At 71.5% G+C, this 115087-nt stretch carries 91 protein-coding genes and 1 pseudogene (2 of these 92 only partly in view); 39 read left to right on the top strand and 53 right to left on the bottom strand.

The features are described 5' to 3' along the window. Positions 1-353: the 3' portion of a 3-hydroxyacyl-CoA dehydrogenase NAD-binding domain-containing protein gene (locus tag ACWD1Z_RS18595; protein ID WP_451119873.1), read on the top strand. 1777 nt of this gene lie to the left of the window's left edge; the window shows 353 of its 2130 coding nt (coding positions 1778-2130); the start codon falls outside the window, past its left edge; it ends in the stop codon at positions 351-353. Between the two features lie 54 nt (positions 354-407). Here the strand turns inward: ACWD1Z_RS18595 and ACWD1Z_RS18600 are convergent, their stop codons facing one another. Continuing rightward, entirely contained in the window at positions 408-1421 is a 1014-nt protein-coding gene (locus tag ACWD1Z_RS18600) for a hypothetical protein (RefSeq protein WP_451119874.1), read from the bottom strand. Between the two features lie 51 nt (positions 1422-1472). On the opposite strand from ACWD1Z_RS18600, the gene ACWD1Z_RS18605 reads away from it, so the two are divergent. Further along, on the top strand, positions 1473-1841 hold the full coding sequence (locus ACWD1Z_RS18605; protein ID WP_451119876.1) for an NTP pyrophosphohydrolase: 369 nt from the start codon (positions 1473-1475) through the stop codon (positions 1839-1841). On the opposite strand, the gene ACWD1Z_RS18610 is transcribed toward ACWD1Z_RS18605, so the two are convergent. The 10 genes from ACWD1Z_RS18610 to ngcE all read right to left on the bottom strand — a co-directional run bounded on the left by ACWD1Z_RS18610 (position 1842) and on the right by ngcE (position 15378). Next, complete coding sequence (locus ACWD1Z_RS18610) at positions 1842-3269, bottom strand: glycosyltransferase family 39 protein (RefSeq protein WP_451119877.1); 1428 nt, start codon at positions 3267-3269, stop codon at positions 1842-1844. Between the two features lie 75 nt (positions 3270-3344). Beyond that, on the bottom strand, positions 3345-4868 hold the full coding sequence (locus ACWD1Z_RS18615) for an amino acid permease (RefSeq protein WP_451119879.1): 1524 nt from the start codon (positions 4866-4868) through the stop codon (positions 3345-3347). A 138-nt stretch (positions 4869-5006) separates the two neighbouring features. After that, positions 5007-6923 carry a 1-deoxy-D-xylulose-5-phosphate synthase gene (gene dxs, locus ACWD1Z_RS18620; RefSeq protein ID WP_451119881.1) on the bottom strand — a complete coding sequence of 639 codons (1917 nt, stop codon included), beginning with the start codon at positions 6921-6923 and terminating at the stop codon, positions 5007-5009. A 184-nt stretch (positions 6924-7107) separates the two neighbouring features. After that, complete coding sequence (locus ACWD1Z_RS18625) at positions 7108-8400, bottom strand: sugar ABC transporter permease (RefSeq protein ID WP_451119882.1); 1293 nt, start codon at positions 8398-8400, stop codon at positions 7108-7110. After that, on the bottom strand, positions 8397-9188 hold the full coding sequence (locus ACWD1Z_RS18630) for an ATP-binding cassette domain-containing protein (protein WP_250071274.1): 792 nt from the start codon (positions 9186-9188) through the stop codon (positions 8397-8399). Before ACWD1Z_RS18630 ends, ACWD1Z_RS18625 begins: the two co-directional genes overlap by 4 nt. Before the next feature lie 183 nt (positions 9189-9371). Next, positions 9372-10472 (bottom strand): substrate-binding domain-containing protein, encoded by a 1101-nt coding sequence (locus tag ACWD1Z_RS18635; protein WP_451120028.1) that lies wholly within the window; start codon positions 10470-10472, stop codon positions 9372-9374. Positions 10473-10605: 133 nt separating this feature from the next. After that, a complete protein-coding gene (locus ACWD1Z_RS18640; protein ID WP_250071452.1) occupies positions 10606-11805 on the bottom strand; it encodes an ROK family transcriptional regulator in 1200 nt (399 codons plus the stop codon). Positions 11806-11988: 183 nt separating this feature from the next. Next, positions 11989-12909: a carbohydrate ABC transporter permease gene (locus ACWD1Z_RS18645; protein ID WP_451119883.1), complete on the bottom strand. Its 921-nt coding sequence runs from the start codon at positions 12907-12909 to the stop codon at positions 11989-11991. A gap of 19 nt (positions 12910-12928) precedes the next feature. Then, positions 12929-13858 (bottom strand): carbohydrate ABC transporter permease, encoded by a 930-nt coding sequence (locus ACWD1Z_RS18650; protein WP_451119885.1) that lies wholly within the window; start codon positions 13856-13858, stop codon positions 12929-12931. A gap of 74 nt (positions 13859-13932) precedes the next feature. Continuing rightward, positions 13933-15378: an N-acetylglucosamine/diacetylchitobiose ABC transporter substrate-binding protein gene (gene ngcE / locus ACWD1Z_RS18655; protein WP_451119887.1), complete on the bottom strand. Its 1446-nt coding sequence runs from the start codon at positions 15376-15378 to the stop codon at positions 13933-13935. 345 nt (positions 15379-15723) lie between these two features. On the opposite strand from ngcE, the gene ACWD1Z_RS18660 reads away from it, so the two are divergent. The 4 genes from ACWD1Z_RS18660 to ACWD1Z_RS18675 all read left to right on the top strand — a co-directional run bounded on the left by ACWD1Z_RS18660 (position 15724) and on the right by ACWD1Z_RS18675 (position 23949). Continuing rightward, entirely contained in the window at positions 15724-19518 is a 3795-nt protein-coding gene (locus ACWD1Z_RS18660; RefSeq protein ID WP_451119889.1) for a GH92 family glycosyl hydrolase, read from the top strand. A 161-nt stretch (positions 19519-19679) separates the two neighbouring features. Beyond that, positions 19680-21206, top strand: a complete 1527-nt coding sequence (locus ACWD1Z_RS18665) for a hypothetical protein (RefSeq protein WP_451119890.1) — start codon at positions 19680-19682, stop codon at positions 21204-21206. A 158-nt stretch (positions 21207-21364) separates the two neighbouring features. Beyond that, complete coding sequence (locus ACWD1Z_RS18670) at positions 21365-22606, top strand: AAA family ATPase (RefSeq protein ID WP_451119892.1); 1242 nt, start codon at positions 21365-21367, stop codon at positions 22604-22606. Positions 22607-22743: 137 nt separating this feature from the next. Further along, positions 22744-23949, top strand: a complete 1206-nt coding sequence (locus ACWD1Z_RS18675) for a vWA domain-containing protein (protein ID WP_451120030.1) — start codon at positions 22744-22746, stop codon at positions 23947-23949. Positions 23950-24167: 218 nt separating this feature from the next. On the opposite strand, the gene acnA is transcribed toward ACWD1Z_RS18675, so the two are convergent. Beyond that, complete coding sequence (gene acnA / locus ACWD1Z_RS18680; protein ID WP_451119894.1) at positions 24168-26900, bottom strand: aconitate hydratase AcnA; 2733 nt, start codon at positions 26898-26900, stop codon at positions 24168-24170. A 221-nt stretch (positions 26901-27121) separates the two neighbouring features. Here acnA and ACWD1Z_RS18685 point away from each other — a divergent pair, with 221 nt between their 5' ends. From ACWD1Z_RS18685 to ACWD1Z_RS18710, 6 genes and pseudogenes are all read left to right on the top strand, one after another. Beyond that, entirely contained in the window at positions 27122-27820 is a 699-nt protein-coding gene (locus ACWD1Z_RS18685) for a hypothetical protein (RefSeq protein ID WP_451119896.1), read from the top strand. Between the two features lie 37 nt (positions 27821-27857). After that, positions 27858-28055, top strand: coding sequence for a DUF4236 domain-containing protein (locus ACWD1Z_RS18690; RefSeq protein WP_190194188.1), 198 nt, complete (start codon positions 27858-27860; stop codon positions 28053-28055). A 64-nt stretch (positions 28056-28119) separates the two neighbouring features. After that, on the top strand, positions 28120-29649 hold the full coding sequence (locus ACWD1Z_RS18695) for a helix-turn-helix domain-containing protein (protein WP_451119898.1): 1530 nt from the start codon (positions 28120-28122) through the stop codon (positions 29647-29649). A gap of 76 nt (positions 29650-29725) precedes the next feature. Next, positions 29726-30106 (top strand): hypothetical protein, encoded by a 381-nt coding sequence (locus ACWD1Z_RS18700; protein WP_451119899.1) that lies wholly within the window; start codon positions 29726-29728, stop codon positions 30104-30106. A 5-nt stretch (positions 30107-30111) separates the two neighbouring features. After that, positions 30112-30743, top strand: a pseudogene (locus ACWD1Z_RS18705) (nucleotidyl transferase AbiEii/AbiGii toxin family protein). Between the two features lie 197 nt (positions 30744-30940). Continuing rightward, a complete protein-coding gene (locus tag ACWD1Z_RS18710) occupies positions 30941-31660 on the top strand; it encodes an AAA domain-containing protein (protein ID WP_451119901.1) in 720 nt (239 codons plus the stop codon). Positions 31661-31705: 45 nt separating this feature from the next. On the opposite strand, the gene ACWD1Z_RS18715 is transcribed toward ACWD1Z_RS18710, so the two are convergent. Continuing rightward, on the bottom strand, positions 31706-32761 hold the full coding sequence (locus ACWD1Z_RS18715) for a beta family protein (RefSeq protein ID WP_451119902.1): 1056 nt from the start codon (positions 32759-32761) through the stop codon (positions 31706-31708). Between the two features lie 235 nt (positions 32762-32996). On the opposite strand from ACWD1Z_RS18715, the gene ACWD1Z_RS18720 reads away from it, so the two are divergent. Together ACWD1Z_RS18720 and ACWD1Z_RS18725 are read left to right on the top strand one after the other, a co-directional pair. After that, positions 32997-33398, top strand: coding sequence for a DUF6153 family protein (locus tag ACWD1Z_RS18720; protein WP_451119904.1), 402 nt, complete (start codon positions 32997-32999; stop codon positions 33396-33398). 77 nt (positions 33399-33475) lie between these two features. Further along, positions 33476-34105, top strand: a complete 630-nt coding sequence (locus tag ACWD1Z_RS18725) for a DUF305 domain-containing protein (protein ID WP_451119906.1) — start codon at positions 33476-33478, stop codon at positions 34103-34105. Between the two features lie 72 nt (positions 34106-34177). Here ACWD1Z_RS18725 and ACWD1Z_RS18730 read toward each other — a convergent pair whose 3' ends face one another. After that, positions 34178-34600 (bottom strand): DUF6299 family protein, encoded by a 423-nt coding sequence (locus ACWD1Z_RS18730; protein ID WP_451119908.1) that lies wholly within the window; start codon positions 34598-34600, stop codon positions 34178-34180. A 226-nt stretch (positions 34601-34826) separates the two neighbouring features. On the opposite strand from ACWD1Z_RS18730, the gene ACWD1Z_RS18735 reads away from it, so the two are divergent. Continuing rightward, on the top strand, positions 34827-35021 hold the full coding sequence (locus ACWD1Z_RS18735; RefSeq protein ID WP_451119909.1) for a DUF5999 family protein: 195 nt from the start codon (positions 34827-34829) through the stop codon (positions 35019-35021). An 8-nt stretch (positions 35022-35029) separates the two neighbouring features. Here ACWD1Z_RS18735 and ACWD1Z_RS18740 read toward each other — a convergent pair whose 3' ends face one another. Further along, on the bottom strand, positions 35030-35428 hold the full coding sequence (locus tag ACWD1Z_RS18740) for a RidA family protein (RefSeq protein ID WP_451119911.1): 399 nt from the start codon (positions 35426-35428) through the stop codon (positions 35030-35032). Beyond that, entirely contained in the window at positions 35425-36555 is a 1131-nt protein-coding gene (locus ACWD1Z_RS18745; RefSeq protein ID WP_451119913.1) for an acyl-CoA dehydrogenase family protein, read from the bottom strand. Before ACWD1Z_RS18745 ends, ACWD1Z_RS18740 begins: the two co-directional genes overlap by 4 nt. Positions 36556-36709: 154 nt before the next feature. Here ACWD1Z_RS18745 and ACWD1Z_RS18750 point away from each other — a divergent pair, with 154 nt between their 5' ends. From ACWD1Z_RS18750 to ACWD1Z_RS18770, 5 genes are all read left to right on the top strand, one after another. Further along, positions 36710-38314, top strand: a complete 1605-nt coding sequence (locus ACWD1Z_RS18750) for an AMP-binding protein (RefSeq protein ID WP_451119914.1) — start codon at positions 36710-36712, stop codon at positions 38312-38314. Between the two features lie 15 nt (positions 38315-38329). After that, complete coding sequence (locus ACWD1Z_RS18755) at positions 38330-39142, top strand: PaaX family transcriptional regulator (RefSeq protein WP_451119916.1); 813 nt, start codon at positions 38330-38332, stop codon at positions 39140-39142. 116 nt (positions 39143-39258) lie between these two features. Next, on the top strand, positions 39259-39810 hold the full coding sequence (gene cysC, locus ACWD1Z_RS18760) for an adenylyl-sulfate kinase (RefSeq protein ID WP_451119917.1): 552 nt from the start codon (positions 39259-39261) through the stop codon (positions 39808-39810). Continuing rightward, positions 39807-40706 carry a sulfate adenylyltransferase subunit CysD gene (gene cysD, locus ACWD1Z_RS18765; RefSeq protein WP_451119919.1) on the top strand — a complete coding sequence of 300 codons (900 nt, stop codon included), beginning with the start codon at positions 39807-39809 and terminating at the stop codon, positions 40704-40706. The genes cysC and cysD overlap by 4 nt, the downstream gene beginning before the upstream one ends. 2 nt (positions 40707-40708) lie before the next feature. Beyond that, positions 40709-41914 (top strand): sulfate adenylyltransferase subunit 1, encoded by a 1206-nt coding sequence (locus ACWD1Z_RS18770; RefSeq protein ID WP_451119921.1) that lies wholly within the window; start codon positions 40709-40711, stop codon positions 41912-41914. Positions 41915-41945: 31 nt separating this feature from the next. Here the strand turns inward: ACWD1Z_RS18770 and ACWD1Z_RS18775 are convergent, their stop codons facing one another. Both ACWD1Z_RS18775 and ACWD1Z_RS18780 read right to left on the bottom strand, forming a co-directional pair. Continuing rightward, entirely contained in the window at positions 41946-44267 is a 2322-nt protein-coding gene (locus ACWD1Z_RS18775) for a bifunctional salicylyl-CoA 5-hydroxylase/oxidoreductase (protein WP_451120032.1), read from the bottom strand. A 27-nt stretch (positions 44268-44294) separates the two neighbouring features. Further along, positions 44295-45122, bottom strand: a complete 828-nt coding sequence (locus ACWD1Z_RS18780; RefSeq protein WP_451119923.1) for an enoyl-CoA hydratase family protein — start codon at positions 45120-45122, stop codon at positions 44295-44297. A 293-nt stretch (positions 45123-45415) separates the two neighbouring features. Between ACWD1Z_RS18780 and ACWD1Z_RS18785 the strand changes: the two genes are divergently transcribed. Beyond that, entirely contained in the window at positions 45416-45868 is a 453-nt protein-coding gene (locus ACWD1Z_RS18785; RefSeq protein WP_451119924.1) for an ATP-binding protein, read from the top strand. A gap of 7 nt (positions 45869-45875) precedes the next feature. Here the strand turns inward: ACWD1Z_RS18785 and argF are convergent, their stop codons facing one another. Together argF and ACWD1Z_RS18795 are read right to left on the bottom strand one after the other, a co-directional pair. Continuing rightward, positions 45876-46886, bottom strand: a complete 1011-nt coding sequence (gene argF, locus ACWD1Z_RS18790) for an ornithine carbamoyltransferase (protein ID WP_451119926.1) — start codon at positions 46884-46886, stop codon at positions 45876-45878. A gap of 79 nt (positions 46887-46965) precedes the next feature. Next, a complete protein-coding gene (locus tag ACWD1Z_RS18795) occupies positions 46966-48189 on the bottom strand; it encodes an arginine deiminase (protein ID WP_451119928.1) in 1224 nt (407 codons plus the stop codon). 128 nt (positions 48190-48317) lie between these two features. Between ACWD1Z_RS18795 and ACWD1Z_RS18800 the strand changes: the two genes are divergently transcribed. Together ACWD1Z_RS18800 and ACWD1Z_RS18805 are read left to right on the top strand one after the other, a co-directional pair. Then, positions 48318-49388, top strand: coding sequence for an SPFH domain-containing protein (locus ACWD1Z_RS18800; RefSeq protein ID WP_451119930.1), 1071 nt, complete (start codon positions 48318-48320; stop codon positions 49386-49388). Beyond that, positions 49385-50278, top strand: coding sequence for a hypothetical protein (locus tag ACWD1Z_RS18805; RefSeq protein WP_451119932.1), 894 nt, complete (start codon positions 49385-49387; stop codon positions 50276-50278). Before ACWD1Z_RS18800 ends, ACWD1Z_RS18805 begins: the two co-directional genes overlap by 4 nt. 9 nt (positions 50279-50287) lie before the next feature. Here ACWD1Z_RS18805 and ACWD1Z_RS18810 read toward each other — a convergent pair whose 3' ends face one another. The 3 genes from ACWD1Z_RS18810 to ACWD1Z_RS18820 all read right to left on the bottom strand — a co-directional run bounded on the left by ACWD1Z_RS18810 (position 50288) and on the right by ACWD1Z_RS18820 (position 55349). Beyond that, entirely contained in the window at positions 50288-52825 is a 2538-nt protein-coding gene (locus ACWD1Z_RS18810) for a polynucleotide kinase-phosphatase (RefSeq protein WP_451119934.1), read from the bottom strand. Next, on the bottom strand, positions 52822-54282 hold the full coding sequence (locus ACWD1Z_RS18815; protein ID WP_451119936.1) for a 3' terminal RNA ribose 2'-O-methyltransferase Hen1: 1461 nt from the start codon (positions 54280-54282) through the stop codon (positions 52822-52824). Before ACWD1Z_RS18815 ends, ACWD1Z_RS18810 begins: the two co-directional genes overlap by 4 nt. A gap of 143 nt (positions 54283-54425) precedes the next feature. Further along, positions 54426-55349: an LLM class F420-dependent oxidoreductase gene (locus tag ACWD1Z_RS18820; protein ID WP_451119938.1), complete on the bottom strand. Its 924-nt coding sequence runs from the start codon at positions 55347-55349 to the stop codon at positions 54426-54428. Positions 55350-55592: 243 nt separating this feature from the next. Between ACWD1Z_RS18820 and ACWD1Z_RS18825 the strand changes: the two genes are divergently transcribed. Further along, a complete protein-coding gene (locus ACWD1Z_RS18825; RefSeq protein WP_451119940.1) occupies positions 55593-55793 on the top strand; it encodes a hypothetical protein in 201 nt (66 codons plus the stop codon). Positions 55794-55840: 47 nt separating this feature from the next. Here the strand turns inward: ACWD1Z_RS18825 and ACWD1Z_RS18830 are convergent, their stop codons facing one another. From ACWD1Z_RS18830 to ACWD1Z_RS18860, 7 genes are all read right to left on the bottom strand, one after another. Next, positions 55841-56323 (bottom strand): DUF6099 family protein, encoded by a 483-nt coding sequence (locus ACWD1Z_RS18830; RefSeq protein ID WP_451119941.1) that lies wholly within the window; start codon positions 56321-56323, stop codon positions 55841-55843. Between the two features lie 194 nt (positions 56324-56517). Then, positions 56518-56844 carry a nucleotide pyrophosphohydrolase gene (locus ACWD1Z_RS18835; protein ID WP_451119943.1) on the bottom strand — a complete coding sequence of 109 codons (327 nt, stop codon included), beginning with the start codon at positions 56842-56844 and terminating at the stop codon, positions 56518-56520. After that, positions 56841-58154: an ATP-binding protein gene (locus ACWD1Z_RS18840; RefSeq protein WP_451119944.1), complete on the bottom strand. Its 1314-nt coding sequence runs from the start codon at positions 58152-58154 to the stop codon at positions 56841-56843. The genes ACWD1Z_RS18835 and ACWD1Z_RS18840 overlap by 4 nt, the downstream gene beginning before the upstream one ends. A gap of 77 nt (positions 58155-58231) precedes the next feature. Continuing rightward, on the bottom strand, positions 58232-58621 hold the full coding sequence (locus ACWD1Z_RS18845) for a cell division protein SepF (RefSeq protein WP_451119945.1): 390 nt from the start codon (positions 58619-58621) through the stop codon (positions 58232-58234). A 118-nt stretch (positions 58622-58739) separates the two neighbouring features. Beyond that, on the bottom strand, positions 58740-59669 hold the full coding sequence (locus ACWD1Z_RS18850; RefSeq protein WP_451119947.1) for an MBL fold metallo-hydrolase: 930 nt from the start codon (positions 59667-59669) through the stop codon (positions 58740-58742). After that, a complete protein-coding gene (locus tag ACWD1Z_RS18855) occupies positions 59666-59887 on the bottom strand; it encodes an acyl-CoA carboxylase subunit epsilon (RefSeq protein ID WP_451119949.1) in 222 nt (73 codons plus the stop codon). Before ACWD1Z_RS18855 ends, ACWD1Z_RS18850 begins: the two co-directional genes overlap by 4 nt. Then, a complete protein-coding gene (locus ACWD1Z_RS18860; protein WP_389419964.1) occupies positions 59884-61449 on the bottom strand; it encodes an acyl-CoA carboxylase subunit beta in 1566 nt (521 codons plus the stop codon). Before ACWD1Z_RS18860 ends, ACWD1Z_RS18855 begins: the two co-directional genes overlap by 4 nt. Before the next feature lie 229 nt (positions 61450-61678). Here ACWD1Z_RS18860 and ACWD1Z_RS18865 point away from each other — a divergent pair, with 229 nt between their 5' ends. Further along, a complete protein-coding gene (locus tag ACWD1Z_RS18865) occupies positions 61679-62338 on the top strand; it encodes an SDR family oxidoreductase (protein WP_451119951.1) in 660 nt (219 codons plus the stop codon). Here the strand turns inward: ACWD1Z_RS18865 and ACWD1Z_RS18870 are convergent. The 4 genes from ACWD1Z_RS18870 to ACWD1Z_RS18885 are packed head-to-tail and all read right to left on the bottom strand — an operon-like array spanning position 62335 to position 66528. After that, entirely contained in the window at positions 62335-63219 is an 885-nt protein-coding gene (locus tag ACWD1Z_RS18870) for an aromatase/cyclase (RefSeq protein WP_451119953.1), read from the bottom strand. The genes ACWD1Z_RS18865 and ACWD1Z_RS18870 overlap by 4 nt on opposite strands. A 26-nt stretch (positions 63220-63245) precedes the next feature. Continuing rightward, complete coding sequence (locus tag ACWD1Z_RS18875; RefSeq protein WP_451120034.1) at positions 63246-64043, bottom strand: SDR family NAD(P)-dependent oxidoreductase; 798 nt, start codon at positions 64041-64043, stop codon at positions 63246-63248. Between the two features lie 2 nt (positions 64044-64045). Next, entirely contained in the window at positions 64046-65272 is a 1227-nt protein-coding gene (locus ACWD1Z_RS18880) for a beta-ketoacyl synthase N-terminal-like domain-containing protein (protein ID WP_451119954.1), read from the bottom strand. Then, positions 65269-66528, bottom strand: coding sequence for a beta-ketoacyl-[acyl-carrier-protein] synthase family protein (locus tag ACWD1Z_RS18885; RefSeq protein ID WP_451119956.1), 1260 nt, complete (start codon positions 66526-66528; stop codon positions 65269-65271). The genes ACWD1Z_RS18880 and ACWD1Z_RS18885 overlap by 4 nt, the downstream gene beginning before the upstream one ends. Positions 66529-66724: 196 nt before the next feature. On the opposite strand from ACWD1Z_RS18885, the gene ACWD1Z_RS18890 reads away from it, so the two are divergent. The 6 genes from ACWD1Z_RS18890 to ACWD1Z_RS18915 are packed head-to-tail and all read left to right on the top strand — an operon-like array spanning position 66725 to position 74107. Then, positions 66725-68608, top strand: coding sequence for a 2-oxoacid:acceptor oxidoreductase subunit alpha (locus tag ACWD1Z_RS18890; RefSeq protein ID WP_451120036.1), 1884 nt, complete (start codon positions 66725-66727; stop codon positions 68606-68608). After that, on the top strand, positions 68598-69611 hold the full coding sequence (locus tag ACWD1Z_RS18895) for a 2-oxoacid:ferredoxin oxidoreductase subunit beta (protein ID WP_451119957.1): 1014 nt from the start codon (positions 68598-68600) through the stop codon (positions 69609-69611). The genes ACWD1Z_RS18890 and ACWD1Z_RS18895 overlap by 11 nt, the downstream gene beginning before the upstream one ends. A 35-nt stretch (positions 69612-69646) precedes the next feature. Then, a complete protein-coding gene (locus ACWD1Z_RS18900; RefSeq protein WP_451119959.1) occupies positions 69647-70954 on the top strand; it encodes a cation:proton antiporter in 1308 nt (435 codons plus the stop codon). 20 nt (positions 70955-70974) lie between these two features. Further along, entirely contained in the window at positions 70975-72111 is a 1137-nt protein-coding gene (locus tag ACWD1Z_RS18905; protein ID WP_451120037.1) for an acyl-CoA dehydrogenase family protein, read from the top strand. Then, positions 72108-73589, top strand: coding sequence for an amino acid adenylation domain-containing protein (locus tag ACWD1Z_RS18910; RefSeq protein WP_400116935.1), 1482 nt, complete (start codon positions 72108-72110; stop codon positions 73587-73589). The genes ACWD1Z_RS18905 and ACWD1Z_RS18910 overlap by 4 nt, the downstream gene beginning before the upstream one ends. Next, positions 73589-74107: a flavin reductase family protein gene (locus ACWD1Z_RS18915; protein WP_451119961.1), complete on the top strand. Its 519-nt coding sequence runs from the start codon at positions 73589-73591 to the stop codon at positions 74105-74107. The genes ACWD1Z_RS18910 and ACWD1Z_RS18915 overlap by 1 nt, the downstream gene beginning before the upstream one ends. Positions 74108-74259: 152 nt before the next feature. Here the strand turns inward: ACWD1Z_RS18915 and ACWD1Z_RS18920 are convergent, their stop codons facing one another. From ACWD1Z_RS18920 to ACWD1Z_RS18965, 10 genes are all read right to left on the bottom strand, one after another. Continuing rightward, complete coding sequence (locus ACWD1Z_RS18920) at positions 74260-75942, bottom strand: NAD(P)/FAD-dependent oxidoreductase (protein ID WP_451119963.1); 1683 nt, start codon at positions 75940-75942, stop codon at positions 74260-74262. 115 nt (positions 75943-76057) lie between these two features. Next, entirely contained in the window at positions 76058-77716 is a 1659-nt protein-coding gene (locus ACWD1Z_RS18925; protein ID WP_451119965.1) for an NAD(P)/FAD-dependent oxidoreductase, read from the bottom strand. A 23-nt stretch (positions 77717-77739) separates the two neighbouring features. After that, positions 77740-79491, bottom strand: coding sequence for an NAD(P)/FAD-dependent oxidoreductase (locus ACWD1Z_RS18930; protein ID WP_451119967.1), 1752 nt, complete (start codon positions 79489-79491; stop codon positions 77740-77742). Between the two features lie 167 nt (positions 79492-79658). Next, a complete protein-coding gene (locus ACWD1Z_RS18935; protein WP_451119969.1) occupies positions 79659-81161 on the bottom strand; it encodes an FAD-dependent monooxygenase in 1503 nt (500 codons plus the stop codon). A gap of 97 nt (positions 81162-81258) precedes the next feature. Then, on the bottom strand, positions 81259-82935 hold the full coding sequence (locus ACWD1Z_RS18940; RefSeq protein ID WP_451119971.1) for an NAD(P)/FAD-dependent oxidoreductase: 1677 nt from the start codon (positions 82933-82935) through the stop codon (positions 81259-81261). A 55-nt stretch (positions 82936-82990) separates the two neighbouring features. Beyond that, on the bottom strand, positions 82991-84736 hold the full coding sequence (locus tag ACWD1Z_RS18945) for an NAD(P)/FAD-dependent oxidoreductase (protein WP_451119972.1): 1746 nt from the start codon (positions 84734-84736) through the stop codon (positions 82991-82993). A 246-nt stretch (positions 84737-84982) separates the two neighbouring features. After that, positions 84983-86497: an MFS transporter gene (locus tag ACWD1Z_RS18950; protein WP_451119974.1), complete on the bottom strand. Its 1515-nt coding sequence runs from the start codon at positions 86495-86497 to the stop codon at positions 84983-84985. Positions 86498-86616: 119 nt separating this feature from the next. Continuing rightward, entirely contained in the window at positions 86617-93279 is a 6663-nt protein-coding gene (locus ACWD1Z_RS18955) for a thioester reductase domain-containing protein (RefSeq protein WP_451119976.1), read from the bottom strand. A 2-nt stretch (positions 93280-93281) separates the two neighbouring features. Next, positions 93282-99356, bottom strand: coding sequence for a type I polyketide synthase (locus ACWD1Z_RS18960; protein ID WP_451119978.1), 6075 nt, complete (start codon positions 99354-99356; stop codon positions 93282-93284). Further along, entirely contained in the window at positions 99349-99606 is a 258-nt protein-coding gene (locus tag ACWD1Z_RS18965) for an acyl carrier protein (RefSeq protein ID WP_451119980.1), read from the bottom strand. Before ACWD1Z_RS18965 ends, ACWD1Z_RS18960 begins: the two co-directional genes overlap by 8 nt. A gap of 260 nt (positions 99607-99866) precedes the next feature. Here ACWD1Z_RS18965 and ACWD1Z_RS18970 point away from each other — a divergent pair, with 260 nt between their 5' ends. The 3 genes from ACWD1Z_RS18970 (at position 99867) to ACWD1Z_RS18980 (ending at position 102353) form a co-directional block, all read left to right on the top strand. Next, complete coding sequence (locus tag ACWD1Z_RS18970; RefSeq protein ID WP_451119982.1) at positions 99867-100628, top strand: thioesterase II family protein; 762 nt, start codon at positions 99867-99869, stop codon at positions 100626-100628. 80 nt (positions 100629-100708) lie between these two features. Then, positions 100709-100984: an acyl carrier protein gene (locus ACWD1Z_RS18975; protein WP_250071219.1), complete on the top strand. Its 276-nt coding sequence runs from the start codon at positions 100709-100711 to the stop codon at positions 100982-100984. Positions 100985-101009: 25 nt separating this feature from the next. Continuing rightward, a complete protein-coding gene (locus tag ACWD1Z_RS18980; protein ID WP_451119983.1) occupies positions 101010-102353 on the top strand; it encodes an NAD(P)/FAD-dependent oxidoreductase in 1344 nt (447 codons plus the stop codon). A 128-nt stretch (positions 102354-102481) separates the two neighbouring features. Here ACWD1Z_RS18980 and ACWD1Z_RS18985 read toward each other — a convergent pair whose 3' ends face one another. From ACWD1Z_RS18985 to ACWD1Z_RS19015, 7 genes are all read right to left on the bottom strand, one after another. Next, positions 102482-102754 (bottom strand): acyl carrier protein, encoded by a 273-nt coding sequence (locus ACWD1Z_RS18985; RefSeq protein WP_451119985.1) that lies wholly within the window; start codon positions 102752-102754, stop codon positions 102482-102484. A gap of 92 nt (positions 102755-102846) precedes the next feature. After that, positions 102847-103665 (bottom strand): 4'-phosphopantetheinyl transferase family protein, encoded by an 819-nt coding sequence (locus tag ACWD1Z_RS18990; RefSeq protein WP_389419986.1) that lies wholly within the window; start codon positions 103663-103665, stop codon positions 102847-102849. Further along, positions 103665-103961, bottom strand: coding sequence for an acyl carrier protein (locus ACWD1Z_RS18995; RefSeq protein ID WP_451119987.1), 297 nt, complete (start codon positions 103959-103961; stop codon positions 103665-103667). Before ACWD1Z_RS18995 ends, ACWD1Z_RS18990 begins: the two co-directional genes overlap by 1 nt. Before the next feature lie 17 nt (positions 103962-103978). Beyond that, on the bottom strand, positions 103979-105652 hold the full coding sequence (locus ACWD1Z_RS19000) for an acyl-CoA dehydrogenase (protein ID WP_451119989.1): 1674 nt from the start codon (positions 105650-105652) through the stop codon (positions 103979-103981). Between the two features lie 151 nt (positions 105653-105803). Beyond that, the gene (locus tag ACWD1Z_RS19005; protein WP_451119991.1) at positions 105804-106826 is read right to left on the bottom strand and encodes an acyltransferase domain-containing protein; all 1023 of its coding nucleotides are present in this window, start codon (positions 106824-106826) and stop codon (positions 105804-105806) included. Positions 106827-106833: 7 nt separating this feature from the next. Continuing rightward, positions 106834-107664, bottom strand: coding sequence for an AfsR/SARP family transcriptional regulator (locus ACWD1Z_RS19010; protein ID WP_015657270.1), 831 nt, complete (start codon positions 107662-107664; stop codon positions 106834-106836). A 106-nt stretch (positions 107665-107770) separates the two neighbouring features. Beyond that, positions 107771-109510, bottom strand: coding sequence for a fatty acyl-AMP ligase (locus ACWD1Z_RS19015; RefSeq protein WP_451119993.1), 1740 nt, complete (start codon positions 109508-109510; stop codon positions 107771-107773). Between the two features lie 579 nt (positions 109511-110089). On the opposite strand from ACWD1Z_RS19015, the gene ACWD1Z_RS19020 reads away from it, so the two are divergent. Further along, positions 110090-111193, top strand: coding sequence for a hydrolase (locus tag ACWD1Z_RS19020; RefSeq protein WP_451119995.1), 1104 nt, complete (start codon positions 110090-110092; stop codon positions 111191-111193). Positions 111194-111227: 34 nt separating this feature from the next. Then, entirely contained in the window at positions 111228-111704 is a 477-nt protein-coding gene (locus tag ACWD1Z_RS19025; protein ID WP_451119996.1) for a nuclear transport factor 2 family protein, read from the top strand. Between the two features lie 63 nt (positions 111705-111767). Here the strand turns inward: ACWD1Z_RS19025 and ACWD1Z_RS19030 are convergent, their stop codons facing one another. Together ACWD1Z_RS19030 and ACWD1Z_RS19035 are read right to left on the bottom strand one after the other, a co-directional pair. After that, on the bottom strand, positions 111768-112496 hold the full coding sequence (locus ACWD1Z_RS19030) for an SDR family NAD(P)-dependent oxidoreductase (RefSeq protein WP_451119998.1): 729 nt from the start codon (positions 112494-112496) through the stop codon (positions 111768-111770). A gap of 26 nt (positions 112497-112522) precedes the next feature. Further along, on the bottom strand, positions 112523-112969 hold the full coding sequence (locus ACWD1Z_RS19035; RefSeq protein ID WP_451119999.1) for a nuclear transport factor 2 family protein: 447 nt from the start codon (positions 112967-112969) through the stop codon (positions 112523-112525). A 171-nt stretch (positions 112970-113140) separates the two neighbouring features. On the opposite strand from ACWD1Z_RS19035, the gene fabG reads away from it, so the two are divergent. From fabG to ACWD1Z_RS19050, 3 genes are all read left to right on the top strand, one after another. Continuing rightward, the gene (fabG, locus tag ACWD1Z_RS19040; protein ID WP_451120001.1) at positions 113141-113926 is read left to right on the top strand and encodes a 3-oxoacyl-ACP reductase FabG; all 786 of its coding nucleotides are present in this window, start codon (positions 113141-113143) and stop codon (positions 113924-113926) included. Between the two features lie 45 nt (positions 113927-113971). After that, on the top strand, positions 113972-114916 hold the full coding sequence (locus ACWD1Z_RS19045; RefSeq protein ID WP_451120003.1) for an aromatase/cyclase: 945 nt from the start codon (positions 113972-113974) through the stop codon (positions 114914-114916). A 146-nt stretch (positions 114917-115062) separates the two neighbouring features. Further along, positions 115063-115087 carry the beginning of a glycosyl hydrolase gene (locus ACWD1Z_RS19050; RefSeq protein ID WP_451120004.1) on the top strand. Its footprint extends 983 nt past the window's final position, so the window shows 25 of its 1008 coding nt (coding positions 1-25); its start codon is at positions 115063-115065; its stop codon lies off the right edge, out of view.

Raw genomic sequence — 115087 nt, forward strand, 5'->3', positions numbered from 1 at the left:
CCCCGAACCTCGCCGCCGTCGTCAAGGCGGGCAAGCGCGGCTTCTACGTCTACGACTCCGGCAAGCCGGAGCTGGACCCGGAGGTCGCCGCGCTGCTGAAGCAGGGCGATGTCGTCCTGACCGAGGAGCAGGTGCGCGCCCGGGTGCTCGACGCCGTCGCGCAGGAGATCGGGCTCATGCTCGACGAGGGTGTCGTCGCCGAGGCCCAGGACATCGACCTGTGCCTGATCACGGGCGCCGGCTGGCCCTTCCACCTGGGCGGCATCACGCCGTACCTGGACCGTGAGGGTGTCTCGGAGCGCGTGAACGGCAAGAAGTTCCTGGCGCCGGGCGTGGCTTCGGTCCCCGCGTAACAGCGCTGGACGCAGAGGGCCCCCGCCGGTCGGCGGGGGCCCTCTGCGCGTTCCTCAGACCTCCTGCCAGGCGGCCAGCGCGAGACCCGGTTCGTCCTTCTGGCGGGCCAGGCGCAGCACGCCGTCCGGCGTCAGGCTGGCGGCCACCACCCGGCCCGCCGCGTCCTCCGCCACGGCGACCCGGGTGCCCGGCGGCAGGGCAGGACCCGACTCCGTCCACCACAGGCCCGCCGACTCCCGCTCCGTCGGATACGCGGCGAACGCGACCCGGCCGGAGGAGGAGCGCTGGGCGAGCAGGGTGCAGTCGTGGCCGTCCAGCACGCAGCGGACGGCGGACACCCGGCCGGGGCCCGCGGCGGCGAGCAGGGGCACCGGGTCGCCGTCGGGCCGCCAGGCGTACAGCATGCCCTCGGGGTCCGCGAAGAAGAGCGTCGTGTGCTCCTTCGAGGTCGGCAGGGCGCTCAGGGTGCCCGGAGCGAGGGACACCGCCAAGGGGTCGGCCGCGACCGGGCGGCCGCCCGGCTCCTGCTGGAGCCAGCGCAGCACGCCGGCGGGACCGGTCGCGTACACCTGGACCAGACCCGACTCCGCGGTGACGGCGACGAGTTGCTCCGCCACCTTGGAGCCCTTCAGGTCGTGCCAGCCGTTCCAGCCGCCGCGTTCCTTCTGGTTGACGGTGTGCACGCCCTGGCCGCGGTTGCGGACGAAGAGGTAGGCGCGGCCCTCCGTGTCGACGGCGACGGCCGGGGTGCCGGTGCGCTCGCCCTGCTTGTTCGGGTGGCCGACGGGCAGCCAGTCCAGGGCGGCCAGCAGCGGGCGGAAGTGCGTGGAGTGCACCAGCCCCGATTCACCCGCACGAGTGGACCGCCAGGCCACCAGATGGGCGTAGCCGTCCGCGCCCCGGCCCAGCGCGAACCCGGGCTGCACCTTCTGCTCACCGCCCACCCGGCGCGGGGCGTCCCAGGTGCCCCCGGGGACGTGCTCCGCACGGCACAGGACGGCGTCCCGGGTGTGCCAGTAGACGCTGAGGCGGCCATCTCGACCGCGTATGAGCCAGTCGCCGTTCACCGGATCACTCTAAACGGGGGCGTCCCGGGCACCGCGTGCGACCCTGGGGCCATGGAGTCTGCCTTGTTGGTGATCGTCGACGCGGCGAACGTCGTCGGGTCGGTGCCGGACGGCTGGTGGCGGGACCGCAAGGGGGCCGCCGAGCGGCTGCGGGACCGGCTGGCGGCGGACGGGGTGCCGGGGCGGCCGGGGCCGGCCGAGATCGTGCTGGTGGTGGAGGGGGCGGCCCGGGGGGTGTCGTCGGTGGCGGGGGTGCGGGTGGAGTCCGCCGGGGGCAGCGGGGACGACCACATGGTGGACCTGGTCGCCGGGCGGGCGGACGGGCGCCCGTGCCTGGTGGTGACGGCGGACCGGGAGCTGCGGCGGCGGGTGGCGGAGCTGGGGGCCGAGGTGGCGGGGCCGCGGACGGTACGGCCGTGACTACCGCGCCCGGGCGTGCAGTACGGCACCGTCGACCACCGCCACTTCCTCGTACCCGGCCAGCAGCCGGCGCAGGGACCTGATCCGGTCCGGGGCGTACGGCTTGCCCCGGGAGTCGTCGACGATCAACCGGGGCGGGCGGGTGGCCAGTTCGCGGTGGAGCGTGGCCCAGGCGCCCCGCATCGCGTACTCCTCGCCCACGGACGGGCCGTCCCGGCCGCCGCTGTAGTTCGTCAGGAGACCCGCCGTCAGATAGCGGGTGGCCGGGGCGCGGTGGGCCAGCCAGTACGTCTCCGGGTGCATCCCCCACAGCAGGATCCGGTCGTCCGGTGCGGTGCGGCGGCTGATCGCGTCCGCCAGGCGCTGGGCGTGGGTCAGCTCCGGGCGGGGGGCGAGCAGGCCCCAGGTCAGGAACAGGGCGCAGCAGCAGGCCGAGGTCACGAGGGCGCGGGTCCGGCGGGCCGGGGGCAGGGTGCGCAGTGCCGCTGTCGCCAGCAGGGCGAGCGGTGGGGTCAGTTGCAGGTAGTAGTGGCCGAAGAAGTGGAAGCCGAGGGCGACCGCCCCGGCCGCGGACGCCAGCCACAGCCACAGGTCCGCCGCCGCGGTACGGGCCCGTGCCGCCGGCGGGAGCAGTCCCGCGCAGGCCACCGCCAGGATCGCGGTGTTCGTCACCGCCCGGGTCAGGACGTGGAGTTCGGAGCCGGTGAAGGAGGCGTAGGCGCCCGATCCGGTGACCGTCCAGAACAGGAAGCCCGCCGGGTCGGTGAGCACCGCCGCCGACAGCACCGGCGCCAGCGCCCCCGCCCCGAGCCGCAGCAGCCCGCCCCAGGACGCCCCGCACAGCCACAGCACCGGCAGCAGCACCGCCCCGCCGGTCTGCTTGGCGAGGAACGCGCAGCCGACGGCCGCCCCCGCCGCCGCCCAGCGCCCCCGGTCCGCGCACCACATGGCGGCCGCCGTGCACGGCAGCATGAACACCTCGAAGCCGGCCGCCTGGGCGTCCTCGGGGTTCAGGCCGACGGAGATCAGCAGATACAGCACGCCCGCCGTGCGGCCCGCGGTGTCGCCCCAGCGGCGGCGGGCCAGTGCGGCGAGGAGGGCCGCGGTCAGCAGCTGGGCCAGGACGGCCAGCAGCCGCACCGACACCAGCGAGTCCGAGCCCGCCAGCGCGAACGCCCCCTGGTAGAGCCACGGTACGAGCGGCGGCTTGCGGTCCACGACCGTCTCGTACAGCTCTCCGCCGTGGGCCAGCATGCGTGCCTGTACGGCCAGGTACCCCTCGTCGGGGTTCCAGAGGGGATGGGCGAAGGACGGGACGCGGGTGAGACAGGCGAGCGCCGCCAGCAGGGGCAGCAGCCGGCGCCAGTAGCCCCGGCCGGCTCGCGGCGGCGTCACGGAGCGTTGCTGGGCGAGGGGCTCGGCGTACATGGAAGTGCACGCTATCCGGCCCCGCAGTCCCTGTCTGAGCGGGACATACGGGGCCGGGACGGCAAACCGGGGACGCTACTCGGCGTCACCCCGGGGCGGCCGCACGACCTGGCCGACCGAGGTCTCCTCGGCGCGGCCCAGACGGCTGTGGCCGCGGCCGTACAGGAAGTAGACGACGAAGCCGGCCGCCATCCACAGCGCGAACCGGAGCCAGGTCTCGGCGGGCAGGTTCAGCATCAGCCACAGCGAGGCGCACACCGACAGGATCGGGATGAGCGGCACCCAGGGGGTGCGGAAGGCCCGGTGCAGGTCGGGGCGGGTGCGGCGGAGGATGATCACGCCGATGGCGACGACCACGAAGGCGAACAGGGTGCCGATGTTGACCAGTTCGGCCAGTTCGCTCAGCGGGGTGAAGCCGGCGAGGATCGCGATGAGCACACCGAGCAGGATGGTGGGCCGGTGCGGGGTCTTGAACTTCGGGTGGACCTGGGAGAAGAAGCGCGGCAGCAGTCCGTCGCGGCTCATTGCGAAGAACACCCGGGTCTGGCCGAGGAGCAGGATCATGCAGACCGTCGTCAGGCCGACCGCGGCGCCGAAGCTGATGAAGCCCGCGAACCAGGGATGCCCGGTGGCCTTGAAGGCGTCGGCGAGCGGGGCGGTGATGGACAGGTCGCTGTAGTGCTGCATGCCGGTCACCACGATGGACACCGCGACGTACAGGACGGTGCAGATGATGAGCGATCCGAGGATGCCCCGGGGCATGTCGCGCTGCGGGTTCTTGGTCTCCTCCGCGGCCGTGGCGACGACGTCGAAGCCGATGAAGGCGAAGAAGACGACGGAGGCCGCGGTGAAGATGCCCATCACACCGAAGTTGGAGGGGGCCCAGCCGAACATCAGCTGGATCAGCGGCGCGTCCAGGCTGTCGCCCGCGTCCACCGGCTGGGCCTTGGGGACGAACGGGTCGTAGTTGGCGCCCTTGATGAAGAAGGCGCCCGCGATGATCACGGTCAGCACGACCGTCACCTTGATGGCCACGACCACCGAGGTGACCCGCGCGGAGAGCTTGGTGCCGAGCACCAGGATCGCGGTGAGCACCAGCACGAGCGCGGCGGCGAGGATGTCGAAGCCGAACCCGTCGGCCCCGTCCCGGGAGGCGAGCGCGGCGGGCAGATGCCACCCGGCGTTGTCCATCAGCGAGGCGACGTAGCCGGACCAGCCGACCGCCACCACCGCCGTACCGAGCGCGAACTCCAGGACGAGGTCCCAGCCGATGATCCAGGCGGGCAGCTCCCCGAGGGAGGCGTACGAGAAGGTGTACGCCGATCCCGCCACCGGCAGGGTGGAGGCGAACTCGGCGTAGCACAGCGCGGCGAGCGCGCAGGCGACGCCGGCCGCGACGAAGGCCAGCGCGACGGCGGGTCCCGCGTTGTTCTTGGCGACGGTGCCGGTCAGGACGAAGATTCCGGTGCCGATGATGACACCGACGCCGAAGACCGTCAGATCGAGCGCGGACAGGGATTTCTTGAGTGCGTGCTCGGGTTCCTCGGTATCGAGGATGGACTGCTCGACCTTCTTCGTCCGGAAGAGGGTGCTGCTCATGGGCGTACCTCCGACGCTTGTCGTCCTCGACATGATCGAGAGGGGGCGTCGTCGGTATGCCCGGACACCAGCGAGGTCACACGGATGGGCCGGTCCCACCACCTCGTAGGGGGGCGGGACCGGCCCATTCGGCGGTACTCAGTCGCGTGCGGCTTCCACTTCGGCCGCTGCCCGGTCGAACCGGCCGTCCAGCTTGGAGACGAGTCCGGTGACCTGGCGGGCGATGTCGGGGGCGGTCAGGCCGATCTCCGCCATCACCTCGGCGCGCGAGGCGTGGTCGAGGAAGCGCGGCGGGATGCCGAAGTCCCGCAGCGGGACGTCGACACCGGCGTCGCGCAGCGCCTGGGCGACGGTCGAGCCGACGCCGCCGACGCGGGAGTTGTCCTCGACGGTGACGACCACGCGGTGCCGTTCGGCGAGCGGGGCCATGGACTCGTCGACGGGCTTGACCCAGCGCGGGTCGACGACGGTGGTGGTGATGCCCTGCCGGTCGAGCAGGCCGGCGATCTCCAGGCACATCGGGGCGAGGGCGCCCACCGAGACGAGCAGCACGTCGGGCCGGTCGGTGCCCGGCTCGCGCAGCACGTCCATGCCGCCGACGCGGCCCACCGCGGGTACGGCGGGGCCGACGGCGCCCTTGGAGAAGCGGACCACGGTCGGCGCGTCCTTGACCTCGACGGCCTCGCGGAGCTGGGCGCGGACCTGGTCGGCGTCGCGCGGGGCGGCGAGCCGGAGGCCGGGCACGACCTGGAGGATCGACATGTCCCACATGCCGTTGTGGGAGGCGCCGTCGGTGCCGGTGACACCGGCCCGGTCCAGCACGAAGGTCACCCCGCACTTGTGCAGGGCCACGTCCATCAGGACCTGGTCGAAGGCGCGGTTGAGGAAGGTGGCGTACACCGCGAAGACCGGGTGCACCCCGCCGGTGGCCAGGCCGGCCGCGGAGACGGCGCCGTGCTGCTCGGCGATACCGACGTCGTAGACCCGGTCGGGGAACGCCTTGGCGAACTTGTCGAGGCCGACCGGCTGGAGCATGGCGGCGGTGATGGCGACGAGGTCCTCGCGCTCCTTGCCGAGCGCGACCATCTCCTCGCCGAAGACGGAGGTCCAGTCGGCGCCGGAGGTGGCGATCGGCAGGCCCGTGTCGGGGTGGATCTTGCCGACGGCGTGGAAGCGGTCCGCCTCGTCCTGGAGGGCGGGCTGGTAGCCGCGGCCCTTCTCGGTGAGGCAGTGCACGATGACGGGGCCGCCGAAGCGCTTGGCGCGGGCCAGGGCCGACTCCAGGGCCTCGATGTCGTGGCCGTCGATGGGGCCGACGTACTTCAGGCCGAGGTCCTCGAACATGCCCTGCGGGGCGATGAAGTCCTTCAGGCCCTTCTTGGCGCCGTGCAGGGTCTCGTAGAGCGGCTTGCCGACGACCGGGGTGCGCTCCAGGACCTCCTTGGTGCGGGCCAGGAAGCGCTCGTAGCCGTCGGTGGTGCGCAGGGTCGCCAGGTGGTTGGCGAGGCCGCCGATGGTCGGCGCGTAGGAGCGCTCGTTGTCGTTGACGACGATGACCAGCGGGCGGTCGCCGTCGGCGATGTTGTTCAGCGCTTCCCAGGCCATGCCGCCGGTGAGGGCGCCGTCACCGATCACGGCGACGACGTGGTCGTCGCGCTTGCGGATCTGGTTGGCCTTGGCCAGGCCGTCGGCCCAGCCGAGGACCGTCGAGGCGTGGCTGTTCTCGATGACGTCGTGCTCGGACTCGGCCTGCGAGGGGTAGCCGGACAGACCGCCCTTCATCTTCAGCCGGGAGAAGTCCTGGCGGCCGGTGAGCAGCTTGTGCACGTAGGACTGGTGGCCGGTGTCCCAGAGCACCTTGTCCTTGGGCGACTCGAAGACCCGGTGCAGGGCGATGGTCAGCTCCACCACACCGAGGTTGGGGCCGAGGTGGCCGCCGGTCTTGGAGACGGCGTCGACGAGGAAGGTCCGGATCTCCCCTGCCAGCTGGTCCAGCTGCTCCAGGCTGAGCCGGTCCAGATCGCGCGGTCCCCTGATGCGGGTCAGCAGCGGCACCCGTGCCTCCTTGCAGTAGAGCTGTTCGAGCTGTTGCCGGGCTTGTCGAGTCTAATGTTCCGCCCCCGCGGCCTGCGCCCGGGCGGTGGGTCACTCGTCGGCTGTACCCATAATGCGGCGTTCCTACGACATGGCTGTTGCCCGGTACCCCTGGGGGCACCGGGCAACGGGTCCGACCGAGGTGCTACGCGCGACCGGCGGTCTTCTGGGTCTTGCGGGTGACCGCGTCGATGACGACGGTCGCCAGCAGCACACCACCGGTGATCATGTACTGGACCGGGGAGGCGATGCCCTCCAGGGCCAGGCCGTACTGGATCGAGACGATCACGAGGACACCGAGCAGGGCGTTCCAGGTGCGGCCCCGGCCACCGAAGAGCGAGGTGCCGCCGATGACGGCCGCCGCGATGGCGTTCATCAGCAGGTCACCGGCGCCGGCGCCCTGGTTCGCGGAGGCGATCTTGGAGGCGATGAACAGACCGCCGATGGCCGCGAAGGTGCCGGAGATCGCGAAGACCGAGATCCGGACCATCTCGACGTTGATACCGGCACGGCGGGACGCCTCGACGCTGCCGCCGAGCGCGAACACCTTGCGGCCGTAGGCGGTGCGGCGCAGGACGAAGTCCGTGAGCAGCAGGACCCCGATGAAGAGCACCACGGCCAGCGGCAGGCCCTTGTACGAGTTGTAGACCGCGGCGACGGCGAAGGAGACGATCGCCAGCAGCACCGTACGCAGGATGGTGTCGCTCAGCGGCCTCGACGGCACGCCCGCGGCCTCGCGGCGGCGGTTGCCGTAGAAGGAGCTGAGGAAGAACAGCGCGGTCGCGACGATGGCGAGACCGTAGGCGGCGGCCACATCGGAGAAGTAGTAGCTGGTCAGCTTGGCCACCAGGCCGTCGCTGTCCAGGTTGATGGTGCCGTTGTCGCCCAGGATCTTGAGCATGAAGCCGTTCCAGAACAGCAGACCGGCCAGGGTCACGGCGAAGGCGGGGACGCCGATCTTCGCGAAGAAGAAGCCGTGGATGGCGCCGGCGGCCGTACCGGTGAGGATGGCCAGCACGAAGGCGAGCCACTCGCTCATGCCGTTGGTGACGTTCAGCACCGCGAAGGAGGCGCCCGCGACACCGGAGACCGAACCGACCGACAGGTCGATCTCGCCGAGCAGCAGGACGAACACGATGCCGACGGCGATCATGCCCGTGCCGACCATGGCGACGGAGATGTCGGAGAGGTTGCCCGCGGTGAGGAAGTTGGAGTTCAGGCTCTGGAAGATGATCCAGATGACCGCCAGGCCGATGACGACCGGGATGGAACCCAGGTCGCCGGCCTTCATCTTGCGCTTGAACTCGGAGACGTAGCCCGCGAGGCCCTGCTCACGCACCAGCAGACGGGGGTCGACGACGGTCACGGCCGCGGCCGCCGCCTCGGGGTTCTCCACCGAGTGGTCCTCGGGCGGTGTGGAGGTCTTGTCGATGCTCACTTCTTGATCTCCCCATTGGAGCGCGCCGCACGACGGGTCACGGCGTTGTCCGTGGCGCCGGTGATGGCGGAGATGATCTCTTCCTGCGAGGTCGACTTGACCTCGAAGACGCCGTTGTTGCGCCCGAGGCGCAGGACGGCGACCTTGTCGGCCACCGCCTTCACATCCGCCATGTTGTGGCTGATGAGGATGACGGCGTGCCCGCGCTCGCGCAGCCGCTCCACCAGGTCGAGGACCTGGGCGGTCTGCTCGACGCCGAGGGCGGCGGTGGGCTCGTCGAGGATGACCAGCTTGGGCTCGCCCAGCATGGAGCGGGCGATGGCGACCGTCTGGCGCTGACCGCCGGAGAGCGAGGCGATCGGGATGCGGACGCTGGGGATGCGGATCGACAGCGTGTCCAGCAGCTCGCGGGAACGGCGCTCCATCTCGACCTCGTCCAGGATGCCGCGCTTGCGGACTTCCCGGCCCAGGTAGAGGTTGCCGACGACATCGATGTTGTCGCACAGCGCGAGGTCCTGGTAGACCGTCGCGATGCCCAGGTTCTGGGCGTCGTGCGGCTTGTTGATCGTTACGGGCTTGCCGTCCCACTCGATGACGCCGTCATCGATGGGGTGCACGCCGGCGATCGTCTTGACCAGCGTGGACTTTCCGGCGCCGTTGTCGCCGACCAGGGCGACCACCTCACCGGCGTGGACCTCAAGCTCTACGTCGGTGAGCGCCTGAACGGCACCGAATCGCTTGGAGACCCCGCGCAACGCCAGCACGGGCGTAGCGGACACGTGAACCATCTCCTTCGCCGCCTGACCCGGCGGGAGGTTGTGCAAAGAATGAGGGGAAGTTCCGTCCGGCGCCCCGCGCCGAGCTTGCGGGGCTGTCGAGTGCGCGGGGCGCCGGAGGAGCCTGGGGCATCAAGTCCCGTACCGGAACTCAAGGGTTTGAGTTCCCGTACGCGTGAAGGGACCCGGTGCTGTTTACTCGAGGCCGATCTTCTCGCAGGCCGCCTTGTACTTGGCGGTGCAGATCTCGGCGACGGTGTAGACGCCGTCCTTGACGACGGTGTCCTTGATGTTCTCCTTGGTCAGCGAGGTGACGTCGACCAGGACGGCCGGGATGCCCTGGTTGGTGGGGCTGTCGACCTTGTCCTTGGCGATCGAGTCGAGCGACTTGCCCTGGGCGAGCGCGACGGCCATCTCGGCGGCGGCGTCGGCCTCGGGGGCGTACGGCTTGTAGACGCTCATGTACTGCTCACCGGAGACGATGCGCTGCACACCCGCGAGCTCGGCGTCCTGACCGGTCACCGGGACGTCGTCGATGCCGGCGGCCTTGAGGGCGGTGATGATGCCGCCGGCCATGCCGTCATTGGCGGAGTAGACGCCGATGATCTTGTCCTTGCCGATCGCCGAGATCGCGCCCTCCATGTTGGCGTTGGCGTTCTCCGGCTTCCACTCCTTGGTGTCGTACTCCTTGCCGATGTTCACCTTGCCGTCGAGGACGGAGTGCGCGCCCTCCTTGAACTGGGCGGCGTTCGGGTCCGTGGAGGAACCGTTCATCATGACGATCTGGCCGTCCTTGGCCTTGTCGCCAAGGGCCTCCAGGAGGGCCTCGCCCTGGGTCTTGCCGACCGTCACGTTGTCGAAGGACGTGTAGGCGTCGATCGGGCCCTGCGCCAGGCGGTCGTAGGCGACGACCGGGATGTTCGCGTCCTTGGCCTTCTGCACCGAGCTCTTGATGGCCGCGGCGTCGACCGCGTCCAGGATGATCACGTCCACCTTGTTGGTGATCATCGACTCGACCTGCTGGGCCTGCTGGCTCGCGTCCTGCTTGGCGTTGGCGTAGACGACCTCGCCCTTGCCGTTCGTCAGCTCGCCGATCTTCTTCTCGATGAGCGGACGGTCGAACTTCTCGTAGCGGGCGGTCTGGTTCTCCGGAAGGAGGAGACCGACCTTGATGTCGTCGCCCTTCGCGGCGGCCGACTTGGTGGAGTCACTGTCGCCCGCTTCGTCGGCGCTGCCACAGGCGGCCAGCGAGACGGCCATTGCACCTGCGGCAACGGCGACGGCGGCACGACGCATACGCGTGTTCACTCTAGAAACCTCCCTGACGAGGCCGCGTCGTTGCGGCCGAGGTGGCTGGAAGTCAACTCGGCCACGCGTGCGACGTCAAGAAGTAAATCCTTAACGGGTTGGCAACGGTGCCATCCGTTCTCTAAGTGAAGGCGGGTGCCGCCGCGTGCAGGGTGCCGTCCAAAAGGGTCGAATCACCCATCTCGCTGAGGGCCAGGGCGAGTGCCCCGAGCACCTCCGCGCGGCCCCCAAGGGCCCCTGGAAGAACGGAGAGTTGACGTGCCGCGCTGGGGATCGCGTACCGGCTCACGGACTCCCTGATGGGGCCGAGAACCAGCTCGCCGGCCTCGGCGAGATCACCGCCCAGGACCACCCGGCTCGGGTTCAGGAGATTGCAGAGATTGGCCACTCCACTGCCGATGTGTCGGCCGACGTCGGCGATCACCCGACGGCAGCCCGGATCTCCGTCCCTGGCCAGCCGTACGACGCCCTCCATGGTGAGATCCGTGCCGTGACTGGACTGGAGGAGCGGCAGCACATAGCGGGCCGCCGCGAAGGTCTCCAGGCAGCCGCGGTTTCCACAGCGGCAGACCGGGCCGGACTCGTCAAGTGTAATATGTCCGATTTCTCCTGCCGTGCCGCCCGGACCGCGGTAGATCTTGCCGCTGATCACCAGGCCCGCGCCGACACCGCTCGCGACCTTGATGTACGCCAGGTCCCGGACCCCCCGGCCACTGCCCCAGACCAGTTCGCCGAGGGCGCCGAGGTTGGCGTCGTTGTCCACGTGCACCGGCACGCCGAGCCGGCCGCGCAGCTCCTCGGCGGGCTTGGTGCCGGTCCAGCCCGGCAGGATGGCGGTCGACCCGAGGGTCCCCGACTCCACGTCGATCGGCCCGGGCACGCCGAGGCCCACCCCCGCGACCTTCGACCGGTCCACCCCGGTCGCCGCGATCAGGCGGTTGACCAGCTCTTCGGCCCGGTCGAACCCCTGGGTCGAGGAGGCGTCCACGTCCAGCGGCTCGGACTCCTCGGCCAGCACCTGGTGGGCGAGGTTGCCGACCGCGACGCGCAGATGGGTGTGCCCGAAGTCGACCCCGATCACGATGCCGGCGTCCCCGCTCAGGGAGACGCTGCGGGCCCGGCGGCCGCCCGCCGACGTGGGCGTGACCTCGACGGTCCCGCCGTCCTTCAGCTCCCGGACGATATTGGATACCGTCGCCGCCGACAGACCCGTCGTCCTGGCGATCTCCGCCTGGGTGAGCGAACCCGCCAGCCGCACGGCCCGGACGACCCGCTCCAGGTTGGCTCGGTGCAGCGACGACTGCGACCCCGGAGTCTCCACGACGACCTCCTGCGCGCGGGACCGCTTCAGTGAGGCCCCGTCTATGTCCAACTAGTGAACTCTAAGCTGAGCCGTTCGGGTTGCCTCCCGTCAAGAGGTTGAACAACATCCGGGGTCCAGGGCACACCGGCACACGCCGCTCCCTGAGGCGGGAACGGCGTGCGCACGAGTGACTGCCGAGGGTTACTTCAAGGTCGCGGAGGTCAGTCCCGCCTGCACCTGACGCTGGAAGGACAGGTACACGACCAGCATGGGGATCATCGCGATGGTCACGCCCGCGAAGAGCACCGGAAGGTCGGAGGCGTACCCCTGCTGCTGCTGGAGCTGGATGAGCCCCTGGGTGAGCACATAGCGCTCGGGATCGTCACCGCTCTGCGGCTGCATCAGCACCGTCGGCAGGATGAACTGGTTCCACTGGCCGAGGGTGTTGAAGATGCCGACGCTGAGCAGTCCCGGCTTCGCCATCGGCAGCATGACCTGGAAGAAGGCCCGGGTGTGCGAGGCGCCGTCCAGGATCGCCGCCTCGAACACCGCGCCGGGCAGGGTCCGGAAGAAGGCGTGCATGAAGAAGACGGTGAACGGCATCGAGTAGGCGACGTACACCAGGATCAGGCCCTGGTAGGTGTTGAGCATGTCCAGCCGTTTGACCATGAAGAACAGCGGGACCAGCGCCAGGAACACCGGGAACATGGCGCCCGCGACGAAGAAGTAGTACAGGAACCGGTTGCCCCAGAACTGGTAACGGGCCAGCACGTACGCGGCCATGGAGCCGAGCAGCATGGTCAGCGGCACCGAGAAGACCAGCACGATGACCGTGTTGATGAAGTAGTCCCCGATGCCCTTGTCCCAGGCCCGGGAGAAGACGTCCAGGGACCAGTTCTCGGGCCAGCCGAAGGCCGAGGAGCCGATCTGCACGTCGGACTTGAAGGAACTGAGCACCAGCCACAGCAGCGGCAGCACGATCAGCAGCGCCCACAGGGCGAGGAAGCCGTGCGAGAAGACGTTCAGTACGACGCCTTCGCCGCGTTCGTCGCCGGGGCGTACCGGGGTCTTGTCCACGGGCCGCCCGGCGGGGGGCGCGGATTCCTTGATGGGTGCGCTCATGGGTCGTCGTCTCTCCCGCTCAGAACTCGATGCGCTCGCGGCGGGTGGCGCGCAGCGTGACCACGGACACGATCAGGGTGAGCAGCAGCATGATCACGCCCATGGCGCAGGCGTAGCCGCTCTTGCCGTACAGCAGGAAGTTCCGCATCATCACCGTCGCCATGACCTCGCTGTGGTGATCGGGGCCGCCGCCGTAGTCACCGGAGGTCATGGTGGTGACCAGGATGAACATGTCCATCGCGGCGATGCCGAGGTAGACCCAGGCGGTCTGCACGGAGTCCCACAGCAGCGGCAGGGTGATGCGGAAGAAGGTGTGGGCCCGTCCGGCGCCGTCGATCAGGGCGGCCTCGTAGATGTCCCGGGGGATGGACTGCATGGCGGCGGAGAACAGCACCAGATAGAAGCCGACGCCGTGCCAGACGACGACCGCCATCAGCGCCCACAGCACGATGTTCGGCTCGTTGAGCCACTCCACGGGGGTGTTCTCGTCGACCAGGCCGAGCTTGATCAGGGCGCCGTTGAGCATGCCGCCGCCGTCGCTGCGGTACACCGCGCCGAACAGCACGGCGAGGATCGCCAGCGACAGGACCTGCGGGAAGAAGTACACGACCTTGTAGAACCAGGAGCCGGCCACTCCCGAGACACCGCCGGCCCGCCCGCGCCCGCCCGCGTTCAGCATGAACGCGAAGAACAGGGCCAGCAGGATCGTGATCGCCGGGATGAAGATCAGGAACAGGATGTTGTGCCAGATCGCCCCCATGAAGATGTCGTCCTTGAACAACGCGGTGTAGTTGTCCAGGCCGACGAAGTCGAACGTCTGCGACTGCCCTTTCCAGTCGGTCAGCGAATAGCCGAACGTCTGGATGTACGGCCAGATCACGAAGATCAGATAGAGCGCCACGGGGAAGAACAGAAACCCCGCGACGAACCGGTGCTGCCCTTTACGCATACGCGTTTTCCTGCCCCTGAAGTCCCGTTCCGGGCCGGTGACGTCCGGCCCGGAACGTGGTCGGTCGAGCGGGATCAGTCCCGACGGTTGTTCTTGGAAGCCGGGTCCTTGGCCTGCTTGTCGACCGCGGCCTGCGCCCGCTTCAGCCACTCCTTGGGCTGGATCCGCTTCGCCATCAGCTCGTTGGAGGCGTTCTCGATGGCCGTGCCCATCTCGCTGTACCACTCCGTGTACAGGAACCGGAAGGTGTTGTCGCCGGCGGCCTTGGAGGCCTCCACCGTCGACTGGGTACCGGGGCGCAGCTGGACGCTGGAGTCGACGCCGTCCTTGAGGATCGTCAGCGAGTTCGCCTCCTTGGCGAACAGCGTCGACCACTCCTTGGAGAGCATCATCCGCATGAACTCCTTGGCCGCGGGCAGGTTCTTCGCCTTGGCCGGGATGATGAACGGCTCGCCGGAGCCGGCCCGGATCGCCTCGAACGGCAGCTTGCTGTCCGGCAGCAGCGGCATCGGCAGGAACTTCATGTCGAAGTCCTCCGGGGTCTGCTTGAGCTGCTCGTTCTCCAGCCAGGAACCGCTGGTGATGAAGACCGCCTTGTACTGGTTCCACCGGGTCTGCGACTCGGTGTGGGTCAGACCGTTCGTACCGGGCATCAAGTAGCCCTTTTCGACGATCTCGTAGACCGCCTCGACGGCGGCCGTCGCGGCGTCCGAGCCCACGAAGGCGTTGGGCTCCAGGTTGTCGATCGCCTTCATGGCCTCCAGACCGCCGGTCTTGGCGATCAGGTCCATGATGGCGACGTTGATGTAGTACGGGTACTTGCCCTGGTGGGCCAGGCCCCCGATGCCCTGGGACTTGGCGTCCTTGCAGATGGCGAGGAAGTCGTCCCAGGTCTTGGGCACCTCCCAGCCCTTCTCCTGGAAGAGCTTGCCGGAGTACCACAGGCCCCACACCGTGTAGATGTAGTTGAGCGCGACGACCTTGCCGCTCTGCATGCCCGCGTCCAGCGTGCCCGGGATCAGGGTGTCGCGGACCTTCTTGCCCGGGTCGTCGACCGACGGGGCGTCCAGGACCACGGCGAGGTCGAGGAGCTGGCCGTTCTTGTGCAGGACGTCGATCGGGATCTGCTGGGCGCCCGAGTCGTCCACGATGTCCGGCGGGTTGCCCGCGTTGAACCGCGGCTGGAGCTTGCCGGTGATCTCCTGGGTGCCGGTGTGGGTGGAGGTGACCCCCCACTTCTTCTCGAAGGACGCCTCCCACGCCTTGGCGTAGTCGTCGCCGTAGCCGCCCTTGAAGACGACGACGTCGAGCTTGCTGCCCTTCTTCACGCCGAAGGGGTTCGACTTGGAGGTCTTGCCCTCGGTGTCGGTGCCGGACTCGTCCTCGCCGCCGCCGCTCGCACAGGCGGACAGGAAGCTCATCGTGGGGACGGTGATCAGACCGAGTGCGGCGGACCGCTTGATCAGATCGCGGCGGTTTGTGCCCCCGGTGGTGCCGTTCGGGTCGGAAGTGGATCCCATGCTCAAGTCCTCGCCTTCTCCAGGACTCAGGCGGTGTACCGGATCCTCCGGGCACCGCGGTCAGGTCAAGCAGGGTCGTGCCGGAAGTACCGTGAATTGCCGACAGGTATAGTCCACTTCCCGCCAGCGGAGCAAGATCGAATGCAAGGTTGGCTGTCGGTCTTTTCCGAGTTGAGACCTCTCGGAAATATGAGCGGGCTGTGCCCCGCCCGACGGAAAAATCCCCGCCATCCCCCCCGAATGCCACAGTCAACACCCTTGACACCACAGGCGACTTGAGCCACTACTAATCCTTGCGCACCCATGTTGACAACGTTGTCCAGAGCGCAGGGAGAGTGCTTGCCGATGAGGCACAGACGTGGCACGGCGGTCGCGTGGACGACCGCCTTCGCTTTGGCGGTGGGCTCGCAGGGCGTGGCGGCCGCCCTGCCCGAGGCCCCCAGCGCCGACCGGGAGTTCAGCTCCTCGTTCGAGAGCGGCGACCCCGCCCCGGACTGGCTCAGCACGGTCGATGAGGCACCGGACGGATCGAAACGGGCCGCGGGCGTGGACGGTGGGTACAGCTCCGGCATTCCGGGCAATGTGACCGACCATGTCACGGACGTACGGGCCAGCGGCGAGAACACCGGCGGCGGGGAGGTCAAGGAGAACCTCGCCGACGGCGAGCCCAGCACCAAGTGGCTGGTCTTCCAGCCCACCGGATGGGCCGAGTTCGACCTGGACAAGCCGGTCAGATTGGCGAAATACGCGCTTACTTCGGCCAATGACTTCGCCGAGCGCGACCCGCGGGACTGGACCCTCAAGGGTTCCACCGACGGCACGAACTGGACGACCCTCGACACCCGCTCCGGGGAGAGCTTCGCCGAGCGATTCCAGACCAGGACGTACGACATCGCCGAGCCGGCCGAGTACCGGCACTTCCGGCTGGAGGTCACCCGCAACAACGGCGCCTCCGGGATACTCCAGCTCGCCGACGTCCAGTTCTCCACGGGCGGCGGTGACGGGCCGGTGCCCCAGGACATGCTCTCGCTGGTCGACCGGGGCCCCAGCGGCTCGCCGACGGCCAAGGCGGGCGCGGGCTTCACCGGCAAGCGGGCGCTGCGCTACGCGGGGCGGCACACGGCGGACGGGCGGGCGTACTCGTACAACAAGATCTTCGACGTGGACGTGGCGGTCGGCCGGGACACCCGGCTGTCGTACCGGATCTTCCCGTCGATGGCCGACGGCGATCTCGACTACGACGCCACCAACGTCTCCGTCGACCTCGCCTTCACCGACGGCACCTACCTCAGCGACCTGAACGCCACCGACCAGCACGGGTTCGCGCTCACCCCGCAGGGGCAGGGCGCCGCCAAGATCCTCTACGTCAACCAGTGGAACAACGTCGCCTCGCGGATCGGGTCCGTCGCGGCCGGCAAGACCGTGGACCGGATCCTGGTCGCCTACGACTCCCCCAAGGGCCCCGCGAAGTTCCGCGGCTGGCTGGACGACGTGACGCTGGGGAGCGTGCCGCGGGAGCGGCCCAAGGCGCATCTGTCGGACTACGCGGTGACGACCCGGGGCACGAACTCCAGCGGCGGGTTCTCGCGCGGCAACAACTTCCCGGCGACGGCCGTGCCGCACGGCTTCAACTTCTGGACGCCGGTGACCAACGCGGGCTCGCTGAGCTGGCTGTACGACTACGCGCGCGGGAACAACGCGGACAATCTGCCCACGATCCAGGCGTTCAGCGCCAGCCATGAGCCGAGCCCCTGGATGGGTGACCGGCAGACCTTCCAGGTGATGCCGTCCGCCGCCTCCGGCACCCCGGAGACCGGCCGGGAGGCCCGGGAGCTGGCCTTCCGGCACGAGAACGAGACGGCGCGGCCGTACTACTACGGCGTGCGGTTCGAGAACGGCCTGAAGGCGGAGATGACGCCGACCGACCACGCGGCCGTGCTGCGCTTCACCTACCCCGGCGACGACACGAGCGTCCTGTTCGACAACGTCACCGACCAGGCGGGCCTGACCCTCGACAAGGACAGCGGCACCTTCACCGGGTACTCCGACGTGAAGTCGGGCCTGTCGACCGGCGCCACGCGGCTGTTCGTATACGGCGAGTTCGACCGGCCGGTGACCGAGGGCGACTCCAGCGGCGTCAAGGGCTATCTGCGGTTCGACGCGGGCGCGGACCGGACCGTCACCCTGCGCCTGGCCACCTCCCTGATCAGCGTCGACCAGGCCAAGGCCAATCTGCGCCAGGAGGTCCCGGACGGCACCTCCTTCGACGCCGTCAAGCACCGCGCCCAGCGCCAGTGGGACCGCATCCTCGGCAAGGTCGAGGTCGAGGGCGCCACCCCGGACCAGCTGACCACGCTGTACTCCAGCCTGTACCGGCTGTACCTGTACCCCAACTCCGGTTTCGAGAAGGTCGGTTCGAAGTACCAGTACGCCTCGCCCTTCTCGCCGATGCCGAATCCGGACACCCCGACGCACACCGGGGCGAAGATCGTGGACGGCAAGGTGTACGTCAACAACGGCTTCTGGGACACCTACCGCACCACCTGGCCCGCGTACTCGCTGCTGACGCCCTCTCAGGCGGGCGAGATGGTCGACGGGTTCGTCCAGCAGTACAAGGACGGCGGCTGGACTTCGCGCTGGTCCTCGCCGGGGTACGCGGACCTGATGACCGGCACCTCCTCCGACGTGGCGTTCGCGGACGCCTACGTCAAGGGCGTCGGCTTCGACGCGAAGGCGGCGTACGACGCGGCCGTGAAGAACGCCACCGTCGTCCCGCCGTCCTCGGGCGTGGGCCGCAAGGGCATGGCGACCTCGCCGTTCCTCGGCTACACCAGCACCGACACCCACGAGGGCCTGTCCTGGGCGCTGGAGGGCTACCTCAACGACTACGGCATCGCGCGGATGGGCCAGGAGCTGTTCAAGAAGACCGGCGAGAAGCGCTACCGGGAGGAGTCGGAGTACTTCCTCGACCGGGCTCAGGACTATGTGAACCTCTTCGACGCCAAGGCCGGGTTCTTCCAGGGCCGGGACGCGAAGGGCGACTGGCGCGTCGACTCCTCGCAGTACGACCCGCGCGTATGGGGTCACGACTACACCGAGACCAACGGCTGGGGCTACGCCTTCACCGCCCCCCAGGACTCACGCGGCCTCGCCAACCTCTACGGCGGCCGGAACAAGCTCGCCGACAAGCTCGACGAGTACTTCTCCACCCCGGAGACCGCCTCCCCCGACTTCGTCGGCTCCTACGGCGGTGTCATCCACGAGATGACGGAGGCGCGGGACGTCCGGATGGGCATGTACGGGCACTCCAACCAGGTCGCCCACCACGCCATCTACATGTACGACGCGGCCGGGCAGCCGTGGAAGGCGCAGCGCAACGTCCGCGAGGTGCTCTCCCGCCTCTACACCGGCAGCGAGATCGGCCAGGGCTACCACGGTGACGAGGACAACGGCGAGCAGTCGGCGTGGTTCCTCTTCTCCGCGCTCGGCTTCTACCCGCTGGCGATGGGCAGCGGCGAATACGCGGTCGGCTCCCCGCTGTTCACCAAGGCGACCGTGCATCTGGAGAACGGTGCGGACCTCGTCGTCAAGGCGCCGCGGAACAGCGCCCGCAATGTCTACGTGCAGGGGCTGAAGGTCAACGGCAAGGCGTGGAACTCGACTTCGCTGCCGCACAAGCTGCTCGCCAAGGGCGGGGTGCTGGAGTTCGACATGGGCCCGCGGCCGTCCTCCTGGGGTACGGGCGAGCACGCGGCGCCCGTGTCGATCACGCGGGACGACAAGGTGCCGACGCCCCGGGCGGACGTGCTGAGGGGTGACGGCGCCCTGTTCGACAACACCTCGGCCACGCAGGCGACGGTGACCTCCGTGGACCTGCCGACGCCTCGGGCGGCCGAGGCCGTCCAGTACACGCTGACCTCCTCGGACCGGACCAAGGCGCCGACCGGCTGGACCCTCCAGGGCTCCTCGGACGGGACCGAGTGGACGACCCTGGACCGGCGTACCGGTGAGTCCTTCACCTGGGACCGGCAGACCCGGGCGTTCTCGGTGGGGTCACCGGGCACGTACGAGAAGTACCGCCTGGTGCTGGACGCCGAGGCGGCCGTGTCGGAGGTCGAACTCCTGGCGGGACAGCGTTAGTTGAGATGCAGGATCCGGGGGCGGTGTCGCGTGCGGCGCTGCCCCCGGGCCGTGAGCCGTGATACCTGCTGACAGATCGTGATCGCGGTGCTTATGATGCCGCCGATGAAGAACTTCTCCTCTGGTGGATTGGGGGAATCGTCCGCGTCCGGTGAGTGCTGATGGCATCTCACTTCACGCCCACGATTCCGACCCGCCTGTCGATGTGGCAGCGCGTACGCGAGTACGCCGTGCCACTGTCCATGATCGAGACTGCCACCGCGCGGCGTGCCGCCGGTGACTGGGCCGGGGCCTGCGCCGCCGCCCGGGTCGACGTCGATCTCGATCTGCGCGCCGTGCGCGACCGCCACGGCACCGAATTCGTCACCCGGCTGCGGGCGGATCTGCGTCGGCTGGCGCCGGATCTGCTCCGCTGGCACATGCCCCGGATCGCCCCCGACGGGCGGCTCCGGCCCGGCCTCACCCTGTCCCTGGCCAGCTATCCGGGTTACGGCGGGGCCCCGGCACATCTGGTGGTGCGGACGCCGCCGGCCTGGGCGGACGCCGGGCAGCGGATGTCGCTGGCGCTGTGGGAGGAGTCCGGGACCGGCGATCCCGAACACCATCCGCATCCGCACCCGGACCGACGTTTCCGCCTCGACCTGCACAGGCACCTCTGGGACGCGGAGCGCAGCGACGAGCTGGCGGAGCGCTGTGGGGTGGGGGTGAGGGCGGGGACGGGGTCGAGGTCGGGGGCGGGCTCATCTTCGGCCAGCGCGAGTTGGGGTGCCGGGGAGGGGCCCGACTCCGCGTCGATCACGGCGGGTTGGGCCACCACCGATGTGGCGCCCGACTCCTCCTGGGCCACGGCCCGTTGGGCCGCCGAGGCCGAGCTGTTGTTGCGGGCCGAGGGGCTTGCTCGCGGGGCGTTCACCGTGCGGCTCGGTACGCGCAGGCGGGCCGTGTTCGAACTCGTCGCACCCGACGACCGTCATGTTCCGACGATCCGGCCGGGGCGTCAGAAGCTCCCGTCGCAGGAGATCGCGGCGCTTCCGGTGCTGCCGGAGGCGGCCGCACGGGTCCTGCCGGATCAGGAGCTGCTGCGGGCCGGGCTGATCACGGCCGACCGGCTGCATCCGCTCGTCGCCGCCGCGCTGGCGTCGACGGCCCTGGCACCGGTGGCCCGCCCCGCCGGTGAAACCAGTGAACCCGGCGCACCCAGCGCACCCGGCGACCCGCATCGCGTGGAATGCCGGGGCCAAGTGCACCGGATCGCCTTGCGGGACGGGGCGCTGACGGCCGTCGACCACGACCCGGACGAACTGCGCCGGGAGGAGCTGCTGGTGGCGCTCGGCGGGCCCGCGTTGCCGTGTCTGCGGGCGATCGACGCGGTGCACCGCACCCCGGAGGCGCTGCCCGCGGTCCGGGAGCGGCTCGCCCACGGTGATGTCGCCGGGGCGCTGGCCGTGGTCGAGGGGCTGCTCGGTCCCGGTGCGCTGTTGCGCGACGGGCCGCTCCGCGAGGAGTTGGAGTCCGCCGCGGCCCGCCGCATCGAGCACGGGCTGTTCCGCTCGGGGCTGGTCGCCGTACACCCCGCCGCCGCCACTGCCGCGGCGGAACACCGGCCCCGTCTCGACCGGCGTACGCCGTCCGTCTGGCGCTCCAAGCGCAACAGCCCGGGCCGGCCCCGTACCGCCCTGCCCTTCTGACCGACGGCCTCACCCGTCCCCTTCCGCCTCTGACCGGACGACCTCACCCGTCCCTTTCCGCTTCTGACCGGACGACCACACCCGTCTCCCTCACCCACAGCATCAGCCCGCGCGGCGGTCCCCTTCTCTCCTTCTCTTCACACACCCAGGTGATATCCATGACTTCCAGCACCCTTGCGTCCACCGACAGCCAACTCGCCCTCGCCAACAACCTGTTGACGCTTCTGCGGACGACCACCACCGAACCCCGCCCCGACGAGCAGCTCGAAGCGCTCACCCTGGCCGTGGCCGCCGACCTTCCGGTGCTGCTCTGGGGCGAACCGGGCATCGGCAAGACCGCGGCCCTGACCCAGCTCGCCGCCTCCCTCGACCTGCCGCTGACCACCGTGATCGCCAGTGTCCACGAGCCGACCGACTTCTCCGGGCTGCCCATCGTGGGCGACGACCCCGCGGTGCAGGGCGTGCCGATGGCACCGCCGCAGTGGGCCGTGGAGCTGGTGCGGGCCGGGCGCGGACTGCTCTTCCTGGACGAACTGTCCACCGCCACCCCGGCCGTCCAGGCCGCCCTGCTCCGGGTCGTGCTGGAGCGGCGGGTCGGCACCCTGCGACTGCCGCCCGGGGTACGGATCGTGGCCGCCGCCAATCCGCGCGCCTCGGCGGCGGACGGATGGGAGCTGAGCCCGCCCCTGGCCAACCGGTTCGTGCATCTGTACTGGGTGCACGACCGGGACGTGGTGGTGCGCGGCCTCGGCGGGGTCTGGCCCCGGGCCGAACTGCCCCGGCTCGAACCGCAGCGGCTGCCGGAGGCGGTGGCCCTGGCCCGGCGCGCGGTGTGCGGGTTCCTCGCCGCGCGGCCGACGCTGATCCACCGGCTGCCCAGCTCCGAGACACGGCGCGGCGGAGCCTGGCCCTCGCCCCGGAGCTGGGAGACCGCGCTGACCCTGCTGGCCTTCGGCACGGCGGCCTCCGTCTCCCGGGAGGTGCTGGCGCTGCTGGTACGGGGCGCGGTGGGCGACGGACCCGGGCTGGAACTCCTCGCCCACCTGGACCGGATGGACCTGCCGGACCCGGAGCTGCTGCTGGCCGACCCGGCCCGTGCAGAGCTGCCCGAGCGCGGTGATCTCCGGCAGGCCGCACTGGAGGCGGTGGTGGCCGCCGTCGGGGCGCGGCCGGAGCGAAGGCGCTGGGAGGCGGGGTGGGCGGTCCTGGTCCGGGCCCTGGAGACCGGCGCCCCGGACCTGCTGGTCGCCCCGGCCAAGGCGCTGGCCGCGGTGCGGCGCGACGACTGGGAGGTGCCGGCGGCGGTGGAACGGCTCGCCGCGATCGTCGGCCTCGCCGCCGGTGCGGACCGGTCGGTGGAACGGGCCGAGGCCGCACTGGCGCGGGGGGTGCGCCGATGACGGGGGCCGTGCCGCGCCCGCGCGTGCTGCCGCGGCCGATGGCTCCGCCTCCGCCGCCGCGGCCGGTGCGGGCGACCGTGCCGGCACCGCCCGCCACAGCGGGCGGGCGCGCGGCGGACCGCGCACTCCCGCTGGACATGGAGAAGTTGCTCACCGCCCGGCTGCACGCCGTCACGGTCCGCCCCTATCTGGCCGTCGCGCTCTTCGCGCTGCGGGTGGTGGAGGACCGGTCGGTGCCGACGATGGCGGTCGACGCGCACTGGCGCTGCTACGTCTCCCCCGGCTTCGTGGCCCGCACCCCGGTGGAGGAGCTGGCGGGCGTCTGGGTGCACGAGGTCTCGCATCTGCTGCGGGACCATCACGGGCGCGGCGAGCGCTACGCGCGGGAGCATGAGGAGTACGGGCCGGGCGAGCGGCTGCGGCGGAACATCGCCGCCGACTTCGAGATCAACGACGACATCTACGGCGACGGACTGCCCCGGCCCACCGGGGTGGTGCTCCCGTCGCTGCTGCGGCTGCCCGACGGGCTGCTGATGGAGGAGTACCTGGACAGGGCGTCGCTGTCCGGGCTCGTCGCCGAGCTGGCCTGGCTGGACTGCGGCGGCGGTGCCGACGGCGAGGAGCGGCCGTGGGAGCTGGGAGCCGATGGTTCCCACGGGCTGAGCAAGCAGCAGCGGGACGCGGTGCGGTTCCGGGTCGCCGAGGGGATCAAGGGCCGGCCGGGCGACGCTCCGGAGGGGTGGCGGCGCTGGGCGGACGAGGTCTTCCATCCGCCGCAGCCGTGGCGGCGGTTGCTGGGGGCGGCGGTGCGCTCCGCGGCCGGGGCGCCGGGGGTGGGCGAGAACCACAGCTACCGGCGTCCGTCCCGGCGGTCGGCCGCTGTCCCCGGGGTGCTGCTGCCGGGCCTGCGGCGGATCCCTCCCCGGGTCTGCGTGGTGATCGACACCTCCGGTTCGGTGAGCGACGCCGAGCTGGGCAGTGCGCTGGTGGAGGTGGCGGCGATCTCCCGGGCGGTGGGCGGCCGACGGGACCTGGTCTCGGTGGTCTCCTGTGACGCGGCGGCCGGGATCGCGGGCCCGATCTGCCGCGCCGAGGACATCGAGCTGACCGGCGGCGGGGGTACGGACCTGCGCTCCGGCTTCGCCCTGGCGCTGCGCTCGCGGCCCCGCCCGGACGTGATCGTCGCGCTGACGGACGGCCAGACCCCGTGGCCGTCCGCGCCGCCGCCCTGCCGTACCGTCGTCGGCCTCTTCCCGCGTCCGGGCCGCCCCGCGGACGAGGACGACCCGGACTACGTCCCGGACGCCCCGCCGCCCTGGGCACGGGTCGTCACCATCGGCTGAACGGACGGGCGCGCGGGGCCCGGGGGAGGTGTGGGGTGGGGGCGGTCCTGGGGCGGGTTCCGGTCCACCATGCATGGGAGCGCTCCCACCCCACTGGGTCGGAACGTAGCGTTGCGGGGCGCACTTGTAAACGCCTGGCGCACGCACAGTCCCCCCAAGTGCGCAGGGCCGCACCCCCGTTGCCAGGGGTGCGGCCCTCAACAGCCGTGCGGTTCCGCTTACTTGCGGATCAGGCTGCGCAGCACGTACTGCATGATGCCGCCGTTGCGGTAGTAGTCCGCCTCGCCGGGGGTGTCGATGCGGACGACCGCGTCGAACTCGACGCCGGTGTCGGTGGTGACCTTCACCGTGCGCGGGGTGGTGCCGTTGTTGAGCTCCTCGACGCCGGTGAAGGAGAAGGTCTCCTCGCCGGTCAGGCCGAGGGACGCGGCCGAGGCGCCCTCCGGGAACTGCAGCGGCAGCACGCCCATGCCGATGAGGTTCGAGCGGTGGATGCGCTCGTAGGACTCGGCGATGACGGCCTTGACGCCGAGCAGCGCGGTGCCCTTGGCGGCCCAGTCGCGGGACGAACCGGAGCCGTACTCCTTGCCGGCCAGGACGACCAGCGGGATGCCCTGCTCGATGTAGTTGCGCGAGGCGTCGTAGATGAACGACACCGGGGCCCCTCCTTCACCTTCGGCGGACCGGGTGAAGTCGCGGGTGTAGCCGCCCTCGGTGCCCGGCGCGATCTGGTTGCGCAGGCGGATGTTGGCGAACGTGCCGCGGATCATGACCTCGTGGTTGCCGCGGCGCGAGCCGTAGCTGTTGAAGTCACGGCGCTCGACGCCGTGCTCCGTGAGGTACTTGCCGGCCGGGGTGTCGGCCTTGATGGCACCGGCCGGGGAGATGTGGTCGGTGGTGACCGAGTCGCCCAGCTTGGCGAGCACGCGGGCACCGGTGATGTCGGTGACCGGCGTCGTCTCCATCGTCATGCCCTCGAAGTACGGGGGCTTGCGCACGTAGGTGGACTGCGGGTCCCACTCGAAGGTGTTGCCGGTCGGGATGGGCAGCGCCTGCCACTGGGCGTCGCCCGCGAAGACGTCCTGGTAGGACTTGGAGAACATGTCCTCGCCGATGGCGTTGGCGACGACGTCGTTGACCTCGGCCTCGGAGGGCCAGATGTCCTTGAGGTAGACCGGGTTGCCGTCCTGGTCGGTGCCCAGGGCGTCCTTGGTGATGTCGACCTTCATGGAGCCGGCGAGGGCGTACGCGACGACCAGCGGCGGGGACGCCAGGTAGTTCATCTTGACGTCGGGGTTGATCCGGCCCTCGAAGTTGCGGTTGCCGGAGAGGACCGAAGTGACCGCGAGATCGTGGTCGTTGACGGCCTTGGAGACCTCCTCCGGCAGCGGGCCGGAGTTGCCGATGCAGGTGGTGCAGCCGTAACCGACCAGGTTGAAGCCGACCTTGTCCAGGTACGGGGTCAGACCGGCCTTGTCGAAGTAGTCGGTGACGACCTTCGAACCCGGGGCGAGGGTGGTCTTGACCCACGGCTTGCGGGTCAGGCCCTTCTCCACGGCCTTCTTCGCGACGAGGGCCGCGGCGACCATGACGTACGGGTTGGAGGTGTTGGTGCAGGACGTGATCGCGGCGACCGTCACCGCACCGTGGTCGATCTCGTACGTCGAGCCGTCGGGGGCGGTCACGGGGACCGGCTTCGACGGGGCGCCGTTGGGGGTGTTCGCCGGGGCGTCGGAGGCCGGGAAGGACTCCTTGCCCGCCTCGTCCACGTCGTCCACGTAGTTGCGCACGTCCTGGGCGAACTGCTGGGCGGCGTTCGCGAGGACGATGCGGTCCTGCGGGCGCTTCGGGCCGGCGATCGACGGGACGACCGTCGACAGGTCCAGCTCCAGCTTCTCGGAGAAGTCCGGCTCGGCGGCCGGGTCCAGCCAGAGGCCCTGCTCCTTGGCGTACGCCTCGACGAGCGCGAGCTGCTGCTCGGAACGGCCGGTCAGCTTCAGGTACTTGATGGTCTCGTCGTCGATCGGGAAGATCGCGGCGGTGGAGCCGAACTCCGGCGACATGTTGCCGATGGTGGCGCGGTTCGCGAGCGAGGTGGCGGAGACGCCCTCGCCGTAGAACTCGACGAACTTGCCGACCACGCCGTGCTTGCGCAGCATCTCGGTGATGGTCAGCACCAGGTCGGTGGCGGTGGTGCCGGGGGTGAGCTCACCGGTCAGCTTGAAGCCGACGACGCGCGGGATGAGCATGGAGACCGGCTGGCCGAGCATCGCGGCCTCGGCCTCGATGCCGCCGACGCCCCAGCCGAGCACGCCGAGGCCGTTGACCATGGTGGTGTGCGAGTCGGTGCCGACCAGGGTGTCGGGGTAGGCCTGGCCGTTGCGGACCATGACCGTGCGGGCCAGGTGCTCGATGTTCACCTGGTGGACGATGCCGGTGCCCGGCGGGACGACCTTGAAGTCGTCGAAGGCGGTCTGGCCCCAGCGCAGGAACTGGTAGCGCTCCTTGTTGCGGCCGTACTCCAGCTCGACGTTCTGCGCGAACGCTTCGTTCGTGCCGAACTTGTCGGCGATGACGGAGTGGTCGATGACCAGCTCGGCCGGGGAGAGCGGGTTGACCTTCGCCGGGTCGCCGCCGAGTTCCTTGACGGCCTCACGCATGGTGGCGAGGTCCACGACACAGGGCACGCCGGTGAAGTCCTGCATGATCACGCGGGCGGGCGTGAACTGGATCTCCTGCGACGGCTGGGCGCTCGAGTCCCATCCGCCGAGCGCGCGGATGTGGTCGGCGGTGATGTTCGCGCCGTCCTCCGTGCGGAGCAGGTTCTCCAGCAGGACCTTGAGGCTGTACGGAAGGCGGGCCGAGCCTTCCACCTTGTCCAGCCGGAAGATCTCGTACGACTCGTCGCCCACCTGCAGCGTGCTGCGGGCGTCGAAGCTGTTCGCCGACACGACAGTCTCCTTCTTTGATGTGCGCGTTCCCACCGCATCCTGCCGCCACGACGACTTCGCCGATCCGCTAAGGTAAGGCTAAGTTAGGTCACCCTTACTGCCAGACCGATGATCGCGTGCGGCTGCGGTACGCCTCGGCAGATATCTCGATGTCGAGATAACTCTAGTACATGGGGCCGGGATGGTCATGCCCGGCCTCCGTGTGATGTCCTCCTTCCACCATGAAGCGAGGCGATTTCCACCGGCATGCGGGCGGCTGGACAAAGTGGGTACCGCTGCCGACGACCGCATGGACGCGGCTGCGTCCCGGGCGCGCCCCGCTGCGCTGCCCCCTGCTGACCGACGACGACCTGGCGCGCGCCGCCTGGACGGCCACCCACCTGCCCGACCTCTTCACCGCGCTCCGGCACGCCGTCTGCGCCCACTACGAGGGCTTCCCCGAGGGACTCGACGTGCGCGCCGTCCACCTCCACCCGGTCTCCCGGGACGGCATCCCCTACGTCGGCGTCGAGTTCCGCGACCTCGGCGTCGCCGTGCACGGCACCCGCGTGGTGGACCTCGGCGGACCCGAGATCGCCACCGAGCGCCGGATCGCGGAGGAGGACGCCGCGAACCCGCGCACCGGCCTGGACGAGGCGCTCATCGGCTACTGGAGCAGCATCCCGTTCGACTACGGCGTGATGGAGTGCTCGGAGTTCGAGTTGCGCGCCAACGGCCAGGGGTGGAGCAATCTGGCCAACGCCCTCGGCGAGTGCGTCACCCGGCTCACCTGGCGGTGCCCCGAACCCGGCCTGCTGGAGCTGCGGACGGAGCAGGGGCGGGTGTCACGGCACGCGTACGTCGTCACCGGCGCGCCCATAGCCGCGGTCACCTTCGACGAACCCGTGGAATTCTGCCATCAGTTCGCCAGGCCGGGGTAGCCGAAAGAGGTCCGAACCACTTCGACGGGAGGCATCCATGCCGCTCACCTTTCGCAAGAGCTTCCGCATCCTGCCCGGGGTCCGGCTGAACATCAACCGGCGCTCCTGGTCCATCACCACCGGTGGGGCGAACGGGCCCCGGCACACCCACAGCAGCACCGGACGTCGTACGACATCGATGGATTTGCCCGGACCTTTCGGGTGGCGCCGCACCCGTACCGCCAGGCGGCGTTGACGCCCCGTCACCCGTACGGGCCCCCCAGGAGGCGCCATCTCATATCTGAGATAACCTCAATCCCATGGCAGACGACTACCTCGTACGCATCGGCAAGCTCATCCGTGACGCCCGGCAACACCGTGGCTGGACACAGACGCAGCTGGCCGAGGCGCTCGGCACCAGTCAGAGCGCCGTCAACCGGATCGAGCGCGGCAATCAAAACATCAGCCTTGAGATGATCGCCCGTATCGGTGAAGCCCTGGACAGCGAAATCGTCTCTCTGGGCTACGCGGGCCCGATGCATCTGCGGGTGGTGGGCGGCCGACGGCTGTCCGGCGCGATCGATGTGAAGACGAGCAAGAACGCGTGCGTGGCCCTGCTGTGCGCCTCCCTGCTCAACAAGGGGCGCACGGTGCTGCGCCGGGTCGCCCGCATCGAGGAGGTCTACCGGCTGCTGGAGGTGCTCCAGTCCATCGGTGTGCGGACGCGCTGGATCAACGGCGGGGTCGACCTGGAGCTGGTGCCCCCGGCCGAGCTGGACATGGGCGCCATCGACGCCGAGGCGGCCGTCCGCACCCGCTCCATCATCATGTTCCTGGGCCCGCTGCTGCACCGGATGGACGCCTTCAAGCTGCCCTACGCGGGCGGCTGCGACCTCGGTACGCGCACCATCGAGCCGCACATGATCGCGCTGCGCCGGTTCGGCCTGGACATCGCGGCCACCGAGGGCCTGTACCACGCCCAGGTGGACCGGGCGATCTCCCCCGACCGCCCGATCGTGCTGACCGAGCGCGGGGACACGGTCACCGAGAACGCGCTGCTGGCCGCCGCCCGTCACGACGGCGTGACCACGATCCGCAACGCCTCCTCCAACTACATGGTCCAGGACCTGTGCTTCTTCCTGGAGGCGCTCGGCGTCAAGGTCGAGGGCATCGGCACCACCACGCTCACCGTGCACGGCGTACCGACCATCGACGTCGACGTCGACTACTCCCCCTCCGAGGACCCGGTCGAGGCGATGAGCCTGCTGGCCGCCGCGGTGGTGACCGAGTCGGAGCTGACGGTGCGCCGGGTGCCCATCGAGTTCCTGGAGATCGAGCTAGCGGTCCTGGAGGAGATGGGCCTCGACCACGACCGCACCCCCGAGTACGTCGCGGACAACGGCCGTACGCGCCTGGTGGACCTGACCGTCCGGCCCTCCAAGCTGGAGGCGCCGATCGACAAGATCCACCCGATGCCGTTCCCGGGCCTGAACATCGACAACGTCCCCTTCTTCGCGGCCATCGCGGCCGTCGCCTCGGGCAAGACCCTCATCCACGACTGGGTCTACGACAACCGCGCGATCTACCTGACCGACCTCAACCGCCTGGGCGGCCGCCTGCAGTTGCTGGACCCGCACCGCGTCCTGGTCGAGGGCCCCACCCGCTGGCGCGCCGCCGAGATGATGTGCCCGCCGGCCCTGCGCCCCGCGGTGGTCGTCCTGCTGGCGATGATGGCGGCGGAGGGCACGTCGGTGCTCCGCAACGTCTACGTCATCAACCGCGGCTACGAGGACCTCGCCGAGCGCCTGAACTCGATCGGCGCGCAGATCGAGACGTTCCGCGACATCTGAAAGTCTTCAGAAGAGGCGCCGCCACGTTCGGTCGGTATCAAAACCTCACCCCCTCTCCAGCCGCCATAATGGAGTCATGCATCACCCTGCGAGCCCCCCGAGCGACCTCTCCGGTGAGGTCGCCGAGGACCTTGCTCTGTACCGGGAGAAGTTCCGGCGGCGTCTGCCGGAGTCGCTGGACGAGTTGCACGGCCCCAGCCAGGGGGTCGTGGAGCTACCGCTGCACATGGCCTGGTCCGGGATGACGTCGTACGACCTGGGCAAGCCGCGCCAGCGCATGGGCATGTACCGCACCGTCCTGCACGAGGGGTTGCACGACGACCTGCCCCGCTATCTCAACCAGGACCTGCTCCTCCAGCTGTGGCCGGTGCTGCGCACCCTCGTCGGCCGTACCGTGCGCGCCGTATGGGAAGAGGCCTTCCCCCAGCTTGCCTCCCGCACCCGGGCCGCCGCGTGACGGACATGCCGGAGCTGCACACGCGGCTCCTGGCGGATGTGATCGCCCTCGGCTCGGCGTATCCATTGGTACTCACCGGTGGATACGCCGTGCGGGCACACCGCCTCGTGAACCGCCCCAGCCAGGATCTCGACGTCGCCACCGAGAATCCGGCCCCCATGGCCGAGGCTGGGAGGTGCACGCGCTGGAGACCGCCCCGTTGTCCGCGCGCTTCACCGTGACTGACCCGGCCACCGGGCAGGACTGCGAGGTCGACATCCTCAAGGAGAACTTCTGGCGGCCGGTCGCCCAGAGCCCGTACGGGCCCGTCCTCGCGGAGGAGGACGTGATCGGGACCAAGGTCCGCGCCCTCGCCGACCGCGGAGCGCCTCGCGACCTGATCGACGTGTTCGCGGCCTCACGCCGCTGGCCCAATGCCGAGCTCGAGGAGTTCGGCCGACGCCACGCCCGCGGCCGCTTCGAGCGCGAGGATCTGCAGGCGAACCTCACGGGCGCCGAGTGGACCGACGACGAAGCCTTCGCTGCCTACGGCCTCGATGACGCCGCCATCACCGCCCTCCGTGCCTGGGCCTTGGAGTGGGCCGACGACCTCGCGGCGTGTCTCCTCGAAGAGGCCGATGATCCGGAGATCGAGTAATCACGTCCAGTACTCGCATGCTGGCAGTGGCCACGCCGGCACTCCTGCCGTGGTTCCGCTCCTCGGCGGCCAATGCGGCCCCCGCGCCGGCGCTCCGGGCAAGACGGTCTGGCCGGAACTCGACTTGGCGTGAGACGTGCGGGACTCGGCCAGTCGGCCACCGGGTTCGCGCCAGCGGCCTCGCGGGCCAGGCTCAATTGACCGTCACTGTCAGTGCTGAGCGGTGGGAGTTGTCACCCCGTTTCCGCGCGCAGCAGGAGGCACTGGCCCGGATATGGCGGGACGACGACCGGGTCCGGGTCGGCACCGTCCACACTTTCCAGGGCGGACAGCGCGACGTGATGGTGCTCAGCCCGGTGGCGGCGCCCAACACCCCGCCCCGGACCACGCACTGGGTCGCGAGCCAGGTCAACCTGTGGAACGTGGCGGTCACTCGGGCCAAGTCGCAGTTGATCACCGTCGGCAGCCTCGCTTTCTGGCAGGAGCAGAGCGGCCTGCCGGCCCTCCTCGCCACGCGCTCGGCGCCGCTGGGAGCAGGCGATCACGGCGCTCCGGCCGAAGCGGGCACGGCCGGCCCGGTGGCCGAGGCCCGCGAGTGCCTCGCCGACCGCCTGCAGCGGTACCTGACCGGACGGGGGATCACCGATCTGGAGCGGGCCGTGCTGGTGGGCGGGCACCCGGTGGACCTGCTGTTCACCGACGCCGGCGACAACACGGCGGTGCTCATCGACCCCGGACCGGAGCCGGGCGCGGACCCCGCGCGGCACCTCAGGCTCCTCCACGCGCGAGGCGACCTGCTCACCGGCCTGCCTTCCGGGGGCCACGGCGCCAAAACCTGCCCGGTGAGCCGGACGGTGCGGGTACCCGCCTGGCGGATCCTGTCCGGCGAGACCGCTCTGGCACCGCTGTTCGACTGAGCCACGTGCAGGGCCAGGCTCCTCGGAACCTGGCCGACGGCCCGCTCAACCGTGGGACAGGCTCCGTACGACGTACGTCATGTGCTGGAGGTTTCCCGCCCTCAGCCACTCCGTGGGCCCGCCCACACCCTCACTGCTCGTGAGCGGGCCGTTCGCACAGTCACTCAGCCACTCCTCACCCGGCCCGGCTCCTGCTCCCCGGAACTCGGGCAGTTCGGTGATCCGGCGGGCCGCGGCACGGTTGACGGCGATCCGGTCGGGGCCTCGGGTCAGCGTCTTGACGAAGAGGTACGTACTGGCGGTCGTGTAGCGGAGCACACCCCAGGGCGGGCCGCCCTTTCTCCCGGGCGCCGGGGCCTGTGCGAGGGCGCCGGGGGGCTGCACCCCGAAGTCGCCGTAGCCGAGCAGCGGGGCATAGGCCCGGCCCGCCGCGCGCACCTCGTGCCACATGCGCCACTCCGCCCGCGACGCCTCGCACGATCCCTCCTCCGACATGTCGGCGGTGATCCGCGGAATGCCGCCTCCGAGCAGGGCGGCGGTCCGCCAGACCGCCAAGGGCATCAGCGCGTCGAGGGCGCGCAGCGCCTCCTTGCCCGCGTCGGGCCGGTCGTCGAGGACCGCGCCCATGTCGAGCAGCAGATCCAACGGCACCTCCGGACCGGTCAGCGCCAGCAGGCCCCTGACGCCTTCCCCGAGGCGGCCGTCCCACTCCCCCGAGACCCGCACCCGCACACCCAGGCCGCGCAGGCACCGTCGGGCCGTCTCCACGGCCGCAGCCTGCTGCGCCTGGCTCCTCTCGGGCCCGGTGACCGGCCGCAGCCGCCCCAACTCGCAGTACACGGCCAAGGCTTCGGCGAGGGCGGCGGTCTGGGCATCCTCCCCGAAGGGAGCGTCGATCCATCCGCCGTGACGGCTCACGGCACTCACCGGATCGACGTACTTGCCGACCACCACGGCCAGCGTCTCCGGGGCCACCGCTGGCAACGGCGGCAGGTTCCACAGTGGCCTGACCGCGGCCCGGACGTCCGGCCAGAGCCGCCGGAAGGCCCCGGCCGCGTGCGGCTTCGTGGGCAGAACGGGAACATAGAGCGGTCCGGACATCGCGGCTCCCCCTCGACACCGTCCGTGCGCATCCCTTCCCGCCAGGGTCCGTTCATCTCGGAGCAGTTGAAAAGAGGGCGATTCCGGCCCGCATGGCCGATGTGGGCAAGAGCGCAGCGGCGGGTGACATGTTCCTGGGACGCCCGACTGCATCAGCAGGCACGGGCGTGAAACAACCGAAAGCCCATTCACACAGGTCAGTGCCCCGGGACATCTGAGCACGTAGGCTCGGGCCGTGCGGGCAAGCGGGTACGGACGAGCGGGGAGCGCCCTCGGGCGGCTGCTGCTCGTCGTCGTGCTCGCGCTCGGGGTGTTCGTGATGCACACCCTGGGGCACCCCGAGGACTCCTCCCATTCCGGGATGCGGGCGTCCTCCCACGCGGCGCCCATGGACCATCCGGCGGCGGAGGTGCCGGACGGGTCGTCCACGCACGAGCCCGCCGTGCCGATGGACCTGATGTCGCTGTGTGTCGCGGTGCTCTTCGGCGCCTTGGTGCTCGCCGCCTTGCTGAGGGCGGCGAGCGCCCGTGCCCGGGACCGGGCGGCCCGGCTCCTCGCCCAGGTCGCCGCCGTGGGGCGGCCCCGTCCTCCGCCGCGCGGCCCTGATCTCACCCAGCTGTCCGTTCTGCGGCAATAGGCCGACCCCTGCCACGGGCGCGAGCCCGTGACTCGGCATGCCCACGAACGGAACGACAACGCAAGGTGAGATCACCCATGACTGCAATCAAGCGCCGCCTCGCCGCGGCGGGCCTCGTCGCCACCGGCGCCCTGTTCCTCGCGGCCTGCGGGGGCGACGGCATGGACGGCATGGAGCACGGCGGCTCGGCGTCGGAGCCGGCGTCGCGGCCCGCCGGGACCGCGGCCGGCGCCTTCAACGACGCGGACGTCGCGTTCGCCCGGATGATGATCCCGCACCACGAACAGGCCCTGGAGATGGCGGAGCTGGCCGACGGCCGGGCCTCCGACGCGGAGGTCAAGGAACTCGCGGGGCGGATCGAGCGGGCCCAGGGCCCGGAGATCACGACGATGAAGGGCTGGCTGGAGTCCTGGAAGCAGCCGACCGCGGATCCTTCCGCGCCCGGCATGGACCACGGGTCGGGCCACGGCGGTGACGGCATGATGTCCGGCGCGGACATGGCGGAGCTGAAGGCCCTGAAGGGCACCGAGTTCGACCGGGCCTTCGCCGAGATGATGATCGAGCACCACAACGGCGCGATCGCCATGGCCGAGGACGAGCGGAAGAACGGCGAGAACCCCGACGCCCGGAAGATGGCGGCGGCGGTCGTCAAGAGCCAGTCCGCGGAGGTCGAACAGCTCCAGACCGTCGTCGACCGGCTCTCGTAGCGCGGAGGCCGGACTCCGCGGCGGCGTTCACCGACCGCGGAGTCCGGCCCGAGTCGTACGCGGTTGGCGGGGTCAGTTCGCGACGAGGGTCACGTCCTGCTGGTGGGCCGCGTGGAAGACGGGCAGCGGCAGGCCGCCCTTGGCGTCCAGCTCCATGACGGTCGCCTCCACGCGGGCCGGACCCGCTTCGAGCGAACTGCGGGACGGCTTGCCCGTGTTCTGCCAGCGGCGCTCCACGCCGTCGCAGACCGCGCGGGTGCCGCCGATGCCGTGGCGCAGACCCGACGAGGGATTGCCCACGGAGGAGCTGACGAAGACCGGGCCCGTGCCGCCGGTGCAGCGGTAGGTGCCGGAGAGGGTGACCGTGCCGTCGGCGGCGATGGTGCCGGTCGGGTCGACGGTCACCGTCTCGCCGGGGGCGGCGGGCGCGGCGGGGGCCGTGAGCAGGAGCAGGGTGGAAGCTGCGGCGGTGCCGAGGGCGGCGCGTACGGGCATGGGAAGACCTTCCGGTGAGCGGAGTTCGAGGGCCTCCACCAGTACCGGGCGCGCACGCCCACGCGCGTGATCGTCACCCCTTCGGTGGCGAGTCCGCGCCGGGCGTCCCCGGACCGTCCGGGAGTTGTCCCGGTGGTGTCACGCTTGCGGCCGGCCCGTGGCGATGAGTGCACGCCGGGAGGATGGTCTACCCATAGGAAGTGTCCGACCCATGGGGAGGCGCACCATGAGTGCTCACCAGACGTCGTGTTCCGTGACCGGTTCGCATGCTCCGCTCGTCGTCGCCGCCCATCCCGAGCAGGGGTGGAGCCTGCTGTGCGACGGCACCATCGTCTTCGACGACTCCGGCGAGCTGCTGCCGGACGGGCGGGTCGTGTTGCCTCAGCGTGTGCCGGTGGGCCGGCTGGTGGTGGCCGCCTGACCGGTTCGCTACGGGAGCACCGCGAAGCCGTCCAGTTCCACCAGCGCCTGCCGGTCCCACAGGCGCACGACCTCCACCACGGCCATCGCCGGGTAGTCCCGGCCCGCCAGTCGCCGCCAGGTCAGGCCCAGTTCACGGGCGTGCCCGCGGTAGGTCTCGATGTCCGTGGCGTACACCGTGACCCGGGCCAGGTCCGCCGGGGTGCCGCCCGCCGCGCGCAGGGCCGTCAGCAGGTTGCCCAGCGCCTTCTCGAACTGCTCCGGGAGCGTGTCGCCCTCGATCCTGCCGTCGGCGTCCAGGGCTGTCTGGCCCGCCAGGAACACCAGCCGTGAGCCCGTCGCCACCACCGCGTGGGTGAACCCCGTGGGCGGGGACAGCTCGGGCGGGTCGACTCGTCGCGCTGTCATGCTCGGGCCTCCAGGTCGGCGTACAACTCCTTGGCGATGATGCCGCGTTGCACCTCGCTGGCGCCCTCGTAGATCCGCGGGGCCCGGACCTCGCGGTACAGGTGCTCCAGGAGGTGGCCCCGGCGCAGGGCCCGGGCGCCGTGCAGCTGGACGGCCCGGTCGACCACGTACTGCGCCGTCTCGGTCGCCAGCAGCTTCGCCATCGCGGCGCGCCTCGGGACGTCCGGGGCGCCTTCGTCGTACGCGGTGGCCGCCGCGTACACCATCAAGCGGGCCGCCTCGGTGCGCAGGGCCAGCTCGGCGACCTGGTGGGCGACCGTCTGGAGGTCGCTCAACGTGCCGCCGAACGCGTCCCGTCGGGCGGTGTGGGCGAGCGTCGCGTCCAGGGCCGCCTGTGCCATGCCGACCGCGAAGGCGCCGACGCTGGGCCGGAAGAGGTTCAGGGTGCCCATCGCCACCCGGAAGCCCCGGTCGGGTTCGCCCAGGAGGTCGTCGGCCGTCACCGGGACCGCGTCGAAGGCCAGCGTCCCGATGGGGTGCGGGGAGAGCATGTCGAGGGGGGCGCCGGTCAGGCCCGGGCGGTCGGCCGGTACCAGGAACGCGGTCACGCCCCGGGATCCCGCGCCCGGGGTGGTGCGGGCGAACACCGTGTAGAAGTCGGCGTCGGGGGCGTTGGAGATCCAGCACTTCTCGCCGGTGAGGCGCCAGGCGGACGGGCCGTCGGGGTGGGCGGTGAGGGACAGGGCCGCCGCGTCCGAGCCCGCACCCGGCTCGCTGAGCGCGAACGCGGCCACCGCCGTGCCCGCGCCGACCCTCGGCAGCCAGTGCTCGCGCTGGGCCGGGGTGCCGTGGGCGTGGACGGGGTGGGCGCCCAGGCCCTGGAGGGCGAGCGCCGTCTCCGCCTCCGTGCACGCGTAGGCCAGGGACTCGCGCATCAGGCACAGCTCAAGGGCGCCGGAGGTGAACAGGCGGGGCAGCAGGCCGAGGCTGCCCAGTGCGGCGACGAGCGGGCGGTTGACCTGGCCGGGTTCGCCCTTCTCGGCGAGCGGGCGCAGGCGCTTCGCGGCCAGCAGGCGCAGTTCGGCACACCAGGCGGTCTGTTCCGGTTCGAGTGAGAATGCGGACATCGCCGTCCTCTCCGCCCGCGGCCGGTCGACGGGACCGCGGGGCCACTCCCCCGACGGTATCGCGCGCAGTTGACTGCCGTCACCAACGCGATACGCTCCTCGAGCGAGCCCACCAGGCAACCAGGGAGCCCACCAGGCAAGGGGGCGCACCGCCATGAACGTCTCGGCGCATCTCGACACCTTCGCGCGCGACCATCTCCCGCCGCCTGACCAGTGGCCCGAGCTCACCTTCGATCTGCCCGAGCTGCGTTACCCCGAACGGCTGAACTGCGCCGCCGAGCTGCTGCACGGCCCCCCGGACGACCGTCCGGCGTTCCACACCCCCGGCGGTCCCAGCTGGACCTACGGCGAGCTGCGGGCCCGGGTCGACCGCCTCGCGCATCTGCTGACCGGCGACCTCGGGGTCGTGCCGGGCAACCGGGTGCTGCTGCGCGGCCCCACCAGCCCCTGGCTCGCGGCCTGCTGGCTCGCGGTGCTGAAGGCGGGCGCGGTCGCCGTGACCGTCCTGGCCCAGCAGCGCCCGCAGGAACTGCGCACGATGTGCGAGATGGCCGAGGTGAGCCACGCGCTGTGCGACATCCGGGCCGTCGACGACCTCGCCAAGGCGGAGATACCCGGGCTGCGGATCGCCACGTACGGCGGTGACGCCCCGGACGACCTGCTGAAGCGGCCGGCGCCGCCCACCCCGTACACCCCCGTGGACACCGCCTGCGACGACGTGGCGCTGATCGCCTTCACCTCCGGCACCACCGGGCGGCCCAAGGGCTGCATGCACTTCCACCGGGATGTGCTGGCGACGGCGGACACCTTCTCCAAGTACGTGCTCCAGCCCCGTGCGGGCGATGTCTTCACCGGCAGTCCCCCGCTCGGCTTCACCTTCGGGCTCGGCGGGCTCGTGGTCTTCCCGCTGCGGGCCGGGGCGAGCGCGCTGCTGCTCGAACAGGCCGGCCCCCGGCAGTTGCTGTCCGCCGTCGCCGAGCACCGGGTGACGGTGCTGTTCACCGCGCCGACCGCCTACCGCGTGATGCTGGACGAACTGGACGGGCACGACGTCTCCAGCCTGCGCCGCTGCGTCTCGGCCGGCGAGAACCTGCCCGCCGCCACCTGGCGGGCCTGGCACGAGCGGACCGGGCTGCGCATCATCAACGGCATCGGCGCCACCGAACTGCTGCACATCTTCGTCGCCGCCGCCGACGAGCACATCAGGCCCGGCACCACCGGGCTGCCGGTGCCCGGCTGGCAGGCGCGCGTGGTGGACGCCGACGGCCGGGAGAAGCCCGACGGGGAGCCGGGACTGCTCGCGGTGCGCGGGCCGGTCGGCTGCCACTATCTCGCCGACCCCCGCCAGCGCGAGTACGTACGGCACGGCTGGAACATCACCGGCGACACCTACGTCCGGGAGAGTGACGGCTACTTCCGTTACGTCGCCCGCGCGGACGACATGATCATCTCGGCCGGGTACAACATCGCGGGCCCGGAGGTCGAGGAGGCGCTGCTGCGCCACCCGGACGTGCTGGAGACGGCGGTGGTGGGCCGGCCGGACGCCGCGCGCGGACAGGTCGTGATGGCGTTCGCGGTGCTCAGGCCGGGTGCGCCCCGGGACGCGGCCAGGCTGCGCGCCTTCGTCAAGGCGGAACTCGCGCCGTACAAGTGCCCGCGCGAGATCGTCTTCCTGGACGCCCTGCCGCGCACGGCGACCGGCAAGCTCCAGCGGTTCAGGCTGCGTCTCGCGGCCGACGCCGCGGGTGACCGGCAGTGATACCGACGACCTAAGATGATCAACGTGTCCGACCAGCATGCACCACGGTCTTTGATCGTCACGCTCTACGGCGCCTACGGCCGCTTCGTGCCCGGCCCGGTGCCCGTCGCCGAACTGATCCGGCTGCTGGCCGCGGTGGGCGTGGACGCTCCCTCGGTGCGCTCGTCGGTGTCCCGCCTCAAACGGCGCGGGCTGCTCGTCCCCGCCCGTACCGCCGAGGGCGCGGCCGGTTACGAACTCTCCCCGGACGCGCGCCAGTTGCTCGACGACGGCGACCGGCGCGTGTACGCCACCGCGCCGCCCGACGAGGAGGGCTGGGTCCTGGCGGTCTTCTCCGTACCGGAGTCGGAGCGCCAGAAGCGGCACGTGCTGCGTTCCCGGCTGGCGGGCCTCGGCTTCGGCAGCGCCGCCCCCGGCGTGTGGATCGCGCCCGCGCGGCTGTACGAGGAGACCCGGCACACCCTGGCGCGGCTGCGCCTGGAGGCGTACGTCGACTTCTTCCGCGGTGAGCACCTCGGCTTCACGCCCACCGTCCAGGCGGTCACCCGCTGGTGGGACCTGGCGGCCGTCGCCAAGGAGCACGAGGCGTTCCTCGACCGCCACGCGCGCGTGCTGCACGCCTGGGAGCAGCGCTTGGACACCCCGCCCGAGGAGGCGTACCGCGACTATCTCCTCGCCCTGGACTCCTGGCGTCATCTGCCGTACGTCGATCCCGGGCTGCCCGCCCGGCTGCTGCCCGAGGACTGGCCCGGGGTGCGGTCGGCGGAGGTGTTCCGTGCGCTGCACGCGCGGCTGAGGGACGCGGGGGCCGTCTTCGCCGGGCTGTGACACCGGCCATGCCCTCGGTCACTCAGAGAACCCTCAGGCTCTTCCGTCGCTGTTCTCAGATTCCTTGCCTAGCGTGCGGCGAGTTGCATGCCCGGTAAGGAAAAGGACTGTTGCGCATGACCACCACGGCAAGGGCTCGGGGAGCCACGATCTGGCTCACCGGGCTGCCGAGCGCGGGCAAGACGACGATCGCCCGGCTGCTGGGCGACCGGCTCAGGGCCGAGGGACATCGCGTGGAGGTCCTCGACGGCGACGAGATACGCCGCTTCCTCTCCGCGGGCCTGGGCTTCTCCAAGGAGGACCGGGCCACCAACGTGCAGCGCATCGGCCTGGTCGCGGAGGTGCTGGCCCGCAACGGCGTGCTCTGCGTCGTCCCCGTCATCGCCCCGTACGCCGACAGCCGCGAGGCGGTGCGCCGGCGCCACGAGGCGAGCGGGACGCCGTACGTCGAGATCCATGTCGCCACTCCGGTGGAGGTGTGCAGCGAGCGGGACGTGAAGGGGCTCTACGCCCGGCAGGCCGCGGGCGAGCTGTCCGGTCTCACCGGCGTCGACGATCCGTACGAGCCGCCGGTGGACCCGGCGCTGGTGCTGCGGACGCAGGAGCAGAGCCCGCGCGAGTCCGCGGACGCCGTGCACGCGGTGCTGGCGGAGCGGGGGCTGGTGTGAGGTCCGGTCTTTCCCACCTGGACGCGCTGGAGTCCGAGGCGGTGCACATCTTCCGGGAGGTGGCGGGTGAGTTCGAGCGGCCGGTGATCCTGTTCTCCGGCGGCAAGGACTCGATCGTCATGCTGCACCTGGCGCTGAAGGCGTTCGCGCCGGCGCCGGTGCCGTTCTCGCTGCTGCACGTCGACACCGGGCACAACTTCCCCGAGGTCCTCGACTACCGGGACCGGGTGGTGGCGGCCCATGGGCTGCGGCTCCATGTGGCCTCCGTACAGGACTACCTCGACCGGGGTGTGCTGCGCGAACGTGCCGACGGGACGCGGAATCCGCTGCAGACGCTGCCGCTGACCGAGAAGATCCAGGCGGAGAGGTTCGACGCGGTCTTGGGCGGCGGGCGCCGCGACGAGGAGAAGGCCCGCGCCAAGGAGCGGGTGTTCTCGCTGCGCGACGAGTTCTCGCAGTGGGACCCGCGCCGCCAGCGGCCCGAGCTGTGGAACCTCTACAACGGCCGGCACGCCCCCGGCGAACACGTCCGGGTGTTCCCGCTGTCCAACTGGACCGAGCTGGACGTGTGGCAGTACATCGCCCGCGAGGGCATCGAGCTGCCGGAGATCTACTACGCCCATCGCCGTGAGGTGTTCGCGCGGGGCGGCATGTGGCTGACGGCGGGCGAGTGGGGCGGCCCGAAGGACGGCGAGACCGTCGAGAAGCGGCTCGTGCGCTACCGGACCGTCGGTGACATGTCCTGCACGGGCGCGGTGGACTCCGACGCCGACACCATCGAGAAGGTGATCGCCGAGATCGCCGCCTCCCGGCTCACCGAGCGGGGCGCGACCCGCGCCGACGACAAGACGTCCGAGGCCGCGATGGAAGACCGCAAGCGCGAGGGGTACTTCTAGCCATGAGCACCACCATCGACACCCTGCGGTTCGCCACGGCCGGTTCCGTGGACGACGGCAAGTCCACCCTCGTCGGACGGCTGCTGCACGACTCCAAGTCGGTGCTGGCCGACCAGCTGGAGGCCGTCGAGCACGCCTCCCGCAACCGCGGACAGGACACCCCCGACCTCGCGCTGCTCACCGACGGCCTGCGCGCCGAGCGGGAGCAGGGCATCACCATCGACGTGGCGTACCGCTACTTCGCCACCCCGCGCAGGCGGTTCATCCTCGCCGACACCCCCGGCCACGTGCAGTACACCCGGAACATGGTCACCGGCGCCTCCACGGCCGAGCTGGCCATCATCCTGGTCGACGCCCGCAACGGCGTCGTCGAGCAGACCCGCCGGCATGCCGCCGTGGCCGCGCTGCTCCGGGTTCCGCAGGTCGTCCTCGCCGTCAACAAGATGGACCTGGTCGGATACGAGGAGGAGGTGTTCGAGCGGATCGTCGAGGACTTCGCGGGTCACGCCGCCGAGTCCGGGCTGCCCGGCTTCACGCCGATCCCGGTGTCGGCGCTCGCCGGTGACAACGTGGTGCAGCGCTCGGCGCACATGGACTGGTACCGGGGCCCGGCCCTGCTGGAGTTCCTGGAACAGGTTCCGGTCGGCGCCGAGGCCGCGGACGCGCCGGTCCGCTTCCCGGTGCAGTACGTCATCCGGGACGGCGAAGCGCGGCACTACGCGGGCCAGTTGGCGTCCGGGGCGCTGCGCGTCGGCGACCGGGTCACCGTGCACCCGTCCGGCGCGACCTCGGAGATCACCGGTATCGACGTGCTCGGGTCCGCGCGGGAGGTGGCGTGCGCGCCGCAGTCGATCAGCGTACGGCTGGCCGATCAGCGGGACGTGTCGCGCGGTGACCTGATCACCGCGGGGGTCGATGTGCCGGCGCTGACCCGGCAGGTCCGGGCGGCGGTGTGTCATCTGGCCGACCGTCCGCTGCGGGTCGGTGACCGGGTCCTGGTCCGGCACACCTCGCGGACGGTGCAGGCGATCGTCCAGGAGCTGGGGGGTGCGGCGGAGCTGAGGGCGAACGACCTCGGCCGGATCGTGCTGCGCACCGCGGAGCCGCTGGCGCTGGACGACTACCGGGTCTCGCGGCGCACGGGGGCGTTCATCGTGATCGACCCGGCGGACGGGGCGACGCTGACCGCGGGCATGGCCGAGCTGTAGAGCGCCTGCCTTACAACTAGGACGTACGCCCTCATGTCCCCAGCGTCAGGCGGGGCTTGGGGGCGTCCGCGCGGCCCGTCCGGGGGCGGCGGCTGCCCGCCCGGTACTGGACCGGCCAGACCACGCCCGGCCCCTCGTACGACTGCTCCGCCGCCGCGTGCAGCGTCCAGTTGGGGTCGTAGAGGTGGGGGCGGGCCAGGGCGCACAGGTCGGCGCGGCCCGCCAGGAGCAGGGAGTTGACGTCGTCCCAGGAGGAGATCGCGCCCACCGCGATCACCGGGACGCCGGTGCTGTTGCGGATGCGGTCCGCGTACGGCGTCTGGTACGAGCGCCCGAACTCCGGTTGCTCCTCGGCCACCACCTGCCCGGTCGACACGTCGATCGCGTCGGCACCGTGCGCGGCGAAGGCGCGGGCGATCTCGACGGCGTCCTCGGCACCGGTGCCGCCCTCGGCCCAGTCCGTGGCGGAGATGCGGACGGTCATGGGCCGTTCCTGCGGCCATACGCCCCGGACCGCGTCGAAGACCTCCAGCGGGAAGCGCAGCCGCTTGTCCAGGGAGCCGCCGTAGGCGTCGGTGCGGCGGTTGGTGAGCGGGGAGAGGAAGCCGGAGAGCAGATAGCCGTGCGCGCAGTGGAGTTCGAGGAGGTCGAAGCCCGCGCGGGCGGCACGCCAGGCCGCCGCCGTGAACTGCTCGCGCAGATCGGTGAGCTGGGCGCGGGAGAGCTCGCGCGGGGTCTGGCTCCCGGGCTTGTACGGGAGCGCGGAGGCGGCCACCAGCGGCCAGTTGCCGTCGGGCAGCGGCTCGTCGATGCCCTCCCACATCAGCCGGGTCGAGCCCTTGCGCCCGCTGTGGCCGAGCTGCACGCCGATCGCGGTGCCGGGCGCCCGGGTGTGCACGAAGTCGGTGATCCGGCGCCATGCCTCGGCCTGCTTGCCGTTGTAGAGGCCGGTGCAGCCGGGGGTGATCCGGCCCTCGGGGCTGATGCACACCATCTCGGTCATCACCAGGCCGGCCCCGCCGAGGGCCCGGGCGCCCAGGTGGACCAGGTGGAAGTCGCCGGGGAGTCCGTCCACGGCCGAGTACATGTCCATCGGTGAGACGACGATCCGGTTGCGCAGGGTCAGCCCGCGCAGCCGGAACGGGGTGAACATCGGCGGCGTACCGGGCGGGCAGCCGAAGGCGCGTTCCACCGATGCCGTGAAGCGGGCGTCGCGCAGGCGGAGGTTGTCGTGGGTGACCCGGCGGCTGCGGGTGAGCAGGTTGAACGCGAACTGGCGCGAGGGCTGGCCGAGGTAGCGGGCGATGTCCTCGAACCACTCCAGGCTGGCGCGGGCGGCGCGCTGGGTGGAGGCGACGACGGGTTTGCGCTCCTCCTCGTAGGCGCTGAGCGCGCTGGGGATGCCGGGCTGTTCCTGGAGGCACGCGGCGAGTGCGAGGGCGTCCTCCACCGCCAGCTTCGTGCCCGAGCCGATGGAGAAGTGGGCCGTGTGCGCGGCGTCGCCCAGCAGCACGATGTTCTCGTGCGACCAGCGTTCGTTGACGACCGTGCGGAAGGTCGTCCACGCGGACTTGTTGGAGTGCAGGGGGCGGCCGCGCAGGGCTTCCGCGAAGATCTTGGCGCAGCTGTCGATGGACTCCTGCGGGTCGGGTCCGTCGAAGCCGGCGGCGCGCCACACCTCCTCGCGCATCTCGATGATGACGGTGGAGGCGTCGGGGGCATAGGGGTAGCCGTGCAGCTGCATCACGCCGTGTTCGGTCCCGGCGATGTCGAAGCGGAAGGCGTCGAAGGCGAAGTCGGTGGCCAGCCAGATGTAACGGCAGTGGTGGGTGGCCACATGGGGGCGGAACACATGGGCGTAGACCTGACGGGTGGTGCTGTGCACACCGTCGGCGGCGATGACCAGGTCGTGGGTCTCCGCCAGCCGGGCGGGACCGGGGGCCTCGGAGGCGAAGCGGAGTTCCACGCCGAGGGCGCGGCAGCGGTCGTGCAGGATCTGCAGGAGGCGTTTGCGGCCGAGGGCGGCGAAACCGTGTCCTCCGGAGGTGTGGCGGGAGTCGCCGTGGACGATGTCGATGTCGTCCCAGCGGATGAAGTCCTGTCGCAGGGCCGCGTAGACCTCGGGGTCGGCGTGTTCTACGCCGCCCAGGGTTTCGTCGGAGAGGACCACGCCGAAGCCGAAGGTGTCGTCGGGGGCGTTGCGTTCCCAGACGGTGATCTCGCGGGTGGGGTCGAGGCGTTTGAGGAGGGCGGCGGCGTAGAGGCCGCCGGGGCCGCCGCCGATGATCGCCACCTGGAGGGGGTGGCTGGTGGGGGGCGGCGACTGCGGGTTCGTGGGGGCCGGTCGCGCGATTCCCCGCGCCCCTTGAGGCCGGATCACTTACCGCCCCTTCCACTTCGGGGGGCGCTTTTGCTGGAAAGCCTTGTGGAACTCCGCGTAGTCCTCGCCCGTCATCAGCAGGGCCTGGGTCGAGGCGTCCAGTTCCACCGCTGCCGCCAGGGGCATGTCGAGTTCCGCCGTCAGGAGCGCCTTGGTCTGGGCGTACGCCAGGGCCGGGCCCTCGGACAGGCGGCGGGCCAGGGACCGTGCCGCCTCGTCCGCCCGGCCCTCCTCGGTCAGTTCGCTGATCAGGCCGATGCGTTCGGCCTCCGGCGCCCGTACCGGGTCGCCCAGCATCAGCAGGCGGGTGGCGTGGCCGAGGCCGACGACCCTGGGCAGCAGGTACGCCGCTCCCATGTCGCCGCCGGACAGGCCGACCCGGGTGAACAGGAACGCGAAGCGGGCCGAGGGGTCGGCGACGCGGAAGTCGCAGGCCAGGGCCAGCACCGCGCCCGCGCCCGCCGCCACGCCGTGGATCGCCGCGATCACCGGGAACGGGCACTCGCGGACCGCCCGCACCACCTGGCCGGTCATCCGGTTGAAGTCCAGCAGCTGGGCCGTGTCCATGGACAGCGTCTCGCCGATGATCTCGTCCACGTCCCCGCCGGAGCAGAAGCCGGGCCCCTCCCCGGCCAGCACCAGGGCCCGTACCGCCCGCTCCCGGGACAGCTCGGCGAGGAGGTCGCGCAGGTCGGCGTAGGCGCCGAAGGTAAGGGCGTTGAGCTTCTCGGGGCGGGCGAGGGTGACGGTGGCGACGCCGTCGGTGAGGTCCACCCGCAGATGGCGCCAGCGCTCGGTCCGGGCGGCGGAGCCGGTGAAGGGACTCATGGCGGGCGGCCTCCTCGGGCGGACTGCGGGCGGCGCTGTTCCACTGAGGTCTACCCGACGAAGTTATCACCCATCCGTGACTGTCGTCAGGATGGCGCGATACGTCACGGCGGCGACCCGGGTGTCACGGGTCGTCGACGCCCCGGTAACGACGGGAGCAACGGCGCGAGGCGCGCCGTTCACCTGGGTAGGCCGCTGGTCACCGGGGTGGAAGGCCCCGGGCGGTGCCCGCCGGACACCTCCGGCGGGGGCCCCGTACCATTTCTCTGGTCGAGAGCAGGACAGCCTGCTTGATGAACGGATCCGCCGTGCACGATCGCCTCCCCGCCTCCGCCTCCTGGCGCATCGCGCTGCCGCACACCACCGCGGCGGTGCCGGTCGCGCGCGCCCTGATCCGCACCGCCCTGGCCGAGCTGGAGCATTCCGCCGACAGCGACACCGCGGAGCTGCTGACCGCGGAGCTGGTGGCCAACGCCGTGGAGCACACGGCGGGCGAGGGGCCGATAGAGCTGGTGGTGCAGCTGCTGCCGGGCGGCTGCCAGGTCGAGGTGCACGACCCGGACCCGGCGCCGCCGGGGAACCTCACCCGCCCCTGCGAGGGGGAGCCGGATCCCTGGCAGGAGCACGGCCGGGGGCTGCTGCTGATCCGCACGCTGAGCTCGTCGTGCGGTCATCGGCCGACGTCGTCGGGGAAGGCCGTGTGGTTCCGGCTGCCGGCGATACCGGCGCAGCGGCGGCCCGCCTAGCCCCGGCTCAGGCCAGCGTGGCGACCAGGACCGCCTTGATCGTGTGCATACGGTTCTCCGCCTCGTCGAAGACCACCGAGTGCGGCGACTCGAAGACCTCGTCGGTGACTTCCAGGGAGTCCAGGCCGTGGGCCTCGAAGACCTCCCGGCCGACCTTCGTGCCCAGGTCGTGGAAGGCGGGGAGGCAGTGCAGGAACTTCACGTCCGGGTTGCCGGTGGCCCGCAGCACGTCCATCGTGACGGCGTACGGGACCAGCGCCTTGATCCGCTCGGCCCAGACGTCCTTGGGCTCGCCCATCGACACCCAGACGTCCGTGGCGACGAAGTCGGCGCCCAGGACGCCCTCCGTCACGGACTCGGTGAGCAGGACGGCCGCCCCGCTTGTCTCGGCGAGCCGGCGCGCCTCGGCGACGATGTCCTCGTGCGGCCAGTACGCCTTGGGCGCGACGATCCGCACGTCCATGCCGAGCAGCGCGCCGGTGATCAGATAGCTGTTGCCCATGTTGAAGCGGGCGTCGCCGAGGTAGGCGAAGGCGATGCCGTCGTCCAGGGTCTTCGGGGTGTGCTCCAGCATGGTGAGGACGTCGGCGAGCATCTGGGTGGGGTGCCAGTCGTCGGTGAGGCCGTTGTAGACCGGCACCCCGGCGTGCGCGGCCAGCTCCTCGACCTTCTCCTGGCTGTCCCCGCGGTACTCGATGGCGTCGAACATCCGCCCGAGCACCCGCGCGGTGTCCTTGACCGACTCCTTGTGCCCGATCTGCGAACCGGAGGGGTCCAGGTACGTCGTCGAGGCGCCCTGGTCGGCGGCGGCGACCTCGAAGGCGCAGCGGGTGCGGGTGGACGTCTTCTCGAAGATCAGCGCGATGTTCCTGCCCCGCAGGTACCGCGGCTCGGTCCCGGCCTTCTTGGCCGCCTTCAGCTCGGCGGCCAGCTCGATCAGACCGCGGAACTCCTCCCCGGTGAAGTCGAGCTCCTTGAGGAAGTGGCGGCCGGCGAGGGCGGTCGGGACTGTCGCCATGGGGGCGCTCCAGAGATACGTGAACAATGACCCTGGAACTCTATACGATGTTCCACATTTATATACAGGGCCGCTCCGGCTAGACAGCCCCTCGCTCCACCGGGCAGCTCATGCAGCGCGGGCCGCCCCTCCCCCGGCCCAGTTCGCTGCCCGGGATCTCGATGACCTCGATGCCCTGCTTGCGCAGATGCGTGTTGGTGGTGGAGTTCCGCTCGTAGGCCACGACGACGCCCGGCTCGACCGCGAGGACGTTGCAGCCGTCGTCCCACTGCTCCCGCTCGGCCGCGTGCACGTCCTGGGTCGCGGTCAGGACCCGGATCTCGCTCAGCCCGAGGGCGGCGGCGATGGCGCGGTGCATGTGCTCCGGCGGATGGTCGGTGACCTTCAGCTCCTTGCCGTCGACGCCCGGCTCGATGGTGTACGAGCGGAGCATGCCGAGCCCGGCGTACTGGGTGAAGGTGTCGCCGTCGACCATCGTCATCACCGTGTCGAGGTGCATGAAGGCACGCCGCTTGGGCATGTCGAGGGCCACGATCGACTGGGCGGAACCCGCGGCGAACAGCTTGTGCGCCAGCATCTCCACGGCCTGCGGGGTGGTGCGCTCGCTCATGCCGATCAGCACGGCGCCGTTGCCGATCACCAGGACGTCGCCGCCCTCGATGGTGGACGGGTAGTCGGCCTGCCCCTCGGACCAGAAGGGGAACGTCTCCGCGCGGAACAGCGGGTGGTGCCGGTAGATCGCCTCGAAGTGCACGGTCTCGCGCTGACGGGCCGGCCAGCGCATGGCGTTGACGGAGACGCCGTCGTAGATCCAGGCGGAGGTGTCGCGGGTGAAGAGGTGGTTGGGCAGGGGCGCGAGGAGGAAGTCGTCGAGCTCCATGGCGTGGAAGCGCACGGAGACCGGCTCCGGGTGGGCGTCCAGGTACTCGCGCTTGGTCATGCCGCCGACGAGGGCCTCGGCCAGCTCGGGGGCGGGCAGGTTCTCGAAGGCGGCGCGCAGATGGTCGGTGGCGAGGACGCCGTACTCCTTCTCGTCGAAGACGCGGTCCAGGACGAGGGTGCGGGCCGCCGGGATGGCCAGGGCCTCGGTGAGCAGGTCGCCGAAGAGGTGGACGGTGACCCCGCGGTCGCGCAGGACGTCGGCGAAGCCGTCGTGCTCGGCGCGCGCCCGGCGCACCCAGAGCACGTCGTCGAAGAGCAGCGCGTCCTTGTTGCTGGGGGTGAGCCTTTTGAGCTCGAGATCCGGCCGGTGCAGGATGACGCGGCTGAGCCGCCCGGCCTCGGAGTCGACATGGAATCCCATGACTCCATCCTGACCACCGGGGGCGCCATTCACCCCCTCCTTGACCACTTCCGATTCTCGTCCCCTTGACGATAAACGGGCTCTCCGCTTATCGTCGTCATGACGAAAACCAGTGAGGGGGTCACTCCATGGCCGACATCACCCGGCGCCTCGGCTGGCGCCACCTGCGCGGGGCGCCGACGGCGCACATCCGGCACCACCGCTCGGGCCGCCTGGCGCACGACGGACCCGGGATCAGCTTCTGGTTCCGGCCGCTCAGCGCGGCGATCTCCGAAGTGCCGGTCGACGACCGGGAACTGGCGATGACGTTCCACGCCCGTACGGCCGACTTCCAGGACGTGGCCGTGCAGGCGACGGTCACCTACCGCATCAGCGACCCGGCCCTCGCCTCGGCCCGCCTGGACTTCTCGGTCGACCCCGACACCGGGGCCTGGCGCGGCGCTCCGCTGGAACAGCTCGGCACCCTGCTCACCGAGACGGCCCAGCAGCACGCCCTCGCCGTCCTCGCCCGTACGCCCCTCGCGGCGGCCCTGGTGGACGGGGTGAGCGCGGTGCGCGAACGGGTCGCCGCCGGGCTCGGCGCCGAACCGCGGCTGCCCGCCACCGGCATCGAGATCGTCGCCGTGCGCGTGGTGGCGCTGCGCCCGGAACCGGAGGTGGAGCGGGCGCTGCGGACCCCGGCGCGCGAGCTGATCCAGCAGGAGGCCGACCGGGCCGGCTACGAGCGCCGGGCGGTGGCCGTCGAGCGGGAACGCGCGATCGCCGAGAACGAGCTGGCCAGCCAGATCGAACTCGCCCGCCGCGAGGAGCAGTTGGTCGAGCAGCGGGGCACCAACGCGCGCCGGGAGGCGGAGGAGGCCGCTGCGGCCGACGCGGTACGGGCCGAGGCGGAGGCGGCTCGCTCGGTGCGGCTGGCCGACGCCGAGGCGCGGCGCACCGAACGGCTCGCGGAGGCCGAAGCCGCGCGTTCCGTACGGCTCGCCCGCGCCGAGGCCGAGGGCACCCGGGAGGTCGGTGACGCGAAGGCCGCGGCCCAGGCCGCCTGGCTGCGGGTGCACGCCGAGGTGGACGTCACCGTCCTGCACGCCCTCACCGGCACCCGGCTCGCCGAGAACCTGCCCCGCATCGACAGCGTCACCGTCTCGCCGGACGTGCTCACCGGACTGCTCGCCCGGCTCGGCGACGGGGAGCGGACGTGAGTCTCGCGCCCCGGGCCGTGCTGGTCCACCGCACCACGGAGTACGAGGAGCTGGTGGCCCGGCACGGCACCCACGGCCAGGCCGCCTACTTCCTGCGCTCCCGCGGCCGGGACATCGAGGAGGTCGCGGCCCGGCACCGCCGTACCCGCCGGGCGCTCGCCGAGGTGGTCGCGGCGATCCCGCTGACCTGGCGGCAGGCACGGGTCGAGCGGGCCGACGTGGACCGCTTCCTGTTCGCGCCGCAGGACGTGGTGGTCGTGGTCGGCCAGGACGGACTGGTGGCGAACGTCGCCAAGTACCTCTCGGGGCAACCGGTGATCGGCATCGACGCCGAACCCGGACGCAATCCGGGTGTCCTGGTACGGCACCGGCCCGGCGACGCGGCGAGGCTGCTGGCGTCGGCCGGCACCTCGGCCGTGGACGAGCTGACCATGGTCGAGGCCGTCGCCGACGACACCCAGCGCCTGGTCGCGCTGAACGAGATCTATCTGGGCGCCGCCGGACACCAGACGGCGCGGTACCGCCTGGGCCTGGAGGACGACGGGGGTGTCGTCGAGGCCCAGGCCTCGTCCGGGGTGCTGATCGGCACCGGGACGGGGGCGACCGGATGGCTCCGGTCGGTGTGGCAGGACCGGGGAGGACGGCCGCGGCTGCCCTCCCCGGCGGAGGAACGGCTGCTGTGGTTCGTCCGCGAGGCCTGGCCCTCACCGGCCACCGGGACGTCCCTGGTGGCCGGTGAGCTGGCCGGCCCGGCCCGGCTGACCCTCACCGTCGAGTCCGAACGCCTGGTCGCCTTCGGGGACGGCATGGAGAGCGACGCCCTGGAACTGACCTGGGGCCAGTCGGTCCGGATCGGCGTGTGCCGGGAGCGGCTGCGGCTCGCGGGGTAGAGCTGCCGGTCACAGCCGCGGGTCGACCGGCTCCGACTCCAGCGCCAGCACCCCGAACACCGCCTCGTGCACCCGCCACAGCGGCTCGCCCCCGGCCAGCCGGTCCAGGGCCTCCAGACCGAGCGCGTACTCCCGGATCGCGAGCGAGCGCTTGTGGTTGAGGAAGCGCCGGCGCAGCCGGGTCAGGTTGTCCGGGCGCGTGTACTCGGGGCCGTAGATGATTCGCAGGTACTCGCGGCCGCGGCACTTGATGCCGGGCTGCACCAGCCGGCCCTGCGGGCTGCGCACCAGGGCGCCGGCCGGTTTGACGACCATGCCCTCGCCGCCGCGTCCGGTCATCTCCAGCCACCAGTCGACGCCCGCCCGCACCGACTCCGGGTCGGTCGTGTCGACGTGGAGGCGACGCGTCGTCCGCAGCAGGCCCGTGCTGTCGTGCTCCACCAGCCGGTCCAGCAGCGCGAGCTGTTCGTCGTGCGGGAGCGCGGCGAGGCTGCGGCCCTGGACCGCCAGGATCTGGAACGGCGCCAGGCGGACGCCGTCCAGGCCCTCGGTGGGCCAGCAGTAGCGGCGGTATGCCTCGGTGAACGCGGAGGCGTCCGCGGCCCGTTCGCGCTGGCGTGCCAGCAGCCCCGACACGTCGACGCCCCGCGCGGCGGCGCCCTCCAGCGCGGCGAGCGCACCCGGGAACACCGCCCCGGAGGCGGCGCCCACGGCCGCGTACTGCGAGCGCAGCAGCCCGGACGCCTTCAGCGACCAGGGCATCAGCTCGGCGTCCAGCAGCAGCCAGTCGGTGGCGAGTTCGTCCCACAGTCCGGCCTCGCCGACGGCCGCGCGCAGGTGGCCGAGGATCGTCTCCGTCACCGACTCGTCGTCGAAGAAGGGGCGCCCGGTCCGCGTGTACAGCGACCCGGTCGGCCCGTCGACCCCGAACCGCCCGCGCGCCGCGTCCGCGTCCCGGCACACCAGGACCACGGCACGTGAGCCCATGTGCTTCTCCTCGCACACGACCCGCTCGACCCCGTCCTCCCGGTACTGCGCGAACGCCTCCTGCGGGTGCTCCAGGTACCCGTCCACCTGCGAGGTCGCCGTCGGCGCCATGGTCGGCGGGAGGTACGGCAGCAGCCGCGGGTCGATCGCGAAGCGGCTCATCACCTCCAGGGCCGCCGCCGCGTTCTCCTCCCGGACGGCGACCCGTCCCGCGTGCCGCGTCTCCACGGCCCGGCGCCCGTGCACGTCCGCCAGGTCCAGCGGCCGCCCGTCGTGACCGCCGGGCGCCTCCGTGCGCAGCGGCCTGGCCGGTTCGTACCAGACCCGCTCGGCGGGTACGTCGACCAGTTCCCGCTCCGGCCAGCGCAGCGCGGTCAGCTTGCCGCCGAAGACGGCGCCGGTGTCCAGGCAGATGGTGTTGTTGAGCCAGGTGGCCTCCGGGACGGGGGTGTGGCCGTACACCACGGCCGCCCGGCCCCGGTAGTCCTCGGCCCACGGGTAGCGCACCGGCAGCCCGAACTCGTCGGTCTCGCCGGTGGTGTCGCCGTACAGGGCGTGCGAGCGGACCCGGCCCGAGGTGCGGCCGTGGTACTTCTCCGGCAGACCGGCGTGGCAGACGACCAGCTTGCCGCCGTCGAGGACGTAGTGGCTGACCAGGCCGTCGATGAACTCCCGCACCTCGCGCAGGAACTCCTCGCTCTGCCCCTCCATCTGCTCGATGGTCTCGGCGAGTCCGTGGGTGTGCTGGACCGTGCGGCCCTTGAGGTGGCGGCCGAACTTGTTCTCGTGGTTGCCCGGCACGCACAGCGCGTGGCCCGACTTCACCATCGACATCACCCGGCGCAGCACACCCGGGCTGTCCGGGCCGCGGTCGACGAGGTCGCCGACGAAGACGGCGGTCCGGCCGTCCGGGTGGACGCCGTCGGCGTAACCGAGCTTGCCGAGCAGCGACTCCAGTTCGGCGGAGCAGCCGTGGATGTCACCGATGATGTCGAAGGGGCCGGTGAGGTGGGTCAGGTCGTTGTAGCGCTTCTCGGTGACGACGGTGGCCCGCTCCACCTCCTCGACTCCGCGCAGGACGTGCACCCTGCGGAAGCCCTCGCGCTCCAACTGCCTTATGGAGCGCCGCAGTTCGCGGATGTGTCGCTGGATCACCCGGCGGGGCATGTCGGCGCGGTCGGTGCGGGCCGCGTTGCGCTCGGCGCACACCTCCTCCGGCACGTCCAGCACGATGGCGGTCGGCAGGACGTCGTACCGCCTGGCCAGTTCGATCAGCTGACGCCGGGAGTCCTGCTGGACGCTGGTGGCGTCGACGACCGTACGGCGGCCGGCCGCGAGGCGCTTGCCCGCGATGTAGTGCAGGACGTCGAAGGCGTCCTTGCTGACGCTCTGGTCGTTCTCGTCGTCGGCGACCAGGCCGCGGCAGAAGTCCGAGGAGATCACCTCGGTGGGCTTGAAGTGCCTGCGCGCGAAGGTGGACTTGCCGGAGCCGGAGGCGCCGACGAGCACCACGAGGGAGAGGTCGGTGACGGGCAGGGTGCGTCCCTGGTTCTCGGTCATGCGGCCTTCGCCTCCTTGTCGGTCAGCCGGAAGACGGCCATCTGGGTGGGCGGACCCACCTCGGGGTCGTCGGGTCCCACGGGGGTGAACTCCACGGCGTAGCCGTGTCGTTCGGCGACCTTCCGCGCCCAGGCGCGGAACTCCTCGCGGGTCCATTCGAAGCGGTGGTCGCCGTGCCGGACGTGTCCGGCCGGGAGGGACTCCCAGCGGACGTTGTACTCGACGTTCGGGGTGGTCACCAGGACCGTCCGCGGGCGGGCGGCGCCGAAGACCGCGTACTCCAGGGCGGGCAGCCGCGGCAGGTCGAGGTGCTCGATGACCTCGCTGAGCACGGCGGCGTCGTAGCCCTTGAGCCGGTTGTCGGTGTAGGCGAGCGAGCCCTGGAAGAGCTTCACCCGGGACGCCTGCCGCTCGCCCATGCGGTCCAGCTTGAGGCGGCGGGCGGCGATGGTCAGCGCCCGCATCGAGACATCGGTGCCGACGATCTCGGTGAAGCGGACGTCCTTGAGCAGCGCCTGCACCAACTGGCCCTGGCCGCAGCCGAGGTCGAGGACGCGGGCGGCACCGGACTCCCGCAGCGCGGCGAGGATCGCGTCCCGGCGCCGCACGGCGAGCGGGGTGGGGCGCTCCTCTTCCTCCGCGTCGGCCGCCACGGCGTTGTCGATGTCCTCGACCTCGCTGTCGTCGGCCTCGGCGAGCCGCACCAGTTCAAGACGCTCCATGGCCTGGCGGGTCAGCGACCAGCGGCGGGAGAGATAGCGGCTGGTGATCAGCTTCTGCTCGGGGTGCTCCGGCAGCCAGCCCTCGCCGGCGCGCAGCAGCTTGTCGACCTCGTCCGGCGCGACCCAGTAGTGCTTGGCGTCGTCCAGGACGGGCAGCAGGACGTACAGGTGGCGCAGCGCCTCGGCGAGGGTGAGCGCATCCGACTCCAGGACGAGCCGGACGTAGCGCGAATCGCCCCACTCCGGGAACCGCTCGTCCAGGGCCACCGGTTCGGCGGTGACCGTCCAGCCGAGCGGCTCGAACAGTCGCCGCACCAGGTCCGGGCCGCCGCGGGCGGGCAGCGCGGGCACCTCGACGCGCAGCGGGCGGGCCTGTCCCGGGAGGTCCGGCCTGGCCGCGCAGGCGCCCTTCATCGCGCTGGAGAACACCCCGCTCAGGGCCACCGCGAGCAGCGAGGAGGCGGCGTAGGGGCGGTCGTTGACGTACTGCGCGAGCGCCGCGTCGGGGGCGCCGCCGCGGCCCTTGCCCTTGCCGCGCCGGACCAGTGCCACCGCGTCGACCTCCAGCAGCAGCGCCGCCGTGCAGCGCTCGGCGTCCGCCTCGGGGTAGAGGACGTGGGCCGTGCCGTAGGACGTGGAGAACGCCTGCGCCTTCTCGGGATGCTTGTGCAGCAGGTAGCCGAGGTCGGTGGCGGGGCGCCGCGGGGTGCCGGTGGTACTGATCGTCAGGAACATGGGCAGGGCCTTTGAGGCTCGGTGGACGGATGCGCCGCCGTACGCACGAAGGCCCCCGGGAGGGTGATCCTGGGGGCCTTCAGGACGACGGTCACACCTTCGCACACCGGGCCCGACCGGCGCCTTTGGTTATTCCCGCGGTGCTACGGGAGCTGTGACTGCACCTGGGAGGAGATGAGTTCCAGGTGGTCGAGGTCGGAGAGGTCGAGGAGCTGGAGGTAGATCCGGCTGGAACCGGTCTCGGCGTAGCGGCCGATCTTGTCGACGACCTCGGCCGGGGAGCCTGCCAGGCCGTTGGCCTTGAGTTCGTCCACCTCACGGCCGATGGCGGCGGCCCGGCGGGCGACCTCCGCGTCGTCCTTGCCGACGCAGACCACCAGGGTGTTGGAGTAGGTGAGCGCGTCGGCGGGGCGGCCGGCCGCCTCGGCGGCGGCCCGGACCCGGCCGAACTGCCGGACGCTGTCCTCGATGCTGCCGAAGGGCATGTTGAACTCGTCCGCGTACCGGCCCGCCAGGCGCGGGGTGCGGCTGGCGCCGTGGCCGCCGATCAGCACCGGGATCCTCGCCTGGGCGGGCTTGGGCAGCGCGGGCGAGCCGGTGAGGTCGTAATAGGTGCCGTGGAAGTCGAAGGTGTCGCCGGTCTCGGTGGCCCACAGACCGGTGACGATCGCCAGCTGCTCCTCCAGGCGCCCGAACTTCTCCTTGGGGAAGGGGATGCCGTACGCCTTGTGCTCCTCCTCGAACCAGCCGGCGCCGAGGCCGAGTTCGATCCGGCCGCCCGACATCTGGTCGACCTGTGCGACCTGGATGGCGAGCACGCCGGGCAGCCGGAAGGTGCCCGCGGTCATGAGGGTGCCGAGGCGGACGCGCTTGGTCTCGCGGGCGAGTCCGGCGAGGGTGATCCAGGCGTCGGTGGGGCCGGGCAGGCCGTCCCCGGAGCCCATGCTCAGATAGTGGTCGGACCGGAAGAAGGCATCGAATCCCAGGTCCTCGGTGGCCTTCGCCACGGTGAGCAAGGTGTCGTAGGTGGCCCCCTGCTGGGGCTCGGTGAAGATGCGCAGATCCATGCCTCCATCCTGCATGGTGGGGCGGTGGTCAACCCCGGCGGTCCCACGGGCCGCGCTCCCCCACGGTCGGGTGAAAAACGTCAACGGCGTGGCCCGGGGCGGGGCCGGGCCAGTGACCCGGTTCGGTGGTGATCGTTGGCTCGGGCGGAACCGGACCGCCCGGCTCCCGCACCGGCCTGTTCGCCGCCGGGCGACACCCGCATCGGTCTCCGCAACCCGGGGCCGGGGGCCGAGGAGGCCGTCATGTCCGAAGAATCCGTGCCGCAGCAGGGCGGGGCCGGGGGCGCCGGGGGCGCCGCCGGTCAGCCGAAGGGGCTGTTGCAGCAGATGGAGGAGCTGATGGCGGCGCTGAACGCGGATCTGTCCGCGCTGGACGCGGAGTTCCAGTCGGCCGGAGGAGCGGGGCGGGGTGCGGTGGCGGGGGTCGTGGAGGACGGCGACTAGGAATTTCCTGGTGGGGGCCTCGTGGAGGGCTGAGGTCGGTGGGCCGGTCAGCCGGCTTCTCTCTGCGCCTCCTGCAACAGCAGTTCTCTGTCCCGGTCCGCCAGTCTGCGGAGCATCTCCAGGACGCGGTCGCGGGACTCGTCGGCCGCGTCGATGGCCTCCATGCACTGCCAGTACGTGCCCTCGTCGTCCGCCGCGCTCGCCAGACCGACGAGGGCGATGCCGACCTCGCCGAGCAGCCCGCCCAGGTACATCAGCGCCTGGCGGGCGTCGCCCAGGTCGCCGAGCTGGGCGGCGCGCAGGTCCTTGAGGTCGAGTACGGGGGTGTCGAGCACCCCGCAGCCCCTTCCCGCGAGTTCGGTCAACCCCAGTGCCTCGCCGCGCAGTTCGGGCGGGCCGAAGACCGCGAGCCGGCTGCCTATCGCCTGGGCCAGCGCCTGTGCCTGCCACACCTCGGTCATGATCTCCGGCGTGCGGTCGCTCGCCGCCAGGGCACGCCTGCTCGTCACGATGAGCCGCACCGCGTCCATGCGCTGCCCCCGTCTGCTCCGACGCGCCCCTGGCACGTCTTCCTGAACTCCCTTGTTCACTACCCAGAGTGAGGGGGTGTGAGACCAAAAGCCAGAGGAAGACGGAAATCTGCGGACAACAAATCGGTTTCGGGCGGGTGATTGGTCACCGAGAGTGACATCGGGCTGATCAACTCCCGCGCGTACGACCGGCCTTACGGTGCCGGGAACCGGCGTTCGTTCCGGTCGATCTTCGCGGCCAGGGCCGCCAGGGGGTCGATGCCGAGCACCTCGCACAGTTGCAGCAGGTAGGCCAGCACGTCGGCGACCTCGTCCGTGACGCGGTGCGCGGTGTCGGGGTCGGACATCACCCGGGCCGACTCCTCGGGCGTCAGCCACTGGAAGATCTCGACCAGTTCGGAGGCCTCCACGCTCAGCGCGGCGACGAGGTTCTTGGGGGTGTGGTACGGCTGCCAGTCGCGGGCGGCGGCGAACTCGGCCAGCCTGCGCTGGAGCTGCGCCACGTCGAGGGGTTCGGTCACGGGGTCAGGTGTACCACCGTGACGCCGGGCGTTCCGTCGGCCCAGGCCGCGTCGCTGACCGTCCCGACGAGGCGGATGTGGCCGCGGGCGCACATCCGGGCGGCGAGCCGCAGGAGTTCGGTGCGCTGGTGCGGGTCCAGGGCGCGTTCGAGGCCGTCCGCCAGGACGGTGAGGGTCCGCATGGCCGGGGGCACCTCGCCGGGGGCGTCCAGGTCCAGCACGCCGGGGCCGGTGAGCAGGACCAGGGCGAGCGCGAGATGGCGGAGTTCGCCGTCACCGAGGCGGGCGAAGTCGGTGCGGGTGCCGTCGCCGCGGTCCAGTACGCCGCGGACGGTGCCGTCGCCGGGCTGTTCGGCCAGGACGTCCTGGACGGGGCCGGCGCATCCGGCGCGTACCGCGGCGATCAGTTGCTGGTGGCGGCGGGGGCACTCGACGCGGGTGCGCCACAGGACGTCGGCGAGGTTGTCGCAGCCGCCGAGGAGGCGTCCGGAGCCGGTGGGGACGGGGGCGCGCATCCGGTCCGGGTGCGGATCGCAGGGGAAGACCGAGCGCAGGGCGACGACCATCTGCTCGGCGGCGGCCAGGACGCGGCGCTGGCCGTCCGTCTTGCCGGCCACGCGCAGGGGCAGCAGCGCGGTGCCGAGGAGGTCGTCGGGGAGCGGGGCGCGGGTCACGGGCGCGGATCCGGCGGTGTGCCAGGCGGCCTGGACCGTGCGCCGGCCGGGGTCGCGCAGGGCGGTCTCCAGCAGGGTGACGCCGTCGGCCGTCAGCCGCTCGCCGACGATCCGCAGGGCGGGCTCGGCCTGTACGGCGAGGTCGAGCCGGACCGGGCCCTCGGGGCCGTCGGCGGTGCAGCCGATGCGGAAGCCCCGGCGGCGCTGGGCGTCGGGACGGGCGCCGTCGGGCACACAGGCGAGGGGATCGGGGAACACGTCCCGCAGTGCGGCGCCCCCGCCGAGCCGGGCCAGCGCCTCGTACGCCCGCAGCGCACTCGTCTTCCCGCACCCACTGACCCCGGCGAGCAAGGTGCACGCCCCCAACGGCACCCGGACCCCCCGATGCCCGGCAAACGCGGACAGCCGCAACTCGGTGACCTGCGGCCGCTGAGGACGCCGGACCTCCCCGGAGACAGGACTCGGCCCACCCGAGGGGGACGCGGCCGCGCGGGAAGAGCTCGAGGGCGTGTGGGCGGGTGACGGGGGACCCGGCGTGTGGGAAAGGCTTGGTGGCTCGCCGTCGGTCCGCGCGGAGCCGGCGAGGGCCGGCACGTGCGAGTCGGTCGGCTTCGGGGGCGTGGGGGGTGGGGTCATATGCGGACCGTAGGAGGGTGGGGGTGGGGGAATCGTTTCGGTGGTGGGGGGTTCCTACGATCGGGGGACCGGGCGGGTCAGGAGTCGGGAACCGCCGCTCCCTCCATCAGGCCGCTCACCTCGGTGCCGTGCGGGGTCAGCAGGAACACGTTCCGGTCGACCCGGTGCATCCCGCTCGACAGGCCGAAGACGACGCCGGTGCTGAAGTCGAGGACGCGCTTGGCGACCTCCGTCTCCGCGCCGGTGAGGTCGAGGAGGACCGGGATGCCGGCCATCAGGGTCTCGGCGACCTCACGGGCGTCGCCGAAGACGTTGACCCGCAGGACCACGAAGCGGCGGCGCGGCTCGGTCGCCGCCTCGGGAAGCGAGCGGTGGTCCACCGCGGACGGCCATGCGTCCCGGCCGCGCAGGGGTACGACCTGGGCGAGCCCTTCCCACTGTTCATCGGTGACGTCGTAGCGGTTCACCGGCTCCCCCCGAACTGACTGGTACTCAATGCCTGCACCAGCCAATTCTTACGCCAAGTCACCCGTTCGGCCCAACACCGACACGGGCCGGAGTGGTGCGGCCTGTGCCGGTGCCCCGTCAGGCGTGGCAGGTGGGGAGGGCGCCGCCGTTGTAGGTGATCATCTCGCCGAACGCCTCGGCCACGTCCACCGTCCGGCCGGAGGCGATCGCCTCGCGCTCGTCGAGTTCCGCGTAGGCGCGGTGCAGGTTGCCCACGATGCGCTCGAACTCGGTGAGGTGACCGAAGGCGCCCTTGCCCGCCTCCCTGGCCGCCACCAGGGGGGTCAGGCGCTGGGCCCGGCCCTCCGCCGCCACCCGCTGGATCCAGCGCAGGTACTCCTCCGTCTCGTCCAGCACCTCCGGCCCCCGTACCGGCCCGTGGCCGCAGACCACCGTGCGGGGCCTGAGGGCGCGCAGCCGGGCCAGGGTCGCCAGCGAGCCCGAGACCGAGCCCATGAGGACGAACGGCGAGCTGCCCGCCATCGCGACGTCCCCGGCGAACAGGACCCGTTCCTCGGGGAGCCACGCCACCACGTCGTCGTTGGTGTGCGCCGGGCCCAGATGGAGCAGGCGGATCTCGCGGTCGCCCTGGTAGAGGCTCAGCTGGTCGGTGAAGGTGAGGTCCGGCAGCCGTACCGACAGCTCCCCCCACGCCACGTCCGGCCAGACCCCCGTGAGGGCCAGGCCGTTGCGCTCCATCTCCGCCCGGGTCCGGGCGTGCGCCACCACCGTCGCGCCCGCGAACGCGCCGTTGCCGTGGGTGTGGTCGCCGTGGTGGTGGGTGTTGACCAGGACCCGGACCGGGCCGCGGCCGAGTCCTCCCACCGCCTCCCGCAGCGCCGCCGCCCGCGCGGCCGTGGCCGCCGTGTCGACGAGGAGCAGGCCCTCGGGACCGGCGACCACACCCGCGTTGCTGAGGCACCAGCCCCCGTCGGGCTGGAGGTGGGCGTAGACCCCGTCGGCGACCTCGGTCAGCTCGGTCCGCAGCCGCGTCGCGGATCCGCTCATGTCACCGCCGTCCAGTACGGGTATCCCGGCGCCGCCCAACTCGTCCCCCCGCCACCCGTCTGCGTCCAGGCCACCGCCGGCGGCTGGACCGGCAGGGGTTCCACCTCCGCCGACGCCTCCCGGCGGCCGGACATCGCCAGCAGCACCGTGAGCAGGGCGGAGAGTTCCTCCGGTGTCGGTTCGCCTCGTAGCACTCGTATCACCCGGTCCTCGGTCACTGGGGCTGGTTCCCGTGCTTGCGGGAGGGGCGGTCGGCGTGCTTGCGGCGCAGCGTGCGCAGCGCGTCGATGAGCCGGGCGCGGGTCTCCGCGGGGTCGATGACGTCGTCCACCAGGCCGCGTTCGGCCGCGTAGTACGGGTGCATCAGCTCCGAGCGGTACTCCTTCACCAGCTGCTCGCGCGTCGCCTGCGGATCGTCCGAGGCCGCGATCTCGCGCCGGAAGACGACGTTCGCCGCGCCCTCCGCGCCCATCACCGCGATCTCGTTGACCGGCCAGGCCAGGGAGACGTCGCAGCCGATGGAACGGGAGTCCATGACGATGTACGCGCCGCCGTACGCCTTGCGCATGATCAGCTGGACCCGGGGCACGGTCGCGTCGCAGTACGCGTACAGCAGCTTCGCGCCGTGCCGGATGATGCCGCCGTGCTCCTGGCCGACGCCGGGCAGGAACCCGGGCACGTCCACCAGCGTGACCAGCGGGATGTTGAAGGAGTCGCAGAACCGCACGAACCGCGCCGCCTTCTCGGAGGCCGCGATGTCCAGCGCGCCGGCCTGCACCATGGGCTGGTTGGCGACGATGCCGGTGACGTCGCCGCCCATCCGGACCAGCGCGCAGACCACGTTGCGGGCCCAGTTCTCGTGGACCTCGAAGAGGAAGCCGTCGTCGACGATCTCCTCGATGACGTCCCGGACGTCGTAGGAGGCGCGCGGGTCGGCCGGGACCATGTCCAGCAGCGCCTCTGTGCGCCGGTCGACCGGGTCGGACTCGGCGACGGACGGGGCGAGTTCGCGGTTGTTGGCGGGCAGCAGGGAGAGCAGGAAGCGGACGTTCTCCAGGCACTCCTCCTCGTCGTCGAAGACCGCGTGGGCCACGCCGGAGGCGGTGGAGTGCGGGTCGGCGCCGCCGAGCCCGTCCATGGTGATCTCCTCGCCGGTCACCGCCTGGACGACGTCGGGGCCGGTGATGAACATCTGCGAGGTGCCGCGCACCATGAACACGAAGTCCGTGAGCGCCGGCGAGTAGGCCGCGCCGCCCGCGCACGGGCCCATGATGACGCTGATCTGGGGGATGACCCCGGAGTTGCGTACATTGCGGGAGAAGATGCCGCCGTACCCGGCGAGCGCGGTGACGCCCTCCTGGATCCGGGCGCCGGCGCCGTCGCACAGGCCGATCACCGGGGCGCCGGCCGCCGTGGCCAGATCCATCAGCTTGTGGATCTTCTGGGCGTGCGCCTCGCCGAGCGCGCCGCCGAAGATCCGGAAGTCATGGGCGTACACGAAGGCGGTGCGGCCGTTGATCCGGCCCCAGCCGGTGATCACGCCGTCGGTGTGCGGTCGGCGGGCCTCCAGGCCGAAGCCGGTCGCCCGGTGCCGTCGTAGGCCCTCGGTCTCGGTGAACGTGCCCTTGTCGAAGAGCAGATCGATCCGTTCGCGTGCGGTCAGCTTCCCCTTGGCGTGCTGTGCCTGGGTCGCCCGCTCCGAGGGACCGCGGTGCACCGACTCGCGCAGTTCGTGGAGTTCGGCAGTCCGTTCCCGGAGTGGAGGTGGAAAGCGGTCCATTGACGCTCCTCACAGGTCGTCAAGAGGCTGGTTCAGCCCGTTTTCGGAACGCGTGGGCGACAGAATGCGTCGCTGAGCTGGAGAGCCGGTGGAGTGGGGCTTAAATGCCACCGCGCGTACCTGGGCGCGAAGACTGGCAGCGCCTGCTCATTCGGGCGTCGAGCCGCACTCGACGACCGGGGCGGACCATGCGGGCGGCCCGGCGGGGGCGGGGGAGTTTGGCGGAAAGGTGTGCCGTGACGCATGCGTCCACCGACATCGCGGTGCGCGCGGAGGCGAGGCGCTGGTCGCGGCGGCCGTGCGGCGCTACGGCCGGCTGGATGTGCTGGTGAACTCCCTGGGCGTGCCCCGGCGGGAGCCGCGCCAGGACGCCGAGGTGTGGCGGGAGTTCTTCGACGTGGACGTCGTCGGGACCTGGCAGATGTGTCTGGCCGCGCTGCCGCAGCTGCGGGCGGGCGGGGCCGGGCGGGCGGTCAACGTGGGGTCGCTGGCCGACGGGCGGCCGGCCGGGGCCCGGGTGCCGCGCGCCGTGAGCCAGGCGGCGGCCCCCGCGCTGCCGCAGCTGCGGGCGGGTGGTCAACGTGGGGTCGGTGGCCGACGGGCGGTCGGCCGTGGGCCGCGCGCCGTGGGCCGGGCGGCGGCCCTGACCTACCTGACGCGGCTGCCGGCGGCGGTGACCGGTCCGCAGGTCCGCGTCGACGCCGCCGTGCCGGGCCTGACGGACACGGTCCGGGCGCAGACCTGCGAGGAGGTCGCGGAGGCGGTGCACGCCCTGCTCGGGCGCCGGCCGGACGCGACGGCAGGCCCGACCGGCGCACGGCGCAACACGCCCGCGCTGACCGCACCCACGGTCGCGGGGGCGTGGTCCACCGGCGTGAACAGGGCCTAGGCGCGGCGTGTTTCCGCGAATTCCTTGGCGCGGCGCAGGGTCGCCCTGCTGTTCGTCCCCAGCGCGGCCCGCACCGCCTCGCGTGCCTTGGGGTCCGCCAGGATCACGCTGTGCCGGGACGTGGCCAGCGTCGTGCCGTCCGGCAGCGGGTCGAGGCGCCACTGCCCGGTGTGGGCCACCAGGACCGTGGGGGTGCGGATCTGCTTGTAGACGATGCTGCCGGTCTCGGGCCTGCACACCCGTACCGACTCACTGTGGTGCAGCGTGCCGTCGGGGCTCCGGGTCTCCATCGCCATCCGCTGGATGCCCGGCGTCTCCTCGGTGAGGTCCAGCGAGGCCACGTGCGGCAGCCGGTCCGGCCAGTGGCCGGCGTCGTACAGGAAGCCGTAGACGGCCTCCGGGGGCGCGGCGATACGCAGGCTGTCCTCGAAGGTGTACGGCGTCCTCGGGTTCTCCGCGGCGATCCGCACCCCGGCCAGCTCGGCCGGGCTGTTGTGGTGGAGGGCGTGCAGCACGAAGTGCTCGTCGGTGAACGCCTGGAACTCGTGGTGGAGTTCGAGCAGCGTCTCACCGCCGCCGATGTCCTTGGCCACCCAGCGCCCGCTCATCGACGTCAGCGGCGCGGCCGGGTCCTGCTGGCGGAAGTCGACGGTCAGCGCGTGCGGGTCGAGGGTCCGCTCGGAGGTCCAGCTGCGGATCTGCGCGCCCGCGAACGCCCAGATGCGGATGCGTTCGCTGCCCGCCGTGCGCGGCGAGCCCTCGACGTACTCGGTGTGGATGTTCGGCTCGAACATCAGCGGCCAGACGGTCACATCGGCGACGAGCGCGTGGACGGCCTGCGCGGGCGCCGCGATCCGGGTGGTGTGGACGGTGTTCGGCATGCCGGTTCCCTCGGTGTCGGAGACGGTCAGTGACTTACCAGGCCGCCGCAGACATTGATCGCCTGGGCCGTGATGGCCGCGGCGTCGTCACCGACCAGGTGGCCGACCATGCCGGCGACCTCCTCCGTGGTGGTGCGACGGCCCAGCGGGATCGTGGCGTCGGCGCGGTCCCGCGGGAACCCCTCGGCCGACGGGGTGCGGACATAGCCGGGGCACACCGCGTTGACGGTGACGCCGGTCGTGGCGAGCTCCAGGCCGAGGGCCTTGGTGAAGCCGACCACGGCGTGCTCGGCTGCGGAGCAGGGGGCGCCGCGGACGACGCCCTGATTCCCGGCGGTGGAGGCGATGGTGACGATCCTCCCCCAGCCCCGGTCGACGGCGCCGCCTCGGCGGAGCATCTCGCGGGTGACGCGGAAGACGCTGTTGAGGTTGGTCTCGATGATGTCGAGCCAGAGCTCGTCGGTGAGTTCGGCGGTGACTCCCCCGCCGTCCCGGCCCGAGTTGTTGACGAGGACGTCGAGCCGGCCGTGGCAGGCGACGGCGGCCTCGGCCAGTTCGGCGGCGGCCCGGGGGTCGCGGATGTCGGCGGCCATGCCGTCCGCCTTCACGCCCTTGGCGCGCAGCGCGGCGACGGTCCCGGCGACCGCGTCCGCGTCGCGCGCGCAGACGTACAGGTCGAAGTCGTCGTCGGCGAGGCGTTCGGCGACGGCCCGTCCGATGCCGCCGGTCGCGCCGGTCACCAGCGCGGTGCGGTGCGGCCGGTCGCGGCCCCGCGGGCCGCCGCCCAGGGCGCCCGCCCAGGAGCCGGGCACGGCCCTGCCCATGGTCATCGCACCACCACCGCGGCCGAGTTGAATCCGCCGTACCCCCGGGCCAGAACCAGCGCGGCCCGCAGGTCGACCGGGCGGGGGGCGCCGGTGACCAGGTCGAGGTGCCAGACGTCCTTGGGCCGGTCCACGTGCACCGCCGGCGGCAGCACCCCCTCGCGCAGCGCCAGCAGCGCCGCCACCAGGTCGAGCGCGGAGCCGCCGGCGCCGATCCGTCCGGTCATCGTCTTCGGCACGGCGACCGGGACGCCGTACGGCCCGAAGAGCTCTTCGATCACCTCGGCCTCGGCCGCGTCCAGCGCGGGCACCCCGGAGGCGTCGGCGAAGACGGCGTCGATGTCGTCCGGGGTCAGTCCGGCGTCGGCGAGCGCGAGCCGGGCGGCGAGGCCGAGGTTGCCGGGCCCGGTCGGCGGATCGAAGGCGGCGGCGTACCCGGCGACCTCGCCGAGCACCTGCGCGCCCCGCCGCTCGGCGGCCTGCCGTTCCTCCAGTACGACGTAGGCGGCGCCCTCACCGGGGACGTAACCGGAGGCCTCGGGGTGGAAGGGCAGGTAGGCGCGGGCCGGGTGGGTGTGCGGGCTGACCTGTCCGGTGGCGAGGTGGCCCGCCCAGCCCAGCGGGCACAGTCCCGCGTCGGAGCCGCCGGCCAGCAGCACCCGGGTGCCGTCGCCGAGCCGCCGCCGGGCCTGGCCCACCGCGTCCAGTCCCCCGCACTGTTCGGTGACGAGGGTGCCGCTCGCGCCGCGCATCCCGTGCCGGATGGAGACCTGGCCGGTGCAGGCGGCGTAGAACCAGGCGAAGGACTGGTAGGCGCTGACGCTGTCGCTGCCGGTGCGCCACAGGGCGCCCATCTCGTGCTGCCCGAACTCGTAGCCGCCGGCCGAGCTGGCGGTGAACACGCCGGCGCCGTACTCCTCCAGCGCGGCGGGGTCGACGCCGGCGTCGTCCAGGGCCTCGGCGGCGGCGGCGAGCGCGAGCCGGGTGAAGCGGGCGGTCTGCGGCAACAGCCTGCTGGGCACGTGCTGTTCGGCCACGAAGGAGGTGACCTCACCGGCGACCGGGACGCGGTTGACGGGGGCGTCGCGGGCCGGGCGCAGGGCGCTGACCCCGCGCAGGGTCGCCTGCCACCAGGCGCTGGTGCCGACGCCGTTGGGGGCGACGACGCCGAGTCCGGTGACGGCCGCGCGCACCCGGGCGGGCGGGGCCGGGACGGGTTCGGGGGTCATTCGGGCTTCCTCAGGACGAGGGCGCTCTGCAGGCCGCCGAAGCCGCTGCCCACGCTGAGGACCGTCTTGAGGGGCTGAGCCCGCGCGGTCAAGGGTACGTAGTCGAGATCGCATTCCGGGTCCGGGGTGTGAAGGTTCGCGGTCGGCGGGATCGCGCCGTGCTCCAGGGCCAGGGCGCAGGCGGCCGCCTCCAGGGAGCCGATGGCGCCCAGCGAGTGGCCGATCATCGACTTGATGGAGCTGACCGGTACGTCGTAGGCGTGCGGGCCGAGGCCGATCTTCAGCGCGTTGGTCTCGTGGACGTCGTTCTGCCGGGTCCCGGAGCCATGGGCGTTGACGTAGTCGACGGCGTCGGCGGGCAGCCGGGCCTCGTCCAGGGCGGCGGCGACGGCGGCGGCCAGCTCGGTGCCGTCCGGGCGCAGTCCGGTCATGTGGTAGGCGTTGCCGCGGGTGGCGAACCCGGCGACCTCGGCGTAGACGTGCGCGCCGCGGCGGCGGGCGTGTTCCTTCTCCTCCAGGACGAGGACGGCGCCGCCCTCGCCGAGCACGAACCCGTCGCGGTTCAGGTCGAAGGGCCGGGACGCCTCGGCGGGATCGTCGCCCTCGTACGGCGTGGTGGCCTTGATGGCGTCGAAGGAGGCCGCGGTGATGGCGCACACGGGCGCCTCGGCCGCCCCGGCGAGCATCACGTCGGCCGATCCCTCCGCGATGATCCCGGCGGCGTGGCCGAGGGCGTCGAGCCCCGAGGTGCAGCCGGTGGAGACCATCGCGACCGGACCCTGCGCGGCGACGGTCCAGGCGACCTCGCGGGCGAGCGCGCTCGGCACCGTGTAGTCGTACAGCTGCGGTACGGCATAGCGGGTGTCGGTGCGCCAGTTGCGGCCCTCGTCGCTGAGCAGCGGGTAGGCCGCGTCCAGGCTGGTGGCCGCGCCGACCGCGCAGCCGATGCTGACGCCGGTGCGCAGCGGGTCCAGACCGCCGAGCGCGAGACCGCTGTCGGCGACCGCCTCCCAGGCGCTGACCACGGCGAACTGCGCCGAGCGGTCCATGCGGTGGATCTCCCGGACCCCGAGTCCGGCGGCCGCGGGGTCGAAGTCGACCTCGGCGGCGACCCGGGAGCGGTAGCCGGAGGCGTCGAAGAAGGTGATGTGCCGGGTCGCGGCCCGGCCGCCGGTGAGCAGCGCCCAGTAGTCCTTGGTGCCGATGCCACCGGGGGCGACCACACCCAGCCCCGTGATCACTGCGCGTCGGGTCATGCGGCGATGGTCGAGGCGCACGCTCAAGGGGTGGTGGAGGGGTGCCCGACCTGGCCGACGGGCGTACGTCGGCACACCCTCCCCTGGTGCACCGCTTCTTGACCACCCCTCTAGGCGACCTGCCGACACTGCAACCGCCGTGGGCACCCCCCGAGAGAGAGGTAGAGGCTCGGTGACTGCAGCTCCTCACCCCAGCATCCATCCACCGGCGGCCTCGGACGCTTCCTCGCGGACCGAGCGACTGTCCCGTGTGGTCATCCGGTTCGCGGGCGACTCCGGAGACGGCATGCAGCTGACGGGTGACCGATTCACGTCGGAGACCGCCTCGTTCGGCAACGACCTGTCGACCCTGCCGAACTTCCCCGCCGAGATCCGTGCCCCCGCCGGCACCCTGGGCGGCGTCTCCTCCTTCCAGCTGCACTTCGCGGACCACGACATCCTCACGCCCGGCGACGCCGTGGACGTGCTGGTGGCCATGAACCCGGCGGCCCTGAAGACCAACCTGGGCGACCTGCGCCCCGGCGGCGAACTCCTCGTCAACAGCGACGAGTTCGACTCCCGGGCGCTGGCCAGGGCCGGGTACGACACCTCCCCGCTGGACGACGACTCGCTCCAGGGCTACCGCCTGCACCCGGTGCCGCTGACCAGCCTCACCGTCGAGGCGCTGAAGCAGTTCGGGCTGACCCGCAAGGAGGCCCAGCGCGCCAAGAACATGTTCGCGCTCGGTCTGCTGTCCTGGATGTACCACCGGCCCACCGAGGGCACCGAACGGTTCCTGCGGACGAAGTTCGCCAAGAAGCCGGAGATCGCGGCCGCCAACGTGGCCGCGTTCAAGGCCGGCTGGAACTTCGGCGAGACGACGGAGGACTTCGCGGTCTCCTACGAGATCGCCCCGGCGGCGAACACCTTCCCGTCCGGCACCTACCGCAACATCTCCGGCAACCTCGCCCTGTCCTACGGTCTGCTCACCGCGGCCCGGCAGGCGGACCTGCCGCTCTTCCTGGGCTCGTACCCCATCACCCCGGCCTCGGACATCCTGCACGAGCTGAGCCGGCACAAGAACTTCGGGGTGCGGACCTTCCAGGCGGAGGACGAGATCGCGGCGGCGGGCGCGGCGCTCGGCGCGGCGTTCGGCGGTTCGCTGGCGGTGACCTCCAACTCGGGTCCCGGGATGGCGCTCAAGAGCGAGACGATCGGTCTGGCCGTCGCCCTGGAACTGCCCATGGTCATCGTCGACATCCAGCGCGGCGGCCCCTCGACGGGCCTGCCGACCAAGACCGAGCAGGCCGACCTGCTCCAGACGATGTACGGGCGCAACGGCGAGGCACCGGTGCCGATCGTGGCGCCGCAGACACCCGCCGACTGTTTCGACGCGGCGCTGGAAGCGGTCCGCATCGCCGTGACCTACCGCACCCCGGTCTATCTGCTCAGCGACGGCTACCTGGCCAACGGCGCCGAACCGTGGCGGATCCCCGAGCTGCACGAACTGCCGGACCTGCGGGTGAACTTCGCCGACGGGCCCAACCACACGCTGGAGGACGGCACCGAGGTCTTCTGGCCGTACAAGCGCGACCCGCTGACCCTGGCCCGCCCCTGGGCGATCCCGGGCACCCCGGGTCTGGAGCACCGCGTCGGCGGCATCGAGAAGCAGGACGGCACGGGCAACATCTCCTACGACCCGGCCAACCACGACTTCATGGTGCGCACCCGGCAGCGGAAGATCGACGGCATCTGGGTGCCCGACCTGGAGGTCGACGACCCGCACGGCGCCGACACCCTGGTGCTGGGCTGGGGTTCGACCTACGGCCCGGTCACCGCGGCCGTGCGCCGGCTGCGCACCGCCGGGGAGCGGATCGCGCAGGCGCATCTGCGCCATCTCAGCCCCTTCCCGCGCAACCTCGGCGAGGTCCTCGGGCGCTACCGGCGGGTCGTGGTCCCCGAGATGAACCTCGGCCAGCTCGCGGCCCTGCTGCGTGCCCGGTACCTGGTCGACGTACGCAGCCACACCCAGGTGAGCGGCATGCCCTTCAAGGCGGAGCGGCTCGCCTCGGTCCTGAAGGAGGAGATCCATGCCGGCTGACCTGCTCGCCCGTGACTTCAAGTCCGACCAGGAGGTGCGCTGGTGCCCCGGGTGCGGTGACTACGCGATCCTCGCGGCCGTGCAGGGCTTCATGCCCGAGCTGGGGGTGGCACGGGAGAACATCGTGTTCATCTCCGGGATCGGCTGCTCCTCGCGCTTCCCGTACTACATGAACACCTACGGCATGCACTCCATCCACGGCCGGGCCCCGGCGATCGCCACCGGCCTGTCCGTGACCCGGCCCGACCTGAGCGTGTGGGTGGTGACCGGCGACGGCGACGCGCTGTCCATCGGCGGCAACCATCTGATCCACGCCCTGCGCCGCAACGTGAACCTCAAGATCCTGCTGTTCAACAACCGGATCTACGGCCTGACCAAGGGCCAGTACAGCCCGACCAGCGAGCTGGGGAAGATCACCAAGTCGACGCCGATGGGCTCGCTCGACGCGCCCTTCAACCCGGTGTCGCTGGCGCTCGGCGCCGAGGCCACCTTCGTGGCCCGGACCGTCGACTCCGACCGCAAGCACCTCACCGAGGTGCTGCGCGCGGCCCACCAGCACCCGGGCACCGCGCTGGTGGAGATCTACCAGAACTGCAACATCTTCAACGACGGCGCCTTCGAGGTCCTCAAGGACAAGCAGCAGGCGCAGGAGTCGGTGATCCGGCTGGAGCACGGCCGGCCCGTCCGCTTCGGTACGGACGGCGCCAGGGGTGTCGTGCGCGACCCGGCCACCGGCGATCTGGAGGTGGTCGACGTGACCGACGAGAACGAGGACCGCGTCCTCGTCCACGACGCCCACGCGGCCTCTCCCACCACCGCCTTCGCGCTGTCCCGGCTCGCGGATCCGCAGACCCTGCACCACACGCCGATCGGTGTCTTCCGGGACGTCGAACGGCCGGTCTACGACCGGCAGTTGGCCGACCAGCTGGAGGCCGCGGTCGAACAGCACGGCAAGGGCGACCTCGCGGCCGTCCTGGCAGGCAGCGACACATGGAGCCGCTGATCCGTTCCCGCCCCGCCCGTATGTAAGGAGACCCAGTGAGCTTCGCAGCTGCCGCCAACTCCGAGTGGCTGACCACAACAGTGATCGGCGGCGTCGCGCTGACCCTGCTGGTGGGTGTGGCCTTCGCGGTCTGCGCCCGGCGCGTCGGCCAGCCGGCCGTGGTCGGTGAGATCGCCGCGGGCATCTGCCTGGGCCCCAGTCTGCTCGGTCTGCTGCCCGGCGATCTCCCGAACCAGTTCTTTCCTCCCGAGGCACGCGCCCATCTGGGCACCGCCGCCCAGATCGGCCTGATCCTCTTCATGTTCGTCGTCGGCTGGGAGTTCGACGGCACCAGCTTCAGCGGCCGCCGCAAGTCCACCGGCATCATCTGGCTGAGCTCGATCGCCTGCCCGCTCGCCCTCGGCATGGGCCTCGCCGCGCTGATCTACGGCACCTACGGCACGGTGAACGGCAAAGAGGTGGGGATGTTCGAGTTCAGCCTCTACCTCGGCGTGGCCATGTCGATCACGGCCTTCCCGGTGCTGGCCCGCATCGTCGCCGACCAGGGCCTGCAGTTCAGCCGGGCCGGGGCGCTCTCGCTGGCGCTGGCGGCGGCCGACGACGTCCTGGCGTGGTGCATGCTCGCCCTGGTCGTGGCGCTGGTGACGGCCACCGGCACGGGCGCGTTCCTCACGATGCTGCTGTGGTCGCTGGTGTACGTCGCCGGCATGCTGTGGATCGTCAGGCCGCTGCTGCGCAAGGCCACCGCCAGGATGCCCGACTCGGCGATGCAGTACGTCATGGTGATCGCCGCCTGCGGCGCCTTCGGCTCCGCCTGGCTCACCTCGGAGATCGGCATCCACGCCATCTTCGGCGCGTTCTTCTTCGGCCTGGTCATGCCCCGGGACCGCAGGCTGCTGCAGTCGGCCTTCGGCCCGACCGAGAAGGCCAGCAAGCTGCTGCTGCCCCTGTTCTTCGTGGTGACCGGCCTGTCCGTCGACCTCACGACGATCACCGGCGGCGGCCTGATGGTGATGCTCGCCGTGATCGCGGTGGCCTGTGTCGGCAAGCTCGGCGGCGTGGCGATCCCGGCCAAGCTGACCGGGATGAACTGGCGCGACGCCACCGTGCTCGGGCTGCTGATGAACACCCGTGGCCTGACCGAGCTGGTGATCCTCAACGTCGGTCTCCAACTGGGTCTGCTCTCCGTCGAGTTGTTCAGCGCCATGGTGATCATGGCCCTGGTCACCACCGCGATGGCCGCGCCGCTGCTGACCCGGCTGCTGGCCAGGCCCCACGAGCGCGCCCATGAGGAGCTGCTGAGGTCCCGTCCCGCGGTTTCCGCGCTCTCCTCCCCAAAGTGACTGAAAGGCAGGCACGCACCATGGACTTCGCCTGGAGCGAGGAACAGAGGCAGGCGTACGACCGCACCCTGGCCGCCGTGCGCGAGGCGTTCCCCGCCAGTGACGGCACGGCCGAGTACTACGACCGCGGTGACTGGACGCAGCTCGGCAAGCTGGGCCTGCTGGGGCTCTCCGTGCCCGCCGAGTACGGCGGTGGCGGGCTCGGCGCCCTGGACACCGCACGTCAGGTGGAGGCCCTCGGCCGCGGCTGCGACCGCACCGGGCTGGTCTTCGGCGCCTCGGCGCACCTGTTCGCCTGCGCCATGCCGATCGTCGACTTCGGCAGCCCGGCCCTCAAGTCCCGGATCCTGCCCGGGATGTGCTCGGGCGAGCTGATCGCCGGCAACGCCATGACGGAGGACGAGGCGGGTTCCGACGTCTCCCGTCTCGCCACGGTCGGCGAGCGCACCGAGGGCGGCTGGATCCTCAACGGCGAGAAGAGCTTCGTCACCAACGGTCCGGCCGCGGACGTCTTCACGACGTACGCCACGACCGACCCCAAGGCGGGCTATCTCGGCGTCACCGGGTTCGTGGTGGAGCGCGGCGCCCCCGGTCTGACGATCGGGGAGCCCTTCGAGAAGATGGGCATGGCCCATGTCCCGGCCGGGCGGCTGAAGTTCGAGAACTGCTTCGTGCCCGACGAGCAGGTCCTCGGTGAGGAGGGCCAGGGCGGCTTCATCTTCCAGCACTCGATGGGCTGGGAGCGGTGCTGTCTGTTCGCCGGCTTCCTCGGCCTCGCGGACCATCTGCTGGACCGGGCCGTCGAGCACGCCCGCACCCGCAGGCAGTCGGGGCGCCGGATCTCCCAGTTCCAGGCCGTGTCGCACCGGATCGCGGACATGAAGCTGCGCACCGAGAGCGCCCGGCTGCTGCTGTACCGCGCCGCCTGGGAGATGGACCGCGGCGGCCCGGCCACCCTGTGGATCGCCCTGTCCAAGCTGGCGGTCTCCGAGGGCGTGGTCGCCACGGCCCTGGACGCCATCCGGCTCTTCGGCGGTCGCGGCTACCAGCGCGCCGAGGGCATCGAGGCCGCCCTGCGGGACGCGGTGCCCTCCGTCATCTTCTCCGGCACATCGGACATCCAGCGCGACATCATCTCCAGGGAGCTGGGACTATGAGCACCAACGTCAGCCTGCACCGCCTGCTGTACGACTCCGCCCGGCGCAATCCGTACGCCGTGGCGGTGCACGGGGCGGACGGCCCCGTCGACTACCGGACGCTGGACCGTCGCGCGGACCGGTATGCCGCGGCCCTGCTGGAGAGCGGGGTGGGCGTCGGCGACCGGGTGATCATCTGGAGCCACAAGAGCGTCGACGCGATCGCCGTGATGCAGGCCGCGCTGCGCATCGGCGCCCTGTACGTGCCGGTCACCGGCTCCAACCCGCCCGCCCGGGTGGCCCGGATCGCGGCCGGCTGCGAGCCGAAGCTGGTCGTGGCCGACGCGGGCGGGGTGGAGCGGGCCCGGGCCGCGGAGTTCGACGCGGCACCGCTGGCCGGCTTCGAGGAGCTGTTCGGCCGGGCCGAGGACGGGGTGCGCCCCGCGCAGTACCGCAACGAGCCGGACGACCCGGCGTACATCCTCTACACCTCGGGCTCCACCGGTGAGCCCAAGGGCGTGATGATCAGCCACCGCAACGCGCTGGCCTTCGTGGACTGGGCGGTGGAGGAACTCCAGCTCACCGTCTCCGACCGGCTGTCCAACCACGCCCCGTTCAACTTCGACCTCTCGGTCTTCGACCTGTACGGCGCCTTCGCCTCCGGCGCCTCGGTGCACCTGGTCCCCGAGGAGCTGGCCTACGCCCCGCTGCAGCTGGCGGAGTTCATGCGGCAGCGGCTGATCACCGTCTGGTACTCGGTGCCGTCCGCGATCAGCCTGATGATGCGGGAGGGCGGTCTGCTGGACGGGCCTCCCCCGTCGTCGCTGCGGGTCTGCCTGTTCGCCGGCGAGCCGTTCGCCATCCACCACGTCCAGGAGCTGCGCAAGGCCTGGCCCGGGGTGCGCCTGCTGAACTGGTACGGGCCGACCGAGACCAACGTCTGCACCTCCTACGAGGTCACCGAGGCCGACCTGAAGCGGGACACCCCGCTGCCGATCGGCACGGCCTGCTCCGGTGACACCGTCACCCTGGACGGCCCCGAGGGCGGTGAGGGCGAGGTCGTGGTGACCGGCCCGACGGTGATGCTCGGCTACTGGGGGCGCGGCCCCCACGAGGGCGCCTACCGCACCGGTGACATCGCCCGGCTCGGGGCGGACGGGAACCTGGAGTACGTCGGACGCCGCGACCACATGGTGAAGGTGCGCGGCAACCGGATCGAGCTGGGCGAGATCGAGGCGGCCATCGGCACCCTCGAGTCCGTCGCCGAGGTGACGGTCCTGGTGATCGGCACCGGCCTCACGTCCCAACTGCACGCGGTCGTCGTCCCCTCGCCGGGACAGCGGCCCTCCCTGCTCGCCATCAAACGCCGCTGCGCGGAAAGGTTGCCCACCTATATGAACATCGACCGTTTGCACATCGCCGAGGATCTGCCGAGGACACCCAACGGCAAGCTGCACCGGGCCGCGCTCGTCACGGCCGTAGAGGCGGGTGAGCTGTGATGCAGACCGCCATGCCCACGATGGCCTCGTCCGTCGACATCCAGCTGTTCCGTACCGTCATGGCGTCGCTGGCCAGCGGCGTCTCCATCGTGACCACCCTGGACAAGGAGGACGAGCCGCGCGGTCTGACCTGCTCCGCGGTGTGCAGCGTCTCCGTGGACCCGCCGCTGCTGCTGGCGAGCGTCAGCAACCGCAGCGGCACGCTCCGGGCGGTGCTGGACCGGGCCCAGTTCTCGGTCAACATCCTGGGCTCGCAGGGCCAGATGGCCTCGCAGCTGTTCGCCTCCGGCGCGACGGACAAGTTCGAGCGCGTCCGCTGGACCCCGGGGCCTGCCACCGGCACTCCCCTGCTGGCGGTCACGGTGGGCCACGCGGAGTGCGAACTGCACGACGCGGTGGAGGCCGGCGACCACACCCTCCTGATAGGCCGGGTGGTGGGCGGCGGCACGGCGGAGGACCGCTTCCCGCTGACCTACTGGCGCGGTGCCTACGCCCGTCTCCTGCCCAACGCGGGGTAACCCCGCCCCGCCCGGTCTCCCCCCGAAGCCCGCCACCGACCTCGGTGGCGGGCTTCGGAGTTCACGCCCCGGCAGCTGGAGCCGGGCTCCCCCGAACGCCGGCACGCCGCCCCCTGGTGAGGGGGCGGCGTGGTGGGTCGGGACCGGGTGGGTCAGCGGGATGTCGCCGAGGTCACCGAGGTCACGTTGTCGCGGGTCAGCAGGCGGCGGAAGTCCGCGGGGGCCGAGGTCTTGACCCACCACAGCATCTTCAGGCGCTTGGGGATGGTGAAGTGGTAGACCTTGGCCTCGGGGTCGCCGAAGGCGTACAGCGGGGGGACGAACTTCTCCCGGCGCAGTTCGGCGAAGATGCCGTCCGCCGCCGACGCGGCCGGCAGTTCACCGGCGCCCACCCGCTCGATCGTCCGCAGCGAGCGGTCGATGATGCCGCGCAGCCCTTCGGGTACGTGGAACCAGATGCCGCCCAGCTCGAAGCGCTGCACCGGCGTCCAGTCCCGGCCGTGGCTCGCCTCGACGTCGAGACGGGCCCGCTTGAGCGAGAGGTCGGCGAGGATCTGCCACAGCAGCCAGACCCGGGAGTAGGCGTTCCAGAGCCGGAAGTCCTGGCTCGCGATGCGGGCGCCGGACAGCCACCGGTCGTTGAAGGCGGCGAGCTCGTCCTGGAAGGCGGCGATGCGGGCGAAGGGTGCGGGTGAGAAGTCGTCGCGGCGCACCGCCGGGATCAGCGCGGTGGCGAGGGCGTGCACCATCTCCGCGGCCATGGTGACGTCACGGGAGAGGAACATGTCGTTGCGTGCCGCGGTCCGCTCCAGCGCGAACCAGCGCTCGCCCTGGGTGCGGGCGGCGGTGCGCTGCCACAGCGGGGCGTTCGTCCAGGGCCGTACGGCCTGCGCGGAGGCGAACTGCCGGGTCAGGTCGGGGTACTGCTCGACCACGACCCGGAAGGCCTTCTCCGGGTCCTCCGGAAGGTGCTCCCAGCGGCCCGGGTCGAGGCTGAGCGTCACGCCGGTGGCGGGGTTGCCGCCGTCGCGGTGGTTGTCGAAGCGGACGAGCTGGATCCAGCCGCCGTCGAAGATGTGGTGCACCGTGCCCTGGGACCAGGCGGTGGCCCGCGGGTAGTCCGAGGTGTCGCGGATCTCCTCGAAGCGGGCGACGCCCGTCATGTGGGTGGCGATGACCCGGGAGCGCAGGGCGAGCCGCGGTTCGGCGTCGTCGCCGCCGTTGCGGGCCACCAGGGGGGAGTCGGGGCCGCTGACGTCCACGAGGTAGCGGGCGCGCCACACATGGCCGTCGCTGGTCTCCACCCGGGCGCCGTCGGGGTCGGTCCACGCGTCGGTCGCGTGCACGCCGTGCGGCAGGACGGCCGCGCCGTAGCGGTGGGCCAGGCGCACCGTGTACATGTCGACACTGCGGCGCTCCAGATGCCACTCCGCGTGCTCACCGGGAACGTTGAACTGCACGGCCTCGTCGGGGCGTTGCTCCTCCCCGCGGCGGTGGTAGAGGAAGCCGAGGCTCTTCTTGATGCCGCTGTCCCGGCGGATGTCCTCGGGCAGGTCCGGGAAGAGGCCGAAGGCCGCGATCTCCGGGATGCCGAAGCGCTTGGCCAGCAGCAGGAAGACCTCGGCCGTGTACGGGACCGTGGTCTCCCCGGAGGCCTCGGTGCGGTCGTGTGCGGCCGGTACGAGCAGGACCCGCACCCCCTGCTTCGACAGCACGGCGCCGAGCAGGCCGCCCGCGAGCGTGCCGCCGAGGATGGCCACGTCGTACTTCTCCGCGGGATCGGGGGCCCGGGCGCTGCCCGGCTCGGGCAGTGCGGACGCCTGGGATTTCGTCACGCTCTCCTCCTGATGTCTGGCATGTCGTTCGTGTACGGCGCGGGTTCGCCGTCACAGCCCTGTGGCCGACGGGACAGGACGTCCCGCCGGCCGCGAGCGGGCCCCCTTCGCCCGCTCAGAAGATTCGCTTGCCCTTCACGAAGTGCTTGATCGCCTCGACCGCGGTGCCCACCATGTACGGCCGCATGTCCTCGGGCGCCTTGGTGCGGGACCAGAGCAGCATGTTGCGCAGCCGCTTCGGACTCGGGTCGATGAACCTGACGTCACGGTCCGCGATCTGCAGGGACGGCGGGATCCAGTCGGCCTGGCGCAGCTTGGCGAACAGCTTCTCCGCGGCGTCCTGGGAGTCCATCTCCCCGGCGTCGACGGCCTCGCAGTAGTCGGCCATCTCGTCGAAGATCTTCCGGTACTCGGGCTTGTCCGGCCACCACAGTCCGGGGCTCGGCACGTCCTCCATCGCCTTCCAGATCTCCGGGTCGTTCTGCCGCCGGGCCTTGAGGTCCTCGTGGATGACGCGGAAGGCGCCGGGCAGCGAGCCGTAGCTCCAGATCCGGAAGACCGCGTTCCAGAGGTCGTAGTCCTGGAAGCTGATGAACGCGGAGTTGACCAGGCGGTCGTTGAAGTGGAGCAGGTTCTGCTCCAGCTTCTCGACGTACTCGAACTGCGCCGGGTCGAAGTCGTCCCGCTTCAGCGCCCGGATCAGCCGCCAGGCGAGCACGTTGAGGATCTCGGAGGTGTTGGACAGACCCCGCGAGAACAGCGGGTCGACGAAGCCGGCCGCGTGCGGCAGCAGGACCCAGCGCTCGCCGACGACCTGCTTGGACGAGTACTGCAGTCGGCCGGTGCTCACCCACGGGCGGACGCTGCGGGCGTTGGCCAGCTGCCGCTTGACCAGCGGGAACCGGTCGACGTGGTGCCAGAACTCCTCCTCGGCCGTCATGTCGCTGGGCTTGGGGTAGCGACGCGGGTCGAGCTGGAGGCCGACACTGCACAGCGGGTTGGTGCTCTTGGGGTGGTTGTCGAACGGGATGATCCAGAACCAGCCGCGGTCGAACATGTGGTGCATGGTGCCCTCGTGCCAGGGCCGCGGGGGCACGTCGTTCGGGCCCATGCGCGTGTGGTCGTCGACACGGTCGACGTTGATCATGTGGGTGAAGATCGAGCGGGCGTGGTGCTTGAGCTTGGACGGCTCGTCACGCAGGCCCAGCTGTTCGGCGAGCGGGGAGCGGAATCCACTGCCGTCGACGACGAAGCGGGCCCGGTGAGTCGTACCGTCCTCACCGATGACCGTGACGCCGTCGTCGTCGAAGTCCACCTTGTCGACACGGTAGTTCTGCAGTGCCTCGCAGCCGTACTTCAGGGCCACGTGGAACAGGTACTGGTCGATGTCCTGGCGGAAGTAGTGGCTGGCCAGGTGGAGGACCTTCGGCAGCCGGAACTGGTTGATCTCCCGCGGGTCGGGCTCCTGCCCGTCGCGGTGGATCATGAAGCCGAAGTGCCGCTTCAGACCGGAGGACGTGCTGATGTACTTGTTGCACTCCTCCAGGCTGCCGAGGTGACCGATCTCCGGCACGCCGTAGCGGTGGGCGAGCATCCGCAGGTGGACCAGCGTGTAGCCGACGGTCGACTCACCGATGGCGAACCGCGGATGGGAGCCGGCGTCCATGAGTAACACCTTGTTCCCGGCCTTGGCCAGGATCGCGCCTAAGACGGAGCCGGCCAGGCCGGTGCCGAGGATGACGACGTCGTAGGTGTCGTTCGACTGCTGCTTCATCTCACTCCTCGTCTCGGTGGCCATCAGCTCGCGCTCGCGTTCCGCTGCTTGATGATCTTGCCGATCACCGGCCAGTACGCGGCCATGTGCTTGAGCTCCTCGGTGACCTTGAACTCCTCCTTGTCGAACCGCTTGCGCAGGAAGAGGGTGAGTCCGTCATAGACCAGCTCGCCGATCTCGTCCGGCGCGTCCTTCTTCGCCCACTGCAGCGTCTGGAGGACCTTGAGCGTCGTGGCGTCCGTCCAGTGGTTGTCGGGGTCGGCGAGACCGAAGGCGGGGGGAACGAAGTCGGCCGCGCGCAGCTGCGCGAGGATCTCCTCCGAGGCGTCCCGCGGATCGACGTCCCCCTTCTGGACCTCCTGCACCAGGCTGCTGACGTTCTTCAGCAGCTGGCGGACCGGGGCGTAGTCGGGGATGGCGCCGTCGGGGGCCTGGCGCTCCAGCCGTTCGAGGCCGGCCGGGTCCCGGCGGTCCAGGTAGGTGGCGTAGGCCCGGTTGATCTCGAAGGTGGCGAGGATCTGACCCAGCGACCACACCCGGAACCATGCGTTCCACAGGAACCAGCTGCCGAACGAGGTGTACGCGTTGGCCACCAGGTCGTCGTTGAAGTCGAGCAGGCCCTGCTCCAGCTCCTGGACGTACTCGAACCGCTCGACGGAGAAGTCGTCCTCCTTGATGGCGTCCAGCAGCCGCCAGCCCAGCGCGTGGATGATCTCCATGGTGTTGGACAGGCCGCGCGAGAAGAGCGCGTCGACGAAACCGGCCGCGTGCGAGGTCAGGCACCAGCGGTAGCCGACGGTCTGCTTGGAGGAGTACTGCAGCCGCCCGGTGCGCACCCAGTCCCGGGTCGCGACCGCGCCCTCGAACTGCGGCGCGATGTCGGGGAACTTGGCGATGAAGGCGCGGAACTCCTCCTCGGGGGAGAGGCCTTCGGGCACCGGGTGGATCCGCGGGTCCAGGTTGATGCCGACACTGCACAACGGGCTGGTGGACAGCGGGTGGTTGTCGAAGGGGATGACCCACATCCAGCCGCCCTCGAAGAGGTGGTGGAGGGTGCCCTCGCTCCACGGGCTGGGGTTGTGGTGGCTGCCCTTGGGGACGGTGTCCTCGTAGGGCTTCACGCCGATCATGTGGGTGAACAGCGAACGGGACTGGTGGCGCAGCCGGCTGGGCTCCTCGCGCACGCCGAACTTCTGCGCCAGCGGGGAGCGGTGGCCGCTCGCGTCCACCACGAACTTCACCCGCACCGGGTCGCCCTTGTCGGGGATGACCGTGACGCCGTCGTCGTCGATGTCGACGTCGACGATCTTCGTCTGCTGGCGTATGTCGGCGCCGTACTTGATGGCGACGTTCACCATCCAGGCGTCGGTGTCCTGGCGGAAGAAGTGGTTCTCGGTGTGCGTGATCTTCGGGATCGGGAACATGCTGGTTTCCAGCGGGTTCTGCCGCGCACCCTCGCGGTGGTAGAGGAAACCGAAGTTCCGCTTCACCCCGCAGTTGGTGGAGATCTTCGACTGCACGGCCTCGAAGGTCGTCAGCCACTTGATCTCGGGCACGTTGTACCGCTCACTGACCAGCCGCATCATCATCGACGTGTACGGGATGGTCGACTCACCGATGGCGAAACGGGGGTGCGTGCCGGCGTCGAGGACGAGCACCTTCGCACCGTTGCGGGCAAGGCACGCGGCCAGCGTCGTACCAGCAAGGCCGGACCCGAGAATGGCCACGTCGTACTGTGGCGCCGCCATCGGTTTCGGCGTGGTGGCAGGGGGCATCAGATTTCTCCTCAGTGGTCCCGGCATCCATTTCGGCACACCGTAGGAACGCCCGCTTGAGGCAGACTCGGCCACCACTCAGGGCCACCGCGCTCGGCCCGGCCGCTGTCGCGGCGTGCCGCCGCCGTTGTGGGGCGGCGGCACGCCGGGCGGACCGGGCGGCCGGGTCAGGCCTGGATCCAGCGGAGATAGGTGTTGGACAGCTCGCCCACGGCCCGGGTGCGGGAGCCCGCCCAGGCGCAGTAGCCGTCCGGGCGGACCAGGATGACCTCGGGCTTGCGCCACTGACCGGAGCCCGCCACGACCCGGCCGGTGAGCCGGACGAGGTTGCCGTCCGTCTCCGGCACCGACGGCAGCAGCGGGGCGCCGGTGCCGGAGTCGATCAGGACGAAGCCGCCCTGGCGCATCGCCTCGTGGAGCCGCTGCGGGGTGCCGCCGCGCCCGGCGATCTTGAGGTCGGGGACCCGGGTGCCGACGAGCGGCGAGGCGCCGGCGGCCGCGCCCATCGACGGGTAGCTCGTGTAGATGCCCGACAGATGCCCGACCGCGGTCTGGTGGGTGAAGGGGACCCGGCTGGCCACGGTCATCACGGTCTTGCGCGCGATCCGCGCGGGCAGCCGGTCGGACGTCATCATGCGGGTGGCGATGTCCGTCACCTTGATCACGCCCTGGGAGACCCGGCGCCGCTCCTCCGCGAAGGTGTCGATGAGGTCGTCGGCGGACCGCCCCTGGACCACGGCGCTCAGCTTCCAGCCGAGGTTCATGGCGTCCTGGATGCCGAGGTTGAGCCCCTGGCCGCCGAGCGGGGAGTGGACGTGCGCGGCGTCGCCGGCGATGACCATGCGGCCCTTGCGGTAGAACGACGCCTGGCGCTCCTGGATGTGGAAGCGCGAGGTCCACAGCGGCTCGCTGGGCCGCATGTCCCGGCCGAACAGCTTGCGCAGGGTCTGGTCGACCTCCGCGAGCGTGACGGGGTTGTCCGACCAGGGCTTGTCCCGGTCGATGACGCCCATGCGGTACCAGCCGTTGCCGAAGTCGGTCGCCACCACGAGTCCGGCCCGGCCGACCCGGATCAGCAGCTGGTCGTCGAGCGGGGTGCCCAGCTTCACATCGGCGACGATGATCGTGTACGGGTAGGTCGCGCCGGTGAACTCGGCGCCCATCGCCTCCCGCACCCGGCTGCGCGAGCCGTCGCAGCCGACCAGCCAGGAGGCGGTCTCCTCCCACTCCCGGCCGTCCTGCTCCAGGGTGCAGGAGACGACACGGCCCTCCTGCCGGCAGTCGGCAAGGGTGACCCCGCGGTCCACGACCACCCCGAGACCGGTGGCGCGCTTCTCCAGGATCTCCTCGGTCTCGCCCTGCGGGATGATGGTCAGCTGCCCGTAGTCGGTGGCGAGCCGGTTCATGTCGAAGAGCGAGTCGCCGAGCGACACCCGCACCCGCGGCACCGGGTTGGCGCGGGCCAGCACCTCTTCGGCGAGCCCGCGCATGTTCAGGACCTCCATGGTCCGTCCGTGCAGTCCGAGCGCCCGGGACTCCCTGGTGCGGTGTTCGCGGCGCTCGACGACCCGGCAGCGCACGCCGGCCATGGCCAGTTCCCCGGCCAGCATGAGACCGGTGGGGCCGGCACCGGCGATGATCACGTCGTACGCGGCGGTCTTGTTGTCCACAACGATGACCTTTCTTGTCGGTTTGCCGCGGATGTGGCCGACGCGGCGGGGTCGGGGCAGGCGGCCGGCGGCCGTCTGGCGGGAGGTACCGCCGCCGTCAGAAGATGCGCCTGCCCTTCAACTTCGCCTTGACCGCCTCACGAGCATTGCCTTGCATCATCCGCTTGACCACTGGGTCGGCCTCGGTGGCCAGCCAGCGCGCGGTCTTCGCCATCACCTTGGCGTTGGGGATCATGAAGCGCAGGTCCCGCTCGGCGAAGCCGAAGTGCTTGGGCACGAAGTTCGCGCTCTCCAGCTGCGCGTACACCGTGTCCGCCGCCTCGCGTGCGGTGACCTTGCCGGCCTCGTAGTTCAGGCACTCCTCGATCAGGCTGTCGTACAGGCCCTTGAAGCCGTCGTGGTCGGGCCAGTACAGGCCGGGGTACGGGGCCTTCTCCAGGTCCTTGAAGTGCTGGTCGCGACCGTCCTTGAAGTACTTGAACAGGCCCTCGGACAGTCGGTAGGTGCCCGCGTTGGCGCCCCAGGACCAGATCCGGTAGACGGCGGTCCACAGGTCGTAGTCGCTGAAGGAGATGAAGGAGGCGTTGACGAGTGAGTCGTTGTAGTCGAACAGCCCCTGCTGCATCCGGTCGACGTAGTCGAAGCGCTCGCGGGAGAAGTCGCCGTCCTTGACGGCGTCCAGCAGCCGCCAGGCGAGGCTGTTGATGGCCTCGGCGGTGTTGGACAGGCCGCGGGAGTACAGCGGGTCGATGAAGCCGGCCGCGTGGGAGAGCAGGAACCAGCGGTCGCCGGCGCACTGCTTGGAGGAGTACTGCAGGCGGTCCGTGGAGGTCCAGGAGCGGACCGGGCGCGCGCCCTCGAACTGGCGGGCGATGTCCGGGAAGCGGGCCGCGTGGTGGTAGAACTCCTCCTCCGGCGTCATGTCCGCGGACTTGGGGTACGTGCGCTCGTCGAGGGTGAGGCCGACGCTGCACAGCGGGTTGCGGGAGGCGGGGTGGTTGTCGAAGCCGATGACCCAGAACCAGCCACGCTCGAAGAGGTGGTGCACCGTGCCCTGGTACCAGGGCGAGGGCGGGGTGTCCTCGGGGGCGCGGTCGAAGAGCTCGTCGGTGGGCCGCACCCGGGTCATGTGGTTCCAGATCGACCGGGAGTGGTGGCTGAACCGGCAGGGGTCCTCGCGCAGGTCGAACTTCTCGGCCAGCGGGGAGCGGTGACCGCTGGCGTCGACCACGTACCGGGCGCGGTACTGCTCGCCCTCGGCGGTGCTCAGGGTGACGCCCGCGTCGTCGAAGTCGACGTCGGCGACCCGGAAGTTCTGCCGGCCCACGGCGCCGTACTTCAGGGCGACGTGGTACATGTACGCGTCGGTGTCCTGCCGGTAGAGGTGGCTCGCCTCGTGCAGCAGTCCGGGGGTGCCGAACTGGTTGACCTCGCGCGGGTCCTGGGGCTGGCCCTCGTGGTGCAGCAGGAAGCCGAAGTGCTTCTTCACCCCGAACTTGGGTCCGAGCACCTTGGTGGCGTTGGTGAAGGTGGCGAGCGTCTTGATCTCGGGCACGTCATAGCGCTCGGCTATGGTGCGCAGACAGACCAGCGTGTACGGGATCGTGGACTCGCCGATCGCGAAGCGCGGGTGGGACGAGGCGTCCAGGAGCAGGACCTTGACACCGTTGCGGGCAAGGACGGCCGCGAGCATGGAGCCGGCGATGCCGGACCCGAGGATCGCCACGTCGTGCACCGTGGACGAGCCACCGGCCGCGGTCTCAGTGTCGGACATGAGGAACTCCAGAGGTGTGGAAGCTGATGGGAGGTCGGGCTCGGTGCGGGTGCGGTCACTTGGGGTCGGGCACCCGGAGCGCCCGGCCGATCAACGGCCAGCCCGCAGCGATATGGGTGAGCTCCTCCGTGATCTTGAATTCCTCCTTGTCGAACCGCTTCTTGATGAAGAGCGTCAGCCCCTCCCAGGTCAGGTCCCCGATCTCCTTGGGAGCCTCGGTCCGCGACCAGCGCAGGGTCTTGAGGATCTTGGCGGTCGACGCGTCCGTCCAGTGGTTGTCGGGGTCGGCGAGGCCGAAGGCCGGCGGTACGAAGTCGGCGTCCCGCAGCAACTGGATGAGGATGTCGGCGGCTTCGCGGTGGTCGCGGTGCCCGTTCTGGACCTCCTGGACCGTCTCGCTCATGGACTTGAGCAGCTTCCGGACCGGCGCGTAGTCGGGGATGGCGCCGTCGGGCGCCTGCCGCTCCAGGCGTTCGAGGACCTTGGGGTCGTGGTTCTCCAGGAAGCGCGCGTAGGAGCGGTTGATCTCGAAGGTGGCGAGAATCTGACCCAGCGACCACACCCGGAAGTAGGCGTTCCACAGGAACCAGCTGCCGAACGAGGTGTACGCGTTGGCCACCAGGTCGTCGTTGAAGTCGAGCAGGCCCTGCTCCAGCTCCTGGACGTACTCGAACCGCTCGACGGAGAAGTCGTCCTCCTTGATGGCGTCCAGCAGCCGCCAGCCCAGCGCGTGGATGATCTCCATGCTGTTGGACAGGCCGCGCGAGAAGAGCGCGTCGACGAAGCCGGCCGCGTGCGAGGTCAGGCACCAGCGGTAGCCGATGGTCTGCTTGGAGGAGTACTGCAGCCGCCCGGTGCTCACCCAGTCCCGGGTCGCGACCGCGCCCTCGAACTGCGGGGCGATGTCCGGGTACTTGGCGATGAAGGAGCGGAACTCCTCCTCGGGGGAGCAGTCCGGCTTGGGGTGGATGCGCGGGTCGAGGTTCAGGCCGACGCTGCACAGCGGGTTGGTGGCCCGCGGGTGGTTGTCGAAGGGGATGACCCACATCCAGCCACCCTTGAACATGTGGTGGAGGGTGCCCTCGCTCCACGGGCTGGGGTTGTGGTGGCTGCCCTTGGGGACGGTGTCCTCGTACGGCTTGACGCCGACCATGTGCGTGAACAGCGAGCGCGAGTGGTGGCGCAGCCGGCTGGGCTCCTCGCGCAGGCCGAACTTCTGGGCCAGCGGGGAGCGGTGGCCGCTCGCGTCCACCACGAACTTCACCCGCACCGGGTCGCCCTTGTCGGGGATGACCGTGACGCCGTCGTCGTCGATGTCGACGTCGACGATCTTCGTCTGCTGACGGACGTCGGCGCCGTAGTTGATGGCCACGCCGAGCATCCAGGCGTCGGTGTCCTGGCGGAAGAAGTGGTTCTCGGTGTGCGTGATCTTCGGGATCGGGAACTCGTTGGTCTCCAGCGGGTTCTGCCGGGCGCCCTCGCGGTGGTAGAGGAAACCGAAGTTCCGCTTCACCCCGCAGTTGGTGGAGATCTTCGACTGCACGGCCTCGAAGGTCGTCAGCCACTTGATCTCCGGCACGCCGTACCGCTCACTGACCAGTCGCATCAGCATCGAGGTGTACGGAATCGTCGATTCGCCGATGGCGAAACGGGGGTGCGTGCCGGCGTCGAGCACGATCACCTTCGCGCCGTTGCGTGCCAAGCACGCGGCCAGTGTGGTTCCGGCCAGGCCTGACCCCAGGATGGCCACGTCGTACTGAGGTGACGTGGGGTGCATCGAGCGGAGGGCGGCAGTCGGCATGAGCCTCTCCTTAGCCGTTTTTAGCCCCGTGGGCTTTTGTTTCGGCCAAACTAGAAGCAGCGCCTCGAGTGTCGCTCACATCCTGCTCAGGCTGATCTATAACCACGGGTAACCCGACATACAGTCACACGAAGCCCCGCAGTCGCCCATGGAGCACCGCGGAGCGACAGCTGAACGGGGGCCTCGCACACCACGACGGCCGGCCTCCCCCGAAGGGGAAGCCGGCCGTTTTGTGCGGTCGGGACGTCAGCCGAGGTGCGCCATCGGAGACCCGTGCGAGGCCTCCCCCGGCGTCGGCTTGGGCGCGTTCATCAGCGCGGCCAGGACCACCGCGCCGCACGCCATGATCGCCCCGGCCCAGGTGAAGGCGGTGGTGAAGCCCTCCACCATCGCCGCCTGCCGCAGGGCAGGGGTCACCCCCTGCCTGGCATGCTCGGCGATGTGCTCCGAGGCCGCGTCCGCGGCCAGCGTGCTGAGCAGCGCCACACCGATGGAACCGCCGATCTGCTGGGCGGTGTTGACGGTGCCGGAGGCGACGCCGGCGTCCTCGTCGGCGACCCGGTAGGTCGCGTAGTTGACGGACGGCGCGATCAGCAGACCCATACCCGCGCCCAGGACGAACAGGGCGGGCATGACCATGCCCCAGTAGGAGGAGTCGGCCTCCAGCGCGGCCAGCCAGAACAGCGCGCTGGCCGCGATGATCATGCCGGGCACCACCATGGCACGCGGTGGGACCTTGGGGAGGATCCTGGGCGACAGACCGCCGGCGAACATGCCCACGCCGACCGGCATCGGCAGGAAGGCCAGACCGGTCTCCACCGGGGAGTACCCCTTGACCAGCTGGAGGTAGAAGGTGAGGAAGAACAGCGCGCCGAGCATGGCGATCATGCCGACGGCCATGGCGAGATAGGCGCTGCCGCGGGTACGGTCGGCGATCACCCGCAGCGGCAGCAGCGGATGCGGGGAGCGGGCCTCGACCGCGAGGAACGCCCCCAGCAGCACCGCCCCGGCCACGAACAGACCGATCACCAGACCGGAGCCCCAGCCCTCGGACTCGGCCTCGCTGCACGCGTACACGATGGCGACCAGGCCGCTGGTGACCAGCAGGACGCCAGGAATGTCGAAGCGGGCGCGCACCGCGGCACGCTGCTCCGGGCCGAGGTAGAGCACGCCGAACGCGGCGATCACGGCGATCGGCGCGTTGACGTACATGCACCAGCGCCAGTCCATGTACTCGGTGAGGAAGCCGCCGAGCAGCAGACCGATGACGGCACCGCTGGCGACGATGCTGCCGAAGATGCTGAACGCCTTCGCCCGTTCCTTCTGGTCGGTGAAGTTCACCGAGATCAGGGAGAGCGCGGTGGGGGCCAGCAGGGCGCCGAAGACACCCTGGAGGGCACGCGCGGTGAGCAGCAGCTCGATGTTGCCGGCCGCACCTCCCAGACAGGAGGCGATGGCGAAGCCGGCCAGGGCGACCAGGAAGGCCCGCTTGCGGCCGGTGTAGTCGGCGATACGGCCACCCAGCAGCAGAAGGCTGCCGAAGGCCAGGGTGTACGACGTGACGACCCACTGCCGGTTCTCATTGGAGAAGCCGAGATCGGCCTGCAGCTCCGGCAGCGCGACGTTCACGATCGTGATGTCGAGAACCACCATCAGCTGGGCCAGACAGATGAAGACGAGAGCCGTCCAGCGCTTGGGGTTCGCTGACGGGGCCGCTCCGACGGCGCCACCGCCGGGGACCCGGTCTTCGGATGTGGTCATGGGGGGAGATGCCTTTCTCCGTCGTTATATTCCGCAGACCCTGAATATAGGGCAACGGACCGTGGCTCGGCCGTGCGGGTCGGCCGCCGCAAACGGCGGGGCGTCACCGCGTCATGAATTCACCCGTTGATGGATTCATCCTGCCATGAATTATTCTCCCTGCTCGACGGTGCAGGCAAGTACCCCGTTCGGACCATCCACTCGAAGTAGAGCGACAGCAGTGACTCATCGAGCGGAGGACAAGCGATTCCCGAGCCCACCAGGGCCTGGACGGTGTTCGTGGCGTCGTAGTCGATGGCCTCCTCGCCGCCGACGACGAACTCCTCGACCACCCCCATGACGGGGTGCAGCTCGTTGTCGTTGACGCCGAACGACTCCTGCAGCCCCCGCCACCACTGCTCCACCGGCACCGTGCGGAACTCCCAGCCGTGCCGCTCCATCGCGGACAGCAGTTCCTTGAAGGCCGCCTTGCGCCGGTTGACCAGGTGGTACGTCAGCCCCCACGCGTGCGCCCCGCGGGAGATCCGCACCAGCGCCGAGGTGACGTAGTCGACCGGGGTCATCTCGATCTCCAGATCGAGATCCGGAGCCATCCCGAGCTGCACGCAGCCCTTGATCACCCGGGTGGTGAAGTGCGTGGTCAGACAGGCTCCGGTGCGCGAGTCGCCGAGCACCCGGCCGGGCCGGTGCATGTCGACCGGGATACCGCGCTCCTGCGCCTGGCGGACCAGCAGCTCGGCCGCCCACTTGGTCTGCACGTACCCGGTCACCAGCTTGCCGGCGCCGAGGATGTCGTCCCCCTCGCCGATCACGGTCCGGCCGTCGGCGGGGATGCCCCAGATGCCGTACGTCGACACGTACGAGACCGGGATCTGCTCCGGGCCCGCGCAGGCGAGCCGCAGGATCTCCTGGGTGCCGATCAGGTTCGCGGGCCGCAACTGCTCATAGGTGTAGGAGAAGTTGACCCAGGCGCCGTTGTGGTAGATCGCGTCCAGGGTGCCGGCGAGCCGGGTGAACTCCGCGTCCGCCAGGCCGAGCCGGGGCTTGGCCAGATCGCCGGGGACGACCTTGACGCGGTCCGCGGCGTCCTCCCGCCAGGGCAGGTACTGCTCCAGGTTCCGCCGGATCCGGGCCAGGCCCGACTCCGGGGCGTCGCAGCGGACCAGGCAGTGGACGGTGGCGTCGGTGGTGGCCAGCAGTTCGTCGAGGAGGTAGGCCCCGAGGAAGCCGGTGGCGCCGGTGAGCAGCACGTCGGTCGGGTCGGTGTAGCCCTCGCCGACCGGTCCGGCCGGCACGATCGCCGGGTCCAGGACGACGTCGGCCGCGATCAGCGCCGGCTCCGTCCAGTCCGCGGTCGGCTGCGGCGCGGCCTCGCCCTCGCCGCCCAGCTCGGTGTCCAGCAGCCGCACCCAGTCCTCCAGGGCGGTCCGCTCGAAGAACTGGCTCGGGCGCACGCTGATGCCCAGATCGCCCTTGCAGCGCTTGACGACCTCCATGACCATCAGCGAGTCCAGGCCGTGCGACATCACGTCCGCCTCCGGCAGCACCGACTCCGGCGGCACCGCCAGCACCTCGCCGAGCACCTGCTGGAGATAGCCGGTCAGCACGGCCGTACGGCCTGCCGCGTCGGCCCCCTGCACGGCCTCCAGCACCGCCGTGGACGTGCCCCCGCCGGTGCCCTCGTCGATCTCGACCGTGCGCAGCACCGGGCGGTCGGCGCGGGCCTCCATGACCGGCTTGTACACCGACCAGTCGGCAGAGCAGACCACCGCCTGCGGGGCGTCCTGGGCCAGCAGCGCGTCGAGCAGCCGCAGACACTGCGGTGCGGAGAGCATGCGCAGACCGGTGGAGGTCAGGAACTCCACGACGTCGGCGCCGAACAGGTTCGACGTCAGCTCCCACGGACCCCAGCTCACGGTGAGCGCGGTCAGGCCCTGGGCGCGCCGGTACTCGGCGAGCGCGTCGAGGAAGGAGTTGGCGGCGGCGTAGCTGGTGACGTGCTGGGAGCCCCAGGTCGCGGCGATCGAGGAGAAGCCCAGGAAGAAGTCGAGCTCCAGGCCCTCGGTCAGCTGGTGCAGCAGCCAGCCGCCGACCACCTTGGGCCGCCACACGGTGTCGTAGTCGCTCGGGTCCGACACCGGGATGTCCCGCAGGAACTGCGGGACCGAGGTGCCGGCCGCGTGCACCACACCGCGCAGCGGCATCAGGCCGGTCGCCAGGCCCTGGATCACCGGCAGCATGTCCTCGACGTCGTTGACGTCGGCCGCGACCACGTCGACCAGTACCCCGGTCTCCTCCAGCGCGGACACGAAGTCGACGCGTTCCCGGACGGATCCGGTCAGCTCGGGGTCGTGCCAGGTGTTGCGGGGCGGCAGCGGGGTGCGGCCGAGCAGGACGAGCTTGCCCGCGCCGCTGTCGGCGAGCTGGCGGGCGAGGGCCTGGCCGATGCCGCCGAACGCGCCGGTGATCAGATAGGTGCCCTGCCGGTCGATGCGCGGCCGGCGCCTGAGCTCCTCGGCGGTCAGCGGGAACTTCACCAGCCGCGCCACCCGGCGGCTCTCGCCGCGCAGCGCCTGCTGGTCCTCGGCGGCCGTGTCGGCGAGCGCCGCGACCAGCGCAGCGCCCTCGTCGCTCTCCCCCGGTCCCGGGTCGAGGTCGACGGCGCCGGCCCAGTGCTCGGGGTGCTCCAGCGCGATCGCCCGGCCAAGACCCCAGAGCGTCCCGGCGAAGGGCGAGGTCACGCCCTGTTCCGCCACGGCGGGCACGGCACCCCGGGTGACCAGGCTGAGCCCGGTCTTCGTGCAGGCCGCGCGGGCCGTCAGGCCCTGGACCAGGGCGACGGCGGCCAGTTCGGCGCGGTCCCGGAAGGCGGTGAGCGACTCCGCGTCGGCGGCGTCCGGGCGCGGCGCGTCCAGGCCGGTCAGCAGCACGACCCGGTGCGGGGCGACCCCGTCGGGCAGCTCGCGCAGCCAGTCGTCCAGGTCGGGGGCGCCGGACTCCTCGATCCGGCAGTGCGCGCCCCGGGCCCGCAGCGCCGTGGCCAGCCGGCGGGCGGTGCCGGTGCGGTCGGGCACCAGCAGCCAGCCCTGGCCGGACAGGTCCGGTTCGGCGGCGGCCGGTTCGATCTCGTGCCACTCCAGCCGGGTGAGCAGTTCCTCCGGGTCCCGCCAGGGCGCCGGGGCGGGCGCCGCGGCGGACGCCGTCCGGCTGACGACCGTCAGATCGCGGATGCCGCCCAGGTAGGCGCCGTCCTCGGCGAACAGGTCGACGCTGCCGCAGACCGTGCCGGGCTCCTTGCCGCTCTGGGCGATGGCCCGTACGTAGCGGGCCCGGTCCAGCGATTCGAGGGTGGCCTCGGTGATCCGCCCGGCGAAGCCCGCCTCGCTCAGCCCCGCGTCCCAGGACACGGCCGCCACGGCCGCGTCGAAGACCTGCACGGCGTGGTCGGCGGTCTCCCCGGTGTCCAGGCCGAGGGCCACCAGCACACCCTCGTCACCGCGGTGCGCCGAGACGACGGCACCGATCAGGGCGTCCGACAACGAGGCCGTCTCGTAGTGGAGTTCGTCCCCGTACTCCTGCCCGGCCAGCGTCGGGGCCGTGCTGCCGGAGTGCCGCGAGCGGGTGCTCGCCCGGCGCCGCAGCACCGCGTGGGCATGCCGCGTCCAGGGCGCTCCGGCGGCCGCCTCGGCCGGGGTCTGGCTGTGCAGTTCCACGATCGCGCAGCCGTCGTCGTCCTTGTTGACGGTGATCTGCAGCACCCGCCCGGCCCGGTCCATCGGCGGCGGCTGGAACACGTCGAGCTTCTCGATGCAGGACCACACCCCGCCGAGCGCGTCCGCGGCCGCCGCCCGCGCCGCCCGGCCCAGCGAGCCGACGGGCAGGAACCTCAGGCCGTCGGAGCCGGTGCGCGCGTAGCGGTCCCACTCCGGCTCGTCCAGCTGGAGCTCATAGGTCGGTACGGCGCTGTGCAGCCGGATCCCGGCCTGCGGCACCGGAGTGCCGCTGGCGGCCGCCCGGGGCGCCGCACGGCGCTCCTCGAACCAGTAGCGCTCGCCGTGCCAGGGGGTGACCGGCAGGGCCACCCGGCGCGGAGTGCGTCCCGAACCCGAGTGCACCGCCGTCCAGTCCACGGTCTCGCCGCGCAGGTGCAGCAGACCCAGCGCCCGCTGGACGGCGGTGCGGTCCTCGGGTGCGCCGGCCCTCGGCTTGTACAGGGACGGCACGTACAGGCAGTCGCCGTCCAGGCCGGTGCGCTCCCCGATGCCGCTGAGCACCGGGGCGGGGCCGATCTCCAGGAAGGTGCGGGCCCCTTCCGCGTGCAGCGCGGTGAGGCCGTCGTGGAAGCGGACCGTGCCGGCCGCGTGCCGCACCCAGTACTCCGGGCCGCAGTCCTCGGCGGTCCAGGCGCGTCCGGTGTGGTCGGAGATCAGCGGCAGGTCCGGCATCCGGTAGGTCAGCGACTCGGCGACCGCGCGGAACTGAGCCAGCATCGGCGCCAGCAGCGGGGAGTGGAAGGCGTGGCTGACGGTGAGCCGGGTGGTGCGCATCCCGCGCTGCTCCAGCGCCGTGCGCACCGCGTCCACGTCGGCGGCGGCACCCGAGATCACCACGCTGGAGGGGCCGTTGACCCCGGCCAGCGACACCGTGTCGCGGTATCCGGCGATGGCGGCGCGGGCCGTGGCCTCGTCGCAGTCCAGGGCGGCCATGGCGCCGCCCTCGGGCAGCTCGGCCATCAGGGCGGCGCGCGCGGCGACCAGCCGGACGGCGTCCGGCAGTTCGAAGACGCCCGCGACGCAGGCGGCGACGATGCCGCCGATGCTGTGCCCGAGCAGCCCGCTGGGCTTCAGCCCCCAGGACTGCCACATCCGGGCCAGCGCGTACTCGACGGCGAACAGCGCGGGCTGGGTGTAGCGGGTGTCGTCGACCGGCGACTCCTGGCCGGGCTCGGGCCACACCACGGACGCCAGCGGGCGGTCCAGGTGGACGTCGAACAGGTCCGCGGCCTCGTCGAAGGGGGTGCGGAAGGCGGGCTCGTCGGCCAGGCCGCGGGCCATTCCGGCGTACTGCGAGCCCTGGCCGGTGAACAGCCAGGCCGTCTTGCGGTGCTTGTGGACGGGCAGTTCGGCGGTCGCGGTGCCGGAGCCCCGCTCCCCGCGCGCGAACGCCTCCAGCGCGGCGGCGAGTTCGCCCGCCGCGGCGCCGGTGACGGCGAGTCCGTGCCGCTGCCGGGACCGGCCGACCTGGCTGGTCCAGCTGATGTCGGCGAGCGGGATCCCGGGGTTGTCGCGGAGGTGACCGGCGTAGCGCCCGGCCAGTTCGGCGAGGCCCTCGGCGGAGTGCGCGGACAGGGTCAGCACCTGGGGTCCGGCGGACGCCGGCGGCTCGGCCTTGACGGGCGCCGCGCTGATGACGGCGTGCGCGTTGGTGCCGCTCGCGCCGAAGCTGCTGATGCCGCCGACGCGGGGCCGGCCGCCCTCCGCGTCCCAGGGGCCGCCGTCCTTGGTGACCTCGACGTTCAGCTTGCCCCAGTCGACGTTCGGGTTGGGGTCGTTGAAGTGCAGGTGCGGCGGGATGTGACCGTGCTGCAGGGCCAGGACCAGCTTCAGCACCCCGGCGATGCCGGCCGCCGACTCCAGGTGGCCGATGTTGGTCTTGATCGAGCCGACCTTCAGCGGGTTGTCCGCCGGGCGGTTGCGGCCGATCACGGCCTGGAGGGCGCGCAGTTCGATCGGGTCGCCGAGCGCGGTGCCGGTGCCGTGCGCCTCGATGTAGTCGACGTCGCCGGGCGCGATGCCCGCCTGCTCCAGGGCACCGCGGATGACGCCCTGCTGGGCGGCCGGGTTGGGCACCGTGAGCCCGCTGCTGCGTCCGTCGTGGTTGACGGCCGAGCCGCGGACCAGCGCCAGCACCGGGTCGCCGTCGCGCAGCGCGTCGGAGTAGCGCTTGAGGACGACCACACCGGCGCCCTCACCGCGCACATAGCCGTTCGCGCCCGCGTCGAAGGTCTTGCAGCGGCCGTCCGGGGAGAGCCCGCCGAACTTGCTCATCATGACGAAGCCGTACGGCGACAGCATCAGGTTGACGCCGCCGGCGAGCGCCATGTCGCACTCGCCGGTGCGCAGGTCCTGGCAGGCCTCGTGCAGGGCGACCAGGGAGGAGGAGCAGGTCGTGTCGACGACCTTGCTCGGTCCCATCAGGCCGAGGGTGTAGGAGATCCGGCCCGCGACGAAGCTGGGCTCGCCGACCAGCTGGTAGGCGTCGACGTCCCGGATGTCGCCCTCGCTCTGGCGCATCCGGGCGTAGTCGGTGGTGGAGACGCCGAAGTAGACGCCGGTGGGGCTGCCGGTGAGCCGGTCCGGCGCGTAGCCGGCCCGCTCCAGCGCCTCCCAGGCCACCTCCAGCACCAGCCGCTGCTGCGGGTCCATGCCGACGGCCTCGCGCGGCGAGATGCCGAAGACGCCGGGCTCGAACAGGTCCACGCGCTCGTCGAGGAAGCCGCCCTGGGTGACGTACGCCTTGCCGGGCTGGTCGGGGTCGTCGTCGAACACCGCCTGCGCGTCGCCGCGTTCGGCCGGGAAGTCCCGGATGGTGTCGGTGCCCGCCACCAGCATCCGCCACAGCGAGTCGGGGTCCTTGGCGCCGCCCGGCAGCCGGCAGCCGAGCCCGATGACGGCGATCGGCTCGTCCAGCGGGCGGCTGCGGTTCTTCGCCAGCTCGCCCTGGAGCTTCTCGATCGTGCGGACGGCTTCGACGAGTTTGGCCCGGTAGTCCGGGGTCGTCATGGTCAGTCTCCCTCGGTCAACAGGGCTTCGGACGACGCCAGCGCGTCGTCGAGACGGCTCAGCAGGGAGTCGTCGTCGAGGTCATCCAGGTCCTCGGCCGGCTCCTGCGGGGCGGCTGCCTCGACGGGTTCGGCCTGGTCCTGCGGTTCGGTGAGCACCTCGTCGAGGACGAAGCGGGCGAAGGACGTGACGTTGGGGCACTCGAACATGACGGTGCCGGGCAGTTCGAGACCCAGCTCGCGTTCGGCGCGCTGCTTGAGGTCCTGGGAGAGCACCGAGTCCATACCGAGGTCGAAGAAGCCCTGGTCGGGCGAGACATCGGCCTCCTCGCCGAGCACCTGCGCGACCAGCTTGAGCAGCAGGTCGACCAGTCGCTCCTCCCGCCGGTCGGGCGGCAGCGCGAGCAGTTCGGCGGCGAGATCACCGGCGGGTTCCGGTGCGGCCGGGGCCGCGGGCTGCGGCTCGGCCTGCGGCCGGGGTTCCACCGCGTAGGGAGTGTCCACCCAATAGGGCTTGCGCTGCCAGGGGTAGGCGGGCAGCGGTACCGGGCGGTGCGCTCCGGGCACCAGCCGGTCCCAGTCGACGCTCGCCCCGTGGGCGTGCAGCGCCCCCGCCAGTTCCAGCAGCTCGACCGGGCCGAGGTAGGCCTTCTCGATGCCGCTGGGCTGGCGCCGGCGCGGCGCGGTGAGCTGGACCGGGATGGTCTCCCCCGGTTCCGCCGCCGCGTCCAGGGCGGCACCCAGCATGCGGATGGCGCGGCTTCCGGTGCCGATGTCGAGCAGCACGTCGAGGCCGGCCATGATGACCTCGTTGGCCAGCGCGTTCCAGCCGTCGGCGGCGGAGTGGCGGGCCACCCGCGCCCCGTCGGACTGCCCGGGGACGGGCACACCGGCCGCGAGCAGCCGTACGGCGTTGACGAGCGTGAGGTCGCCCGCGACCACGGCGGCCGCGTACTCGCCGATGTCCCAGCCGACCACCGCGTCGGGCTCGACGCCGAGCACCTTCCACAGGGCGGTCGTCGCGAGCTGGCCCGCGAACACCTCGCCGGCGTGCTCCACGCTGCCCGGGTGCGCCGGGCCCTCGGGTTCGCCCAGTTCGGCGCGGAGCGCCTCGCGGGCCTCGGCGAGGGTGGTGCGGTAGACCGCGATGGCCTCCGGGTCCCCGGCCAGCGCCTCCTCGTGACCCGACAGGTCGGCGGGGGTGCGGCCGTAGACGAACAGCACCGACGCCTCGTCGCGGGCCTGCACCGGGCGGGCCCGGTCCAGGGCGGCGAGGAGTTCGTCGCGGCTGCGTCCGACGGCCGTGATCCGGTGCGCGAGGTGGGCGCGGCGGGCGCCCGACGTCCAGCACAGGTCGGCGAGTTCGCTGTCGCCGGCGGCGGCGACCCGCTCGCGCATCAGGGCCGTGGCATCGGTCAGGGCGTCCGGTGTCGCGGCGGACACCGTCAGCACACAGGGCCGTACCGGCCGGGGCGCGACCGGGGGCTCCGGCCGGGCCGGGGCCTCCTGGACCAGGACGTGGGCGTTGGTGCCGGTGAAGCCGAACGCGCTGATGCCCGCGATCCTGGGCCGCTCGCCGCGCGGCCACGGCACGGGGTCCCCGGCCACGTCCAACGGCAGCTTCGCCCAGTCCAGCTGGCGGGTCGGCTCGGACAGGTGGAGCTGGGCGGGGATGCGCTCCCGGCCCAGCGCCAGCACCGTCTTGATCAGGCCGGTGACTCCGGCGGCGGCCTCCAGATGGCCGACGTTGGTCTTCACCGAGCCCACCACCAGCGGGCGGTCGGCGGGTCGGCCGGTGCCCAACGCCCCTGCCAGGGCGCGCAGTTCGACGGCGTCGCCGAGCCGGGTGCCGGTGCCGTGCGCCTCGACGTAGGACACCTCGTACGGTTCGATCCCGGCCTGGCCGAGCGCGGTGAGGATGACCTCCTCCTGGGCGGTGCCGCTGGGCACGGTGAACCCGCCGCTGGCCCCGTCCTGGTTGACCGCGCTGCCGCGGATGATCGCGTACACCCGGTCACCGTCGCGCAGCGCGGTCGAGAGTTTCTTGAGGATGACCACACCCGCGCCCTCGCCGCGGCCGTAGCCGTCGGCGGAGTCGTCGAAGGTCTTGCACCGTCCGTCGGGGGCGAGCGCCCCGGCCGCGCCCATGGAGAGGAACACCGTCGGGGTCGCCATGACGTTGACCCCGCCGGCCAGCGCCAGTCGGCTCTCCCCCGCGCGCAGGCTCTGGCAGGCCAGGTGCACGGCGGTGAGGGAGGAGGAGCAGGCGGTGTCCACGGCGAGGCTCGGGCCGCGCAGCCCCAGGAAGTACGAGATGCGGCCCGCGGTGGCGCTGAACGAGTTGCCGGTGCCGTAGTACAGGTCGACGTCGGCCTCGCGGCGGGTCACCAGCTGCTGGTAGTCGGTGGTGTTGAGGCCGACGAACACCCCGGTACGGGTGCCGCCGACCCGGTCGGCGCGGACCCCGGCGTCCTCCAGCGCCTCCCAGGCCACCTCCAGGAACAGCCGCTGCTGCGGGTCCATGGTGCGGGCCTCGCGGGGCGAGATCCGGAAGAAGGAGTTGTCGAACCCGTCGACCTGACCGAGGAAGGAGCCGCGGGCCGGCACGCCGTCGAGGGCCGCGGCGTCCCACCGCTGGGCGGGCACGTCACCGCTGGCGTCGACGCGCTGTTCGAGCAGCCGCCAGAAGTCCTCGGGCCCTCCGACACCGCCGGGGAGGCGGCAGCCGATGCCGACGATGGCGATGGGCTCGACGGCCTCGTCGTCGTCGAAGGCGGGGGCGGGCTCGGGGGCGGGGACGGGTTCGGCCTCGGCAGACCCCGGGCCCGAGGCTTCGGCAGCGGAGGAAACAGTCACCGGTTCCTTGACATCGCCGGGTTCACCGGCGCCCCCAAGGGGCGCGGGGAACTGCGCGACCGGCCCGGACGGCGCCGCACCCGCCTCGCCACCGGAAGCGGCACTCTCGAGGGCGCTCTCCGCGGACGACTCCGGCACCAACGTCATGATGTAGTCCGCGAAACCATCGATCGTGCCGTGCGCCAGCGCATCCGCGCCGTCCACCGGCACTCGCAGTTCCTCCGCCACCCGGCGGGCGAACTCCGCGACCGAGATCGAGTCGATGCCCAGCTCGAAGAACCCCCGGGTACGCGGCAGCCGCTTGCGCGGCCCGTGGCCGAGGACCTTGACCAGCTGGGCGTGGACCGTGGACGCCACGTGCTCCCGGCCGTGGGCGACCGGCGCGGGCGCCGCCGCCTCGGCGGGCTCCTCGGCGGAGAGCGTGGCCACGGCGGCCGGAGCGGGAGCGGCGGCGACAGCCGGGACGGCGGCCGGAGCGGCAGCCGCGGGCGCGGCTCCCGCGTCGGCCCCGAGTTCCGCGACCACGCGTCCCTTCGCGTCCACCAGCCGCACCTCGGCCCGCAGGCCGTCCAGGTCGGCCGGGCCCGAGCCCTGTTCGCCGCGCTCCACGCCGTCCAGCCAGAACCGCTCGTCGGCCCAGCGGTGCGGCGGCAGGGTCACCGGGCGCACCGGCGCGCCGTGCGCCTCGGCCCAGTCGATCTCGACGCCGGCCTCGTGCAGCTTGGCCCGGGAACGGGCCAGCATGGTCGGGCCGTCCTGGCCCCGGACCAGCGAGGAGACGACCGGTCCGCGCCGCTCGCGGTGCGCGAGGGAGGCCTGGAGCGGACGGGAGAGGACGGGGTGCGCCCCGATCTCGACGAACGCCGTCTCGCCCTCGGCGAGCAGCGTGTCGACGACGGGCCACAGCCGCACCGGCTCCCGCAGGTTGGCGCTCCAGTAGGCCGCGTCGAGCGGGACGTCCTGGCCCGGCAGGGCCGTGGACAGGAACGGCACGGTCGGCGTGTTCGGCGTCAAGTCGCTGAGCAGGTCGGCGAGTTCGTCGGCGTAGGGCTGCATCAGCGGGGAGTGGAAGGCGTAGTCGACCGGGAGCGCGACCACGTTCACGCCGTCGTCGGCCAGCTCGCGGACCGCGCTCTCCACGGCCTCCTTGGGTCCGGCGATGACGACGGAGGCGGGTCCGTTCTCGGTGGCGACGACGACCTCGGGGTGGCGGGCGGCGAGCCGCTCGCGGACCTGGTCGGCGCCGAGTTCGACGTTGGCCATCCGGCCGGTGCCGGCGGCCCGGTGCATCAGCCGTCCGCGGTGCGCCACGAGCCGTACGGCGTCCTCGAGTTCGAGCGCGCCGGACATGTGCGCGGCGGCCACCTCGCCCATGCTGTGGCCGATCACCGCGTCGGGGCGCACGCCCCAGGACTGCCAGAGCCGGGCGAGCGCGACCTGGACCGCGAACACCGCGGGCTGGGCGACGTCCGTGGCCTTGACCCGGGCCGGGTCGGCGTCGCGCAGGACGTCGTACAGGGACCAGCCGGCCTCGGCGCGCAGCAGTTCGTCGCAGTCGTCGAGGACGTCGCGGACCACGGGCTCGCTCTCGGCGAGGTCCAGGCCCATGCGCGGCCACTGCGAGCCCTGCCCGGAGAAGACATGGATCAGCTTCGGCGGGTTCTCGGCCGCCCGCACGCCCTCGGCGTCGGCGAGCGCGGCGGTGATCTCGGCCGCGTCCTTGCCGACGACGGCGATCCGGTGCTTGAGATGGGTGCGCCGTACGGCGGAGGCGGCCGCGGCCGGCCCGACCGGGTCGGCGAGCCGGGCCCCGTAGTCGGCGGCCAGCCGGCGCAGCCCCTCGGCGGTGGTCGCCGAGATGAGCAGGGTGTGCGGTCCGTCCGGGAGGTCGGTGGCCGCGGGCTGCGGGGCGCTGCCGAGCACGATGTGCGCGTTGGTGCCGGAGAGCCCGAAGGCGCTCACGCCCGCGGTCAGCGGCAGGTCCTCGCCGGGCAGCCGGACGTGCTCGACCGGGACCAGCGTCCCGGAGGACTCCCAGTCGATCATCGGGGCCGGGTAGACATGGTGGATCTGCCCCGGGACCGTGCGGTGCCGGAGCACCAGCATCGTCTTGAGCAGGCCCGCGATGCCCGCGGCGGAGTCCATGTGCCCGAAGTGCGCCTTGTGCGAGCCGACCAGCAGGGGCTCCTCGGGCGGCCGGGTGCGGCCGAGCACCTCGGTGAGCGCGGAGATCTCCAGCGGGTCCCCGAGCGGGGTGCCGGTGCCGTGCGCCTCGACGAACACCGGCTCCTCGGGCGCGACCGACGCCGAGGCCAGCGCCGAGCGCAGCAGGGCCTGCTGCGCGAGGGCGTTGGGGGCGGTCAGTCCGGCGCTGCGGCCGTCCTGGTTGACGGCCGAGCCGCGGATCAGCCCGTGGACGCGGTCGTGGTCGCGTACGGCGTCGGCGTACCGCTTCAGGACGACGACGCCGCAGCCCTCGCCGCGGACGATGCCGTCGGCGCGGGCGTCGAAGGGGCGGCACCGTCCGGTCGGGGACAGCGCTTGCACCTTGCCCATGAAGACGGACAGTTCGGGCGCGACGATCACGTTCACGCCGCCCGCGAGCGCGGTGTCGGCCTCGCCGTTGCGCAGTGCCTGGCAGGCCAGGTGGACGGCGACCAGCGACGAGGAGCACGCGGTGTTGACGGTCATCGCGGGACCGTGCAGCCCGAAGGTGTAGGCGATGCGTCCGGCGGCGAAGCTGAACTCCTTGCCGGAGGCGAAGTAGGGGTCGATGGCCTGGATCCCGGAGGTCCGGGCGTGCAGGAGCAGGTAGTCGGAGCCGAGGATGCCCATGTGGACCGAGGTCCGGGTGCCCTCCCAGCTGCCGCGCGGCAGCCCCGCGTCCTCCATGGCCTCCGAGCACACCTCCAGCAGCAGCCGCTGCTGGGGGTCCATGCCGCGGGCCTCGCGCGGGGAGACGCCGAAGTAGTCGGCGTCGAACCGGTCGATCTCGTCGAGGAAGCCGCCCTCACGGCAGTAGGTGGTGCCGGGGTTGTGCCGGTCGGGGTGGTGGAAGTCGTCGCTCCAGCGGTCGGCGGGGACCGGCGTGATGACGTCCACGCCGTCCATCAGCACCCGCCACAGCCCGTCGAGGTCGCGTACGCCGCCGGGGAATCGGCAGCCGGCCCCGACGACTGCGATGTCGTCGGGGCGCGGCTCGTACCGTTGGTTCTCAGCCATGGACCGGTGTACCTCCCGTTGTGACCTGGCCCCGTCGACCGGCCAGGTATCCGGCGAGCGACCGGATCGTCGGATGACGTACCAGTGCACGCGGGTCAACCTCGTCGCCGAGCCAGTCCGCCAGGGCCGTGGTGATCACCAGGCTGTCCGCGGAGTCGATGTCGAACTCGTCGAAGCACAGGTGGACCGACACCATCGCCGGGGGAAGCAACGTCCTTTGCGCAATCTGCTCCACCAGCCAGTTCTCCACCGCTTCGGGGGTGATCTCCCTCGCAGGTCCGCTCACCGTGGCACCTCTCATCCTCAAGTGCGGCCGAAAGGGACGGTAGGCAGACGGACTCAAGACGCCCTTGAGAGAGCGCAGGCGTGGCCGGTCCTCGTCCCTCCCCGAGGGCGCCCGGAGGCCCCACCCCTCTCGAAGCCGTGTCGACGGCGACTTGAGCGACGGCTGGTGCGATCCCCGTCGAACAAGTCCCGCCGGTACCTCAGAGCGCGGAAGGAAACCCTCCCTTGGCCACCGACCACCGACTCACCCTGTTCTGCCTGGCCCACGCGGGCGGCAGCGCGCATCCGTACATCCGGCTCGCCGCCGATCTGCCCGACCACGTCACCGTGGTCCCCCTCGAACTGCCCGGGCACGGAACCCGGGTACGCGAACCCCTGCTGCACGGCCTGGCCGCGCTGACCGAGGAGGCGGTACGGCTGATCGGCGAGCGCCGGCACGAGCCGTACGCGCTGTTCGGGCACAGCTTCGGCTCGCTCGTCGGCTACGAGACCGCCCGGGCGCTGACCGCCCGGGGCACCCCGCCGGAGCTGCTGCTGGTCTCCGGGCGCAACGGGCCCACCGAGCCGCTGTCGCACCGCCCGTTCCACCATCTGCCCGACGACGGCTTCGTCCAGGGGCTGCAGCGGATCGGCGGGCTGCCCGAGGCGCTGCTCGCCGAGCCGGAGCTGCTGAAGTTCTATCTGCCGGCCATCCGCACCGACCTGAAGGTCGTCGAGACCTACGCCCATGCCCCGGGCCCCCGGCTGACCGTTCCGGTGACCGCGTTCGCCGGGCGCAAGGACGTCCTGACCGATGCCCCGTCGATGGCCGCGTGGTCGCGGATCACCACCGGGGTCTTCGATCTGACGCTGGTCTCCGGCGGCCACTTCTTCCTCCAGGAACCGGAGTTCAGGGCCGCGCTGAGCGCCCGGCTGACCCGGTTCGCGGCCACCGCGAACCGGGTTCCGGCGGCCCGTGGGGCGGTCGCCCGAGCGGTTGCCGAGTGAACCTCAACCGCGAACACCCAGCATCACCGGCTGTACGGCTCTCCCCACACGCCGAAGCCCGAGACCAACAGGAGGCCCCAGTGGCGGCGCTGTCCCATGAAGAGATCCGTCAGAGGATCAGCGAGTACATCGAGCAGCAGTTCCTCGGCGAGAGCGAGGTTTCGGAGCTGACGGACGAGACCCCGCTGCTGGAGTGGAGCGTCCTCACCTCCATGAACACCTCCCTGCTGCTCTCGTTCATCCGCACCGAGCTGGGGGTCGTCGTGCCCCCGACCCACATCACCGGCCGGAACTTCGCGAACCTGGCGGCCATCACGGACATGGTCCATTCCCTGGCCCCGCAGCCCGCTGCCTGAACCGACCGAAGGAAGAGAGAGCATCGTGGACGCACAATTCGACGTCGCAGTCATCGGCGGCGGCCCCGCGGGATCGACCGTGGCCTCGTACCTGGCCAAGGCCGGGCTGTCCGTGGCCGTGTTCGAGGCGGAGAACTTTCCTCGTGAGCACGTCGGCGAGTCCCTGGTCCCGGCCACCACCCCGGTGCTCCTGGAGATCGGGGCCATGGACAAGGTCGAGGCAGCCGGCTTCCCGAAGAAGTTCGGTGCCGCCTGGACCTCCGCCGAGGACCGCGACATCAACCACAACGGTTTCCGCGGCCTGAACCACGACTTCCGCGCCGCCGAGGTCCTGTTCAGCGAGCGTGACCAGGACGGCGTGGACCGGGACCACACCTTCCACGTCGACCGCAGCAAGTTCGACCACATCCTCCTCAAGCATGCCGAGGAGCTGGGCGCCAAGGTCTTCCAGGGCGTCCGGGTCGGCAAGGTCGACTTCGACGGCGAACTGCCGGTCGTGGAGGTGAAGGTCGGCTCCTCGTCGACGCACATCCCGGTCAAGATGGTCGTCGACGCCAGTGGCCGGCAGACCCGTCTGGGCAACCAGCTCAAGACCAAGATCCCGGACCCGGTCTTCAACCAGTACGCCGTGCACACGTGGTTCGACGGTCTGGACCGCAAGGCCCTCGCCGTCAACAAGGACCAGGCCGACTACATCTTCATCCACTTCCTCCCGGTGATCGACACCTGGGTGTGGCAGATCCCGATCACCGACACCATCACCTCGATCGGTGTCGTCAGCCAGAAGAAGCGGTTCCAGGAGTACGGCGGCGACCGCGAGAAGTACTTCTGGGAGACCGTGGCCTCCCGCCCCGAGCTGCTCGACGTGCTGAAGAACTGCAAGCAGGTCAAGCCCATGAAGACCGAGGGCGACTACAGCTACGGCATGAAGCAGATCGCCGGCAACAACTACGTCCTCATCGGGGACGCCGCCCGCTTCGTCGACCCGATCTTCTCCTCCGGCGTCTCCGTCGCGCTCAACAGCGCCCGGCTCGCGGCGAAGGACATCATCGCCGCCCACGAGGCCGGGGACTTCAAGCACGAGCGCTTCGCCGCCTACGAGGGCAAGCTCCGCAAGGCGGTGGGCTACTGGCACCGCTTCATCGAGGCCTACTACCGCCTCAACATCCTGTTCACCGCCTTCGTCCAGGACGACCGCTACCGGCTGGACATCCTCAAGATGCTCCAGGGCGACGTCTACGACGACGAGGAGCCGAAGGCGCTCTCCGCGATGTGGGAGATCATCGAGGCGGTCGAGAGCGACCCGACCCACCTGTGGCACCCGTACCTGGGCCAGCTGAGGTCCCCCACCGCCGCGCCCAGCTTCTGATCCACCCGGCCCTCCCCCAGCCGGGGGAGCAAAGGAGCTGGAGCGCAAAAGCCGGCCGCGTACCTTCTCCGGAGAAATCCGGGAAGGTACGCGGCCGGCACCGTTTTCGGCGCGAGCCGCGCGGGACGTCAGGCGGCACGCGCGTGCGCGATGACGGTGAGCAGGGCCCGGGGGGTCGGGGCGTCGGCGACGATCGTGTCGGGCAGCGTCAGGCCGTACTCCCGCTTGAGCCGGCCGGTGACCTGGAGCAGGGCCAGCGAGTCGTAGCCGAGCCGGTAGAAGGGCGTGTCGACGACGTCCTCGGCCTCCAGGTCGATGCCCTCGGGGACGCCGGCGCTCTCGCTGAGCAGCCGGAGCAGATCGGTGAGGGTGAAGCGGTCGGGGGATTCGGACATGGCCATGGGTGCCTCCTTGAGGGGGGTGCGGGTGTCGGGAGAAGAAGGGACAGGGACAGGAAGGGCCGCAGAGGGGCGGGGCGCGCAGGGCCGGCGGTTCAGAGCCGGCCGAGCAGCACGCCGAGCAGGCTCTGGTCCAGCGTGGTGTCGACGGCCGTGTCGGCCGCGGCGCCGAAGCCCTCGTCGCGCAGGGCGGCGCTCACCACGTAGTCGGACTCCAGGGCGTAGGTGCCGAAGCTCCACTCCGGGCCGGTGCCCGGGGAGCCGTCCGGCCGCTGGAGGCTGATGCGCGCGTCGTCGAGCGTGAAGCCGAACTCGGTGAACCGGAAGCGCAGCCCCTGGCCGATGGCCTTGCTGTACGCCTCCTTCAGCGTCCACAGCCGGACCAGGGCGCTGTTGCGGGTCTGTTCGGGCAGCGACTCCAGCAGCTCGCGCTCATGCGGCGTGCAGGCCTGGAACTCCACACCGGTGCCCACCATGGGGCGCTCGGCGCGCTCCACGTCCACGCCGAGCAGGCCGCGCCGGGTGACCCCGACGACCATGACCTCCTCGGTGTGGCTGAGGCTGATGTCGATCTGGTCGCAGCCGCGCAGGTACGGCCGGCCGCCCGGCTTGTACGCCAGGTCCACCGCCTCGGGGCTGCTGGCCAGCACCCGGGCCGCGGTGTGCTTGAGCAGCAGCCGGGAGGCGAGGAAGCCCTCCCGCACCCGGCGGTGGCTCAGCCGTTGGAAGCGGCCCCAGTCACGGGGGCCGAGCAGCGGGCGCAGAACCCTTTCTCCAGTCTCCTCGGGCAGCCAGTCGGCGACCCTGCCGTAGGTCACCACGGTGCCGCGGGTGGCCAGGGGTCCGAGCACGTCGTCCCACTGGCCGTCGGGACCGGTCACGAGCACGGGGGCTCCGGCGCTGGGAGGGGCCATCAGACGACCGCCTTCACCAGACGGTCGCGCAGGTAGGCGACCAGGGAGCCCACGGACGTCATGCTGTCGACCATGTCGGGCAGGGAGAGTTCGCCGAGCTCCGGGACCGCCTGCTCGACGCGGTACTTCAGCTGCATGATGAGGACCGAGTCGAAGCCCAGGTCCTCCCTCAGCAGGGAGTCCGTGCCGACCTCGGCCACCGGGTCGTCGATGACCCGCCGCACCGCCTGGACCACCGCGGAGATCAGATCGCCGGACGTGTCGTCGGCGTGTGTGTCGTCGGCGTGTGCGCGCATGGGCGGTTTCCTTCCGGTCAGGACTCTGCGAGGTTCGTCTCGTACAGGTCGTAGGAGCGCTTGAGCTCGTAGCGTTCGAGGACGGCCTCGAAGAGACGCCGTTCGACGGCCTCCTGAGGAGCCTTGGGGGTGTCGAGCCCCAGCAGGGCGCCCAGCCGGTGCAGTGCGCCGGTGATCCACGCCGGGTCCGCGAGGAAGGTCCCGGGGCGGGCGTCGCGGTGCTCCCGCCAGACGCCGAGGCTCGCCGCCGCGGCGCAGACCAGGGCGTACCGGTCGGTGAGGGCCAGGGTGTCCGGCGTGGAGAGTCCGTCGCCGGGGGTGATCCTGGCGAACCGCCCGCGCAGCTGGCGGAGTTCGCCGAGGAAGGCGGTGACCAGCTCGCCGAGTTCGTCGCCGAGGCCGGCGCAGGCGCTCAGGACCGGGACGATGGGGTCGGCGATGCCCGCGGGCGCCAGGGTGCCGAGATCGGCGGGCGGCAGGTCCTCCCAGGGCCGCAGCAGCGCGGCGGGCGGCTCGTCGTCCACCAGCCAGGAGGTGCGGGCCAGGTGCGGGAGCTGGGCGACCAGCATCGCCTGGCGGGCGGCGGTGCCCGCGTGGCCCTGGGCCAGCAGCGGCAGGTCGCGCGCCATGCGGCCGAAGGCGCCGTAGGGGCCCTTGCCGTCGAAGTAGGCCTCGCCCAGCACCGTGGACAGATCGTGCGCGGAGTCCTGGAGCAGCTTGGGCACGGTGTAGGCGGCGGCCGCGGCGCAGGCGCTCACCCGGTCGGGCAGCAGATGGATGCCGCGGGCGGCCGCCAGGGCGATGCTGTCGCTGATCAGCAGGTCCAGCAGGGCGCCGGTCAGCACCTCGCGCCCGTACGTCGACTTGAGCGGGCCGTAGGGGTCGTCGCCGCGGTTCTCCACGGCGAACCGGATGGCCGTGCGCAGCACGGTGTCGGCGGCGGCGATGAGCACCGAGGGCAGCAGGGCCCGGGTGACGACCGAGCAGCGGACGGCCAGCGCCATGCCCTGGCCCGGCTCGCCGATCACGGCCTTCTCGGGCACCGGGCAGTCGGTGAACTCCAGGCCGCCGAACTCGCAGCCGTCCAGGCCGACGGTGCGGTACCGGTACCGGGTGCGCAGGGCGCCCGCGGGCAGGATCTCGCGGTCGATCAGCAGCGCCTCGTGCGTGCCGTCCTCGGTGCCGGCGATGACGGTGAGACCGCGGGCCCGGGAGTAGTTGAGGACGGCGGTCTTGGCGCCGTCCAGGCGTCTCCGGCCGTCCCGTGTGACGAGCGCGAACTCGTCGCGCACGAAGTCGTTGGCGTGCGCGACGGCGGGCCGGGCGACGGCGATCCTGCCCCCGCCGAGCAACAGGGCGGCGGTCCATTCCCGCTGCGCCAGGTCACCGGCGGCCCACACGGGTGTGGCGGCGAAGTAGCAGTTGAGCCCGTACCCGAAACCGAGCGAGAGATCACGCCTGCACGCGGGCCGCACCATCCGGCCGAGCCCGTCGATCCGCTCCAGCCGGCCGCCGGACTCCACCGGCACGAACTCCGCGCCGAACTCGCAGTCGTCCAGTATCCGTTCGGCCCGGGCGAGCGTCTCGCCGCCGACCGCGGCCGTCCCCAAGGGAGCCAGCGCGCGCTCCAGTTCGTCCGTGCGGCTCCGGAGCCGCGCCTCGGCCGTGGCCGCACGCACAGATCGCTCCACCGGGTGTCACTCCTCGCGGTCCGTAGGGTCCGGTCAGTCCCCGTACGTCCGGCTACCACAACCACCCGCACGAGAACGGAACAAGCCTCCGCCGCACCGCTCAAGCCCTGGTGGACCGCCCCGCAGGCGCGCGGGGCGGCATATGCCCAGTTCAGGTTCCCGATTCCGGTTGCGGTTCGGGGGGCGGCCGTAACCACGCCACCCTCGTGTCCGCCGGCGGGCCCGTCCGCTCCTCGGGATCCCCGAGCGCCAGGCAGTCCAGCGCCTGCCGCAACCGCTCCCGTTCCTCGTGCGGCGCCCCGACACACCCGTCGAGCAGCGACACCGCCCGGTGACCGTGCCGCCGGGCCTGTACCGCGAGCCCATGGCCGGGACCCACCTCGGCGCACAACAGCGCTCCGACCGCGGTGAGTTGGCCGAGCGCCGCGTCCAGCAGCACCGGCTGGGACGGCTGCAGGGCCCAGAACTCGGGATCGACCGCCCGCTCGTCGCCGGGCCGGCCGCCCGCGCTCCCGGACAGCAGGGGCGTGTGCGGAGCCGCGTACACGGAGGCCTGGAACGCCGGCAACGTCTCCCGGCACGCCTGGGCCACCAGCGGTCCGTGCAGCCCCGCGGGCACCTGCACCCGCATCCAGGTCAGCCCGGCGACCTCCAGCGCCCGTCGCGTGGCCGCCAGCCCGAACTCCGAGCCGGACACCACGGTCTGCCCGGGCCCGTTGGACGCGGCCACCACCGTGCCGCCCCGCAGGAAGGGCGTCACCGCGGGCGGTGCGGCGGCGACCGCGAGCGCTCCGCCCGCCGGTGCCCCGGCGAGCGCGTCCGCCTGTACGGCGACCAGGCGTACCGCGTCCGTCAGCGGCAGCACGCCGGTCTGGACAGCGGCCACCAGCTCGCCGACACTCTGACCGAGGACCGCGCCGGGGCGCAGACCTCGGTCCCTCACCGTCTCGCTGAGCGCGTGGCAGACCGCGAACAGCAGCGGATGCACCTCGGCCACGGTGCGCAGTCGCTCACCGGAGGACCACAGCCGGTACAACCGTTCCCCGGCCGGGCCCAGCAGTTCCAACACCGTGTCCATCGCCGTGGTGAAGGCGGGCTCGTACCGGTACAGGCCGTAGGCCATGGCGGGGTACTGAGCTCCCGCACCGGGCAGGAGCAACGCGACCGGCGACACCGGTACGTCAGTACCGGCCCGGCGCTCGCACCCTGAAGAGCGAGAGCGGCTGGTCCAGCCTTAGTTCGGAGGAGGAGTCGAGCAACGCCCCCTGGAGCGACTGCAGTTCGTAGCTCGGGTCGAGCCCGAGCTCGCCGGCGAGCACGTCCCGCAGCCGCTGGTAGACCTCCAGCGCGGTGGTGCGCCGCCCGGCCCGGTACAGCGCGAGCATCAGCTGGAGATGGATGCCCTCGTGCAGCGGGTGCCGTGCCGCGAGCCCGAACAGCTCGCCGATGATCTCGTGGTGGCGCCCGAGCAGCAGGTCCGCCTCGATGCGGCGGCACAGGATGCCCATCCGGGACTCCTCCAGGCGGGTCACCTCGACGTCCAGCACCCGCCCGCACTCCACGTCGGCGAGGGCCGGCCCGCGCCACAGCGACAGGGCCTTGCGGAACAGGTCCGCCGCCGCCTCGTAGTCCCCCTTCTCCAGGGCCCGGTGACCGCCGCCGGAGAGCCGCTCGTACTCCCGGACGTCGACGGAACCGCCCTGGGTGTCGAGCAGATAGCCGCCGGGCTGGGTCACGAGGACGCTTTTCGCGCCCAGTGGCATATCAGGCGATGGGCCTCCGATGGCGGAGGTGATAAGGTTCCGAAGTTGAAGTATGTACGTCTGCAGGGTCGTTGCGACGCTGGGTGGTGGGGTCTCGCCCCAGACCTCCTCCACCAGCATCCCTACGGAGACGGGACGGTCAGGGTTGAGGGCCAGTACCGCGAGAACCTTGCGTGGCTTGACCGCGGAAGGCACCACAGACTTGCCGGTCTGCATCACTCTGCATGCGCCGAGCACTTCGATGTCCATCGGCATCCTCTCTGTAGCCTGCACTCCGCTGCTGAGGTTCCGCAGCATGGATTCGCTCAGTGATGTGATGGTTACGTGATGGTCCGGTGAGCGTCTGGAGTAGGGCTCAACTCGGACTCAAGTCGGCCTGGAACGCCGGTACGCGCGGATACAGCGGCCGAATCCCGCCACTCCGCAGCAGCCCGCGCATGGCCGAGCGCTGGAGCTTCCCACTGGTGGTGCGCCGTACCACGCCCGGCCGGACGAGCAGGATCACGGCGTCGGGGATGCCGAACTCCCCGTCTAGGTGGGTCTGTACGGACTCGGCGAGCGACGGCAGTTCGCCGTCGAGGACGCCGTTCTCGCGCACTTCCTGGATCACGATGAGCCGGTCGCGTTCCGGCCCCGTGGTGACGGCCGCGGTCACCCCGAACAAGGGGTTCAGGCCCTGGACCGAGGTCTCGATGTCCTCCGGCGCGACATCCACCCCGTTGACGACGACGCCTTCCTTGAGCCGTCCGATCACGAACAGCTCGCCGTGTTCATCCACGGCTCCCAGGTCGCCGCTACGCAAAAACGATCCGTCATGAGCGGATGTGATCGCCCCGAAACTCTCCTCGGTCTCGGCTCGGCGCCGCCAGTAACCCGGCGCGACGCTCTCGCCGCGGACCCAGATCTCGCCCACCCGCCCCGGCTCCAGCACCTGCCGGGTCTCCGGGTCGACGATCCGTACCTCCACCCCGCGCGGCCGTCCGACCCCGACCAGGGTCCGGCTGCGGGAGCCGTTCACCGGTGCGGTCATCCGGCCGGCGGCGAGCGCGGCGGGATCCACCGCGCGCTCCACCGGACGCCGCCCCGGGGTGCCGCCCGTCACCAGCAGGGTCGCCTCGGCGAGCCCGTACGCCGGGTAGAACGCCTGGGGCCGGAACCCGGCCGGGGCGAACCGTTCCGCGAAGGCGGCCATGGTGGCCTCCCGCACGGGTTCGGCGCCGTTGACGGCGACCTGCCAGGAGGACAGGTCGAGCCGTGCGACCTCCTCGTCCGTCGCCGCCCGCACGCACATGTCGTACGCGTAGTCGGGGCCGCCGGACAGGGTGATGCCGTACGTCTGGATCATCCGCAGCCAGCTGAGCGGCCGTGCGGCGAAGGTGGTGGCGGGCATGAGCACGCCTCGGGCGCCGAGGTGGAGCGGGTGCAGCAACTGCCCCACCAGGCCCATGTCGTGGTACGGCGGCAGCCAGCCGCCGATCACCGAGTGCTCGTCCGTGCCGAGCGCCCGGGCGATGGCCTCCTGTCCGGCCAGCAGGTTCCGCTGGCTGATCACGACGCCCTTCACCTGGGTCACGGACCCGGACGTGTACTGGATGAGGGCGATGTCGTCGTCGGACGACACCGTCGGCCGCCAGTCCTCGGGGTCCGGCAGGGCCGCCCGGTCCGCCGCGAGGCAGACCAGGTCACTGCCCGCGAAGAGCCGGGACAGCTCCGCCGCCACCGCGGAGTCGGCGAGGGCCAGGCCCACGTCGGCGTCCTTGGCGACGGCGGTCAGCCGGCGCACGTTGCGCCCGCCGTCCAGCGGGGACGGACAGGGCACCGCGGTGGCTCCGGCGTAGAAACAGCCGAGCAGCGCGGCGATCTGCAGCGGTCCCTCGCAGTGCGGCAGCAGGACGCGCTGTCCCGCCCCGCCCCGCGACTGGACCCAGGCCGCCAACTGCCGTGCCTGGCGGTCGAGTTCGCCGTAGGTCAGAGTCCGGGCCGGTGATCCCGGCCCACGGCGGGCGGACGGCTCGGCACCGACGAAGCCAAAGGCCTCGCGGCTGGGGTCCGCCGCCTCCAGGCGGCGCAGTAATGCGCCAAGAAAACCACCCATTTCGAACCGCCCCCGTTCGACTCAATGGCGCGAAGCTAACGGCCGATGCTCGAGAAACGCATGACCTCACCTCGACACCCAGACGGGTGTCGGCCGCCTGAGACCGCATCATAACGAGGGAAGATGCCGTCGCGGTACGGGTAATTCATGACGTGTTGAGGAACCGATCCGGTCGGATCCTGTCCGCGATTCCTGACCGCACCCGCGCTGAACTTGGCAAGTATCGCTCGGAGTCCCGCCGTCCGGATCCGAACGGAGCCCCGAAACATGCGACTTCGCCGCGATTGAGGCCGTGTTCGATCTCCACCGGAGGGCCGGAGGGGTTCAAGAACCTGCTGAGCCGCGCTGCAGCGCGGGCCGACGGCCCTCGCCCGGGACCCCGGACCGCGTTCGGGATACGGATCATTGGCCATTCAACTGACTTGAAACACAGGCTGGTTGAGGCGCGGTGGAATGGGCGGACCGGCTTCACCGGCGCCCGATCCACCGGGTCTCCAGGGATCCCCCAACCCTCCTCAAGACCGTTCGACCAGGTTGAGGGGCGGCACGCCAACGTCCCGCGGCGAGGAGGCAGCGCCCATGTCCGGCTCGTTACCCAGCCCCACCGGCCCGTCCGGCGACGTGCGCAAGGCCGCCGACCTCGCCGCCCAGCACGCGGCCGACGCCGACCTCGCCCGGCGGCTGCCCGGCGAGGTGGTGGACGCCCTGGTCGCGGCGGGTTTCGCACGGCACTTCGTGCCGGTCCGCTGGGGCGGGCGGGCCGGTGGCTTCGAGGAACTGCTGGACACCGTGGCCCTGGTGGGCGAGGGCTGCACCTCGGCCGCCTGGATCGCCACCGTCACCTCCGGCGCCGCCCGGATGGGCGCCTGTCTGCCCGAGGAAGGACAGAGCGAACTCTGGTCCGGCGGCGCCGACACCCTCGTCGTGGGAGCGCTCAACCCCACCGGACGGGCGACCGCCGTGCCCGGCGGCTGGCGGCTCACCGGACAGTGGCCGCTGGTCAGCGGCGTGGACTTCGCGGACTGGACCCTGGTGTGCGCGTCGGCGCCCGCCGGCGAGCGGGAGACCGCCCTGTTCCTCGCCGTGCCGCGCCGCGACTACCGGGTCGCGGACACCTGGTTCAACGTCGGCATGCGGGCGACGGGCAGCAACACGCTGATCGCGGACGAGGTCTTCGTCCCCGCGCACCGGTCCGTCCCGCGCGACGACATCCGGCAGGGCCGTGCCGTCGGCTCCGCAGCGCGGTGCCACACCGCCCCGCTGCGGGCGGTCAGCGGTCCGCTGTTCGCCGCCCCGGCGCTCGGTGCGGCGCGCGCGGCCGTGCGGGCCTGGTCGGCTCGGGCGGCGGCCCGGCCCGGACCTGCGGCGCAGGGCGTACTGGCGTGCGCCGAGGGCGACATCGAGGGCGCGGCCCTGCTGCTGCGCCGGGTGGCGCGCACGGCCGACGAGGGCCGCGGCGGCGAGGACGAGCGGACCAGGGCGCCGCGGGACTGCGCGCTCGCCGCGGACCACCTCGTCGACGCGGTGGAACGCCTCTTCCGCTCGGCCGGCTCCGGCGCGCAGGCGCAGGACGACCCGCTCCAGCGCGTCTGGCGCGATGTGCACTGCGTGGCGAGCCACGCCGCCCTGCGCCTGGACACCGCGGGCCACGCCCACGGCGGCCGGCTGCTGGGGACCGCCTGAAGCGGCACCCCGCCCCCTCCCACACCGAGAAAGGGTGACCGAGTTGCACTCAGAGACCGCCCCGCCCCCGACCGGGCCGTCGGCCCGTCCGTTCGCCGACCCCGCCCTGTACGCGGAGATCACCCAGTTCTACGCCTGGCACATGGCGCTGATGGACGACCGCGAGCCGGACGCCTGGGCCGACGCCTACACCGAGGACGCGGTGTTCGAGGAACCGGGGCGCACCGACGCGCTCCGCGGCCGGGAGGCCATCCGGGCCGCGATCACCCGGCGCGCGGCGGAACTCGCCGAGGCGGGCGTCGTCATGCGGCACTGGGTGAGCAACCTGATGGTCACCCCGTTGCCGGACGGCACGCTGCGCGCCCAGTACTACTCGCTGGTGATGCGGGCGCCGCGTGGACAGCGGCCGGACATCTTCGCGCACGTGGTCTGCCGGGACGTGCTGGTACGGGAGGGCGGCCAGTGGTTCATCCGCCACCGGCACATCGGGATCGACGCCTTGGAGCACTGAATCCGGCCCCGGCAGCGCTGCCGGGGCCTCTCGGCGCGCCTCGTCCCCGTCCTCCCGCACCGCTCAGAGGTTGTGGACACCGCCGTCCACCAGCAGCACCACACCGGTGGTGTACGCGGCCTCGGCCAGCGTCAGCACCGACTGGGCGACGTCCTCGGGGGTGCCGATCCGGCGCAGCGGGGCGCCCGCGGTGACGGCCTCGCGCGGGCCGGTGAAGTCGGCGGTCCAGGGGGTGTCGATGAGGCCGGGGGCCACCGCGTTGACCCGGACGTCGGGACCGGCGACGTTGGCCAGCAGCCGCGTCAGGTGGTTGATCGCCGCTTTGCTGACGGCGTACGGGATCGAGCTGCCGGTCGGCTTGACCCCGGCGATCGACGAGATATTGACGATGGCTCCGCCGCCGTCGGCCTTCAGGTGCGGCATGGCCGCCACGCTCATCTGCCAGGTGCCGACCACGTTGACGTCCAGGATCTCCCGCCACACCGCCGGTGAGGCCGCGGCGAGGTCGGCGTGCGGGATGAGCCGGGTGGCGCCCGCGTTGTTGACCAGCAGGTTGAGCCGGCCGAGGCGCTCCACCACCGTCCCGACGATCCGCGCCGCCTGCTCCTCCACCGCGATGTCGCCCTGGACGTAGACGGCACCGGGCAGCGAGTCGGCGAGTTCCTCGCCCTCCTTGGGCGAGTTGCGGGAGTTGACCGCGACCCGGTAGCCCGCGGCTGCCAGGGTCTTCGCGGTCGCCTCGCCGATCCCGGACGTCGAACCGGTCACCAGGGCGACGCGCTGCGTCGACATGGGTGTGCCTCCTTCGGGCGTACGGATCAGGTGGTGCCGTCGTGGGTGACGCGCCGGTACCGGACGAGCCAGCCCCCCTCGTGGCGGACCAGGGCGTCCTCGGCGTAGGTGCTCGCCGTGATCTGCGGCCGGCCGCCGCGCTCGGTGGCCATGGAGAAGGCGTAGTAGCGGGTCCGTACGACGCCCTGCTCGTCCTGCGGATCCACCTCGAGCATGCCGAGCCAGTGGCGGCGGGTGATGCCCTCGGCGACGATCTGGCCCACCCGCTTCTGCGCGGCCACGGCGATGTGCGCGCGGCCGGTCAGCGGTTCGGCGACGTTCTGGTCGAAGACGCCGTCCTCGGTGAACGTGTCCGCCCACTCCTCGACGGCGCCGTGGTCGAGGAGCCGCATCTGCCGGGCGTAGAACTGCTGGACCTGCTGGAAGAGGCTGCCGTCGGGAGCCTGGTCGGGCACGGCCGCGACTTCGGTCATCGAGTGCTTCTCCTCGTGGTCGGCTGCGCGGAGACCCTCCGCGTCCGGGCCGAGGGTGCCAGCGCGCTCTCAAGGTGAACTCGACTCATCGCACAGCAGGTGCGACGACCCTTCCCCCGACGTGAGTCGTCACGGTGGTGGCCGGCCCTGAGGCCCCTTCAAGGAGGATGTATGTCGGAGCAGGAGTCACGCACCGCCGTGGTGACCGGCGCGACCAGCGGGATCGGCCTCGCCACCACCCGGCTGCTGGCACAGGGGGGACACCGGGTCTTCATCTGCGCCCGTACCGAGGACGGTGTGCTGCGCACGGTGAAGGAGCTGCGCGAAGAAGGCCTCGACGTCGACGGCGCGCCGTGCGACGTGCGGTCCACGGAGGACATCCGGCGCTTCGTCGGCGCCGCCGTCGACCGGTACGGCACGGTCGACGTCCTGGTCAACAACGCCGGCCGCAGCGGCGGCGGGGTCACCGCGGACATCACCGACGAGCTGTGGCTGGACGTCATCGGCACCAACCTCAACAGCGTGTTCCTGATGACCCGTGAGGTGCTGAACACGGGCGGGCTGCGGCACAAGGACTGGGGCCGCATCGTCAACATCGCCTCCACCGCCGGGAAGCAGGGCGTGGTGCTCGGCGCCCCCTACTCGGCCTCCAAGCACGGGGTGGTCGGCTTCACCAAGGCCCTCGGCAACGAGCTGGCCCCGACCGGGATCACCGTCAACGCGGTCTGCCCCGGCTATGTGGAGACGCCGATGGCGCAGCGGGTGCGCTCGGGATACGCGGCCGCGTACGACACCAGCGAGGAGCGGATCCTGGAGAAGTTCCAGGCGAAGATCCCGCTCGGCCGGTACTCCACCCCCGAGGAGGTCGCCGGGCTCGTCGGCTATCTGGTCACCGACGCCGCCTCCTCCATCACCGCGCAGGCGCTCAACGTCTGCGGCGGGCTCGGCAACTTCTGACCCCCTCCGCCGTCTTCGGACCCGTCGAAAGAGGTGACACCGGTCATGACCGTACGCGAGGTCGAGCACGAGATCACCGTCGAGGCTCCGGCCGCGGAGGTGTACCGGCTGATCGCCGAGGTGGAGAACTGGCCGCTGATCTTCCCGCCCTCCGTCCTCGTCGAGCGGGTGGAGCACACGGGGAACGAGGAGCGGATCCGGATCTGGGCCACCGCCAACGGCACCGCGAAGAACTGGACCTCCCGCCGGGTCCTGGCCCCCGGGGCGCTGACGATCACCTTCCGTCAGGAGGTGCCGTCGCCGCCCGTGGCCGCGATGGGCGGCACCTGGATCGCCGAGGCCCTGGCGCCGGAGCGCACCCGGCTGCGGTTGCTGCACGACTACCGGGCCGTCGACGACGACCCCGAGGGCCTGGAGTGGATCGACCGGGCCGTGGACCGCAACAGCCGCTCGGAGCTGGCCGCGCTGAAGGCCAACGTGGAGCTGGCGACCGGCGCACCCGATCTGAGGCTGTCCTTCGAGGACAGCGTCGAGATCGACGGCTCGGCCAAGGACGTGTACGACTTCATCAACGAGGCCGACCGGTGGCGCGAGCGGCTGCCGCACGTCGCCGCGGTGGACCTGCGCGAGGAGACCCCGGGCCTTCAGGTGCTGAGGATGGACACCCGGGCCAGGGACGGCTCGTCCCACACCACCGAGTCCGTCCGCGTGTGCTTCCCGCACCACCGCATCGTCTACAAGCAGACCACGCTGCCCGCGCTGATGGCCCTGCACACCGGGTACTGGCAGCTGACCGAGGACGACCGGGGCGTCACCACCGCCACCTCCCAGCACACGGTGATCGTCGACACCGAGAACATCCACGCGATCCTGGGCGCGGACGCGGGCGTCCCCGAGGCCCGGGTGTTCCTGCGCCACGCGCTGGGCACCAACAGCCGGGCCACCCTGGGCCACGCCAAGACGTACGCGGAAACCAGGGCGCGCGGGTGATTGCCGGCATAGCCGTTCAGGAAACGTTCAGTAAAACATTGCGCGGGCCGGTTGCGGAAATCGATTCGGCCCATTGACGACTGCCGCCGTGGCGGCCACCTTTGTGGCGAAACGCCATTCCCTCGGCCACGAGAGCTGGTACGCCCATGAGAAGAATGCGGCGCTGCGTCA

Source organism: Streptomyces sp. NPDC002784, assembly GCF_053592135.1.

Bases quoted from the DNA above. Each gene is read 5' to 3' on its own strand.
- ACWD1Z_RS18605 (WP_451119876.1), top strand. From the start codon at position 1,473: ATGGAGTCTGCCTTGTTGGTGATCGTCGACGCGGCGAACGTCGTCGGG.
- ACWD1Z_RS18610 (WP_451119877.1), bottom strand. From the start codon at position 3,269: ATGTACGCCGAGCCCCTCGCCCAGCAACGCTCCGTGACGCCGCCGCGA.
- ACWD1Z_RS18615 (WP_451119879.1), bottom strand. From the start codon at position 4,868: ATGAGCAGCACCCTCTTCCGGACGAAGAAGGTCGAGCAGTCCATCCTC.
- ACWD1Z_RS18630 (WP_250071274.1), bottom strand. From the start codon at position 9,188: ATGGTTCACGTGTCCGCTACGCCCGTGCTGGCGTTGCGCGGGGTCTCC.
- ACWD1Z_RS18635 (WP_451120028.1), bottom strand. From the start codon at position 10,472: ATGCGTCGTGCCGCCGTCGCCGTTGCCGCAGGTGCAATGGCCGTCTCG.
- ACWD1Z_RS18645 (WP_451119883.1), bottom strand. From the start codon at position 12,909: ATGAGCGCACCCATCAAGGAATCCGCGCCCCCCGCCGGGCGGCCCGTG.
- ACWD1Z_RS18650 (WP_451119885.1), bottom strand. From the start codon at position 13,858: ATGCGTAAAGGGCAGCACCGGTTCGTCGCGGGGTTTCTGTTCTTCCCC.
- ngcE (WP_451119887.1), bottom strand. From the start codon at position 15,378: ATGGGATCCACTTCCGACCCGAACGGCACCACCGGGGGCACAAACCGC.
- ACWD1Z_RS18660 (WP_451119889.1), top strand. From the start codon at position 15,724: ATGAGGCACAGACGTGGCACGGCGGTCGCGTGGACGACCGCCTTCGCT.
- ACWD1Z_RS18665 (WP_451119890.1), top strand. From the start codon at position 19,680: ATGGCATCTCACTTCACGCCCACGATTCCGACCCGCCTGTCGATGTGG.
- ACWD1Z_RS18670 (WP_451119892.1), top strand. From the start codon at position 21,365: ATGACTTCCAGCACCCTTGCGTCCACCGACAGCCAACTCGCCCTCGCC.
- ACWD1Z_RS18675 (WP_451120030.1), top strand. From the start codon at position 22,744: ATGGAGAAGTTGCTCACCGCCCGGCTGCACGCCGTCACGGTCCGCCCC.
- ACWD1Z_RS18685 (WP_451119896.1), top strand. From the start codon at position 27,122: ATGAAGCGAGGCGATTTCCACCGGCATGCGGGCGGCTGGACAAAGTGG.
- ACWD1Z_RS18690 (WP_190194188.1), top strand. From the start codon at position 27,858: ATGCCGCTCACCTTTCGCAAGAGCTTCCGCATCCTGCCCGGGGTCCGG.
- ACWD1Z_RS18695 (WP_451119898.1), top strand. From the start codon at position 28,120: ATGGCAGACGACTACCTCGTACGCATCGGCAAGCTCATCCGTGACGCC.
- ACWD1Z_RS18700 (WP_451119899.1), top strand. From the start codon at position 29,726: ATGCATCACCCTGCGAGCCCCCCGAGCGACCTCTCCGGTGAGGTCGCC.
- ACWD1Z_RS18715 (WP_451119902.1), bottom strand. From the start codon at position 32,761: ATGTCCGGACCGCTCTATGTTCCCGTTCTGCCCACGAAGCCGCACGCG.
- ACWD1Z_RS18725 (WP_451119906.1), top strand. From the start codon at position 33,476: ATGACTGCAATCAAGCGCCGCCTCGCCGCGGCGGGCCTCGTCGCCACC.
- ACWD1Z_RS18730 (WP_451119908.1), bottom strand. From the start codon at position 34,600: ATGCCCGTACGCGCCGCCCTCGGCACCGCCGCAGCTTCCACCCTGCTC.
- ACWD1Z_RS18735 (WP_451119909.1), top strand. From the start codon at position 34,827: ATGAGTGCTCACCAGACGTCGTGTTCCGTGACCGGTTCGCATGCTCCG.
- ACWD1Z_RS18740 (WP_451119911.1), bottom strand. From the start codon at position 35,428: ATGACAGCGCGACGAGTCGACCCGCCCGAGCTGTCCCCGCCCACGGGG.
- ACWD1Z_RS18745 (WP_451119913.1), bottom strand. From the start codon at position 36,555: ATGTCCGCATTCTCACTCGAACCGGAACAGACCGCCTGGTGTGCCGAA.
- ACWD1Z_RS18750 (WP_451119914.1), top strand. From the start codon at position 36,710: ATGAACGTCTCGGCGCATCTCGACACCTTCGCGCGCGACCATCTCCCG.
- ACWD1Z_RS18755 (WP_451119916.1), top strand. From the start codon at position 38,330: ATGATCAACGTGTCCGACCAGCATGCACCACGGTCTTTGATCGTCACG.
- cysC (WP_451119917.1), top strand. From the start codon at position 39,259: ATGACCACCACGGCAAGGGCTCGGGGAGCCACGATCTGGCTCACCGGG.
- ACWD1Z_RS18770 (WP_451119921.1), top strand. From the start codon at position 40,709: ATGAGCACCACCATCGACACCCTGCGGTTCGCCACGGCCGGTTCCGTG.
- ACWD1Z_RS18780 (WP_451119923.1), bottom strand. From the start codon at position 45,122: ATGAGTCCCTTCACCGGCTCCGCCGCCCGGACCGAGCGCTGGCGCCAT.
- ACWD1Z_RS18785 (WP_451119924.1), top strand. From the start codon at position 45,416: ATGAACGGATCCGCCGTGCACGATCGCCTCCCCGCCTCCGCCTCCTGG.
- argF (WP_451119926.1), bottom strand. From the start codon at position 46,886: ATGGCGACAGTCCCGACCGCCCTCGCCGGCCGCCACTTCCTCAAGGAG.
- ACWD1Z_RS18795 (WP_451119928.1), bottom strand. From the start codon at position 48,189: ATGGGATTCCATGTCGACTCCGAGGCCGGGCGGCTCAGCCGCGTCATC.
- ACWD1Z_RS18800 (WP_451119930.1), top strand. From the start codon at position 48,318: ATGGCCGACATCACCCGGCGCCTCGGCTGGCGCCACCTGCGCGGGGCG.
- ACWD1Z_RS18810 (WP_451119934.1), bottom strand. From the start codon at position 52,825: ATGACCGAGAACCAGGGACGCACCCTGCCCGTCACCGACCTCTCCCTC.
- ACWD1Z_RS18815 (WP_451119936.1), bottom strand. From the start codon at position 54,282: ATGTTCCTGACGATCAGTACCACCGGCACCCCGCGGCGCCCCGCCACC.
- ACWD1Z_RS18820 (WP_451119938.1), bottom strand. From the start codon at position 55,349: ATGGATCTGCGCATCTTCACCGAGCCCCAGCAGGGGGCCACCTACGAC.
- ACWD1Z_RS18825 (WP_451119940.1), top strand. From the start codon at position 55,593: ATGTCCGAAGAATCCGTGCCGCAGCAGGGCGGGGCCGGGGGCGCCGGG.
- ACWD1Z_RS18830 (WP_451119941.1), bottom strand. From the start codon at position 56,323: ATGGACGCGGTGCGGCTCATCGTGACGAGCAGGCGTGCCCTGGCGGCG.
- ACWD1Z_RS18840 (WP_451119944.1), bottom strand. From the start codon at position 58,154: ATGACCCCACCCCCCACGCCCCCGAAGCCGACCGACTCGCACGTGCCG.
- ACWD1Z_RS18850 (WP_451119947.1), bottom strand. From the start codon at position 59,669: ATGAGCGGATCCGCGACGCGGCTGCGGACCGAGCTGACCGAGGTCGCC.
- ACWD1Z_RS18860 (WP_389419964.1), bottom strand. From the start codon at position 61,449: ATGGACCGCTTTCCACCTCCACTCCGGGAACGGACTGCCGAACTCCAC.
- ACWD1Z_RS18870 (WP_451119953.1), bottom strand. From the start codon at position 63,219: ATGCCGAACACCGTCCACACCACCCGGATCGCGGCGCCCGCGCAGGCC.
- ACWD1Z_RS18875 (WP_451120034.1), bottom strand. From the start codon at position 64,043: ATGGGCAGGGCCGTGCCCGGCTCCTGGGCGGGCGCCCTGGGCGGCGGC.
- ACWD1Z_RS18880 (WP_451119954.1), bottom strand. From the start codon at position 65,272: ATGACCCCCGAACCCGTCCCGGCCCCGCCCGCCCGGGTGCGCGCGGCC.
- ACWD1Z_RS18885 (WP_451119956.1), bottom strand. From the start codon at position 66,528: ATGACCCGACGCGCAGTGATCACGGGGCTGGGTGTGGTCGCCCCCGGT.
- ACWD1Z_RS18895 (WP_451119957.1), top strand. From the start codon at position 68,598: ATGCCGGCTGACCTGCTCGCCCGTGACTTCAAGTCCGACCAGGAGGTG.
- ACWD1Z_RS18905 (WP_451120037.1), top strand. From the start codon at position 70,975: ATGGACTTCGCCTGGAGCGAGGAACAGAGGCAGGCGTACGACCGCACC.
- ACWD1Z_RS18910 (WP_400116935.1), top strand. From the start codon at position 72,108: ATGAGCACCAACGTCAGCCTGCACCGCCTGCTGTACGACTCCGCCCGG.
- ACWD1Z_RS18915 (WP_451119961.1), top strand. From the start codon at position 73,589: ATGCAGACCGCCATGCCCACGATGGCCTCGTCCGTCGACATCCAGCTG.
- ACWD1Z_RS18925 (WP_451119965.1), bottom strand. From the start codon at position 77,716: ATGAAGCAGCAGTCGAACGACACCTACGACGTCGTCATCCTCGGCACC.
- ACWD1Z_RS18930 (WP_451119967.1), bottom strand. From the start codon at position 79,491: ATGCCCCCTGCCACCACGCCGAAACCGATGGCGGCGCCACAGTACGAC.
- ACWD1Z_RS18940 (WP_451119971.1), bottom strand. From the start codon at position 82,935: ATGTCCGACACTGAGACCGCGGCCGGTGGCTCGTCCACGGTGCACGAC.
- ACWD1Z_RS18945 (WP_451119972.1), bottom strand. From the start codon at position 84,736: ATGCCGACTGCCGCCCTCCGCTCGATGCACCCCACGTCACCTCAGTAC.
- ACWD1Z_RS18950 (WP_451119974.1), bottom strand. From the start codon at position 86,497: ATGACCACATCCGAAGACCGGGTCCCCGGCGGTGGCGCCGTCGGAGCG.
- ACWD1Z_RS18955 (WP_451119976.1), bottom strand. From the start codon at position 93,279: ATGACGACCCCGGACTACCGGGCCAAACTCGTCGAAGCCGTCCGCACG.
- ACWD1Z_RS18960 (WP_451119978.1), bottom strand. From the start codon at position 99,356: ATGGCTGAGAACCAACGGTACGAGCCGCGCCCCGACGACATCGCAGTC.
- ACWD1Z_RS18985 (WP_451119985.1), bottom strand. From the start codon at position 102,754: ATGGCCATGTCCGAATCCCCCGACCGCTTCACCCTCACCGATCTGCTC.
- ACWD1Z_RS18990 (WP_389419986.1), bottom strand. From the start codon at position 103,665: ATGGCCCCTCCCAGCGCCGGAGCCCCCGTGCTCGTGACCGGTCCCGAC.
- ACWD1Z_RS18995 (WP_451119987.1), bottom strand. From the start codon at position 103,961: ATGCGCGCACACGCCGACGACACACACGCCGACGACACGTCCGGCGAT.
- ACWD1Z_RS19010 (WP_015657270.1), bottom strand. From the start codon at position 107,664: ATGGACATCGAAGTGCTCGGCGCATGCAGAGTGATGCAGACCGGCAAG.
- ACWD1Z_RS19015 (WP_451119993.1), bottom strand. From the start codon at position 109,510: ATGGGTGGTTTTCTTGGCGCATTACTGCGCCGCCTGGAGGCGGCGGAC.
- ACWD1Z_RS19020 (WP_451119995.1), top strand. From the start codon at position 110,090: ATGTCCGGCTCGTTACCCAGCCCCACCGGCCCGTCCGGCGACGTGCGC.
- ACWD1Z_RS19030 (WP_451119998.1), bottom strand. From the start codon at position 112,496: ATGTCGACGCAGCGCGTCGCCCTGGTGACCGGTTCGACGTCCGGGATC.
- ACWD1Z_RS19035 (WP_451119999.1), bottom strand. From the start codon at position 112,969: ATGACCGAAGTCGCGGCCGTGCCCGACCAGGCTCCCGACGGCAGCCTC.
- fabG (WP_451120001.1), top strand. From the start codon at position 113,141: ATGTCGGAGCAGGAGTCACGCACCGCCGTGGTGACCGGCGCGACCAGC.
- ACWD1Z_RS19045 (WP_451120003.1), top strand. From the start codon at position 113,972: ATGACCGTACGCGAGGTCGAGCACGAGATCACCGTCGAGGCTCCGGCC.